A 113,461-nucleotide genomic window follows, 5' to 3' on the forward strand; every position below is an offset into this window, starting at 1 on the left:
AGCCAAGCAACTCCGATACCTGATGCAGGCTGTACCTGGAGTTGTCGATGTACCGGGGAGCCAGTTCGCAGCGCACTTCATTGACCAGTGAGGTGAAGGTTGCCCCTGCTTCGTCCAGCTGGCGCTGCATCGAACGCACGCTGAGCCCGAGACCTTGCGCCACGCACTCGCTGGTGGCGCGCCCCATGGGCAGTGTCAGGTAGATCGCTCGACGCACCTCCAGCATGATCTTGTTGCCGCTTGCCCGAGGCAGGGTTTCGATGAACTGCCTTGCATAGCGGGCCATGGCCGGATCGGCAGACGGGTTGGGTGCATCCAGGTCCGCGGCAGGAATGACGATGCCACTGAACTCGCTGTCGAATTCCAATCTGCAGGCGAACACGCGGCGATGCAATCGCAGATCACTCGGGGCCGCATGGGTGAAGGTCACGCTGTCAGGTTGCCACCGCGCCCCCATGAGGGCCGCACACATTCGGAACAACACGCCGATGGCCAGTTCCGTGGCCTGACGCGCGGGCACGTGGGCCACCACCTCGAGCCGAACGATCACGATCCTGCCCGCCTCCTCGATCTGCGTTGCCAGGCTCTCGTTGAGAAGGTGCCGGTAGTCGATCGTGGTGACCAGGGCATCCCGCAACGTGGGCTGATGACTGATCAGCAGGCTGATGGCTCCGAAGTGCGACAGCTGCCGCGACTCTGCCATGCGCAGACCGAAGTCCATGCATCCGCAAGACGCGGCCGACTCTTCCAGCAGGGCGACCGCCGCATCCGTCGGGATCCGTTGCTCGGGGTCCTTGAGCATGGCCTGGCTCAGGCCTGCACGCCGAAGTGCCTCCGTGGGGTTGAACCCGAGGCTGTTGGTGACCTCCAGATAGTTGGTCAGGGCTGCGGCACGAACGAGCGGAACCATGGTGGGACGGGGCAATACGGCCTCGGCAAATTCTGGCACGGAATGCGAAATCGATGGCGCAAGTTGCACGGCGTCTTGGCCTCGCGATCCCTAAAGTTGATCCCACGCAATCCAAGCAGGAGACATGAATGGCAAAGGCAATACGACTCGCGCAGACCGGTGGACCGGAAGTCCTTCGTTGCGAGGACATCGAGGTGGGCCGCCCCGGCCCGGGCCAGGTGCGGCTGCGCCATGTGGCTGTCGGCCTCAACTACGCCGACACCTATTTTCGCAACGGCACCTATCCCGTGCCCATGCCCAGCGGCCTCGGCGTCGAGGCGGCCGGCGTCGTGCAGGAAGTGGGCGAGGGCGTGACGCATCTGGCGGTCGGCGATCGCGTCACCTACACGGGGTTCATCGACACGTTGGGTGCGTACTGCACCGAAAGGCTGATCTCGGCTGCGCCCCTGATCCGCTTGCCCGAGACCATCGCGTTCGAAACTGCCGCTGCCATGACGATGCGCGGCCTGACCAGCGCCTACCTGATGCGCCGCATCTACCCGTTCAAGCAGGGCGACACCCTGCTGCTGCACGCCGCGGCGGGGGGTGTCGGCCTGATCGTCGCGCAATGGGCCAGGCTGCTGGGCATCACGGTCATCGGCACGGTTTCGACCGAAGAAAAAGCAGAGATGGCCCGTTCGCACGGCTGCGCATACACCATCAACTACAGCCATGAAGACGTGGCCCGGCGCGTGCGCGAGATCACCGATGGCGTGGGCGTGAACGTGGTGTTCGACAGCGTCGGCCAGAACACGTTCATGGCCTCGCTCGATTCGCTCAAGCGCCGCGGCCTGATGGTCTGCGTCGGCACGGCCAGCGGCCCGGTTGCACCCTTCGGGCCGCAACTGCTGGCCGTGAAGGGATCCCTGCACCTGACCCGGCCGGCGCTGGCCGACTACATCGCGGACCCTATCGAGAAGGCGCAACTGGCGGACGAGGTCTTCGGTCACGTGGCGGCGGGCCGCATCAGGATCGAGATCAATCAGCACTACGCCCTGCAAGACGCCGTGCAAGCCCACCGAGACCTTGAATCGCGCAAGACGACGGGTTCCTCGATCTTCGTCGTCTGAGAACCACAAACCCACTGGAGACAATTTCATGAGAATCGAACAACTGACCTGCAGCATCGGCGCCGAACTGCTCGATGTGAGCCTGGAGGATGCCGCCTACGACAACGGCCTGTTCAACGAGGTCTACGAAGCCCTGCTGAAGCACCGTGTGCTCTTCCTGCGCGACCAGGACATCTCGCGCCAGGCCCACGTGGACTTCGCATCGCGGCTCGGGCAACTGGAGACCCATCCGATGGTTCCCACCCATCCGGATGCGCCCGGCCTGGTCCAGATCTACAAGGACCCGGACAGCCCCGCCGACCGGTATGAGAATGCCTGGCACACCGACGGCACATGGCGCGAGGCGCCCTCGCTAGGCGCCGTGCTGCGCTGCGTCGAGTGCCCGCCGGTCGGCGGCGACACGATGTGGGCCAACATGGTCATGGCCTATGAGAAGCTGCCCGACGAAGTCAAGGCGCAGATCGCCGACCTGTGGGCCAATCACAGTTTCAACAGTTCCTTCGCCGCGGCAATGCCGCGGGAGAAGCGACTGGCCATGAGGGCCCAGTACCCGGACGCCGAACACCCCGTGGTGCGCACGCACCCCGAGACGAAGGAGAAGGTGCTTTTCGTCAACGCCTTCACGACGCACTTCGTCAACTTCCACAACAAGAAGAACGTGCGCTACGGCCAGGACTACAACCAGACCGGCGTCGACCTGCTGAAGTATCTGATCGCCCAGGCGAACATCCCCGAATACCAGGTGCGCTGGCGCTGGAAGCCCAACAGCATCGCGATCTGGGACAACCGCAGCACCCAGCACTACGCGGTCATGGACTACCCGCCCTGCCACCGCAAGATGGAACGCGCTGCCATCGTGGGCGACAAGCCCTTCTGAAGCCACCGTCGCACCCGCCCTCATCACCTTTCCAGAATTTTTCAGCGAGACACACCAATGAACTTCCTCGATGGATCCCTGTTCCCCGAAAACCAGCAGCCGCTGATCATCACCGCGGCGCCCTACGCACCGTCTTGGATGCCCTCCGACTTTCCCGAGGACATTCCGGTCACGATGGAAGCCCAGATCCAGAAGGCCGTGGATTGCTACAACGCCGGCGCGACGGTGCTGCACCTGCACGTGCGCGAACTCGACGGCAAGGGCAGCAAGCGCCTGTCCAAGTTCAACGAGCTGATCGCCGGCGTGCGTGCCCGCGTGCCCGAAATGATCATCCAGGTGGGTGGCTCCATCAGCTTCGCGCCCGAGACCGACGGTGCGGCAGCGAAGTGGCTCTCCGACGACACGCGCCACATGCTGGCCGAGCTCGATCCCAAGCCCGACCAGGTCACGGTGACGATCAACACGTCGCAAATGAACATCCTCGAGCAGTTCGACATCCGGGACATCAAGGGCACCTCGATGGAAGACCCGGACGTCTTCAATGCCTACAAGGAGATGACGGTGCCGGCCCAGCCCGGCTGGGCCGAGGAGCACATCCGCCGCCTCACCAAGGCCGGCATCCAGAGCGCCTTCCAGTGCTACAACATCAACAGCTTCGAGTCGGTCGAGCGCTTGATGCGGCGCGGCATCTACAAGGGCCCGCTGGTCATGAACTGGGTGGCGATCGGCGGCGGCATGGACGCACCGAACATCTACAACCTGGCGAACTTCGTGCGTGCAGCGCCGGATGGCGCGGTACTGACCGTGGAAAGCTCGGTGCTCAACGTGCTGCCGGTCAACATGATGGGCATTGCCATGGGCCTGCACGTGCGCACGGGCACCGAGGACAACCTCTGGAACCAGTCGCGCACCGCGAAGATCGGCACGGTCGCGCAGGTCGAGCAGTTGGTGCGCATCTCGCGCGAGTTCGGCCGCCCGATCGCGACCGCCCAACAGGCGCGCGAGATCAGCAGGATCGGCGTCTTCTACGACACGGTGGAAGAAAGCCTGCTGGCCAACGGCTTTGCGCCCAACCGCAACGGCGGCCAGCAGGGCTTCCTGCGCAAGGCGGCGTCGCACGCCTAGCCGTCGCCGAGACACTCAAAAGAACGATCCAAGAGACAAGCCATGACCATGACAATGGCAGGAGTCGCCTTGCCCTCGCGCAACGACGACTACCTCACTAGCAGGCGACAGGCCTGGTTCGCCTTCGCGATGACCTTCGGCCTGATGCTGTTCGACTACATCGATCGGCAGGTCATCGTCTCGCTCTTTCCGCATATCAAGAGCGAATGGAATCTGAGCGACAAGCAGCTTGGCGCGCTGGTTTCCATCATCTCGATCGTGGTGGCGATCGGCGGGATCCCCGTGGCGCTGCTGGCCGACCGGGTGAGCCGCGTGAAGAGCATCTTCGTGATGGCGAGCGTCTGGAGCCTGGCCAGCATCTCCTGCATGTTCACCAACAATTTCGGCCAGCTGTTTGCGGCGCGTGCGGTGGTGGGCGCCGGCGAGACCGGCTACGGCTCGGTCGGCGCGGCATTGATCTCGACGCTGTTTCCCAAGCGCCTGCGCGGGGCGCTGCTGGGCGCCTTCTTCGCGGCGGCATCGCTGGGCTCCGTGCTCGGCGTCGTGCTCGGGGGCATGATTGCGGCCAAGTGGGGTTGGCGGGCTGCGTTCGGCGTGGTCGGCGTGCCAGGCCTCGTGATGGCACTGCTGTACCTGCTCGTGCGGGACTACAAGACCGTGGCCCTCACGCCTCGGCTGGACAAGGTTACCCAGTCGCTCGGCGCCACGCTCAAGCACATCTTCGGCGCCCTGGCGCGAACGCGCACCATGCTGTGGGTCTGCGTGGGCTCTGCCATGCAGCTCATCGTGGTCTCCGCCGTGTGGTCGTGGCTGCCGAGCTACCTCAACCGCTTCCAGGGCATCGCGCCAGACGCTGCGGGCAAGCAGGCCGCGATGGTCGTGCTCGTCGGCGCGGTGGGCTCCGTGTTCTGGGGCTATGTGGTGGACCGGTTGGCGCTGCGCCGTCCCCGCAACAAGCTTCCGGCCCTGGCCGTCCTGTGCCTGGTCACCCTGGCGATTTTCCTCGTGGCCTTCGCGGGTACCGAGCCCGGAGAGACGCAATTCAAGCTGGTGCTGCTGGGCGGCTTCTTCATGACCTGCACCGTGGGCGTGGTGTCGGGTGTAGTCATCGACGTGATTCACCCTGGCGTGCGTTCCACGGGCTCGGCCGTGCTGTCGCTGTTCCAGAACCTGTTCGGCCTGGCTGTCGGCCCCTTCCTGGTGGGCGTGCTGTCGGACCAATGGGGCCTTCAGCAGGCGATGGCGATCGTGCCCTGCTTCGGCGTGCTGGCCGCCGCGGCTTTCATCTGGTCCGCGCGCAGCTATGACGCCGACGTCGCCAAAGTTTCCAACGTGACGCTCGCCGTCGCACCCTGAAAAGCCGCATATGACACACGCGCTCCACATCGACTTCTACCTTGACCTGGTCTGTCCCTGGTGCCTGATCGGCAAGAGACAACTGGATCGGGCAGTGGCGGAGTTCACCAATGTCCCTGGCAACCCTGCGGTGCAAGTGCACTGGCGCTCTGTGCAACTGTTCCCGGACCTGCCCGTGGAGGGCTTGGACTTCGAAGCGTTCTATCGGCAGCGCCTGGGAAGCATCGACGCCGTGCACGCCCGGCAGGCACAGGTTCGGGCCGCCGCCAGGCGCGCAGGCACCGAGGTGCACTTCGAGCGGATTCGCCGCTTTCCGAACACGCGACTCGCGCACCAGATGCTGGCCTACGGCACAGAGAAACTGTCGCCCGAGATGCTGAACGCCCTCCTGGACGCGCTCCTGGAGGGGTATTTCCAACAAGGCGCGGACCTTGGTGACGAAGACAGCCTGCTGGCCATCGGCAGTCGCCACGAGATTGACCCGGCCGCGTGGAGGGCGTGGCTGGATCACGAACATCGCTTTCCCGAGCAGAACCGCGTCTCGAGCGTGCCACTCCTCGTTTTCAACCGACAGATTTCACTCCGCGGTGCACAGCCGCAAGGTGTGCTGCTCGAAGCTATGGGCGAGGCGTGCGAGGCCGCGGCCGCCTCAACGATCTGAAGCTGGCCGTTCGACACCCACGCACATCCGAATCGGCATCCGCGCCGCCATTCCTGAAGACTCTTGCCATGACAACACTCGCCACTTCCGTGCGCGCACGCAGCAACCTGCTCGTTCCGGGCCTCCTGATGAGCATCGTGGTGGCCGCGGCGGCCACCTTCCTGGCCGATCACTACCACGCACCGGTCATGCTTTTCGCGCTGTTGCTCGGCATGGCCGTGAACTTTCTTTCCGCGGATGGCAAGTGCAAGCCCGGCATCGAGTTCACATCGCGGGAGGTGCTGCGCGTCGGCGTCGCGCTGCTGGGCATGCGCCTCACGTTCTCCCAGATCGCGGCGCTGGGATGGCACCCGGTGGTGCTCGTGGTGGGTTCGGTCATCCTGACCATTCTCGTGGCCATGCTGGCCGCCCGCGCCATGGGATTCCAGACCTTGTTCGGGCTGCTCACCGGCGGCGCGACCGCCATTTGCGGGGCCTCGGCGGCTCTTGCCCTGGCGGCGGCCTTGCCGGCGCACCCGGGGAAGGAACGGGCCACCCTCTTCACGGTCATTGGCGTTTCGGCCTTGTCGACGATGGCCATGATCGTGTACCCGATGGTGGTCCAGCTGTTCGGCCTCGACCCGACGCAGGCCGGCATGTTCCTGGGGGGAACCATCCATGACGTGGCCCAGGTCGTGGGCGCCGGCTATGGGATGTCGCAGCAGACCGGCGATACCGCCACGGTGGTGAAGCTGATGCGGGTGGCCATGCTGTTGCCGGTCATCGTGTGCGCGGTCATGATCAGTCGTGGCCGTGGCGGTGAACAGGGAGGCAAGCGCCCGCCCCTGCTGCCCTGGTTCGCGGTCGGCTTCATCGTGCTTGCGGCCCTCAACAGCACCGGCTGGATCGCGCCGTCGGTGCAGACATTCGCCAATGACCTTTCGCGCTGGTGCCTGGTCATCGCCATCAGCGCTCTGGGAATGAAGACACAGCTCAAGGAGCTGGCCTCCGTCGGCCTCAAGCCGATCGTCCTGATGGTCGGCGAGACGGTCTTCCTGGCAGCGCTCGTGCTGGGCCTGCTGCGCTGGGGCCTGTGAAGACAGCACACACAAAGCGAGCACACCTCAGCAAATTCTCGACGGAGACATCTCATATGAAAAAGCAAACCCTCATCGCCCTGGCGGCTCTGACCGCTGCCGGCATGGCCTCGGCACAGTCATCGGTCACCCTCTTCGGAGTCGTCGACGCCGCAGTCAGCGGGTACAAGAGCCAGTCCGAAACGCCGCTCGGCACGACGATCACCAAGAGCCAGACGGTGCTGTCGAGCGGGGGCTACAACTCCAGCCGCCTGGGCTTCCGTGGCACGGAAGATCTCGGCGGCGGAATTGCCGCCAGCTTCTGGCTCGAAGCGGGCATGACCAACGACAACGGCGGTGGCGCGGCGACCGGCGGGGGCCTGAACTTCAATCGTCGTTCGACGGTGAGCCTGTCCGGCATCCTCGGTGAACTTCGTCTGGGGCGCGACTATGTCCCGACATTCTGGAATGACGGCGTCTTCGATCCATTCAACACGAACGGCGCGGGCACCAGCCTGATCGCGACCGCCAGCGGGGGCACGGCCCTCGGCGTGCCCAACAGCGGCTTTCAGTCGAACCGCAACTACGTTCGTGCCTCGAACTCGATCGGCTATTTCCTGCCTCCGAGCCTGGGTGGCTTCTACGGCCAGTTCATGTACGCCTTGAATGAGAAGGTCAGCTACGATCCGGGCGGCCTGACCCCTCCGGGCGTCCCCGCGATCGTCGCCAACCCGGCGCTCGCGACCGTAGCCGACGACGCACGTGCCGGCCGCTACATCGGCGGTCGCTTCGGCTACGCCACCGGCCCCCTGGACGTCGCGCTGGCCTACGGCAAGAGCACCATCGGCTCCAACTTCTTTCTGGGCAGCACGACCACCCTGAATATCTGGAACCTGGGTGCTTCGTACGACTTCGGGCCCGTGAAAGTGTTCGGCGAGTATTCGAACAACAAGCAGAAGACCGACCTGGCGACCAACACGTTCGCCCCGTTCGGGGTCACGAAGCCTGGTGCCAATGGCGGCCTGGTGGGCGTGACCATTCCAGTCGATGCCGGCCTGATCCGTGCGGCCTACTCGCTGGTCAGGTACAACAACGTGCATCTGAACGTCGCCGGGCTGAACCCCGATCCGAAATCCGATCAGTTCGCCCTCGGCTACGTGTACAACCTGTCAAGGCGCACCGCGCTGTATTCCACTGTCGCCTACGTGAGCAACAAGGATGGCGCCGGGCTGGCGGTCACCGGCGCACCCGCCTTCTACACGGGCACGATCCCCGGCGGCCCCGGCGCGGCGGTGCCGAGCAAGTCAATCGGGTACGACGTGGGAATCCGACATGCCTTCTGATCTTCCAGGCAGGTAGTGTCGTGCCTCGCTGGCACCTGGACGAGGTTGCCCGACTGCTCACTCATTCCATCGCCCTGGGTGGCATCAGGTAGAGCGTCATTGCGAAGATCACATAGACCATCAGTATCAGCACGCCGACGAACCACGCCGAGCGTCCACTGTTCGTGACCAGCACCGCCGTGAGGGTGGCGATGATCACCATCACCACGGCGCCTGGCCAGAACTGAAGGTCCATGGGCGTCGGCGCGATGAAATAGCTCAGGAGTATCAGCGCCGGTGCCACGAACAGCGCGATCTGCGACGCACTACCCAAGGCGATGCCGACGCTCAGGTCCAGCCGGTTCTTGCGCGCGCCGGAGAAGGCCGAGCTCATTTCCGCCGCACCGCCGACCAGCGACACAACAATGAAACCCACAAACGCCGGGGTCATCCCGAATTCTTCGGCCGCCTTCTGAACCGACTCGACGAACACTTCGCTGACCAGCGCCACGAGCACGGTCACGCCGGCCAGGGTGGCCAGGGCCAGCCCTATGGGCCAGGGCGGTTCGCCATCATCACTATGCTTCGCGCTGGCGAACAACTCGCGGTGCGTCTTCAGCGAGAAGAGCATGCCCAGGGCGTAGGCCACCATGAGCAGCACCGCCAGACCCGCGCTCAGCGTCTGCGTAAACGCAGGCGCCGAGTCGACCGTGATCATCGCTGAAGGAATCAGCAATGCGACCGTCGCCAGGAAGAGCAGGCCTGCCTGCATGCGGGCGCTGACCCGGTTGAATTCCTGAACGTGGTGCTTGAGTCCGCCGAGCAGGAACGACGCGCCCAGCATGAAGAGCGTATTGGTCACGATCGCGCCGGCAATGGACGCCTTCACCAACATGATCTGTCCTGCCCTCAAGGCAGTAAGCGCAATGACCAGTTCGGTCAGGTTTCCCAGCGTGGCGTTGAGCAGCCCGCCCGCGGCATCGCCGGTCTTGGCCGCAACGGATTCGGTGGCGTGGCTCAGCAGCGCAGCGAGCGGCACGATGGCGAGCACGGACAGCACGAAGAGCACTGTGTGCGCTTCGGGCTTGAGCTTCGCGGTCACGAACACCACCGGGACAAAGACCAGGAGCCAGAGCAGGGGGCTTCGACGGATTTCCTGGAGAAGGGGTTTCATGGCCGAAATCATCCAGTTGGTCGCCACTGTCGTGCTACTGGGAAGTCGTCGTGCTATTGGGATGATCGCCTCGTCGGCGGTGAGCGTCCGATTCCTGCAGAAGACTGGGAATGATGTTCCGGTCTGTTGTTGACATCGCTGTTGGCTCGGTGTGAAGGGTCAGGAGGTTGTTCCATGACACCTTGAGTCGAGGCAGGGGAACAACACAGCCGATTCCTTGATGTGGATGGTGCCCGTTTCAGCGGTCGAGGGCGGCGGTGCATTCCCGGGAGTGTTGATTTTCATCGTCCTCCGGGATCCGTCATCAACGACGCCCAACCCCCAACTCGTCAAAGTCCCGGCACCGGCGCCTTTCGCCAACTCGCATCGGGATCGAATCGCTTCATCGAACGCGCTGTTGCGTCGGTTCCGGCTCCGAGATCCTTCTCGTACACGACGCCCTCGTGGTTCACCATGAAGGTCATCACGCCCGACTCGCCGTAGCGCGCGGGCCAGGCGACCAGCGCGAAGCCGCTGCGCATGCGGTTGCCGATCATGTAGTCGTACGCGCCCCCGGGAGCGTTCGGCCCTTGCGCCTTGAGGATCTTGAACAGGTAGCCGTGGTAGCCCAGCCCGGGCTTCGAACCGCCGTAGATCGGGCCCAGCGGGCTCAGTGGCTGGCCCGCCTCGTCGGGCCAGTAGAGGCCGTCGCGCCGGCCGGGCGTGCTGGCGATCTTCTGCGCATATTCGAGCACGCCGTTGCCGTCGTGATCGGTCCGCGCATACTCCCGCTGCGCATCGAAATACGCCAGCGCCGCCTGCATGGCCGCGAACTCGTTGCGGCCGATGCGGCGGGTTTGCATCATGTCGGCGCCGGCGCGCGGATCGAAGCGCCATCCGCCGCCGCCCTTCACGATGGGGATGGGCAGCGTCCAGTCGCCTTCGCCTGCGGCCAGCAGAGCCCTGTCATTGCCTTCCGCAACGATGCCGTGCTTGCGCGACGAGGCTTCGAGGAAGGCGTAGATGTCTTCGCGATCGAGTTCCCCGGGCGGCACGAAGCGCCGCCATTCCGGGCCGAGCACGATGTGCAGCGCGGCGAGGTCGTTGCTCGCGATGGCATCGGTGAATGCCTGCGCCGCGGCCTCCGGGGTCGGGTAGACGCGCTGGGCCCAAGCGGGCGCGCAAGCGAGCGCCGCGGCGGCGAAGGCCATCGCGGTAAGAAGCCGAAGTGCATAGGGCATGGTGTGGATTCCGGTGAACGATGAGAGGGGCATGGCGTGCTCCTCGTGCTAGCGGCGACCACCGCCGCCACGACCACCACCACCGCCGCCCGCTCGGGCGCCGCCACCCCCACCCCCGCCGCTGCGGGCGTGGCCACCTCCCGCGCCCGCCGATTGCCGGCTCGCTGCGCCGCGGTCCATCTGCTGGCGGGTGTCCGAGGCACTGCCCGCTCCGCGCAGCGCGTTGTCGCTGGCACCGCGGTGCTGCACCGGTTGTGCCGATCCGCGGTCGGTCTGGCCGAAATTGCCGCCTGCGCCGCCGCGAACACCGCCGCCGCGATCGCTAGCGCCGCGGTCGCCACCGGCGAAGTTGCTGCCTGCGCCGCCACGATCACCGCCGCCGACATTGCCGCCCGCGCCGCCACGATCCCCAGCGCCCGCACGGTCGCGGCCGGCGCCCTCCGCGGCCCGCTGTGCGCGGTCTCGCGTGGCCGGGTCGTTGCGCAGGTTCTCGCGTCCCGCGCCCGGGTCCATGCCGCGTTGCTGCAACGATGACTGGGCCTGTTGGCGCTGCGCATCACGCTCGCCGTCGCGGCCACGGAAGTCCGCTCGTTGATCCGCGCCGCCCACGCCGCGTTCGAACTGCTGCTGGCTGCGCGCGTCACGGTAGGGCACGCCCTTGCGATTGGCCGCGTTGTGCTGCCAGTTGCTCTGGTTGGCCGAGATCTGCCGGTTGGTATTGATGCTGTTGTAGCGGTTGGTGTTGATATTGACGTTGCCGCCGCCCCAGTTGCAATTGCCCCAGAGCGCGCCCACCGCCGCGACGCCGACGCCGAAGGCGATGCCCGTGGCTAGGGCGGAGCCCGGGTACCAGCCGACCGGCGGCGGGTAGTAGTAGGGCGGGTAGGCGGGGTAGGGCCATGTGCCGTACACGACGGCGGGGTTGTAGGCCGGCACGTAGACGGTCTGCGGGTTCGCCGGCTCGATCTTGATCACGGTCTGCTGGGTCTGCGGCTCCTGTTCCACCGACACCCTCTGCTCCGGCGTGCTCTTGAGATTCCCCGTGCGCTGGGCTTGGGTGCGAAGCCGCTGGGCCGCGTCGAGGACATCCTTCGACGAGGCGAGGAAGGCATCGCCGAGTTTCTGAACCCAGTCGGGCTGGTCGCCCATCGTCTGGAGCACCTGGGGGAAGGCAACCAGCGATTGCACGCTCGGGTCCCAGGACTGGCTCTGCACCGCCTTCACGGCGGCGTCGCCCTTCTGGCTGGGGTTGGCCTTCGACCATTTCGCGGCAGCGGCCACGTCGGCCGGGTAGGTCGCGGCCATAAGCACCTGCGACAGCAGCGAATCAGGATACAGCGCGATCGGCGCCATCATCTGGTCGAGCTGCTCGCGCGTGAAGGCGGGCGCCTCCTGCGCGGCGGCGAGAGCGGAACAGGCCAACGCGAGGATGCCGAACCAGGCGCGTGCCGTCCGCACGGTGCACAGGCACATCGCTACGGCCAGGTGTCGAGTTCGAGTTTGAGTGCTCACGGAGCAGCCTTTCACGGGACCAGCGGCATCGCTGCAGCGCCAGCATAGAAAGCCGCGAGCGCTTCGACCATCGCACCAAAGTTGGATGGGTAGGGCCCGAAGCGGTCTTCGACAGTAAACAGCGTTGGTGCAGTCGGTGAGAGGGTGGGACTCGGGCGATGTCTCAAATAACTTGGGACCGGTCGTTGATACGGGATTTCCTTGGCAACTTGATGACCGGAATCGGCATCACGGCGGGAGTTCGTCTAGCGGTAGGGAAGGGCGGCAAACGCTGCTGCGGACCCGTCGGACAGCGGTCGCTGCTGACGTACCGTGATGGGGCCCTCAGCTGCCGCTCGCGCATCTAAAACTCATGACTGCTTCAGGGCGACATTCTGACGTTGCCTCTCGCGCGCGGATAGCGATACGGCCTGTGCGATCCACTCCAAGATGGCTAGATCGGCGGCGGCGGCTGCAACCGTCAGCGCTCTCATGAAAATGTTCCCTTCGCCTGATGAAATCAGATGATCATGCCGCCGTTGGGGCTGATCACCTGCCCGACCAGGTAGTGTTCGTCCGAGGCAAGGTACACCGCGAGCGAGGCGTATTCCTCAGGCCGGCCGACTCGCCCGAGCGGGATCAACTGGTTCACGCGGTGCCTCTGCTCTTCGCTGGCACGCGCGAGATAGTCCTCCAACGGCGGCGTCAGGATGCCGCCGCAGGCGATGGCATTGACGTAGATGTTGGCGCCGGCGACATCCAGCGCGCTGGTCTTGGTCAGGCTGACGACGCCGGCCTTGGTCGCCGAGTAGCCGGGGCTGTGCGAGCTGCCAGCGCCCAGCCCGGCAATCGAGGCGATGTTGATGATCTTGCCCGAGCGCCGTGGCTCCATGAGACGCAGCGCTGCGCGGGTGCAAAAAAAGCACGCCGTGCATGTTGACTCCCCACCATTTGAGCCAGTCGTCGTCGGACAGCGAAGACACGATGCCCAGCGACTGGCGCGGCATCGGCGTCGTCACGTATTGCTGGTGTAGATTGCGCCGTGCCTCCTCGGCGGGCGCATTGGGCACGCGCGCGGCGTTGTTGACCAGGATGTCGACCGTGCCGAAGCGCTGCACAGCCTGCGCGAACATCGCGTCGACGGCGGCGCTATCGGAGACATCGCAGCGCAGCGCGAGGCATTGCACACCCTGTGCCTCGAGCCGAGACTGCGTGTATTGCAGCGCCCCCTGGTCGATGTTGCACAGCACCAGATGCGCGCCCTCGTCGGCCATCGCCTCTGCGATCACGCCGCCCAGGCCAGGGCCGGCGCCGGTGACCAGGGCGACCTTGCCGGCCAGGCGGGCCGCACGCAGTCTCTTCTCTTCGTTCATCTGGTACCTCATGAGTAGGTAAGACCTGTCGGGCGGGCCGGCTCAGAACCCGACGTTCTCGGCGCCTTTGAGCGAGAGAATCTCGCGCGCCTGCGCCGGTGTCGCGATCTGCAGGCCAAGCCCTTCCAGGATCTCGCGGACCTTGCGCACCTGCTGCGCGTTCGACTCGGCCAGCTTTCCTGGAGCGATCCACAGGCTGTCTTCCAGCCCGACGCGCACATTGCCCCCCATCGACGCAGCCATGGCCGCGACCTTCATCTGATTGCGGCCCGCGCCGAGCACCGACCATCGGTAGTCGTTGCCGAACAGGCGGTCCGCTGTGCGCTTCATGTGCATGACGTCGTCCGGGTGCGCGCCGATGCCGCCCAGGATGCCGAACACGGTCTGGACGAAGAAGGGCGGCTTGATGAGCCCGCGATCGATGAAGTGGGCCAGGTTGTAGAGATGCGAGGTGTCGTAGGACTCGAACTCGAAGCGCGTGCCGCTGGCCGACAGTTCCCGCAGCGAGGTCTCGATGTCGCCGTAGGTGTTGCGAAAGACGAGGTCCTTGCTGCCCTCCAAGTACGAGCGCTCCCAGTCGTGCTTGAATTCCTTGAAGCGATCCAGCATCGGGAACAGGCCGAACCCCATCGAACCCATATTCATCGAGGCGACCTCGGGCTGCAGCTCGGTGGCCGGGCGGATGCGTTCCTGCACCGACATGTACGGCGAGCCGCCGGTGGTCAGGTTGACCACTGCATCGCACTCGCCCTTGATGCGCCCCAGAAAGGGCGTGAAAGCCTCAGGGCGTTGGTCCGGTTTGCCGGTCACCGGGTTGCGGGCATGCAGGTGGATGATGGCGGCGCCCGCCTTTGCCGCCGCGATCGAAGACTCCGCGATTTCTTCTGGCGTCACCGGCAGGTACGGCGACATCGAAGGCGTGTGGATCGCGCCGGTGATGGCGCAGCTGATGATGACGACATTCTGTTGGTACATGTATTGCTCCCTCACCCCGTGATTTCCTTGCCGAAGATCGCCCGGGCGATCACCAGCTTCTGGATCTCGTTGGTGCCTTCATAGATCTCTGCGATCTTGCAATCGCGGTAGATTTCCTCCACGCGATAGTGCGAGCCGTCGGCTGCCAGCTCCGCCATGAAGCCATAGCCGCCGAAGATCTGCACGCCGTCGCGTGCGAACTCGGCAGCAAGGTTGGTCGCGTACCACTTCGCCATGGCCGCCTCGGGCTCCGGAAAAGCCTCGCCCGAATCCATGCGCAGGGCGGCCTTCATGTACAGGTTGCGCGCATTCTCGATCTCGGTGGCGCGCTCGGCCAGCTTGAACTGCCAGTGCTGGAACTGCGCGATCTTCTTGCCGAATGCCTGCCGCGTCATCAGCCGTTCGACGCTGTGGTCGAAAGTGGCCTGCGCCATGCCAACTCCGCTCGCGGCAATGCCGATGCGCCCGTAGGTCAAGGTCTGCAAGGCGATCTTGAGACCGCCGCCGACGGCGCCGACAACGTTCTCCGCCGGAACCTGCACGTTGTCAAAATAGATGTCTGCGGTCAACTGGCCGTGATTTCCCATCTTCCGATCAGGCGCGCCGAGGCGCACGCCCGGTGAATACAGGTCGATCACGATCTCCGTCATGCGTCCTTCTTCCGCGCACAGCAGCACAACGAAATCGGCGACCGGCGCATTGGTGATGAAGCGCTTGCGGCCGTTGACCACATAGCCCCCGCCCTCGCGGTTCGCGAAGGTCTGCATCGTCTTGATGCTCAGGTCGGTGCTGGCATCGGGCTCGGTGGTGGCAAAGCTGCCGATCTTCTCGCCAGCCAGCAGGGGCGCCAGGTAGCGCTGCTGCAGCGCAGGCGATGCATGTTCCAGCGCATGGCCGGCCAGGATGCAATGCACGTCGACCACGGCCGCGACGGAGTTCGAGTGGTAGGCCAGTTCCTCGATGAGCGCAGCGGTGGCGCAGGCCGGGTACTTCAGCCCGCGCCCGCCGACCTCGGCCGCGAAGGGAATGCGAAACAGCCCGGCATCGCCCATCTTGCGAAAGAGCTCGCGCGGGAAGTTCTCGACCGACTCCTCGCGATGCCCGATTTCCCACGCCACCGGCGCAACATGTTCGTCGGCGAAGCGGCGCACCTCCTCGCGGATGGCCAGCGTTTCCGCGGGCGTGAGCAGGTCGTGATAGAGCTTGGGCTGATGGCGCTCGGGCGCCTGCTGTGTCAGTGCGTTGGTGTTGTCTCTGGCGTTCATGTCTCGTGATTCCTGGTGGAGTGTGGTGGGCGCTGTGATTCGCACGACAGCCAGTGTCCGCGCCGCGGGTTTTGACGATTGACCTGTCGGGACATCGAGTTGCCATCTCGGGACATCTCGGGAAACCCCGCACCTGCTACGCCGTCCAGAAAAGCTGCTGGATGGCGTCATCCGTGGCGCGGGTACAGTGCAAAGCGCGATTTGCTACACCTCTCTCACCACGTCGTTTGCAGGAGGATGTCGATGTCAACTACCTCTTCGAGACGCTCGGCCCTTGCCGCAGTCGCTCTCATCGTCATCGTTGCCGGCTTGCTGATCTACGCCTACCAGCAGGGAGTGTTCAGCCGCCGGGACCACCTCTACGTGGCGGCGCCCGACGCAGCCGGAATCTTTGAGGGCATGCGGGTGACGACCCGTGGCGTGGTGATCGGGCGCGTTCGCAGCATCGCACTGCCCCCGGCGCAGTCCAGTGACGAGGGCGCACGGATCGAATTGAGCATCCGCCTGGAACACATGGCGCAGATACCGAAGGGAACGCAAGCGAGACTGGTTCGCGAGCACCTGATCGGCAAGCCAGCGATCGACCTGGTGCCCCCGCCCGGCGGCGCGCAACCGGTGGATTCGGGCGAAGTGCTGGCGCTCGAGCGCGTCAAGCTTGGCGACCAGATCGCACAGGAACTTCAGACCGCGCTCATGCCGGTGATCGCCGATGCGCGCGAGCTAACAGAGAGCCTGAAGGACCCGCAGGGCCCCTTCCAGCAGACGCTGAAGGCGGGCCAGGACCTTGCATCGAAGATGCCCGCCATCGTCGAGAAGACCGACCAGGTGATCGAGCAGACGCGAGAGACCGTCAAGACCGTCGAGAGCGGCGCCGTGGCGACGCTGGACAAGGCCGGCCGCGCGATTGGGGTCGTGCAGGAGGCCGCGCCGGCGGTGATGGAGAAGATGCAACAGGCGGCGGCAACCTCGCAAGAGGCCAGCGCCGACGTGCAGGCCATGGTGGCGCTGGCAGCCGAAAGACTGCCCGGCGTGCTCGACCAGGTACAGGCCGCGGCGACGCAGACCAACCAGATGGTGAGCAATGCGCGGCAGACCTGGCCGATCAGCATGTTGACCGGCACTTCCACCACGCCGCAGTCGCTGCCGATCGACAGCATCGGCGGGTTGCCGCTGCCGGGAGAGGCGCAATGAGCCGCGCGCGCCGATGGATCGCTTGTGGCCTGTGGGTCGTGGGAGCGGGTCTGCTCGGGGCTTGCTCGACGCCGGTCGTGCGCTCCGCGGCGGACGTCCGGGCCCAGGGCTACAACACGCAGGGAATGGACCGCTTCAAGGCGGCCGACCTGCCACGAGCGCTGGTGTTGTTCCAGCAAGCGCTCGAAGTCGGCCAGTCGATCGAGGACGACGATGCCATCGCAGCCACGCGTCTGAACCTGGCCATGGTCTATCTCGGCATGGGTCGACAGGACGAGGCCCTCAAGCAACTGGACCTGGTGATGGACGAGCGCCGCCTCGCGTTCAGCGCAGACCGACGCGCCGAAGCCGCATTGCGGCGCGCCTTGGCTGTCCAGGCAAGCGATCGTGAAAGCGCAGAACGATCGCTCGACCGGGCTGTCGAGCTTTGCGGTGGCCATTGCAGCGTGAGGGGAAAGATCCTCAATCTGAAGGCCTATGTGGCGCTGGACGCGGGACGTGCCGAGGAAGCATTGCGACTCGCGCAGCAAGCCCATGGCGCGTTGGACAAACAGGATTCGCTGGAAAGGGCCAACGCGCTGCGGTTGCAGTCGAGCAGCTACATCGCCTTGAAGACGCCAACTGCCGCGATGCCCCTGCTTCACGAAGCTTTGAAGATCGACAAGGCCGCGGGGGCGAGCGAGAAGATCTATCAGGATCTGCTGCTCCTGGGCCAGGCGTCCATGGACAAGCCAGAGCTTGCCAAGGACTACTGGATGCGGGCTCACGACGTGGCGGTGGCGGCGAAGAACGAAGCGGGATCCCGGCGCACCGCGAGATTGCTGGCAGCCCCCACGCCCTAGCCCAAGGGGCGCGGCCTAGCGGCCGCGTTCTTTCAACCCGGAGTGCAAAGCCTGGGGTTAGTACCGGGTGTCCCAACGGGGTAAATGCATGTCACCCCTGGTCAATTGGCTCGCGCCTCTCCTCGGAACAATGAGCGCCTGATCTGAACTTCCCTGGAGACACACATGCACTTCTTCGACGACTCCCTTCTGCCTGAAAACCAGCAAAAGCTGGTGATCCAGGTCGCCCCCTATGGACCCCAATGGGCCGCCGGCGACTCCGACGACATCCCTGTCACGATGGACCAGCAGGTGCAAAAGGCAGTGGACTGCTGGAACGCCGGCGCCACCGTGCTGCACGTGCACGTTCGCGAAGACGACGGCAAGGGCAGCAAGCGCCTGTCCAAGTTCAACGAGATGCTGGCGCGCCTGCGAGAAGCGGTGCCCCAGATGATCCTGCAGGTCGGCGGCTCGATCTCCTTCGCCCCCGAGAGCGAAGGCCAGGCGGCCAAGTGGATGAGCGACGACACGCGCCACATGCTGGCCGAGCTCGATCCGAGGCCCGAGCAGGTCACGGTGGCGATCAACACCCAGCAGATGAACGTGATGGAGCTGATGACCGCGGCCGACGTGGCGGGCACCTCGCTGGCCAACCCGGTGGTGCAGGCGGCCTACCGCGACATGATCGTGCCGTCCAACCCGTCCTGGCACGAGGAGCACATCCGTCGCCTGGTGGCCAAGGGCATCCAGCCGCACTTCATGCTGGGCAACCTGACGGGCCTGGAAAGCCTTCTGCGCATGGTGCGCCGCGGCGTCTACAGCGGCCCGTTGAACATCAACTACGTGGCCATTGGCGGCGGCTCGGCCGGTCTGCATCCGGCCGACATGCTGGAGTTCGCACGGCGCACGCCCGACGGCGCGGTGCTCACGCTGGAGACGCTGAACCGCCACATCTACCCGATGAACACGATGGCCATCGCGCTGGGCATGCATGTGCGCGTGGGCATTGAGGACACGCTGTTCGGGCCCCACGCCGAGCGCATGACCTCCGTGCAGCAGATCGAGATGGTGGTGCGCCAGGCGCGCGAGTTGCGCCGTGAAGTGGCAAATGGCGCAGAGGCGCGCAGCATCTTTGGCATCGGCCAGAACTGGGGCGGCGTCGACGAGACGCTGGTGCGCCTAGGCATGCCGCCCAACCGCGCCCCGGGCCAGCGCGGCGTGCCCGTGCGCGTCACGGCCTGAACCGCCCCCTCGAACCTAGGAGATAACGTGACCCTGATCACACATCTGGGCCGCGCGCTGCGCCATGGCTCATTGCTGGCTGGCGCCGCGCTAGCACTCGCCGCACCCTCTGCATGGGCGCAGGCCTTTCCACAGAAGACCGTGCGCCTGCTCGTTACTGCGCCGGCAGGTGGCACCTCCGACATGGTGGCACGCATGATCGCCGAGGGGCTGACGCCGTTGCTGGGCCAGCCGGTGATCGTCGAGAACAAGCCTGGTGCCCTGGGCGGCATCGCGATGCAAGATCTGCTGTCGTCGCCGCACGATGGACACACCCTGATCGTCGCACCCAACGCCCTGGTCAGCGAGGTGCCGCACACACTCAAGCCCAAGTACGACCCGTTCAAGGACATCCAGCCCCTCGCCGAACTGGCGCGCAGTGGCCTCGTGCTGGTCAGCAACCCGTCGCTGCCCGCGAAGAACCTGAACGAACTCATCGCCTATGTGAAGACCAGCCCCGGCAAGATCAGCTATGCGTCATACAGCGCCGGCACGCTGTCGCATGTCCTGGGCCTGCAGATGGCCAAGGTTGCGAACCTCGACATGACCCATGTGGGCTACAAGGGGTCGCCGCCCGCCTTGGTGGACGTGATGGGCGGACATGTGCCGCTCATGTTCGATGGCGTCGCAACTTCCCTGCCGATGATCAAGAGTGGCAAGCTCAAGGCCTATGCGGTCAGCACGCCAAAGCGCTTGAGCGTCCTGCCTGACGTTCCGACCTTCACCGAACTGGGTTTCCCGCAGCTCGAGGCGACCGGATGGATCGGGCTGTTTGCAGCGTCCGACATACCTCCGGCAGCGCAGCAGAGGATTCGGGAAGCGACGCTCAAGGTGCTGCAGCAGCCCCAACTGCGCGAGCGCTTCAAGGACCTCGGTCAGGAGACCGGCCAGCCGCTGACGTCCAGTGAGATGTCTGCAGGCTTGCGCAGCGATTCCGCGCGCGTTGGCGAGGTGCTGCGCTCGGTCAACTACAAGCCGGAGTGAGCGGCCTTCGGAATGCCGCACCGCATTGTCTCGAGAGGGAAATTCGGTGCCCCCATCCGTCAATCAGCGTTTGCCCAGCGCGCGGACACTGCCTTCACGCGATGTTCCGAGCTTCGTGCCTGAGCGCGCTCGACAAAAGTTCTTCCACCCGACTTCCTGCCGAGAGCCAATCCCATGAATGCATCTCTGACCCTGACGGGCTGGCGCAAGCCCGCCCGCACGAACTTCAACGGCATCCTGGTGTCGGTGGTGGTGGCGGTGGCCGCCATCTCGCTGGCCGAGCACTATCACGTCTCGTCGATGCTGTTCGCCTTGCTGCTGGGCATGGCACTGAACTTTCTGTCGACCGAAGGCCGCTGTGTGCCGGGCATCCAGTTCTCCGCAAGCACGCTGCTGCGCATCGGCGTGGCGCTCCTGGGCGTGCGCATCACGTTCGGGCAGATCACGGCGCTCGGCGCAATGCCGGTCGCGATGGCGGTGCTCTCGGTGGCGCTGACGATCTGCTTCGGCGTCGGGCTGGCGCGCCTGATGGGCTACCGGAGCCGGTTCGGCGTGCTGACGGGCGGCGCGGTAGGCATCTGCGGCGCCTCGGCGGCGATGGCAATCGCCGCGGTCATCCCCGTTCGTGCGGACGACAAGCTGAAGGAGCGCGCCACCATCTTCACGATCATCGGCGTGAGCACGCTCTCGACGCTGGCGATGGTGCTCTATCCGATGATCACCAGCCTGCTCGGCCTGGGCGGCCAGGAGGCGGGAGTCTTCCTGGGCGGCACGATCCACGATGTGGCGCAGGTGGTCGGCGCTGGCTACGGAATGTCCAAGGAGACCGGCGATGTCGCGACCATCGTCAAGCTGTTGCGCGTTGCGATGCTGCTGCCGGTAATCCTGGTGATCACCTTGTCCTACCGCAAGCAGCACGTCGCCGGGCCGGGCGGCGCACCCAAGCCGCCGCTTCTTCCGTGGTTCGTGGTGGCCTTCGCAGTGATCGTCGTCCTCAACAGCGTCGGCCTGATCTCCGCGGTCCTGCAGCAGGCGTTGCAGACGCTCTCGACCTGGCTGCTGGTGGTCTCGATGGCCGCGATCGGAATGAAATCGCACCTGAAGGATCTTGCCACCGTGGGCCTCAAGCCGATCGTGCTGATGGTGAGCGAGACGGCATTCCTGGCGATCCTGGTCGCCATGTTCCTTGTCCTGGCCCGCTGAGTTCCCTGGAGGACAATGGTCATGGTCAGGTCCGGGCGTCCGAACGGCGCCGCCGTCCGGCAACCTCTCCGAACTGCTGCTTGTACCAGCGCGAGAAAGCGCTGAGCGCCGAGAAACCCAGCAACTCCGCCACCTGCGACAGCGGGCGCGTGCAGTCCTCGAGGTAGTGCGCGGCCATCTCGCGTCGGACCGTGGTCACCACTTCGGTAAACGTCGTGCCCTCGCGCACCAGACGCCGATGCACGGTGCGCCGGTCGACGCCGAGTTGTTGCGCCACCTGGTCGATCGAGCACTCCCCCGAGGACAGCAGCACGAGCAGGATGTGGCGAACGCTGTCGACCATGTCCATTCGACCCGATCCGGTGGTGGCTTCGAGTAACTGCCGGGCATAGCGCGCCATCACGGGGTCGGCCATCGGGTTCGCTGCATCCATGTCGCGCGTGGTGCAGACCAGCCCGTTGAAGTCCTGCCCGAAGGCGACGACGTAGCCGAAAAGGCGAATGTGCAGGCCGGGGTCCCGCGGCGGTGCGTGGGTGAAACACACCCGAATCGGACTCCAGTCGGGGCCGAGGAAGTACTTGAGGTTGCGGAACATGACGCCGATGAGAAGCTCGGTCGCCTGCCGCGAGGAGCCCTCCTGGCCAATGAGCAACTCTTCGCGGATCACCGCGACGCCTTCGGCCTCTTCGAGCTTCGCGTAGACCGACTCATTGAGCAAATGGCTGTAGCGCAGCATCGCCCGTACCACGCGCCGCACCGTCGGCTCTTCCCGCGCCACCAGCGCCACGACCCCGAGGTTCGACAGGTGGCGTGTCTCGACCATGCGCAGTCCGAAGTTGTCCATTCCGCTGGCGTTCGCCGAAGTCTCCAGCAGGCGCCGCACTGCATCGCTCGGAATTTTCAGATCGGGATCGTGCAGGCAGGCCGGGTTGAGGCCCACCTCGGCGAGCAGGGCCAGCGGATCGAGGCCAGCCTCACGCGCAATCTCAGCGTAGTTGGTCAGGCTGGCGCTGCGAACGAGATTCATCGTCATGGCTAGGGTACGTGGCGTCCCCAAAGGTTAAACGTGTGTCACCGCTGGTCAATCAGCACAAGTCCTCTGCCGGAACAATCAGTATTCGAACCAGCCACAGGCGTGAGCGCCGCCGCGGCACAACATCAGACAAGACTTATGCAACAGCACGAAAACGCCCCGTCGACCACCCCGGTCTGCGATCACATGCGCAGCACCGGCAACTGGAATCCCGACTGGGATACCTTTGCCATGCTCGATGCGCAATGGACCGAGAAATTCATGGCCATGGGCGTCGCGCCCATGGTGTCGGGCGTGCTCGACGCCAAGACCGTCGAATTCCTCGCGATCGCCGTCGACGCGTCATGCACCCACATGTACGGGCCGGGCGTGCGCCGCCACATCCGCAGGGCGCTCGAACTGGGTGCCACGAAGGAAGAGATCAACGCGGTGCTGCAGTGCGTGAGCGTACTGGGCATCCACACGATGAGCCTGGGCGCACCGATCCTGCTCGAAGAAATTGCCTCACACGCGAAGCGCAACGGCACACCGCGATGAGCCAGACCGATTCCATTGCAGACCCCTGCATCAGCATCTGCCGAATGGATCAGGACGGGAAGTTTTGCCAGGGATGCAAGAGGACCGCGCTGGAGATCGGCGCCTGGCCGCGGATGACCGAGCGGCAGAAGACCGAAGCGCTCGCTTCGATCGAACTGCGCATGCCATTTGAACGACAGCCAACACCCTGAAAAAGACGGAGACAAGAATGCACCCGAACCTCATCACCGCTACGCCGTCGGCGTACACCTACCCGTTGCTCATCAAGCAATTGCTGGCCAACTCTCTGAGCCTGCACGGCGATCAGGAGATCACCTATCGCGGCGACATGCGCTACAGCTTCCGCGACTTTCGCCCGGTCGGCCAACGACGGCTATCGGCGAGTTTGACGAACAGGTAGTCCCGGCCATCATCAGTCAGTCGCTGGCGCCTCTGTTACGGCCGGTCTCTCTCGCAAAGCGGTACTTGACCGACAAGGCCCACGCCCAGATCCAATGACGCAGATCCTGGCGAAGGTCTCGCGCGTGTTGCGGCGCCAGACATCCCGCTTGCCGTCATACGAGCCCATAACGCTTGAGCGTTTCCGTCAGGTTGAGCAAGTCGGCCGTCATGGCTCCTTCTTCGATGGCCCGGCGCTGCCCAGCCTCTTTATCCTCGCGCGCCAAGCTGCTTGCGACCGCCGATTCGACTTCGTCTTTCGGGACCACCACCAGACCGTCGCGGTCGCCGACGATGATGTCGCCGGAATGGATGAGCACGTCGCCGATAGTGATGGAAACGTTGATCTTTCCGGGTTGATTCTTGCCGGTTCCCTTGATCGACAAGCCGCGGCAAAACACGGGAAAACCCAGTTCGATGATGAGGTTGGCGTCGCGCACGCAGCCATTGATGACAAGGCCGGCGATGCCAACCTTCTGGGCCTGGATCGTGAGGACGTCGCCCCAGGGCCCGGCTTCCATGAACCCCTTGGCATCGACCACGAGCACGTCGCCCGGCTTCGCCTTCTGCACCGCATAGTGCAGCATCAGGTTATCCGCTGGCCGGCAGTCGACGGTGAAGGCGGGGCCGGCGAGACGCATTGTCGGATCGATGGGCTTCATGCCGTGGTCGAGCGCGCCCTTGGCGCCTTGCGCCTCATAGACGGTCGCTGCGCCGAGGTCGCGCAGCTGAGTGATTTGTTCGGACGTAGCCAAGCGATCTCCAGCAAAGTATTGGGATGGATGGGCGCACCGGCTGCGCAAGCGCAGCCGGTGCAAAAGTGGGTACCGATCAGTCGACCTTTGCACCAGATCGTTTCACCAGCGATTCCCAGTAAGGAAGTTCCTTGGCGATGAACTGGTTGAACTGCTCGGCACTTCCCGCGACGTCTCGGGAGCCCATGTCGGCGAGACTCTTCGACACTTCCGGGCTCTTCAGGACTTTGACCAGGTCGCGGTTCAAGCGCTCGGTCAGCGCCGCCGGTGTCTTGGCAGGCGCGAAGATGCCGTACCAGTTCTCGACCACGAAGTTGCCATAACCGAGTTCCTTCATCGTGGGCACATTCGGAAGATTCTTTGAGCGCGCGCTGCCGGTCGTCGCAAGCGCCCGGATGCGCCCGCCGCCGCTCAACTGCGAAGCGATTGCAGTGGTCGTTTCAAATGCAACCGGCACCTGTCCTGCAATCACGTCTTGAAGCGCCGGCCCCTGGCCACGGTATGGAATGTGGGTCATATCCAACGTCATCTCGAGCTTGAGCATTTCCCCCATCAGATGTTGCGGGCTACCGCTTCCGCCGGAGGCAAAGCTGTACTTCCCGGGCGCAGCCTTGATCGCCGCACTGAGTTGGTCGACCGTCTTCGCAGGCTCGGCAGCATCCACATAGAGCACTAGTGGAACGGATGCCACCTCGACGATCGGCACGAGCGACTTCACCGGATCGAGACGCAGCTTGTAAAGGTTGCGATTGATGACGATCCCGGTGTTGTTGCCCAGCAGGAGTGTGCAACCGTCCGGCGCAGCGCCTGAAACGAACTCGGTGCCAATGTTGCTGCTCGCGCCGCCCTTGTTGTCCACGATGACTGTGGAGCCGAGTTCCTTCGCCAAGCCGGGCGCGACCAACCTCGCAAGGATGTCTGTCGTGCCTCCGGGCGGATAGGGCGACACGAGCTTCACCACCTTGCAGGGGTACGCTTCTTGCGCCAGGGCGCCGCAGGCGGCCGCAGCCGCCGCCAGACCCAATGAGGCTGAGCGAAAGTACTTGATTGTTGTGTTCATGAGTTGTCTCCGGTTCGGTTGCTTGATGTCGCCGTGAGCGCCAGTCGCTCAGGCCGTGAGGGTCGTCGCCGACCGCTGCAGCGTGTGATAGCCATACTTCTTCCGGGCCTCGGCCAATGGCATGCCAGCTAGCGCGGCGTCCAGGATCTGTGCCTCGACGACTCGCGTTTCAAGGGCCTTGGTCAGCACTTCCTGCATGCGCAGGCGAGGTACCACCACGACGCCGTCGGCGTCGCCGATTACCAGGTCGCCCTGACACACGCGAACGTCACCCAGCATCACCGGTTGCTCGTAAGCCTCGACCTGGACACGATCCTTCCCGGTACGCATGAACTGGCCGCAGGCATAAAGCGGGTAGCCCGCTTCGTCGGCCTCTGCTGTGTCGCGGCAGACCCCGTTGACGACGGTGCCACCGATGCGCTTCTGCGCGGCCAACTGGCTCAGGATGCCACCCCAAACGGTGCAATCCAGCCGGCCTCCGTTGTCCATCACCGCGACACTGTCTGGCTCCAGTCGGTCGATGAAATCGCCCACGGTGCCTGGTTGAGAGTGGTCGATCGCAGCGAAGCGAACCGTGAAGGCCTGTCCAAAGATTTGGGCCGGTCCCGCGACCGGCCGAATGCCCAAGGCGCTACCGGGCAAATTGAAGAAGTCGAGAGCATCGGATACCTCAGCTGTCGACAGCGATCGGGCCTGGGAGAGCCATTGCGGCTCGTTCACATCGGAAGTCAAGTTTGTCTCCAAGGGTTGGGAAGGAACAAACCCGATGTTCAGTGAACGAAAGCAGTAACACAACCAACCTCTTTTGACATTAAGATCAATATTTATGAACTTGAAGTCGTTGCGGTACTTTTGCGAGGTGGTCGATGCCAACAGTGCGAACTTGGCTGCCAGTCGACTGCACGTGGTGCCCACGGCGGTGAGCATGCAGATCGCGCAGCTTGAGGGCCTGCTTGGAGGCAAGCTGTTCGACCGATCTACGCGCCCAATGAAGCTGACGCCACTCGGGCGATTTCTTTATCCGAAAGCCAGGCTTCTGCTGTCGGACTCGCAGCGCATGCTGGAAGAGGCGAAAGACCTATCGCTGGGCCGATCCGGATGGCTGAGCATCGGCTTCACGCGCTCCACGATCTTTTCGGTGTTGCCAAATGCCGTGCGCAGCTTGAGCGCGAGCGCGCCGAAAGTGCGAATCGATCTCACCGAAATCCTCACGGAACATCAGGGCGAAGCATTGCGTAGTGGATTGATCCACGTCGGGCTGGCCCGTACGATTGGCCCCTTCAGCGGCGAGGAAGACCTGGAGTGCGTTCCCTTGTTCACCGACCAGTTGCTGGTGGCGTTGCCATCAGAGAACACGCTCGCTCGACGCAAGATCCTCAAGCCGAGGGACCTAGGCCAGATGCCCTTCATAAGCTACCCCAAGGACCCCAACAGCAGGTTTGCAAGGCACACAATTCAGGCGCTGGAACAGGGCGGTGTCAAACCTCGCGTGGCCTATGAAGCGAAGGAGATCCACACGGCGTTGTGCCTCGTGGCTGCCGGACTGGGGTTTGCGCTGGTCGGCAAGTCGGTGGCGGACAACAATCGGAGCGATGTCCGCTTTCTTCCCCTCAGCGGTGTCAAGACGACAGCGAACGTCTTCGCGATTCACCTGAAAGGTGCCCGGCACCAACTAGTCGATGCATTTCTCGACATCGTGCTGCTGCAGTCGCTGGCAAGGTAGCAGCGGCTGTAGCGCCAGATGGACGAAGCAAGAGCGTGCAACGCCGCAGTCTTTTGCAGCGATCGCGGGCGTTTGATGTTGCGCTTCTGCGTTGACTAGCAGGTTTCAGGGTTGCAAGCCAGGTCGGCCGATGCTGTTGGCTGGCATCAGCAGGTGATCCGCCATCATCCGAGCTGCAGCCGACAACTGCCTTGAAGCACTGTAGCCCAGCAGCAGTTGGCGCTGCGCCCAAGAATCGATCAGGCGCACTGCCTTGAGCCCGCGCGGGCCCGGCGTTTCCTTGCACGCTGCCAACGGGAGTACGCCCACCCCGAGCTGGGCGGCAATCATCTGGCACATCGCGTCGAAGCTGCGCACCTGCACGCGCATTCGCAGCGGCCTTCCAGACTCCGCGGCGGCGCGGGATGTCAGTTCCAGGAGCGAGCTTCCACGGTTCAGCCCGACGAAATCGTGGTCCAGGCAATCGGCGAAAGCCACTTTCCTGGCCTTGGCCAACGGATGCGCGCGGGGGCACAGCAACACCAGTTCATCGTTGCGAAACGGCGCGAGCGTGAGGCCATCGGCCGGCGTGCCTTCGGCAAACACGCCGATGTCGGCCAGGCCGTCCAGCAGAGCGCGAACGATGTCCCCGCTCAACTGCTCTTCGACGTCGACACGTATCCCCGGCTGGTGCGCCATGAAATCTGACAACGCCTCCGGCAGGAACTCGGTCAGCGCAGACATGTTGGCCCACAGTCGCACGTGCCCGCGATAGCCCTCGGCGTAGTCCGCCAGCTCGCTGCTGAACAGCTCGAAGCCCTGGAACAGCCGCATCGCATGCTGTGCGGCCGCATGACCCGCTGGCGTCACGCTCACGCCCTGCACGCTTCGCTCGAGTAGCTGTGCGCCAGTGGCCGCCTCGAAGTCGCTGAGGCGTCTGCTCGCGGCCGACAATGCAAGATGGCATTGCGCGGCGCCCTTGGTGATGCTGCCGGTTTGCACCACGGCACAGAACAGCCGCAGCGTCACGAAGTCGACCCGCGCGGGGTTGATTGAGCTCTTCACCATGCCGGTCTCCTTGTGGGCTTCGCAGAACGCGAAGGATACGTGCCGACATGGCAATTCCTCCTGGGCGCCCTTGAACTCTAAATTCAGGTCTCGACAGCTCACGAAAGCAAAGAGACATGAATGCACTGGAAGGCCTCAAGGTCCTCGAACTGGGACAACTCATCGCCGGACCCTTCGCCGGCAAGACGCTGGCCGAGTTCGGCGCCGACGTCATCAAAGTCGAGCCCTCCGGCGTCGGCGATCCACTGCGCAGGTGGCGCCTGCTGCGCGACGGTACCTCCGTATGGTGGGAGGTGCAGTCACGCAACAAGCGCTCGGTATGCCTGGACCTCCGAAGTCCGGAGGGTCAGGACGCCGTGCGAGCGCTGGCGATCGAGGCCGACGTCCTCATCGAGAACTTCAAGCCCGGCACGCTGGAAGGCTGGGGACTGGGCTGGGAGCAGCTTCATGCGCTCAATCCGCGGCTGATCATGTTGCGCATCTCCGGCTACGGCCAGACCGGACCCTACCGCGACAAGCCCGGATTCGGCGTGCTCGGCGAAGCGATGGGCGGCCTGCGCCATCTGACTGGGGAGCCCGGCCGCGTGCCGGTGCGCGTCGGGGTTTCGATCGGCGACACGCTTGCGGCGCTGCACGGCGTGATCGGCGTGCTGACAGCCCTGCACCACCGCACGGCCCACGGGGGCGAGGGCCAGTTCATCGACGTGGCGCTCTACGAATCGGTCTTCAACGTCATGGAAAGCCTGGTGCCCGAGCACGACGCTTTCGGCGCCGTGCGTGAACGCGCCGGCAGCGCATTGCCGGGCATCGCGCCCACCAACGCCTATCAGTGCAACGATGGTCAATACGTGCTGGTGGCCGGCAACGGCGACAGCATCTTTCGCAGGCTGATGCGCGCCATCGACCGCGAGGACCTCGAGACCGACCCGGACCTGACCCACAACGACGGCCGCGTGCGCCGCGTGGAAGAGATCGACGTCGCGATCGAAGCGTGGACGCGGGAACGCAGCCGCGACGAGGTGCTGGCCGTGCTCGATGGCGCCGGCGTTCCGGTCGGTCGCATCTACTCGATCGCCGACATCGCCACCGACCCGCAGTACCTGGCCCGCGAAATGATCGTCGAGTCGTCGACCTCCGACGGGCGGACGCTCAAGGTGCCGGGCGTCGTGCCCAAGCTCAGCGCGACCCCGGGCGCCATCGCCCATGCGGCGCCCCGCCTGGGGCAGCACACCGTAGACCTGCAGCGCGGCGGCTGGCCTGCGCGCTCGGCCTGACCCAAGGAGCAAAAACCATGAACCACGGCAACAACCAGCGGCTCTTCATCAACGAAGTCGCCACCCGGGACGGCTTCCAGATGGAGCCTCACTTCATCCCGACTGACGACAAGATCGCGTTGATCGACCGGCTCGGCACGCTGGGCTACTCGAAGATCGAGGTGACCTCCTTCACGTCGCCAAAGGCCATCCCGGCGCTGCGCGACGGCGAGGAAGTCATGGCGCGCATTGCCCGCAAGCCGGGCGTGGTCTACACCGCGCTGGTGCCGAACCTGCGCGGCGCGGAGCGAGCGCTCGACGTCCGTATCGACGAGTTCAACATCGTCATGTCGACCAGCGAGACACACAACCTGAGCAACCTGCGAATGACGCGCGAGCGATCGTTCGCGCAGTTAGGCGAAGTGATCGCATTGGCGCGCGGCGCGGTCGTGCCGGTGAACGTGTCGCTGTCGTGTGTGTTCGGCTGCCCGATGGAAGGCGAAGTGCCGCAAGAAACGGTGCTCGGCTGGATCGACCGTTTCGCCGAACTGGCGGTCAAGGGCATCACCCTGTGCGACACGACGGGCATGGCCTACCCCACCCAGGTTCAATCACTGTGCGGGGCGGCGATGACGCGTCATCCCCAACTGGAATTCACGGCGCACTTCCATAACACCCGGGCGATGGGCCTGGTGAACAGCGTGGCGGCGGTGGAAGCCGGCATCCGGCGCTTCGACATGTCGCTGGGCGGCATCGGCGGATGCCCCTACGCGCCAGGCGCTACGGGCAACGTCGCGACCGAGGACGTCGTGCACATGCTCCAGTGCATGGGCTACGACACTGGAATGGATCTCGACGGCCTGATCGGCGCCGCGGCGCAGGTCGCTCACCTCGTGCGGCACGACCTGTCGAGCCAGTTGCCGAGAGCCGGCCATCGCCTGACCAAGCATCAGCCCCCTGCGGACTTCGCCGAGATCGTCGCCCGCGCGGCTGCAAGGCAAAGCGCAAAGGGCAGCGCAAAGGAGACCCTGGCGTGATCGACCATCTCGACCATTTGGTGCTCACCACCGCCGACGAGCAAGCATGCGTCGCCTTCTACGTCGAAGGATTGGGCATGACGCTCGAATCATTCGGCGAGGGACGCAAGGCGTTCCGCTTCGGCAACCAGAAGATCAACCTGCACGTCAAAGGCAAGGAGTTCGAGCCGAAGGCGCACCTGCCGGTGCCGGGTGCGCTGGACCTGTGCTTCATCGCCAGCCTGCCGCTGGACGACGTGATCGCGACCCTGAAGCACAAGGGCCTCGCGATCATCGAAGGGCCTGTGATGCGCACCGGTGCGGTGTCGCGCATTCGCTCCGTGTACTTGCGCGATCCGGACCTGAACCTGATCGAGATCTCCGAGGTGGTGTCATGAAGGTGGTCTTTCTGGACGCGGCGACGCTGCCTCAGGCCCTCGCCTTCGATGACGGCCTGGGCATCGACTACCACCCCTACGACACGACTTCGCCCGCGGAAGTCGGCGAGCGCATCGCCGGCGCGACGGTGGTCATCACCAACAAGATCCGGCTTGACGGCGGGCCGCTTCGGGCCGCGCGGCGCTTGCGACTCGTGGCCGTCGCTGCAGCCGGCACGGACAACATCGATGTCGAGGCGGCCGAAGCTCTGGGTATCCGCGTGCAGAACGTCCCCGACTATGGAAGCGAGTCCGTCGCCGAGCACGCGATTGCCACGCTGTTCGCCTTGCGCCGCGAGATCGTGACGTACGCCGCCGCGGCGCGGGACGGTCGATGGACGGCATCCCGCCACTTCTGCTGGACCGGACCTCGCATCCGCGACCTCGGTGGCTCGCGCTTCGGCATCGTCGGCCGCGGCCGCATCGGCGAGGCGGCTGCAAGACTCGCGCGTGGCGTCGGCATGACCGTGCACTTTGCACAGACACCCGGGACGGCGTGCAAGGACGACGAACTCCCGCTCGACGACATCCTGTCGCAGTCCGATGCAATCACGCTTCACGTGCCTTTGACGCCAGGCACGAAGGGGTTGATCAACGCCGAATCGCTGGCGCGGATGAAACCCGACGCGGTGCTCATCAACACCGGCCGCGGCGCGCTGGTCGACCCCGCCGCGCTGGCCGACGCGCTTCGCAGTGGCTCGATTGCGGGTGCGGCCATCGACGTGCTGGAAGTGGAGCCGCCGGCATCGGGGCACCCACTGATCGACGGCAACGTTCCCAACCTCCTGCTGACGCCGCACGTCGCCTGGGCCAGCGACCGCGCTCAGGCCCGGCTGGCCACTCGCCTGCAGGAACTCGTGACGCAACAGGCCCGCCTTTCCTCAACACGACATCCACCGGAGACAAACCCATGAATACCGCTTACCTCGCTTCGCTTGCCGCAATCGCCTCATCGATCTGCGCCTCTCCAGCACAAGCCGACACCTATCCATCCAAGCCGATCACCATTGTCGTTCCGAGTGCTGCGGCCGGTTCGACGGACATCATGGCCCGCATGATTGGCGATCAGTTGGGCAAGGCGCTGGGCCAGTCGGTCATCGTCGATAACAAGCCCGGCGCAAGCGGCAACATCGGCACCGAGGCGGTCGCGCGCGCCGCACCTGACGGCTACACACTGCTCATGCAGTACTCCGGCTATCACGTCGGCAACCCGGCGCTGTTCCCGCAGATCCGCTGGAAGACGAGCGACTTCGCGCCGATCGCGCTGGTCATGCGGGCGCCACACGTGATCGCAGTGAGCGGCACGCTGCCGGCCACGAACCTCAAGGAGTTGATCTCCAGCGGTCAGAAGAACGGCAAGGGGCTTTTCTTTGCGTCGTCGGGCAATGGCTCGATCCAGCACATCGCCGGCGAGATGTTCGCGCGACAGGCCAAGGTGCAGGCCGCGCATGTTCCCTACAAGGGTGCCGGTCCGGTCGTGACCGACCTGATCAGCGGGCAGGTCGACATGTTCATCACCACCCCGCCTTCGGTCATCGGGCAGGTGCAGGCCGGCAAGATCAAGGCGATGGCCTATGCCGGACCCAAGCGCCATCCGTCGATGCCGACGGTACCCACAACCGCCGAAGCGGGGCTGCCCGGGTACGAGGTCGAGTCGTGGTTCGCCTTGTTTGCGCCTGCCAAGACGCCTCCTGAAATCGTCGCGCGCCTCACCGCTCAGGTCAAGACCATCGTCGAAAGCGAGACCTTCAGGAAGAAGGTCGAAGACCAGGGCGCCTTCGCGGCCTACATGGACCCGCCGGCCCTTGGCAAATTCGTCGACCAGGAAACAGCCCTTTGGGCGAAGGTGATTAAGGACGGAAACATCAAGCCGGACTGAGCCACACTTTGACGAGACCCGAAAGATGAAGAGGTAAATAATCTTGCTTCGGAATCGCCAACCGAGCGGTCCTTCGCTTCGCGCTGACCTACGACTTTGATCGGCCACGAGCGGCCCTTGGCGAACGGCAGCTCCCGGGCAGTTCACGCACACGGTTGCGAGTCCAAAGGTGGCGCTGGTCGAGCGATGAAGCTCCCCACTCCTTGGGATGCGCGATTCGCAGCAGTGATGCTAGATTGCCCGCTTGAGTCGCTCAGACGTCCACCGCAAGGGGATCCGATCCATGGCCTACACGCGTCTTTGTCGCAGCGGCAGCTTGTCCACCTGCGGCACCGCTTCCCGAGCACCGTGCGCCAGGTGCGCCACAGCAAGCGCGCCGCTGCAGGTTGCGCAGTATTCCGGCGCCAGACTCGCCGGCGTGGCGACGCAGCATCTCGCGGCGGCGCTGAGTTGGGCGTCGCTTTGCAGCAGGGGCACTAGGTGACCATGTCCGCCGTCCCCATCGCCGTCGCGTTCCACAGCCTCTTCTGCTTCCACGGCTCTGACGAGAGCGATTCCGAACCATATCTGTGGTGCATCGGCTTCTCGCTGGGCGGGCGCAACATCACCCACGCGCCAGACGCGCCGCGGCTCAGCGGCTCGCCCGAATTCTTCTTCTCGCCCGGCAGCCATGGCAGCATCGGCGGCCCGATGGGCATCGGCGCGAACCGCATCATCCCCCCCTCGGTGGGGCGCTTCAACACGACGCTGGAGCCTATCGTGCTCAACGCGGCGGGCCGCACGATAGAAGTGCCGGGCACGGTGGGCCTCATCGGCATCCTGCTCGAGGAGGACGCCACGTCCGATGAAGGCGCCGATGCAGCCCATGCGGCGATCAACGAGCTCGTGCGCATCGAGATGCAGGAGGCCCTCGACGACATCAGCATGGCCGGCGTCGGTGCAGAGGTCCTGCAGGCCATGGCCGCCGGCAAATCGCCCGAGGCCGCCGCGAGCGCGATCTTCGAGGGGCGCGTCGACCGACTGGTCCAGCGCATCCAGCGCTATGCGCGCTCCACCGCGGTCGACGCGATCGTCTCCAAGCTCAGTTTCCCCGGCGCGATCGTCGAAGGCGCAGACCCGGACGAGTTCCTGGGCGTGAGCGTCAACATCTTCAACCTAGCCGATCTCGACCAGACCACGCATACCCAACGTCGCGAGATCGCCGACCGCATCACGCAGCCCGAGGTCCACCCCGAGGCCTCGGACTTCAACTACAACATCCATGGCGAGGCTTGGCGCCGCGTCGAGAAGTTCACGACGCCGATCACCGACCAGGTGCCGCCGGGGCGCCGGCAGGTCACCGGCATCAACCGCCAGGGACGCCCGCCCAGGCTCTTCATCGCGCACCTGGGCGGGCGCTTTGCGGACGGATCGCCCTGGCTGTTGACCCGCGGTCAGGTGATGAACATGCTGAGCGCGAAAACGCACACCTTCTTCGTGCGCGGCGAGTCGGGCGCAGAGGCCGACGTAATCATCCAGCCCGACCCGTTCAATCCGCAGTTCCCGTCTGTCACCACGGTGGCCGACAACGACCCGAGCAACAACCTGGGCCGGCTGCCGCAGTGCCCGCTGGCGATCGACCATCTGCGTCCGGCCGACTGAGCGCGCGCGGCGCGCGCTCAACTCCATCTCACCGCGACCCACAGGCCTCCAGCGTGCGGTCGGTGAAGCAGCTAAGCGAGCTCGGCTCCTGAGGTATGTATGGACGGCGGTCGCAAATCGGTGAGCAGGTCGAACGTCCGGTGCTGGCCAACAACCGTACGATGTGGCCGACGGCTCGAACTGAAGCGCCGAGATCGACCACTTTAGGCCGTACGCGCGATTGCTACCGGGGCGATGCGGATGCTGCTGGGCGCGGCGCTGAGCTGCGGCCGTTCAGTTGAGAAACACCGTGTCGCCCGCTGGCTGTGGCGGGATTTTTATGGCGATGGCCTTGACCGGACCGCTGGTCACCACGCTGCCGCCGTGCGCCGTGCCCTTGGGGATGACGATCAAGGTCCCCGGCTTGAAATCCTTGCGCTCGCCGCCCAGCCACATCGCTCCGCTTCCCTCGATGATGTACTGAAGCTCGTCCGTCTTCGGGTGCATGTGCTTTCCCACATTGCCGGACTGGATGCCGACCGTGGCGTTGTCCGTGGCGACCAAGCCCTTGGCGTTCATCTCGGCATTTGGCGTGGTAGGAAGATCGCCGTGATTCAGAGCCATCAGGTCGATCACGACCGGCGCCAACGGAGTCGATTGAGCGTGCGCCTGCGACATCGCGTGGCGCGCCAGCGGCGACATGGCGACGCCGGCAACGAAGGAAGTGATGATGGCAAAGCCGAGGGTGGTCGCGGTGTAGCGCATGGAGAGAGACGGCCGTGATTCAGTACGTTTACGCAAACGAGACAGCGTTCGACGTCTTCGTTCCAGGCCAGCAACCGCCAAGCGGCTCGGCTGCGCTCGTACGACCAGCCCCTAGTGGCACAGGCTCGGCAGTAAGTTTCCGCGGTCCTGCGGTCAGTGCGGATGGCGCCATCGGCCAATGCGCGTAAAACATTGCCGCCATTCGCACACGATACCTCGCGCCGTCGAAGATCGGCGCGCTGCTCGCCACACAACTTGAACAACGGTCGGCCTCGCATACTTTGCCGTGGTGCTTCGAGCCTGGGGCGTAAAGAAAATCCGACGCAGCTCACACCGCGCCGGATCTGAACCCGACCAAGGGGCCCGGGGAGGAGTTCCAACTCGCCATTTCACTTTATCCGGGTCGCGACCGGAAATCTGTTCGAAAAGGTGTTTCTTGGGGTCGACCGGGTCCCGCTACATGTGAGCCCCGTCGGTCCCGAAATCTGGTCATCCATAGCAATGAACCCGGCGAGTAGCTGGACATCCCGGAACCTTGGTGCCTTGGACGATGCGTCGTGTGAGTGCTGTGCCAGCGATCTAAAGGAGCATTGAAATGAAGCTCGGGAGCGCGGGAGTCGATGCCAAGAAGATGGAGGCGGGCCATTGGGGCGGCCCACGCGAACCCGGTCGCTGACAACGGCACGAAGGAAGGTCAGCCAAAGAACCGGAGAGTGGAGATTGAAGTATTTGGGTTGGGAAAATGAGGATGCGTGCGGGCCCAGGTGTTCACCGAGAACCTTCGCTGAACTTCGGTTCGACGCTCTGCATCTTTCGGGGACGCCACTTCGCCGAGGCAGGTGTTTCCGCGATGTCGTGTGGTCGGCGACGAAGGCGGGCTTCGTATTCGCGCGCGGTCGTCCGCAAAGGGTGCTCGGCTGGAGGATGTCGTGCACACCGGCATGGAGACTCGAATGACCAGTGACCCGGCTCGGCCCCTTGTGAGGCCTGTTTGCTTCACGACAGGGGTGCAAGCGCAGTGCCAAGCCCGCTTGCCATTGCTTGTCGCAGTAGACGCCAGTCGAGTGGTTGACATTCAAGGTGGACTACCCCGAAGCCGACGGTCGTGTACTTCCGTTCATGGCCGGGACCGCGAGTTCGCAGCTGCTTCACAAAGCGGCCTGTCGAATGTCCATCATGGCAGGCCGTTGTCCGCAGCCGCTGCATTCTGTTGAAAAACTCGCTGGAATTCTGGCTCGACTCGATTATGTTGATCGCATCTTCTTGACGGCTCGCCACTGCCAAGCAGCCGAAGGCACCGAAAAGTGGTCGTGTGCGCGGAGTGCACATCTTGCCACGGGATCCATGGCCCTGGGCTCAGAGGTGAATCGGGAACACCATTCTTGGACCGCCACTACGTCCCGGAATCCTCTCTGCGCGGAGGGTAGACGCCGGCCAGGCGGGCGATCAGGATCGCAAGGAAGAGGCCCCCTACAAGCTGCTCGAGCACGCACAGCCCGCGCGCGTACCGCTGTACCGGTACGGCGTCCCCGAAGCCGGTGCTGGTCAGCACGGTGAAACTGAAATAGAGCAAGTCGCCGATCGGCGGCGAAATGACGGCACCGCCGAACGCGAACGACCCCGGCTGAATATGGTTCGCCATCGCGTAGAGATACGCCCACAGCGCGCCGAGCATGAGGTAGGCCGCCGCGGCGCCGTAGAGCTTGTCTGCCGTCATGACGTCATGCTGAAAGACGTAGCGCAGCAGGTATCCGATCGTTGCCGCGTAGAGCGCGGCGCCGAACATCCAGGAGTGCAGGAGAAACCGCGAGTCGCTTCCGTCTATTGCGAGCAGCTGAAATACCAGGGCCGGCGTCGCCAGGAGAAGCGCGATCACGAACGACAGCTGGGTGCGCCCTATCGCGGCGACCGCTGCGATCACGACGAGGAGGTTGCCGCCGTTCAGCATGATCCGTCCGCGCGGCGTGGGCTCGAGCAGCAGCATCGCCATGATGAGCGCGAGCATCGCGACGAAGAGATAGAAGCAGCGCTGGTAGAACACCTGCGCGAGAGTCGTGCGCGCCCGGCCGATTGTCATTTCCCTGCCCCTAGGAGCCCATGACAGAGGGCGAACGCGTTTCGCCGCGGCGCCCTCCCCAAGCCATAGCAGCCGTCTCCGTGGCGGCTCCAGCTGATCGCCAGCCGATCAAGCCAACGGATTCACGTCGGTCGCTGTCGAGTGATCCTCATCTCTGCAGATCACTCAAGCTCGCGCACCCTTAGCCCGGCTGCTCGCCCGTGGCGCGGATATCCACTCGGCGGTTCGGCTCGAAGCAGGCAATGAGCGCAGTGCGGTTCCTGGCCTTGCCCTGGGCCCTGCAATCGGCTTCTGTGATCTTGAGCTCCGAGAAACCGCGGCCTTCGGTCGTGATGATGTTGGCCGGCACGCCTTGGGCGACCAGGTAGTCGCGCACGGAGTTGGCCCGTGCCACGGACAGGCGCTGGTTGAACTCGGCGCTGCCGATCGGATCGGTGTGCCCGACGATGGAGATCGCGCGCAGCCGGATGCCCGAGGCCTTGAGCTCCGCGAGCGTGTTGTCGATGCGGGTGCGGCCGGTAGGCGTCAAGTCCGACTTGGCGAACGCGAACGTGCCGTCGGCTTTGAGCTCGAAGGCGCGCGCCGCTGGCGGTGGCGGTGGGGGCGGTGGTATCGCCGCCCGCGGGGCGGGCGGCGGCGCCGCCTGCGCCACTTGGGGGGCGGGCCCGAAGGGGATCTGCAGGCCCACCGAGAACAGCCAGTCGTTCATGCTCGAGCGGCTATTGAGCCTGGTGTTGTTGGCGCTGTCGACATAGCGATAGCGTGCGTCGGCCACCAAGCGGCCCCAGGAGGAAAACGGCCAGACGATGCCGAGGCCCGCGTTCGCCATGAAACTCGTGTGGCTGTCGCTGCCGAAAAGGGTCTCCACCTTGTTGTCGATGGCGCCGATGCCGCCCACCAGGTACGGATGCACGCTGTTCGATTGCCAGCGGTTGATGCCCTGGCGGCCCAGGAAGAACCATTGCGCGTCGAGCGTGCCGCTCAGGTTCTTGAACTTGTCGTTGCTGTTGAAGACGCCGAAGGCGGTGCCGTACTTGCTGTCGAGCTCCTCGTACATGGCGCGCAGCTCGATGTTCCAGTTCGGGCTGATCGGCTTGCCGATCGCCACGCCCCCGCCCCAGCCGCTTTTGGCACCGCGGTCGCCGTCCGGGTCGACATAGGCGCCGAAGGGCGTGATGTACCACCGGTTGTCGTAGTACTGGTCCGCTGCGAAAGTGGTCTGCGCAAGGCAGGCACCATACGGGAGAGCAATCGCGCAGCAAGCTGCGAAGGTGCGACGATCAAACATGGAAGCCTCCTCACGGAGTTTTTGGAGGTGGTCAGTGTTTGTGTGACTTTCGATCGAGGCCAATATGCCGAAGGACAGATGGGCAAGCCGCGAAATCGGCGTATGCGCCTGACGTAGGCGCCGAGCAAGTGATGTATCAACGGCTGTCGTCGTACTGCCCGGCGGTGAACGTGGTCCGGGCGGACAGGCCGCCATACGGGAGCGGAAACGAGGAAGTGGCAAGCCGCGAGCGGCGGTCGAACCTGGAACCTCCTCGCAGCCTGGGCAAGTTTCGGGGGTCGGTCTACCGGTGGGCGCAATAGCGTTCAGTTTCAATTGATACAGCCTTTGGGTTGCGCGAGTTGCGCTTCAGCAACGACGGTTGAGTTCCACAGCGAGGCTACGTGGAGAAAGGCACCGGGAAAGCGATAAGCGGCAGGCGTGGTGCGCGCCGATGTCTTAAGTAGAAGACGTCGCGCGCCCTCGGAATGACGTCAAACGACTCCAAGACTTGCTTTGACTGACAAACGTCAATGCGCAGATTTGCGAGGGTAAGACAATTGCTGTCCGCGCGCCTTTTCGCCCAAACAAGCGTCAAGTGCGTCTCACTGCTCCTCTTCGAGATCGTCGTGACACCTCCAGATGACCGCTTTCTAAATCAAAAGAAAAGGAGAATTCAAATGGTCGAAAGATATGGACCTTGGAACCGGACCACCGGCTTGTTGTTCGCAGCCGTGCTCCTGACGCTTTCGAGCGTTGCCCTGGCCACCGATCAGTCGCAGCAACGCCAACACGGCAGGAGCGCCAATCAGGCCGCCAAACAGGACGCCCGCTCGGACAAGGTGGATTGCCGGGCCGAAAACCAGAAGAGTAACGCCGCGTGCCGGCAGGAGAAGCGCAACACGAAGCAAGACGGTCGACAGGAAAAGCGAGACATCAAGTACTGACGGATTGCCGATCTCATGACCAAATCCCGGCGCTTCCTCGTGACATGCATCTCGACGGTCTTCGTGACGGCCGTCGCTGCGGGCCAAGATCCGGGATCGCCTTGTCGACCCCGCGATCTCGCATTCGATGACAAGAGCGCGGCCTGGACGCATGTACCTCTGTCCAAGATGAAGCGTGACACGGTGTACGAGGTGGTTCACGAGGGCGACCGCTCGGCGGTGCTGCGCGCCACCGCAGACCGATCAGCCTCGCTTTTCGTGGCGCGGCTTCAGCCTTCGCTGCGCCCGCCCATGACCCTCGGCTGGGATTGGAAGGCCGACGCATTGATTGCTGGCGCTGACAACCGCGACAAGGACCGGGAGGACGCGCCACTGCGTGTGCTGGTGGCCTTCGACGGCGATGTTGCCAGCCTGCCCGATGCGGAGCGAAAAAGATTCAGTCGAGCGAAGAATCTGGCCCGCCGCGAGATGCCTTATGCGGTGCTGATGTACATCTGGACCGATCACGTCCCGGTGGGCACATGGATCTCCTCTGCGCACACGAGCCAAGTCAAGATGCTTGTCGTCTCCTCAGGGGCAGGCGACCTAGGCCGCTGGCAATCGGTGCAGCGCAATCTTTCCGACGACTACAAGAAGGCCTATGGCGCCGAACCGGGCCCAGTGTTGGCTGTAGCCGTGATGACCGACACGGACAACACCGGCACCATGGCGGTGGGAAGCTACTCAAGCATCCGCATCGATTGCGAGAGCCGCTGATTCTTATGTCGCGGGCTCTTGGCGTACCGATCCAGCAGGCGGATCTAATTCCCGTGGATTGACGGACGTCAATGTGGCGGTCACAAAGATGCCGACAATCCCGGCGTGGCTCGCCACATCCAGAAAGGAAGTCTCATGAAGCTCCTGACATCGCTCACGGCCTCGGTGGTGCTCGGCACGTTATTGCCTCTCGCCATCTCGAAGGACCAATCAGGCACTGAGATCACCGCTTCGACCAAGCCCGGTACAGGAACCATCAAGGAACTGGTCAAGGCCACTGGCGTCGTCGAGGCCATCGATCTTCAGACGCGCCATGTAACCATCAAGGATGCGAACGGCAAGCTGATTCCGCTGGCCGTCGGCCCGGAGGCGCGCAACCTCGAACACGTCAAGGTCGGCGACCGGGTCACGGTCCGCTACGCACAGGCCTTGACGCTTACGCTGGTGAAGGACGGCAATGAAATACGCAGCAGGGTCGATTCACCGGTGACCGGCAGCAGGACCGCGAAAGGCGAACGCCCGGGCGGGTCGATGGGCAGGCAAGTCGAAGTCACTGCGAATGTGGTCGCCGTGAACCGAAAGACCAAGATGGTCACGCTGCGCGGGACGGAATATGAGGTCGACCTGAAAGTGCGGGATGCAGATCAACTGAAGATGATCAAGGTCGGCGATCAAGTGCACGCGACCTACACCGAAGCAGTGGCGCTTTCGATCGACTGACGAGCGGCATCAGCGTGTGACCGGCGTCGGGCAGGCCGCTCATCCCCCAAGGAGTACAAATGAACCCCGGAAGACTCGCAGCCTCCGTACTCGCGCTGGTGCTGACGGCACCCGTCGTCGCACAAACCGCGCCGGCCCCTGCTGCCCCGCCCGCCGGCAATACCGTCGACCCGGCGTCAATCCAGGCTCTCAAGGACATGGGCGCCTACCTGCAGACGCTGGATCGCTTCCGGACATCGACGTCGCTGACGGCCGAACGAGTGCTGAGCGACGGCCAAAAGCTGATGCACACCGCATCGGCTACGGTCGAGGCAGCGCGTCCGAACAGGTTACGCGCCCGCATGTGGAGCGTTCGCTCCGAGCGCGAAATCCTCTATGACGGCAAGACGGTCACGCTGTACGCGCCCGCTCAAAAGTACTACTCGACCGTTGAGTTCTCCGAGCCCAACAGCGTACTCGTCGAGAAGCTCGAGGAGCAGTACGGCGTCGAGATCCCGATGTCCGATCTGTTCACGTGGGGCACCCCCGCGGCGCCGGTCGACAAGATCGAGTCGGCCATGAATGCCGGGCAGGACATCATCGGAAACAGTCTCTGCGACCACTACGCGTTTCGCCAGGGCGACTTCGATTGGCAGGTCTGGATCACGACCGGCGGCAAACCTTTGCCGCGCAAGCTCGTGATCACCAATCGACGTGACGACGCGCGCCCGCAATCGATCAGTGTCATCGACTGGAATGTGGACCCGTCGTTCAATGAAGCGACGTTCAAGTTCAGGCCACCGAAGGGTGCGACCCGCATCGAAATTGTCCCGGTCAAGTCCAGGTAGAGGAGCGGCGACCATGAAGCGATCATTCAGCAGGATGCTTGCGGCTCCCGCGGGCCTACTGGTTCTCGTGAGTTTCGCGCTAATCCCGGCGGCCGAGGCAGCGCGGGACGGTGGCGGCGGAGGGAGGGGAGGTGGAGGAGGTGGAGGCGCTCGCGCAAGCGCGGGCGGAGGTGGAGGTGGAGGTGCCCGCGCGAATGCAGCAGGAGGCGGCGGCGCTCGCGCCGGTGGCGCTGGCGCTGCATCGTCTGGCGGAGGCAGGCAGGCTGCGCAGGGTGCGCAGGTCAACAATAGCAGGGCCGACGTGCGGACCAATGATGTCCGCAGCACCAGCGTGAACAATGTCAACAGCAATCGCAGTGCCAACGTCAACGCCAATCGCAACACCAACGTCAACGCCAATCGGAACGTCAACGTCAATGTCAGCGGCAACAATAATTGCTGCGGTGGCGGGTGGGACAATGACTACCACCCTGTAGCGGGTGCGATGGCCGTCGGGGCCGCTGTCGCGGTGACCTCGGCAGTGGTAGGCTCCGTCGTGCGCTCTGTACCGGCCAACTGCGTCCCCGTCAACTACGGCGGCATGGTGTACCAGCAATGCGGCAGTCAATGGTATCAGCCGAAGGGGGCTGAATTCGTGGTGGTGAATCCGCCCTATTGAGCTTCCCAGCACGCAGGAAGGCATGCCTAGGAGCGCGAGGCACGAAAAGTACGATCGCCTGATCGACGCCTGAAAGGCGCTGCCGCCCACCCCGACGGCCGTGGTGCATCCCTGTGACCGAAGTTCACTCGAAGGCATGCGGGAGGCGATGAGGCTGGGCTTGATCGCACCGATCCTCATCGGTCGGCGTGTGGCGTTACGGATCCACGGTCTGTCCTACGAGTACATCGCGAGCGTTCTAGCCCAGTTCGACCTGAATGCAGCGGCGCGCCGCGCCATCGTCGCGCATCTGGGCAATGGCGCCAGCATGTGCGCGATGGCCGCCGGACGGAGTTTCGCCAGCACCACGGGGTTCACTGCCGTCGACCGGCTGCCGATGGGCACGCGCTGCGGCAACTTGGATCCCGCCGGCGCGATCCTCTACCTGATGGACAAGCTGCGAATGGATGCGTGCGATCGAGGACCTAATCTACAAGCAGTCCGGCCTGCTGGGCGTGTTGGATCTTGAGCGACAGGCGAGCCCTGCTGGCCAGCGATGACGAGCCGCGCCCGCTTCGCCATCGACCTCCATGCATACCGAATCGGTCGCAAACTCGGCTCGCTCGCCGCGGCGGCACAGGGAATTGATGCGCTCGTGTTCACCGCGGGCATCGGCAAACATGCAGCGTCGCCGCGCGAGCGCGTGTGTTGCGATGCCGCCTGGCTCGGATGGAGCTCGACTTGACGGCCAATCTTTCCGCCGGGCCGCTCATCAGCATGGCATCGAGCAAAAAGGTGGCGGCGTGGAGTTGATGATTGCGCTGCATACCCGCGAGGTGCTCGACCGCACACCCTGCAGGCCCGGCGCTTCCGGCGACGGTGGTGCTGCGCGACGGACGGTTGACGGTGCGCGAAATCCTCCCCGACGACAAGGACGCGTTGAGGACGGCGGTCAACAGGAGTCGGCCGACTCGCGCTTCATGGCCAGCATGCGCGAGCTTCCGGAAGAGATGCTCGAAGCGGCGACGCATGCAGTGCCCGAGAAGAGGTTCGCGCTCGTCGTGCTCCACGGCGACGATGCCGACGCCGCTATCGTCGGCGGGGGAGCTATGTCTGAAGGAACAGATCGTCGATCCGGTTTTCGAGCGCATATCGAATCAGTTCGGCAGTGCTCGACACCTGCAGCTTTTCCTGGATGCGGGTCTTGTGCGTGCTCACCGTCTTCACCGACAGGTGAAGCGCATGGCCGATCTCGGTGAGCCGCTGTCCGGCCGCGACGCGCCGCAATACATCAAACTCACGGTCCGTCAGCAGCATGTGGCGCGGCGCGTCCGACATGCCGTTGAGCTGCAGTACCACCCGCTCAGCGAGACTTTCGGTGACATAGGCACCGCCGGCCGCCACCCTGCGCACCGCGCTCACGAGTTCGGTGGCCGCGATGTCTTTGGTGACATAGCCGTTGGCACCCGCCTTGAAGGCCCGCATCGCGTATTGCTCTTCCGCATGCATGCTCAGAACCAGCACACGAACGCCGGGGAACTCGGTTCTGATGCGGCGCACCAGTTCGAGTCCGGTCATTCCGGGCATCGACAGGTCGACGAGGGCGAGGTCGAACTCTTGTTCACCAAGAAGCTCAAGCGCCTCATAGCCCGTGACGGCTTCGGTCAGGGCCCAGCGGCTGCCGGCCGGATTGAGCACACGCTTCAGGCCTTCCCGTACGATTGTGTGGTCGTCGACCAGTAGCATTCGTAGCGCCGGTGTGAACTGGGTCGAGGCTGTCAAGACATCCCCCGGGGGCCGAAAGCGAATCGCTGGCCGGCTCGTGCATGCTCCCTGGACTTACTTTGACGCCAAACGCGCGTCTTCGCAAGGGCGTCGGCCTGCCCGGGAGATTCGGAATACCTCCGCTTCGGCGTTCGGAAAAGTCCTAGTCCTCTAGGAGCAATCCGCCGCGCGGGAGAGCGTCGGGCCGATGTTCAAGCGGCAGGCTTCGGCGCAATCTCCGTCGGGCCCTTGCATGCCCATGTTCGCTACGCTCCCCCGGAGAGGATTTCTCATGAACACGCTCGCACCGCATGAGACGTCGATTCGCTTGCCTGCCAGCGGCAGGATGCGCACCGCCGTCGTCGACCGTCGCGAATGGACCTGCCTCCACGAGATGTTCGACCTCATCGACGTTCCGGTCGGCGATGCCCCGCTTATGCCGCTGGTCCAGCCGACCGTCCGGCGACTCCAGCAAGGCGAAATGCTGTTCGTGGAAGGGGCGCCGACCACTTTCATCTGCATTGTCCGCACAGGCACCTTCAAGGTTTTTCGCACCGCCGAGGACGGCTACGAACAGGTGTACGCCTTTGCGCGCCGGGGCGACCTGCTGGGAATCGACGCCCTGTCCGGCGACCACCATTTGATGGCGACGGTGGCCCAGGAGGATGCCAGCGTGCTTGCCCTGTCGCTTCCCAACTTCTACGCTCTCGCGCAATTGCTGCCGGCGTTCGACCGTGGCGTCATGCGTGCGGTGACCCATTCGATGATCGACCTGATCCGGCTGTCCGACATGATGGCTGCCGTCGCAGCAGAAGTGCGGCTGGCCAGGTTCCTATTGCATCTGGCCCAACGGATGTCGACAACCGGGCAGGCCGTGCGATGCCTTCGCCTGCAGATGACCCGTCGCGACATCGGAAGTTACCTCGGCGTGGCCCACGAAACCATCAGCCGTTCGTTTGCCGCGCTGGCCGAGGGGGGCCTGATCGAGGTGGAGCAGCGCAAGGTCGAGATCCTCGATCTGGACGCATTGCGGCACTATGCGCAAGGCACGCGCACGCCCACCAAGGCGGACTTGCGCGCTTCGCCGTGCGCGCCGCGGGCCAGGGACGGGCTGACGCTAGTCGGCTGATTGCACGGGGCGGGGCTCAGCGCTTGGGCCCGAACGCCCGCGCGGATTGAGCATTCGAGAGGTCCGCAATGCAGTCTCGCGCTTGCTGGAACTCGGTCCCCTTGTCGAAGTAGGCGAGGGCGCCGGCATCCATGTGGCGCTTGCGCATGAAGGCCCAGTTGAACTGGGAAAATACGATCACCTTGATGCCAGGGTGGTGCTGCGTGACGTAATGCAAGACGTCGATTCCCTGGTCACGCCCGCGCAGTCTGGCGTCGAGCACGATCACGTCCGGATGGTGCGATCTGATCGATGTGATCGCCGAAGCAACGTCGTCTGCGTAGGCAACGACATCGACTCCCGGCGCAGTAGCCAACAGCGCGCCGAAGCTTTGCCGGATCGCCACGGAGTCGTCGACCATGAGCACTCTCAACTTGCACCTCGTACCTGTCTCTATGGAATGCAGGCCATGTTCCCCCCGATTGGGGATTTGCGTGATGCGTCTTCTCAATGAATTGGAAGAAAAATCGGCGTTCTGAGGCATCCTTCGGTCTGCCCCGGTTTCCGTGAAGGTCGAGTTCCATGGCGTTGTGGCTTGAGAACCTGTCGATCCGCAGTCGAATGATCCTGTTGATGGTCGGGGTCATGCTTGCCGTTACGGCGCTCTTGGCGTGGGTTCTCGCCAACGACGTGCGCCGGTCTCGCAATGCGGCATATGAAAAGGTCCGGATTCTTGCGACCGGGACGGCGGCGACTGTCCAACGCACACTGGACCAGTTCGAGTCGGTTCTCGCGCGCGCGTCCGCACGTCCGCTGGTCAGGGCGCTCGATCCGGCGCACTGCGATCCGTTGGTCGCCGAGTACGTGCGGCTAACTCCGACGATCCTCAGCTACGCGCTGCGCGATGCGCGGGGAGAGATCATCTGCCGCTACGAGCGGGCGCCGCTGTCGCCGTCGGTGGTCACGGATGCAGCCGGGTCGGTGGCCGCCGTCCGCATCGCCGGATTCGAGATGGGCAATTTGGTCGACGACGCCCGCTCCGGCCTCAAGATCATGGCGCTGAGCTATCCCATCCGTGACGAGGCGGGAAGACAGACCGCGCTGCTGGTGATGACCGTCGATTTGCTGGTATTGAACCAGCTGTTGCAGGCCTCGATCCCCGAAAACGCCGTCGTCACCGTAATCGATCGGACAGGGACCGTTCTCCTGCGATCGTCAGACCCCGAGACCTTCATCGGCGCGCGGCCCGCCGCTGGCGAGCCAGAGCCGGCGGATGGCCAGCGAGAAGGCTTCCTCATCGCGAAGGGGAGTGATGGCGCGCCGCGGCTGACCGCTTTCCTGACACTCTCCGATGTCGACTGGCGGGTGGCCGTGAGCCTGCCTGAAGTCGAGGTTTTCGCGGACTACCATGCTGCGATCCGGCGAGCGATCGGAATCGGCCTGACACTGTGTCTTCTTGCGCTGGGCCTGGCGTGGCGCCTGAGTTCAGCCATTGCCCAGTGGTCCTCCCGTCTCCGGGGGACGGCTGCCCAGATGACAACCGGCATCGACATCATTCGCGCCGGACTCCCAGGCCCGCCCGAAATCAGATCGGTCCCGCAGCAGCTCAACTGGATGCTCGACGCGCGGGACTTGAGCAAGCCGCGCCTGCGGCGCGACATGAGCGAGCGCAAGCTGGCCGAGCAGGCTCTTCGCGCCAGTGCGTCGAAACTTCACGCGGCGCTTTCGAGCATGAGCGACGCTGTCTGCATTGCGGACGTCGACGGCCGACTCGTCGAGTTCAACGATGCATTCGCGTCCTTCCACCGGTTTGCGGACAAGTCCGACTGCGGCGGATCGCTCGCTGACTACCCGGGTATTCTGGAGATGGCCATATCGAAGGCCGATCCCGCGCCGCTGGAGGAATGGCCGCTCTCACGCGCTTTGCGCGGCGAGACGGGGACTAACGTCGAGTACCGGCTGCGGCGAAAGGACACCGGGACCGAGTGGGTGGGGAGCTACAGCTTCGCGCCCATCCCTTCGGAAGACGGAACGGTCGCAGGCGCGATCATGACGGCGCGTGACGTGACGACGGCCCGGGAAGTGCAACTCGACTTGGAGTCTTCGCATTTCGCGCTGCAACAACTCATCGCCTCGCGAGACCAGGTTCAGGAAGAAGAGCGCAAGCGCATTGCGCGTGAGCTGCACGACGATCTGCAGCAGACCCTGGCCGCGATCCGCATGGACTTGCAAGTCATCACCGATCGCTTCGGCGCCCATGCCTCGGGACTGCCGGCGCTGGTCGCGGGCGTCGATCGGCTGGCCGAGCGGGCCATTGTGTCGACACGCCGCATCGTGAACGACCTGCGTCCGCCGATGCTGGAAGACCTCGGCCTGCTGCCGGCGCTTGAGGCGATGGCAAGCAAGTTTGGCGAGCAGTCCGGCATCGCGTGCGAGATCGACGCTGTCGATGAGGTGGCCAGTGAGTTGCTGGATGCCCCGGCGGTTGCCATCTGCCTGTATCGAGTCGCCCAGGAGGCGCTGAACAACGTGAACAAGCATTCCCGTGCAAGCGAAGTGCACATCCAGCTGGCGAAGGCCGGGGAGAATTCAATCGCGCTTCGCGTGAGGGACAACGGCCGGGGCATGGAACCCGCGGACAGGCGCAAGTCCGAGTCATTCGGCATCCTGGGTATGCAGGAGCGAGTTCGGGCTCACGGCGGGGTCATGCATATCGACGGCACGCCCGCACAGGGCACCGTCTTGGAGGTCGTGATTCCACTGACCGGGGCGTCATTGGCGTTCGGCTCTCCGTCCGGATCAACCGCGGCAATCGACCGCTCTAGCGCGTGTTCGATGTACGCCGCGCTGGACGACGGCCGTGCCCTGCCTCGACTCCTGAGCCGCGCTACCGATCAGACGCTGCAGGATGTGATCGACGCCATTGCAGGGATCGTGGCGGTCGTGGACCGCCACGGCACGATTCGATTCGTCAACCGGGCGTGGACACAGTTCGCCGATTGCAATGGGAATCCGGGCGCCGCATCCATTGGCCCAGGTGCGAACTACTTGGAAGTCTGCCGACGCAGTTCGCTCGACGACGAATCCGCGCTGAAGGTTCTGCGCGGTCTCGAAGAAGTGCTGTACGAGGGGAGGGTGGCTTTCGCGTGCGACTATCCGTGTCATTCACAAGAGGAGCAGCGCTGGTTCCGGATGCACGCGACCGCGATGGCCAATGGGGACGTGATGGTCGCCCATTTCCTGTTCCGGGTCGAAGAACGAGTCGTCTCCAGTTGATAGATCAACGCGGCGTGCCCTGAACGGGCGCAACGTTTCTGGATCGGCCTGCCACATCGCCGGGAACGGCGCAGGCCCGATCAGGGATGAATGCCGCCGTGTTGAGAGTTGTCAAGTCAAAGAAGAAGCGACGCAGGAAAATTCCTACGTCGTCTACTTTCGAAGGTCGAGTCATGACAACGCCCTCCACGCCTGATCTCGTACGCGAAACACGGATGTCCAGGAAGCTCATGGACGTGCTCATCCGGGCCGGCCTGGTACTGGCCCTGACCCTGCTGTGCTTCCGGATCTTCTCGCCCTTCATCTCGATGATGGCCTGGGCGCTGATCCTGGCGGTGACGATGTACCCGGGCCATCAGGCGCTGGCCCGCAGGCTGGGTGGAAAACAGGGGTTGGCGGCCACCTTGCTGGTGCTGGTCGGCATCACGCTGGTCGTGGCGCCCACGGCCGTGGTACTGAGCTCGTTGGGCGATTCGGTCTATGAGACCATCGTCAATCTCCGCGACGACGATTTGAAGGTTCCACCGCCGCCGCCCGGCGTGGCGGAGTGGCCCGTCGTCGGCAAGAAGGTGAGTGGCGCCTGGTCGTTGGCCGAAAAGGACTTGCCGTCGGTGGTCAAGAGGCTGCAACCACAACTCACGGAACTGGCCACCAAGGCGCTGGAGATGGTGGCCAGCATGGCGGGGTCGGTGCTGCTCTTCGTGTTCTCCTTCATCATCGCGGGCATCATCATGGCCTTCGGGGAGGCGGGCTCCGAATCCGCGAGGTCCATCCTTGGACGCGTCGCGGGCACCCGGCGGGGCGTGGAGTTCGCCGACCTGTCGACCCAGACCATTCGCGCGGTGGCCCTGGGCGTGGTCGGCGTGGCCTTCATCCAGGCCATGGTCATGGGCATCGTCATGATCATTGCCGCCATTCCCTTTGCAGGCGTGCTGGCGATCATCGTGCTCGTGCTAGGCATTGCGCAGGTGCCGGCGCTCCTGGTCTCCCTTCCCGTCATCGCGTACATCTGGCTGAGTGGAAATTTCGAGACGGTGCCGGCCGTTATCTATAGCGTGCTCCTGGTGGTCTCCGGCATGCTCGACAACGTTTTGAAGCCGCTCCTGCTGGGCCGGGGGGTGGATGCCCCGATGCCGATTGTCCTGATCGGTGCGCTGGGCGGCCTGGCCGGTGCCGGCATCCTGGGCATGTTCGTGGGAGCCACTGCACTGAGCCTGGGGTATCAGATTCTCATGCGCTGGGTCAACACCGATCCGGACGTCGTCGAGATCGAGAGCGAACTGCCGAACGTGTCCTGAACCGATGCGCGCGATGCCTTCGAAGACATCGAGGGTGCGAATGATGGCCTTGGCCGGCGCCGCCGCGATGCTCGGGGGGTGCACCACGGTGGGCCCCGATTTCGAGCGGCCGCGCGTGCCCTGGCTGTCCGGCTGGTCCGGCGGTTCTCTCGAAGCCCTCGCTGCCGACCCGCGACGTCCGCGCAATGGGTTGATGCAGGAGTGGTGGCGCAACTTCAACGATCCTGTGCTCGACCAGCTCGTGGCCGAGGCCCAACGCGTCAATCCCAGCGTGCGAATCGCCGGCATGCGCATCATGGAGGCGCGCGCCCAGCTCGGCATTGCCGACAGCACGCGCTATCCGCAGGTGCAGCAGGCGACCGGCGAAGTGCTCGGCGTGGGCGAGCAGCGTTCGAGCGGACGCGACACCAGTGCGGTGACTGCCAGTGCCGGGCTGAACGTGAGCTGGGAGATCGACTTCTGGGGCAAGTTCAGGCGCAGCATCGAGTCGGCGGACGCTGCCTATCTCGCCAGCATTGCCCAGTACGACGACATCCAGGTGCTGATGGCGGCCCAGGTCGCCGGCTTCTACACCTCGATCCGTACGGTGGAACTCCGGCTGCGGATCGCTCGCGAGAACGCCGGATTGCAAAAGCGCAGCCTGCAGATCACGGAGTTGCATTTCAGGAGCGGCAACGAGTCCGAACTGGACGTCCAGCAGGCCAGGGCCCAATACCTGGGCACGCTCGCGACCGTGCCCCAGCTGGAGATCGCCCTGCGCCAGACGCAGAACGCCTTGAGCATTCTGCTGGCCCGCCCGCCCGGCCCCTTGCCCGAGATGGAGCGAGGGAAGGAACGCATTCCGCAGGCCGGCCTCGACGTCATCGTCGACATGCCGGCCGAACTGCTGCGACGCCGTCCGGACGTGCGGGCGGCAGAAATGCAGCTGGCCGCGCAGTCCGCGCTGATCGGCGTGAGCGTGGCGGACCTCTATCCCTCGATTTCGCTGCTGGGCTCCGTGGGCCTCTCGGCCACATCGGTCGACGGGTCGCCGCGGATCCTGAGTGGTGTCATCGGACCCAGGCTCGTGTGGAACGTGTTCGACCATGGCCGACTGACCAACACCGTGCTGCTGCAGGACGCGAGGTTCCAGCAGTTCTATGAGCAGTACCAGGACACGGTGCTGCGGGCCGCCCGAGAGATCGATGACGCGTCGGTCGCCTTTGGCAAGACCGGGGAGCAGATCACGCTGCTGGCCGAGGCGGTGACGGCCGCGAAGCGTTCGCTGGAAATCGCCGACCGGCAGTACAACGAAGGCTTGGTCGACTTCCAGCGCGTGCTCGATTCGCAGCGAACGCTCTTCGCCGAGCAAGACCAGCTGGTCGCCAGCCGTGGCAGCCAGTCGCAGAGCCTGGTCGCCATCTACAAGGCCATGGGTGGCGGCTGGGAGGCGGCCCGCAGCCGGCCCGTGCTCGACGATGCCACGCAGGAGACCCTGGGTCGGCGCAGCGATTGGAAGGGCCTCCTGGCAGAGCCTCTGCCGCCGCCCGGCGCCGATGCGCTGCCCACTCCGGAGCGGACAAGACCATGAGCGAAGAAACCCAGCAACCCGCGGAACCACCACCGGAGTCCGGCAAGGGCGCCCGCATCGGCGCGATCGTCGTGCTGGTTCTCATCGTCGCCAGCCTGGCCTGGTATTTCGTGTCGGATCGCCTCACGCCCTACACGTCGCAGGCCCGGGTGCAGGCCTTCGTGGTGCCGGTGGCGGCGGAGGTGTCGGGCCGGGTGCTCAAAGTGCACGTCAAGAACAACGACGGGGTGCAGCCGGGACAGCCGCTCTTCGAGGTCGACCCGACGCAGTACCGGATCGCACTGCAACGCAGCCGGTCCGACTACGAGTCGGTCCGGCGCTCGGTCAACGCGTCGGTGGCTTCGGTGGATGCCGCCCAGGCCGGGCTGCGGGCGGCAACAGCCAACTCTCTCTACGCGCAGCAGGATGCCACACGGTTGGAGCAGATCTTTGCGGAAGACCCTGGCGCGATTTCCCTGCGCCGGGTCCAGAGCGCGCAGGCCGCCCGGGTCAAGGCGCTCAGCCAGGAGCAGGCCGCCAAGGTGGACCTGATCCGAGCCTTGGAGGCTGCGGGCGAGAGTGGCGACAAGAACGCGCAACTGGTCAGTGCTCGCTCGGCCGTCGAAAAGGCCGAGCTGGACGTGCAGCGCACGGCCGTCAGCGCACCCGCTGGCGGCCTGGTGACTGACCTGCGCACCGACGTCGGGCAGTTCGTGCAGGCCGGCGCGCCGCTCATGACGCTGGTCACCGTTCACGACCTCTGGATCAGCGCGGACATGACCGAGAACAACCTCGGCAACATCAAGCCCGGCGACGCGGTGGCGATCGTGCTCGACGCGATGCCAGGGAAGGTGCTCAAGGGCAGGGTGCGCAGCGTCGGCAGCGGCGTCGCCAGCGGGCAGCCCGCGCAGCCTGGGACGCTGCCGACGATCGACAACAGCCGCGACTGGCTGCGGCAGGCGCAGCGCTTTCCGGTCGCCATCGAGTTCGATCCGTCCGAGCGTGAGCAGCTGCGCGCCGTGCGGGTCGGGGGGCAGGCCGAGGTGCTGGTCTATACGGGCGAGCATGGACTGATGAACTGGCTGGGAACGGCCTTCATCCACATGATGAGCGTGCTGTCCTATGTCCATTGAAAAGCGCCGGATGGGCCGGGCCGACAAGGCCGTGCTGCGGCTGGCCATCGGTCTCGTTCTCGCGGTGCTGGTCGCCTACGGCCTGGCGCTGAAGGCGCCCTACGCAGTGTGCGTGGTCGCCGTGCTGATCCTGTGCAAGCCGGGTCCGCCGATTCCGCTCTTCAAGGGCATGGTCCTCGCCCTCGTCATTGCCGTGCTGATGATGGCCGGTGTGCTGATGGTTCCCGTCCTCGAAAACTACGCGCTGACCGGCGTGCTGCTGACCGGTGTCTTGCTCTACGCGGTGTTCTATTCGGGCGTGCGGAGTGCCAATCCGCTGGCGACGATCCTGGTGATGGCGATCGCCCTGATCCCGGTGGTCGGGGTGGTGGAACAGGCCCTGGCCCTGCAGATCGGCGCGACCCTGGCGGTAGGCCTTTGCATCGGCGTGCTGGTCAGCGGCATTTCGCACGCGCTCTTCCCCGATCCTCCCGTGCGCGCCGGCCGCAGGGCCGCAGCGGAGGTTCCGACACGCGAGTCTGCGAGTTGGATTGCCTTGCGCGCCGTCGTGGTCGTCATGCCGGTCTTCGTGCTCGCGCTGACCAATCCCTCCTTCTACGTCGCCGCCGTCATGAAGTCCGTGGCGCTGGGCCAGCAGGCCGGCTCCACCAGCACCCGTTCCGCCGGGCAGGAGCTTGTGGGGTCCACGCTGATGGGCGCGGCAATCGCCGGCTGCCTCTGGTTCGGCCTTGCGCTTCGACCCAACCTGTGGATGTTGATGCTGTGGATGGCCGCGGCCGCGCTGTGGGTGGGGACGCGGCTGTTCCGGGTCCGGCCCGGCGCGTTTCCGCCATCTTTCTGGGTCCAGTCCCTGGTGACGGTGCTGCTCCTGCTGGGACCGGCCATCGAGGACAGTGCCGGCGGCAAAGATGTGCTCAAGGCGTCGGCCACGCGCGTGGCTCTGTTCGTCGCCGTGGCGCTCTACGCGTGGGTGACGGTCTGGGCGCTGGAACACTGGCGAACCGCCAGATCCCATGCGCTGTTCTTCAGGCAAGGCTGAGCGGAGGAATCGCACCATGCTGACCAATCTGGCGATCGGCCTGCCGACCATCCTCCTGTGCCTGGCGCTGCAGGCGGCCTTCACGTTCTGGAGCATTCGCTACTACTCCGGACCGCACCGCGACGCTCTCATTCCGGGACCCTTCGTCCAGATCCGCTCGCTCCTGGTCGTAATGATCGTGCTGATCCTGGGCAACTTTCTCCAGATCATGATCTGGGGGTTGCTGTTCATCCTGCTCGGCGAGTTCAGCGAGTTGTACGAGGCCGTCTACCACTCCGCAGTCAACTTCAGTTCGCTGGGCTACGGCGATGTGGTGATGACCAAGCGCTGGAAGCTGCTGGGCCCGCTCGAGGCAGCCAACGGCGTGCTGATGTTCGGCTTGACCGGCGCCGCATTGATGGCGATCTTGCAGCAGATGGTCAGGACGCTGGCTGAAAGGGCAGGAGCGAAGTAGGTCGTGCAGTTCGCCACCGACGGCGCTTCTTCGCGCCGGCTACCGAACGCACGAAGGGCTCGTGGAAGACGCTGCAGCCCCCCGCTGACGGAGGAGCGGGACAAAGGCATCCTGGACGTGTCGCAGATTCCTTCCAGCATCCTCGCGCACCAGCCGCTACATCGACAAGGACAACGAGGTGATCGTCTGCCTGCAGACCGAGGCACCGCCCACGAGGGCAATGGTGCCCAACGACGGGCTAGCGCGTGGCGGCCGCCAGCCTCGAGTCTTTCGGCATGCCCCGTCATCAAATGGCGAGAGCCTTGCGGCTAGTAGTGCCTCCTTCACCTGGGCCTGGACCAGGGACCTGCGGATAAGGTCCAGTTCCCCTGTGCGCGCTCGATTTAACACGGTGGGACTCAGCGGGGATACGCCGGACTGCCAACCGCCACGATGGTCGGCAAGGGGGTCAAACCTGGCCGCCGCGTTCCCGCACGGCGCTCGTCTGGGTCTGGGCGCTCCGGTCCTTAGCGCCGCGTCGCCGTTTTCTTGAAGGGTCCTTTCTCGCACCAGAACTTTGTTCTAATACCAGGGTGGGCCTGAAACACCGCCCGTGCCGCTTCGCAGTTGTCGCGGTTGTTTGCGTCGCCGTCGGCGGCGTCAAAGGTCGCGACGTGGACGCGCCGGGTGGGGTCTACCACGCTGTCACGGTACAGCGTATATCGATCGTCCCTGCCCGTGCAACCGACAGCGACAGCGCACAAGGCGATGCCGATAGCAGCGCCTGCGGCGGCCTTGCGGCTGCGGGCAATGGTGCGGGATTCGCGGGTGCTCATGAGGGGCGGCGTCCTGGCTGTCATCGGTTGTCGAAAAGGCGCATCAGCACCGGAATCGTACTTGGCGGCGGGTGAGGCTGCTACTGGCATGACGGGCTCCCCGCGGGAGGACCTCATGCACAAGGCCGGGGGTCTCTCAGACGGGTTCGCGAATGACGAGCATGCTTTCTACGCGGCATGGGGTGCGTGCAGTGAAGCCCCACGCCCTCCAGCGGCGTACTGCTGCTTCGGCCTCGTAGGACGTCTGCCAGCCTTGCATCGCCGCGCTCCTTCGCCGTTCAGGGGGCCGCAGACGATACGTCGCAAAGAAGTGCACAGCAATGCTCGCGAAATCAACAACTCAGCCAACCGACCCCGCACCGTTGGTGGAGATGCGCACCGTCACTTTGGACACCGAAAGCAAATCGACCCCGAGTTCGATGAGTCGTACGAGGCGGTGTATCACTCCGCAGTGAACTTCAGTTCGCTGGGCTAGGGAATGTGGTCATGACCAGCCCTGCAAGCTGCTGGGCCCGCTCGAGGCTGCGAATGGGTGTTGTGATGTTCGGCCTGACCGGCGCAGCGTTGATTGAAAAGGGCGCGGAGGAGTAGTTGACAAACACTGAGGCTACAGCCGCAACGTCAACCGGACCTAACGAAAACCGGGGCGGGCTAATAGGTGGATTCACCACAAAGAACTGGGATTCCTGTGGCTGATACCAAGTGCCTCCGCATGGAAGCTGATCGGCGCGTTCTACGAACTCGAGTCGGGCCGAGTGCGCTTTCTGGACTGACTGTGCTGCTTGACTCAATGCAGACTCAATCTGGTCAACGAATCTAGAGCATCCATTCGATCGGCAACGCTTCGAGCAAGTCGAGGTACAGGAGTTTCAAGGGACTGGCGCCTGGCTCGAAAGTGTGCCGCGTCGCCCCATGCGGGCCGGATTCGACCCATTCCATGCCGTTGCCGTCCGGCGTCAGTTGCACATGGTAGGCATCTTGCGGGGTGCGGGTTTCAAACATCTGGTGGAGCTGGCCCGCCAGCACCGGACTGTCAATGACGACGCCCATTTCGGTGTTGAGGCGCGAGGAGCGCGGATCGAGGTTGAATGAACCGACGAAGATGCGTTCGCGGTCCACGGCAAAGGTCTTCGCGTGCAGGCTCGCGGCCGAACTCCCCTGGCTGCCGCCGCTGCCTGGCGGGCCCCTGCGCGCAGCGTCGATGTCCCAATCGGCATCCCTGTCGGGACCAGCCACACCAATACCTGGCTTCAGTTCGTAGATCGTGACGCCACCCTCAAGAAGTTCTTTCCGGTACTTAGCATAGCCGGCGTGGACCGGCGCAACGTCGGTCGCGGCGAGAGAATTGGTCAGCACCCTGACCTTGACACCGCTCTGTGCCAGCTTCACCAGGTCGTCGGTGCCCCTGCGGCCAGGCACGAAGTAGGGTGACACGAGGTCCACCTCGAGCTTCGGCTGGCCCATCTGGGCGAGCAACTGGGGCAGCATCTGCAGATCGCTGCGATCGGTCGGCTCCAGCACCTTGGCGGGGTCGTCGTGCAGCACGCGCGCGCTGGTCCATTCAAAACCCACCGAATGCTGGTCGAGTTCGCCCAGCAGTGGCGTCCGCCGTACCGCCTCCACGTAGCGTTGGGCCTGGGGGTCGCTGTGCACCTTTTCCCAGCTCTGCCTAAGCATTTCGGTGGCGCCGGGCCGCGACCTGGGCAACAGGCTCGATGCCGGATAGGCCGATGGGCTGTTCCAGAACAAGTCGAATTGGTCGGAGACCTGTTGCACCACCGGCCCGACCACAAGCACGTCCAGGTCCTGGAACCCGATCTCCATATTGGCGCCGAAGTACTCGTCGCCGATGTTGCGTCCGCCGACGATCGACACCTGGTTGTCGGCGGTGAAGGATTTGTTGTGCATGCGTCGGTTGAGGCGCGAGAAATCGAGCGCGAAGTCCCCGACCCTGAAGCCGCGATTGGCGAACGGGTTGAAGAGGCGGACCTCGATGTTCGCATGCGCATTCAGCGCTGCCAGGGTCGGGTCCAGGCCGCTGGTGTTGGCATCGTCGAGCAGCAGGCGTATCCGCACCCCGCGCTCGGCGGCCTGCCAGACCGCCTCGAACATCAGCTCGCCGGTGGTGTCGCGGCGCCAGATGTAGTACTGCAGGTCGAGGCTGCGCTCCGCACGCCGCGCCAGCACGATGCGGGCCGCGAAAGCGTCTTCGGCATTCTGCAGCGGATGGATGCCGGACTTGGCCGGATGGGCCGCCATGTCGTTGCGCACATCGCGGGCCAGTCGCGTGTCGTCGGTGTTGGCCAAGGTGATGGATCCCGTCTTGCTCACCTGGTCCGGCAGGCTGGCGCAGCCGCCGAGGACGAGGCCAAGCTGCAGGGCCAGCATCCATGAGAGTCGATGCGTCCGATGACGCGGGCGGTGATGAAGTCGCATGATGATCGAGATCTTCGTCTTCTAGTCTAGGACGCGTCGGACTTGAGCAGAGGGAACTTTTCGCCGTTAGGCCACGAGGGCGTCGTCCCTCATGATGCCCCACTCACATCATTCACGTCTGTGTTGGCCCGGGTGTTGGGACGAGCCGGGCAAGCTGATGATGCGCAGTCTGCTGCTGCAAGGCGTGCCGCTGTGTTTCCTAGAACCCTTCGAGAGCCTGGGTTACGGCATGGACGGGGCCCGCCTCGCAATCCCTTCTTCGCGTCAATCCAGCCCCGCAACGCGATAGTCCTGCCGACGAGGGCGGAAAGACACGGCATGAGTCGTGGGCTTGGTTCGGCCGTGCCTCTGCCTTGCATCTTGCTCATTTGGTCACCCTCGATTTGAATTTGCAGTTTGGGCCTCCAGCGACTGCCGCACGGGTTCCAGGCCCTCGAGTACCTGCCGGGTTCGGCGGCGAACTCAAGTTCGCGGCCCCGTAGCGGCTGCTCGCCCCGCTTTGAATCCGACATTCAAGTCAGCCGTTCTGCTTTCAGGCGGCCGCGCTGTCCCGCGCACCGGGATGGCCCGGGTAGTGCATGGCTTGCGCCGCGCAGCAGCGGGTGTTCGCAGAGATTGCGCGCCACGACGGCCCGAGCCTGCGTCATTGACTGGGCTTCTCATCGGGCGCATATTGTTCGCCCGAGTTTTGCAACAGAAGCGGAGGTGCGGCGATGACAACGATGGCCAAGCCGACGATCGACGGTGTTCGGGAGCGCGCTCGCGGGCAGGTGATCACTCCCACCGACGACGGCTACGAAGGGGCGCGCAAGGTCTACAACGGAATGATCGATCGGCGGCCCTCGGTCGTGATCCGTGCGGTCGACGTTGGCGACGTGATGGCCGGCGTCGAGTATGCGCGCGAGAACGGCCTCGATCTGTCGGTGCGCGGCGGGTCGCACAGCGTTCCCGGCTTCGGGACGTGCGAAGGGGGCGTCGTGATCGACCTCTCGCAGATGAAGGGCGTGCGGATCGATCCGAATCGCAAGACGGCGCGGGCAGGCGGCGGGACCCTGTGGGCCGACTTCAATCACGCGACGTACCCGTTCGGCTTGGCGACGACCGGTGGAATCATCGGCTCGACCGGCATCGCCGGGCTGACGCTTGGCGGCGGCATCGGCTACCTCACGCGCGGGTTCGGGCTATCGCTCGACAACCTGCTCTCGGCGGATCTCGTAACGGCGGACGGACAGTTCCGCGTGGCGAGTGTCGCGGAGAACGAGGATCTCTTCTGGGCAATCCGCGGCGGAGGCGGGAACTTCGGCGTGGTGACCTCGTTCGAGTACCAGCTGCACCCGGTCAAGGACATTACGGCAGGCATCTTCTTCTTTCCGATCGAGAAGGTGCGCGAGGTGTTGCAGTTCTACCGCGACTATGTGGCGAAAGCACCGGAGGAAATGGGGCTGTTCCCAGCGTTCCAGATTGCCCCGCCACTGCCGTTCATCAAAGCAGAGGACCATGGCAAGACGTTCATTGCGATCGTCTCGTGTTGGGCCGGGCCGATGGACAAGGCGGACGCGGAAATGGCGAAGATACGCGGCGCGGCGCCGGTCGTTGCGGAGATGGTCGCGCCGATGCCGTACTACGTGATCAACGGCCTTTTCGATGCGCTGCTGCCTCCGGGCTTGCAGCACTACTGGAAGGCCTCATTCGCGACCGAGTTGACGGATGGAGCGATCGAGGCCCACGCCCGGTTCGGGCCGCAGGTGCCGGTGGTGAACTCCACGATGCACATCTACCCGATCAACGGAGCCTGCCACCGCGTGAGGCCGGACGCGACCGCATGGGGCCATCGCGACGCGAGCTTCGCGACCGTGATCGCTGGGATGTGGCCGGATCCCGCTGACAACGCCAGGAACACGAAGTGGGTAAAGGACTATTACAAAGCCCTGGAGCCCCACTCGCAAGCAGGCGGCTACATCAACTTCATGGCCGAGGACGACCAGGGCCGGGTCAAGGACAATTACGGACCGCACTACGACAAGCTGGCGTCGATCAAGCGCAAGTACGACCCGGGCAACCTGTTCCACATGAACCAAAATATCCAGCCGTAGCACGGTCGTCGACGCGCGACGCGGGGTGGCATCTGAATCGTCCACCTCGGGTTGAGCGCGCCGTCGAGTGACTGCTCCTGGCGCTAACGTCGACCGACGGCTCCCGGCCCGGGACTGCCTGTTTGCCAAACCCGCCTATAGGCGCCCTTGGACAGCAGCGCGCTCTGCGAAGGTCAGCTACCAAGCACGACCGCGAACTGGTACTCGCGGCCCACAACCGGAGGTACGCAAAGGTCGGCTTCCGGGCGCTCTACGTCGCGCCTAACCAAGGCAACGGGCGACTGCGAGGAATTTCATAACCTGGACCACATTGGCCGGAATTGCTCTTGCTTGTCCGCGTGCGCGTGCTTACGGTGCACCGCGTCCTACTCGTCTACTGGGCGTCTAGCCTCGAGCATCAGCGCGTAGGACTCAGGCCAGCCACTGCATCAACGCAAGCGCCAGCACGACCAGCAAGACCGTCTCGCCCATCATCAGCATCACGGGCTTGAGGCCGACGGTGACCAGATCCTTCAACTGAGTCTTTATGCCGATGCCCGCGATGGCGGCCACCAGGCACCATCGCGAGAAATCGCTGCCGCCCTTGACGACGACCGACGGCAGCCAGCCCGTGCTGTTCACCGCCACCAGGAGCACAAAGCCGATGACGAAGCCCGGAAGGAGCGGTGGGCGCCGGCCACCCGTTTGACTGGATTGGCGGCGCGACAACATCACCGCAAAGACGATCACCGGCAACAGCATGGCCACGCGCATCAACTTGACCAAGGTGGCCACGTCGCCCGTCCGTTGCGACATGCTGTAGCCGGCACCGACCACTTGGGCCACGTCATGTATCGTCGCGCCGAGAAACACCCCGGCGGCACGCGGGTCCAGTCCCATGGCCTGCGCGATCATCGGGTAGACGATCATCGCCATCGTCGACAACGCCGACACGCCGACGACGGTGAACAGCGTCGCCCGCTCCTTCAGCGGATGGTTCGGCAGCGCTGCGGCCAGCGCCATCGCCGCGGAAGCGCCGCAGATCGCGGTGGCCCCGCCGCTGAGCAGGCCGAACAGGGTCTGAAACCCCATCAGGCGCGCCGCCAGCATCGACAACAGGATCGTCGTCGCGACGCAAACCACGACGATTGCCACCGGCTGCCATCCGAGCTCGACGACCTGGCCGACGGTGATCCGAACCCCGAGCAGCGCGACGCCGATGCGCAGCAGCGTCCGGCCCGCGAATTCGATGCCCGGCTTGCAGGCGCCCTCGCCGGAGAGGAAGTTCATCGCAATGCCCAGCAGCAGCGCGAACAGCATCACGGGCGCACCATAGTGCTCCGCGAGGAAGGTCGAGGCCGCAGCGACCACGCCACAGGCCAGCACCCCCGGAAACAGCAAGCGCACGCGGCCGGGGACCGCGCCGATCGTGGGTGTGGTGGTCATGGCATCAGGCCGTCGGCAGCTTGTGGTCCTTGAACTGCTCGCGCAGGCGGTGCTTGAGCATCTTGCCGGTCGCGCCGAGCGGGATCGTGTCACTGAACACCACGTCGTCTGGCGTCCACCACTTGGCGATCTTGCCGTCGTAGAAGGCCAGCAGTTCCTCGCGCGTGACCTCGACACCAGGCTTCTTCACCACCACCAGCAGCGGGCGCTCGTCCCACTTCGGATGGAATGCGGCAATGCAGGCGGCCATGCCCACCGCAGGGTGTGCCATCGCGATGTTCTCCAGGTCGATCGAGCCGATCCACTCGCCGCCGGACTTGATGACGTCTTTGGCGCGGTCGGTGATCTGCATGAAGCCGTCGGCGTCGATGACAGCGACGTCGCCGGTCGGGAACCAGCCGTCCACCAGTGGGTCGCCACCGGCGCCTTTGAAGTAGCTCGCGACGATCCAGGGGCCGCGCACCATCAGCTCGCCCGAGGTCTTTCCGTCCCAGGGCAGTTCGTTGCCGTCGGCATCGACGATCTTGAGATCCACGCCGAACACGGCGCGCCCCTGCTTGGACCGGACCGCGAGCCGTTCTTCGTCGCCCAGCGCCAGCTGCGCCGGCTTGAGCGTGCAGACGGTGCCCAGTGGGCTCACCTCTGTCATGCCCCAGGCGTGCAGCACCTGCACGTCATGGCGTTCCTGGAAGGCGCGCATCATGGCCGGCGGGCAGGCCGAGCCGCCGATCACGGTGCGGCGCATGGTGCTGAACGACCGGTCGTTCGACTCGACGTGCGTGAGCAGGCCCTGCCAGACGGTGGGCACGCCGGCCGACATCGTCACGCCCTCGGCCTCGAACAGCTCGTACAGGCTCTTGCCGTCCAGGAACGGACCGGGGTAGACGAGCTTGGCGCCGACTGCGCAACCGACATAGGGCAGGCCCCAGGCGTTGACATGGAACATCGGCACCACGGGCAGGATGGAGTCGCGCGCCGAGCAGTTCAGGGCATCGGGCAGCGCCGCGGCGTAGGTGTGCAGCAATGTCGAGCGATGGCTGTACAGCACGCCCTTCGGGTTGCCGGTGGTGCCTGAGGTGTAGCACAGCGAGCTGGCGCTGTTCTCGTCCAAGCTTGGCCAGTCGTAGCGGTCGCTCGCGTCGGTCAGGAGTTCCTCGTAGCACAGGAGGCCGGGTATCTTGGTCGAGGCCGGCATGTGGGCGCGGTCGGTCATCGCGACGAAGGCCTTGATGGTCTTGACGCGGCCCGCGATCGCCTCGACGAGCGGCAGGAAGGTCAGGTCGAAGAACAGCACCTGGTCTTCGGCGTGGTCGGCGATCCACACCACCTGGTCGGGGTGCAGCCGCGGATTGAGCGTGTGCAGCACTGCGCCCGAGCCCGAGACGCCGTAGTACAGCTCCATGTGGCGGTACCCGTTCCACGCCAACGTGGCGACGCGGTCTCCGAATGTGACGCCGCGCTGCGCCAGCGCGTTGGCCACGCGCCGCGCCCGAGCGGCGAGCTCTCGATAGGTGGTGCGGTGGATGTCGCCTTCGACGCATCGCGAGACGATTTCCTGTTCGCCGTGGTGGCGTTCGGCATGCGTCAGCAAGGTGGAGATCAGCAGCGGCTGCTGCATCATCTGTCCGTTCATGATGTGTGTTCCTTGATTCGTGTTCATTCAGGCTGGAAGCCGATGGCCTTCAGATTGGCGGCGTGTTTGTCAGACGCCGCACGCAGCGACTTCGACAGCTCGTCGGGCGTCAGCGGCAGGCCGATGTCCTGGCCCTGTTCCTTGAAGCGCTCGATCACCTTCGGCTGCTGCAACACCTTCAGCGTGGCCTCGCGGAGCTTGGCTTGCACATCAGATGGCACGTCGGGCGTGGTCCACAGGCCCATCCAGGCGACGTCGCCGATCTTTGGGTAGCCGAGTTCAGTGAAGGTAGGCACGTCAGGCAGCGCGGCCAGCCGCTTGGGCGCGCCGACGGCAAAGGCCTTCAGCTTGCCGGCCTTGATCAGCGGAACGGAAGTCGCCGGACCGTCGAACATCAGCGCCACATGGCCGCCCATCACGTCCTGCAGCGCGGGCGGTGAGCCCTTGTAGCCGACATGGGTCATGTCCAGGCCGGCCAGCTTGTTCAACTCCCGCCCCATGGTGTGCGACATCGAGCCGGTGCTGTACGAGGCATAGCTCACCTTGCCCGGATGGGCCTTCACGTAGGCGATGACTTCCTGCAGGTTCGATGCCGGCAGCGACGGAGTGCCGACGAGCAGCAGGCCGGTTTGGGTGAGCTGGGCCAACGGCTTAACGTCCCTGAACATGTCGACGCGGGATTTCGCAACGTGCGGGATCTCAGTGACCAGTCCGTTGACGCCGACCATAAAGGTGTAGCCGTCGTGCGGTGATTGCAGCAGGTCCTGCGTGCCGATGGCGCCCATGGCCCCGGCCTTGTTGTCGACGATCACCGGCTGGCCGAGCAGTGGCGTCAGCCCCTCGGCCAATGTGCGCGCGACGGTGTCGGCGGTGCCGCCCGCTGGCGCGCCGACGACCAGGCGGATCGGCTTGCTGGGCCAGCCCTGGGCCAGCGCGGTGGGTGCCATCGCCAGCAGGGACACGGCCGCAAGGGCGCCGAGCATCGCGCGGCGCAGGGGAGTCTTCAGTTGTTGCATCGTGTGTCTCCGAATTGATATGTGGTGTGCGTATCGCCAGGGCCGGGTGTCAGTGCGCTGCTTCGCCGAGGTCGACCTCGACGCGGCCGTCAAGCACGCGCGCGGGGTAGGTGCGCACCGCGAGCCCGCCGCATGCGCCGTGGATGCAGCCGCTTGCAAGGTCGATGCGCAGGCCGTGTGCGGGGCATTGGATCGTGGTGCCATCGAGCGCGCCCCTGGCGAGCGACGCGCCGGCGTGCGGGCAGCCGTCCGCGATCGCATGCACGGTGTCCTCGATGCAAAAGAGCGCAATCTCGTGGCCGTCGCGGCGGGCAAAGCCGCGTCCGCGCTCGCTCAGTTCCTGCTCTCCAAGCAGTTCGGTCCACCGTGGTGCCGCGGAAGTCGGGTCGTGGGAGATCGACATGCTGTTGTCCTCGTGGATCGGCGCCGGGGAGAACAGCGTTCTCAGGCGGCGACGCGCATCGGCACGCCGCGCTGGCCCTGGGCCCTGTTCGGTGCGAATCCGATTCGCGCCAGCGTCTCCTCGGTGCTGCGGTAGGTCTCGCCGATCCGGTAGATGCGGCGCGCCTCGACACCGCTGGCGATGTCGCGGTTCAGAACCCGTGCGATGGCCACCATGGCCTCGATCTGCTGCACCGATGTCATGCGCTCGCCGGTCGGCCCGAACAGTGTGTCCTCGATGCCCACGCGCACATGCATGCCCATCGCGATGGCCATCGTGTTCATCGGATAGATGTGACGGTTCAGGGTCTCGAGCGTGAGCACCGCGCCGTCGGGCGTGCGGCGCACGAACTCCATCATGTCCGCCGGATTCAGACCGGCGAAGCCGCCACCGATCGCCACGTAATTCAGGATCAGCGGACCCATGTACACGCCGCGACGAATGAGCCGCTCCACCGTCTCAAGCTGGGCCACGTTGCCGAGCATGAAGTGCGGCTGAATTCCGCTGGCCGTGAGGCGCTTCAGGTGCTCGACATGCCACGATGGATTCGATGGCACGATCATGTCGGTGTAGGCTGCCTGCAAGGCGGGATTGGAGAGCGAGGTGCCAGCGACATCGGCCTCGGTCATCAGCTCCATCACATTCATCTGGCTGGTGTTGATGGCGATCGTCACCTGGTCGGGACGCGGGTTCAGGTCGGCCAGCATGTGGCGCGTATCGTCCGTCATCCACTTGGCGGCCTGGCCGTCATCCTCGGGGGCGAAGGAGATCGAGCCGCCCACCTGCAGGATCATCTTGGGCACCGCTTCGCGCAGGCGCGCCAGCATCTCATTGAACTTGGACAGGCGCTTGCTGCCCTTGCCGTCGTCTTCGCGCACGTGCACGTGCAGCACGGTGGCACCGGCGTTCCAGCAATCGACCGCTTTCTGGACCTGGGCGTCCATCGACACAGCGATGTCGTCGGAGTCGCTGGCGTCCCACTGGGGGCCGTAGGGCGCGACTTGGATGACGAGGGGTTGCTGGTTTTCAGGGAGGAGGGAGTCGTCGAAGAATTGCATGATGTTTTGTCCTTGAAGTTCGGGGAGTGGAGTGGGTCGGGAGGCGGCTCAGCGCGCCGAAGCTGAGGCCATTTCGTCGAGCAGGATGGGTGCACCGATGCTCATGGTGTGGATGCCGAGCACGCTCACGCACTGCAGCACGGCGGTGATCTCTTCCTTCGTGGCCCCGAGGTCCAGCGCCTTGCGGATGTGGCGGCGCACGCCCGGCCCATACATATGGGTGCACGAGGCGTCCACGGCGATGGCGAGGAATTCAACTGTCTTCGCATCGAGCACGCCCGACAGCATCGGCGCCATGGCCATCGACATGAATTTCTCGGTCCACGCGGGGTCGAGTTCGGCGAAGGGTTCCCAGTTGGGATTCCAGTTGTCGGTGCTGCGCAAGCGGTCGCAGACCGGAGTCGATGATGAAGAGTGGGCGGTGTCGTGTTCCATGGTCGTGTCTCCTGAAGGTGGTGCTGCAGGTGACTTGCACGCTGCGGCTGGTTCGATAGTGATTGTTCCGACCTGGGGATTTGCCGATTGACCAAAGGTGCCATGCATTTAACCTAAGAGGACACACAGGGCTAACTCCATGTCGAGCCTCATTCGCAGCGCCAGCCTGACCAACTACCCCGAAGTGGCGCGAGCGGCCGGGCTCAACCCGCTAGTCATGCTGGCCGAGGTGGGACTGAGTCCGGCCTGCCTGCATGATCCTGACCTGCGGATCCCGAGCGATGCAGTACGGGCCCTGTTCGAGGCCTCGGCGATCGCTAGCGGGCTGGACAATTTCGGCCTGCGTATGGCCGAAACGCGGCAACTGTCGAACCTGGGCGCCGTGGCGCTGGTAGCGCGCGAGGAACCCACGGTCCGGCGCTTCGTGCGGGCGATGGCTCGCTATAGCCACGTGCTCAACGAGTCACTGTTCATGAAGCTCGAGGAGAGCAACGGCATTGCCGTGCTCCGCGAAGAGTTTCTCGTTCGCCATCACGGAGCGTCTCGGCAAGCGACGGAACTGCTGGTCGGCGTGACTTTTCGCAGCCTGAAGTTTTTCCTCGGGCCGGCATGGAACCCGCTGCGGGTCTGCTTCGTGCACGCACCACCGCGAGATCCGAGTCTGCACCACCGCATCTTCGGCTACGCCATCGAGTTCGGACAGGATTTCAACGGGCTTGTCTGCACCACGCGCGACATGGATGCACCGAATCCGATGGCCGACCCGGTGATGGCGCGCTATGCGCGGCGGACTCTCGAAGCTGCCGACTCGGGTCCCATGAGCGCGATTGACAGCGTGCGCCACATCCTGCTCGTGTTGCTGCCTTCGGGCCAGGGCTCAGTTGAGCAGGTGGCTGAGAACCTCGGCGTCCACAAGCGCACCGTTCATCGACTCTTATTGCGCGAGGGCACGACTTTTTCCGACGTGTTGAACACCATCCGGCGCGAGCTGGCCGCGCAGTACGTAGATGACGGAACACGGCCGCTGTCGCAAGTGGCCGAACTGCTGGGCTTCTCGGCGCTAAGCGCTTTTTCGCGGTGGTACAGGCAGCAGTTCGGAGAGGTTGCGGGACGGCGGCGACGCATGAACGTCGGTGCAAAACGACCTCTTGTCTGAGTGTCGGCTTTGTGCGCGCCCAACGCGGGTTGCAGATGGCTCTTATGGGCCCACAGCGACATTCACCGCCCTGATTCGGTCTCCTCGAAGCAGTCGCTCCAGCGGCGCTTCGCAAATCAAACAGCCTCGGCGCCGGAAGTCAGTTCGAGCGAAGGTATATCGGTGTGTGGCAGGAAGGCCGAACCGCAGTCGAGCGCTCCCTGAGCTCCGTTCTTTAGACACTTCAGCCATCCCATCGACAGTCACCCGACCACGCTGCATTCTGCGGCTAGGCAGCCATCGCCTCATGGGGCGTCAGTTCGTGTGCCAACACCTTGGTCGCTATCGACTTCGAGATCTGGGAGTTCCGCATCACCACGCAACGCTTCACCGTATTCCTTGCGCCGCGGAGGCGCTTCGATCGCGACGCCGCATGACGGCCGATGGCACAAGCCCGGCAGACACGCTGGACCTGCTGATCGTCGGAGCCGGCTTCGGCGGCCTTTGCATGCTGCAAAAGGCGCGCGCGATGGGCCTGTCGGCGCTGGTGCTCGAGGCCGCGCCCAGCGTGGGCGGCACCTGGTATGCCAATCGCTACCCAGGTGCCCGCGTCGACATCCAGAGCCTGGAGTACTCCTTCTCGTTCAGCGAGGCCCTGCAGCAGGAATGGCAGTGGACAGAGCGCTATGCCTCGCAGCCCGAACTGCTGCGCTACGCCAACCAAGTCGCGGACCGCTTCGACCTGCGCAGCGGCATCCACCTGAACACTTGCGTGACGGCGGCGCGCTTCGACGATGTCAATCGGCGTTGGGAGATCGGCAGCACGGGCGAGGATGGCGCGGCGCTGACTTGGCGTGCGCGCTTCGTTGTGCTGGCCAGCGGGCCGCTGTCGACACCCAACACGCCGGCCTTCCCCAGAGGCCCGCGTGAAGGCTGACTACCCGGGCTTTCGCGCTCGCAATCGCCAGATGCGCACCGGCTTCGGCTGCGATCTGCCGATGAACCCGAACTCGGCGCTGGCTGCGAGCCCGAAGAGCGGGGCGCGGCTTTCGAGGCCCGCTGGCGCGTCGGCGGATTCTCCCTGCTGGGGGCCTTCGGCGACGTCATGACCAATTTGCAGGCCAACGCCCTGGCGGCCGAGTTCGTGCGCAGGAAGATCCGCCAGGCGGTGCACGACCGGGCGACGGCGGCGCTGCTCTCGCCGCACCAGCCCATCGGATGCAAGCGGATGTGCGTGGCCGACGACTACTACGAGACCTTCAACCGGTCGAACGTGCATCTGGTGGACGTCAGCGAGCGACCGATCGAGGCCATCACGCCAGGTGGCCTGCGAACCGGCGCGCGCGAGTACGCCTTCGACACGCTGGTACTCGCCACCGGTTTCGACGCCGTCACCGGCACGCTGATGCGGCTGGATCTGCGTGGCCCGGGCGGCCTGCGCATTCAGGACAAGTGGCGCCACGGGCCGCTGAACTACCTGGGATTGACTGTGGCCGGCTTCCCGAATCTGTTCAACATCGCCGGCGCGGGCAGCGCCGCGGCCTTCACGAGCGTGATCCTCTCGATCGAGCACCACGTGGACTGGATCGCCGACTGCATCGCCTGGCTCGACGCGCAGGGTCACGCCACGATCGAGCCCACCGACGAGGCCGAAAGCGCCTGGGTCGCGCATGTCAACGCGGTCGCTGCGCAAACGGTCTTCCTGAGCTGCAACTCCTGGTACCTGGGCGCCAACATTCCGGGCAAGCCGCGAATGTTCATGCAGCTGGCCGGCGGATTCCCCGCTTATGCGAAACGTTGCTTGGCGGAGGCTGGCTGGGGCTACGAGGGCTTTCTTCTGCGCTGATGGCGGCAGCGCCGGCTCCGCGCGCGTGGGATTGACGGCAGGTGCGCCGATCCCCCTTCATCGCCCAAGCAGGTACTCAACGAATGAGCCGATACCGGCCCTTTGTGGAAGACTGGAAATGGGCGTGACTGCCACTTCGCCGAACTCGCCGATAGCTGCCCTTGGTCAACAGTGTGAACACTCCGAAGGGCTGCTACCAAGCGCGGCGGCGAACGGGTGCTCGCGGCCATTTCCGGGCCCTGGACAATGACCGCTCTCGGGAAGCCTGTCTTGAGAACCCGCGCCATGGCGAAGAGGGCGCCGGCGCTCAGGGAGATGACCTGATGGTTCAGAGGATGCGGCTCCGTTCTTGAGTCTCAGAATCGCTGTTCACTACTTATCAACGCTTGCTGACGAGCCTCCGTATGACCTGTACATACCCTCCGGCGACGTGGGCCTGCTGAAAGAACCCCTTGTCCCTCAAAAGCCGGTGCATCCGCCGCAGGTTGTACGAGGGAACGGTCGGCATCAAATGATGCTCGATGTGGAAGTTGACGAAGTTTGGAGCGAATAGCAGGCGCTCCCACCACGCCGCGAGGACCGTGCGCGTGTTCGACCAGATGTCTTGGCTCACCGTGCCCGGTAATGCGCCATGCTCGGCCGCATTACGGACACGGCTGACCATCATGTACGTGGTCAGCCATGACGCCGGCCACAGCAGGTAGACGATCGCGTGACCGCAGGCCCACAGCAGGGCGAGCGCCAAGGCATGTACGAGCAGGATGCGGCGGGCGTTCCACAGCAGGTGTCGCGCATTGCGCTTTCCGGGACTATCGCTATCCATTGCCGCGCGTTCGGCGCTCTGCTTCTTGTAGGCGTAGCCGAATCGCAGCTTCTCAGGCTCCGCATGCGCATACAGCACGGCGAGCGTGGCGGCCGCCTTCAGGCCGGTGAGGCCGAGCAGGTCGCGAAGGACCTTGCGCGCCAGTGAGGCTGGGCTGACCGGATAGCCACGGTAGTTGGGCAGGTCCGGGTCGTCCTCCCTGCCGGTCTTCACGTGGTGGGTCATGTGATAGCTGCGATAGATCGACAGGTCGGCGAACACCGGCGCGGCGCACAGCCACTGGCCGATCCAGTCGTTCAGCGGGCGAGAGGGCGTGAAGGAGCGATGCGCGCACTCGTGCATTAGGATGCCCAGACCCAGCTGGCGGCCGGCCAGCACCAGCATAGCAAGCGCTACCGTGGCAATGCCGGGCCGGGCGATCACCACGGCAAAGCTGGCCGCGATCAGGCACCAGTTGACCAACAGCATCCAGGCTGCCTTCCAGGTGGACTTGCGCTGCAACATCAGCAGCTCTTCGCGGTCCAGCAGTTTGCGTACTTCATTCATGGGGAACTTCCAAATGCAATCTCGATGCTCCGATTGAATCAAGGGAAGGGCAAAATCTGTTGTCATGAAGCGCCAGATACGAACGAGCCGGGAATGAGCGTGTCGCTGGTGGCTCGCCAGGAAGGTGTCGCCGCCAGCCTGCTGTTCCAGTGGCGCAAGCTCGAACGCCAAGGCGCCCTGATGGCCGTGTCCGCTGGCGAGGCGGTAGTGCCAGCTTCTGAACTCGCAGCGGCGCGCGCCGAGATTGCCAAGTTGCAGCGCGTGCTGGGCAAGAAAACGCTGGAAAACGAAATCCTCAAAGAGGCAGTGGAGTACGCCGCCGAAAAAAAGTGGATTGCGCGCTCGCCCTTGTTGCCCGGGGACGGTCAATGATGACCGTCTGCCAGGCATTGGGGTTGGCGCGCTCGAATGTCCATCTGCTGCGCAACCGATCGGCCTCGTGGATCGATGGCCGCACACAACGCACGCCACGCAGTGACGAACAACTTCTGTCAGACATCCGCGAGCAGATCACGGACCTGCCGAGCTACGGCTATCGGCGAGCCTGCGCGCTGGTCAATCGCCAACGCGCGGGGGTGGACGCCCCGCGTGTGAATCCCAAGCGCGTCTATCGCGTCATGGCAGCCAACGCTTTGCTGTTGCCCAAGGCGCCGCGGCGTCCGCAGTCCAGCCGCAGGCACACTGGCACCGTGTCTGTTGAGGCCAGCGACACCCGCTGGTGCTCGGACGGCTTCGAGATCAAGTGCGACTCGGGACAAACCGTCACCGCCACGTTCGCCAAGGACTGCTGTGATCGCGAGATCGTGGCCTTCCGAGCATGGGAGGGCAAAGGGCTGCCGGGCGAGCCGGTGCGCGAGATGCTCATCGAGGCGGTGGAAAAGCGCTTCGGCACGGTAGAGGCCCTTCCTGCGGGCTACTCGCTGCAATTCCTGACTGACAACGGCAGCGCCTACATCGCCCACGAGACTCGACGCATCGCCAAGTCGCTCGGGCTGACGCCGGTCAATACGCCAGTGTGCAGTCCACAGAGCAATGGCATGGCCGAAAGCTTCGTCAACACCTTCAAGCGTGACTACGTGGGACGCATGGACCTCAGCGACGCCCCGACCGTACTGGCGCAATTGCCAGCTGCGTTCGAGCACTTCAACGAGATTCACCCGCACTCGAGCTTGAAGATGAAATCGCCGCGCGAGTTCAGGCGGCAACGGGTTGAGCAGACACGCCGCGCTCAACTTGAACAACCGGCGCTACATTGCGTATAGGCCGTGTCCTGAGATACGGGGGCAAGATCAGTACGGACGTCCGACGAGGCACATGAAGACCTTCGCGATAGCTGCCATTGACGGATACCAGCGGTTCATCTCACCCTACAAGGGCTTCGGCTGCGCACATCGAGTGCGGACGGGCGGAGCTTCATGTTCGCGGTTCGCAAAGCGAGCGATTGCTCGCCTGGGCATCGTGGCCGGCGTCATCGTCACCATCCGCCGCTTTGAAGCATGCGCCGACTCGGCACGAGTCCTCTCCAGCGCGGAAGGCCAAGCCGCCGCGGCGCCGCCGGAAGCTCCCGCTGAGGCTTGCCGCTCTGGTCCCGCTGGGGAGCGAGGAAACTGCCAGGGTGCTGCGCGTGCTGGCCCGGCTAGGTCAGAATCCGGCCACACCCGGTCAGTCGTGAAGGTCCTTGCTGCTGATGCCGTCGGCCGCCATCCGCATCGCCGAATAGGCAACGTAGGCGTCCGTTGGCTCGGTGCTCAAAGATTCGGGACCGGCCAGCCATTCCGTCAGAGCGTAGTCGAGGACGGTGACCATCCACCTCAAGTTCCGCTTGAGCGTCAAGGGCGTTCCTCTGATGACGCTGTCCCTGACCGAATCATCGGCGACGCCCCAGCGTGCGGCATAGGGGGCGAGTTGATGGAGGGACGCGGGCACGTCGTCAAGGGCGAACGATGCCCTTGGGAAGGCCATTCGGACAGGCCCCATTGCGTCGTCAATCTGGGCTTCCGTAAGCGCCTTCAACGTGTCGGTCATCCGAATGTCACCCCTCGAAGATGCGCAGCAAGATAGCACACGCGAACGGCGGCTTTGGAGCGCGGCGTACAGCCGGTTTGGGCCGAGGCTGTGTGAAAACGAGATGCGGTCGACGTCATTCCGAAAGTCGACCTCTCAAATGGGCTCAGGCGGCGTTTTCTCGAATGCTCCAAGGGGTCAAGGACCCTCGAAAACGTGAGTCAACGGAGTTTTCACACAGGCTCGGCCCTCTGCCGACTTTCGAGCATCCACCCCGAATGTCTGCAACGCAGCCGAGAACAGACCTTCAGGGTGTCCCTTCAAGGTTTGGTTGGTGGAATCGGACCCTTGTCGGTCGGGTGTGGGCCGCGCCCGTGGCTCACTCAGCCTTGAAGTTGATCGACTTCAGCACCGCGCCGACGCGCTCGTAGTCGGCGCGCAGCGACTTCGTCATCTCCTCTGACGTCCGCGGCTGGCCGACCTCGACGCTGATCTCCTTCAGTCGCTCGCGCATCGCGGGCTGCGCCATGACCTTCAGCGCGGCTTCGCGCAGCCGATTCTGTGCCGCAGCCGGCACGTCAGGTGTCACATACATGCCCTGCCAAATCACCGCCTCGAGTTGCGGGTAGCCGAGCTCCGTGAATGTCGGCACATTGGGCAGCATCGGCGAACGCTGGGGCAGACTGATCGCGAAAGGCACGACCTTGCCGGCCTTGACCATCGGAATCGATGTCGGGATCCCGTCGAACATCAGCGGCACATGGCCGCCCATCACATCGGCCAGTCCCGGGGTCGAGCCCTTGTACCCGACATGCGCCATATCGATGCCGGCGGCTTTGTTCAATTGCAGCCCCATCACATGCGACAAGGTGCCGGGGCTGTAGGAGGCGTAGCTCACCTTGCCTGGGTTGGCCTTTACATAAGTGACCAACTCGGCGACGTTCTTCGCCGGCACCGACGGATTGCCCACCAACACGAGCCCGCCGTGCGCCAGGTCAACGATCGGCTTGATGTCCTTGGCCATGTCGAAGCGCAATTTGACGATATGAGGGATCTCGCTCACCAGCGCATTGAGTGCGACGAGCACCGTGTTGCCGTCGTGCGGCGCTTGCATCAGTTCATTGACGGCCAGCGCGCCACCGGCACCGGGCTTCGGATCGACGATCACCGGCAGGTTCAGTTCCTTTTGCAAGCCATCCGCATAAAGCCGGGCCACGATGTCGGTGGTGCCACCAGCCGGACCGAACACGACGATGCGAAGCACCTTGTCGGATCCGGCCTGCGCGAGCGTGGCAGGCGAGGCCAGCATTGCGAGAGTGGCGGCCAGGGCGGCGCCGAGATGACGGCGGTTGAATAGGTAAGTCATGTCTTGTCTCCAGTTGATTTCAGTTGTGTATTCAGGGTTGGCCCCTCGGGCCAGTGAAGATCTCACTTCGCGGTTCGAGACCGCGCATCTCACAGGCCCGGTAGCCTGTAGTCGCTCAGTTGCTCGCGCAGGCGGGCCTTCAGGATCTTCCCGGTGGCCCCAATCGGAATCGACTCGGCGAATACCACGTCGTCAGGGATCTGCCACCTGGCGGTCTTGCCCTCGTAGAAAGCTAGAAGTTCCTTGCACGAAACCTCCGCGCCGGGCTGCTTCACCACCACGACGACCGGGCGTTCATCCCACTTCGGATGTGCCACGCCGATGCATGCCGCCATCGCGATCGCCGGGTGCGCGACGGCGATGTTCTCGACTTCGATGGAGCTGATCCATTCGCCGCCGGACTTGATCACGTCCTTGCTGCGGTCGGTGATCTGCAGATAGCCGTCGGCATCGATGGTGGCGACGTCGCCGGTGGGGAACCAGCCACGCCCCTTCGCGTCGCGCACCAGCGGATCACTCTCGCCCTTGAAGTAGTTCTTGATCACCCACGGACCCGTGACGAGCAGGTCGCCCGAGGCCTTGCCGTCCCACGGCAGCACCTTGCCTTCAGGGTCAACGATCTTCATCTCGATGCCGAAGATGCCCCGGCCCTGCTTCAGGCGGATGGCCATCTGCTGTTCGGGCATTTGCGTGAGGTGCTTGTTCTTCAACGTGCACAGCGTGCCGAGCGGCGACAGCTCTGTCATGCCCCAGGCATGCAGCACCTCGACGCCGTACTGGTGCTGGAAGGCATCGATCATGGCCGGCGGGCAGGCCGAGCCGCCGATCACCGTGCGCTTGAGTGTCGAGAACTCGAGGCCGTTGGCCTGCATGTGGCCCAGCATCATCTGCCAGACGGTCGGCACGCCCGCCGCAAAGCTGACCTTCTCGGTTTCGATCAGCTCGAACACCGACTTGCCATCAAGCGCCGGGCCGGGGAACACCAGCTTGGCGCCGACCAGTGCGGCCGAGTACGGAATGCCCCAGGCATTGACGTGGAACATCGGCACGACCGGCAGCACGGAATCGCGGGCCGACATCGCCATCACATCCGGCATGGCAGAGGCATAGGTATGCAGCATCGTGGAGCGGTGGCTGTAGAGCGCTGCCTTCGGGTTGCCGGTGGTTCCGCTCGTGTAGCACATGCTGGAGGCCGAGTTCTCGTCAAAGCTCGGCCAGTCGTACGTTGAGCTGTGCGTGCTGATCCATGCCTCGTAGCTCTCCAGCTTCGGGATGCCGCTGTCCGCGGGCAGCTTGTCGGCGTCACACAGTGCGATCCACTTCTTGACCGTGGGGCACTCGCCATGGATCTGCTGCACGATCGGCAGGAAGCTCAAGTCGAAGCACATGATCTCGTCTTCGGCGTGGTTCGTGATCCAGGCGATCTGGTCGGGGTGAAGCCGCGGGTTGACGGTGTGCAGCACACGGCCTGTTCCGCTCACGCCGTAGTAAAGCTCCAGATGGCGATAGCCGTTCCAGGCCAGGGTGGCGACGCGGTCGCCGAACCCCAGTTGCTCCTGGTCGAGCGCATTGGCCACCTGGCGCGACCGCGCGGCGACCTCGCGCCAAGTCGTGCGGTGGATGTCGCCTTCGACACGTCGCGAGACGATCTCGGTATCGCCGTGGTGACAGTCTGCGAACTCGATCAGCGACGAGATCAGCAACTGTTGGTCTTGCATCAAACCCAGCATGTGGAACCTCCTCTTCAAACAGTTTCAAAAAAGTCGCGGGCAGCGAACCCGGCGACAACGTTCAAGCGACCTGGCGCAGCGGGAAGCCACGTTCCCCGTAGGCTCGGTTCGGCGCGTATCCGAGCTTGGCCAGCGTTTGATCCGCGTTGCGGTAGGTCTCGCCGAGTCTGTAGATCTGCCGTGCCTCCTCGCCGCTGGCGACATCGCGGTTCAGCTCGCGCGCCATGCGGACCATCGACTCGATCTGCTGCACGGAACTCATGCGCTCACCCGTGGGGCCGAACAGCGTGTCCTCGATGCCGACGCGCACATGCATGCCGAGTGCGATCGCCATCGCGTTCATCGGGAACACATTGCGGTTCAGTGTCTCGATCGTGAGCACCGCGCCATCGGGCGTGCGGCGCGCGAACTCCAGCATGTCCGCCGGATGCACGCCGGAGGCACCGCCGCCGATCGCGACGTAGTTGAGGATCAAAGGGCCGCAGTACGCGCCGCGTCGCACCAGGCGCTCGACCGACTCGAGCGAGGTCAGCCCACCCAGCATGAAGAGCGGTTGGATGCCGTTGGCTACCAGCCGGCGGATGTGCTCCTCATACCATGACGGGTTTGCCGGAACGACCATGTCGCGATAAGCGGCCTGCACCCCTGGGGCGGTGAGCGAGGTGCCCGCGATGTCCGCCTCGGTCATCAGTTCCATGATGTTCATCTGGGTGGTATTGACCACAACTGTGACCTGATCGGGGCGGGGGGTGAGCTCGGCCAGCATGTGGCGCGTGTCGTCGTTCAACCACTTGGCGGCCTCGCCCTCCGTCTCAGGGGCGAAGGAGATCGAGCCGCCGACCTGCAGGATCATCTGCGGCACGGCCTCGCGCAGTCGCGCCAGCAGCTCGTTGAACTTCGACAGCCGCTTGCTGCCCTTGCCGTCTTCCTCTCGCACATGCACATGCAGCACGGTGGCGCCGGCATTCCAGCAGTCAACCGCCTTCTGGACCTGCTGGTCCATGGTGACCGGAATGTCGTCGGAATCGCCAGGGACCCACTGGGGTCCATACGGCGCGACCTGAATCACGAGCTTCTGCTGGTTTTCGGGCAAGAGGGAGTCGTCGAGGAAATGCATGATGTGTCCTTGGATTGATGGTGGGGTTCAGTCGGGCGCCGGCGCCTTGCAGTCGCGGCGTCGGCTCAGAACACGGCCTCGCCGATGATTTCTGCGCGCTCCATCTTTCGGTGGCAAGGCGGGTAGTCCATCACTGCCAAATGCTGAGTGCTGCGGTTGTCCCACATCGCGACGCTGTTTGGCTTCCAACGGAATCGCACCTGGTATTCAGGGATGAACGCGCGGCTGATCAGGTACTGCAGCAACTGTGAGGCACCCGGCGCGTGGTCCATTCCGTAGCGCACGTTGGCGGGGGTGTGGAAGTTGGTGAAGTGCGTGGCATACGCGCTGACGAAGAGGACCTTCTCGCCCGTCTCCGGATGCGTGCGGACCACTGGGTGCTCGGCATCCGGGTACTGGGCCTTCAGCGCCAGGCGCTTTTCGATGGGTTGAACCGCACCGAAGGAGGACTGAAGGCTGTGGCTAGCACGCAGGTCGGCAATCTGGGTCTTGATGTGCTCCGGCAGGCCCTCATACGCCAGCACCATGTTGGCCCACATCGTGTCGCCACCCACCGGCGGGCATTCGACGCAGCGCAGTACGCAGCCCAGGGGCGGCTGCTCGCGCCAGGTGGCGTCGGAGTGCCATGCGCTTTCGTAGCGTCCGGCGCCGTCGGGGCTCTCGGGCGATTTGTAGATGCGCTGTAGGCCCGGGGCATCCGGATCGGCGGGAGCATAGGGGTGCTCTGTCAGTTCGCCGAAATGGCGTGCGAAGGCCACATGTTCGGGGCGCGTGATGTCCTGGTCGCGGAAGAACAGAACCCGGTGCTTCAGCAGCAAGCTGCGGATCTCGACCATCGTTTCCGGATCACGCGAAGCGACGCCGAGGTTCACATTGCTAATTTCCGCGCCGATAGCGCAGGTGAGTTGCTCAACTTTGATCGAATCAGGCAGCGAGTCGGCGCGAACGACGGCAGGGGCGAAAGCGGTAGTCATGTTGTCTCCTTTTGAGTTCGGGGGGGTGCATTCGATGGAAGGAAGTGTCCCCGCTCAGGGCAACTCTCACTTGACGGATAGGGTCGGTGAATTACCATTTGGGGTCACCGCGGGAAAACCCCTTATGCCCGTCTTATTGCGCAGCGCCAGCCTCACCGGTTTCGCCGAGGTCGCGCGCAGCGTCGGCCTCAATCCGCACGCGATGCTCGCGGGGACCGGGTTGCCCTCGGATGCGTTGAGTGATCCTGATCTCAAGGTGCCTGCCGACGGTGTTCGGCATCTGCTCGAACTTTCTGCGGACCTCAGCGGTGAACCGGCCTTCGGGTTGCGCATGGCCGAGACGCGTCGTCTTTCCAATCTCGGGCCGGTCGGCCTGCTCATGCGCGAGGAACCGACGTTGCGACGCGCGCTCGATGCGCTCCTGCGCTTCAGCCGCCTGCACAACGCGGCGGTGTTCCTGAAAGTCGAAGTAGCGGGCGACGTGGTCGTCATCCGTGAGGAGGTGATCGTCGGCAAGGCCGCACCAGTGCGGCAATCTACCGAGCTGGCAATCGGCGTCGTGTTCCGATTGCTGAGCGTGTTTCTCGGCCCGAATTGGCGCGCTAAGCGCATCTGCTTCGCGCACGCGGCACCGAAGGACCGCTCAGTCCATTGGCGCGTCTTCGGCCGCAACGTCGAGTTCGGACACGACTTCAACGGCATCGTCTGCAACGCGCGGGATCTCGAAGCGCCCAACCCCGGCGCCGACCCGGTGATCGCCCGGTATGCACGTCAGGTGCTCGAAGCGAGCCTGCGCGGTGACGGAAAGACATTCACCAACGAAGTGCGGCAACTGGTGTTCATGCTGCTACCCGCCGGCCACTGCCGGATCGAGTTGGTCGCTCAGCACGTCGGCATGGGTCGGCGCACCGTCCACCGGCAGCTCGCGAAGGAAGGTGAGACCTTCAGCGGCATCGTCGAGGCGGCTCGGCACGAACTGGCCGCACGCTATATCGACGAGGGCGAGCGGCCGCTTGCAGAGGTGTCCGAACTGCTGGGCTTCTCGGCGCCGAGCGCGTTCTCACGCTGGTATCGGCAGCATGCTGGCGCCAGCGCATCGCGGAGGCGAGCGACTGCGGCCGGCCCGTAGTGCTCAGACCTCCGCTCCGCGGCAGCGTCAGAGGCAATCTTCCGAATGGCGATCGCGTCGAGATCCCAGGATGCAGCAGCTCTATCTGAAGTCACCGGGTGAATGTCCGCCAAATGGATGTCCGTTTTGGCATACGGACGGCCGAGGCGGTCGCAGCAACGACTGCAAAGGTCTCGTGATCGGTCATAGCCGGTAGACGCGCGACCGACCGCTCGTGGCCGGGACTACCTGTTCGTCAAGCTCGCCGCTAGCAGCCCTTGGCGAACAGCGCGATCACGCCGAGGGTCAGCTATCAAGCGCGGTCTCGAATTGGTGCTCGCGGTCAACTGCGGACGTTTATCCCGCTGCCGGCAACGGCCGCTATACACTGAGTCTGTTAAGGCTCGATTGAGCAAGGAGGCGGCCCAAGGCTAAATGCGAGTCGCAGGTCGCGCCAACGATGAACATCAGAATCGGAGCCAGGATGCCGCGCGCGCTCCTGTCCCTCGCACTTGCAGCATTGACGGCCCTGCAAGTGCATCCGCGGCTGACGCGCCGAGCAAGATTGTTCGTATCGGATACCTTGAGATCACAGAGCCTGGTGGTCCGCCGATGCTGGTCGTGCAAGAACTTGGCAAACTAGGCTATGTCGAAGGCAAAAACCTGGTCATGGAGTACCGGGGCGCGAACAGCGATCCGGTTCGCCTGGCCGAGTTGGCGGCGGAGTTGGTGAACCTGAATGTCGACCTGATCATTGCGATTTCCAACCAGTCGGCTTTTGCCGCGCAAAGGGCGACGCGGACGATTCCGATCGTCGTCCATGCCGCCCACGGCATTCGCGAGATCGGGCTAGTGTCTAACTTGCGTCGTCCAGGAGGCAATCTCACCGGCGTGGAAAGCCTCGCGCCCGAACTCGACTCCAAGCGCGTTGAATTCCTGAAACAGATCGTGCCGGGCCTGGCGCAAGTGGCGGTGCTCTACGACGCGGGTGACCAAGCCTCACCGCTGCATCTGATGTCGACCCGGACGGCAGCCAGCGCGCTAGGCGTCGCAGTCTCCGCGCTCGAGGTGCGGCGCCCGGACGATTTCAGCCGCGTCTTCGCGGCCGCCGCTGGCAAGCCGCTAGGCGGCGTCGTCGTTTTCACCAGTGGCCTGACGTTCTTGAACATCGAGCGCATCATGGACTTCGCGCTCGTCCGTCGGCTACCGACCGCTTGCGAATTCAGGGAACTGGTGCAGGCCGGCTGCCTCTTTTCGTACGGCCCCAATTTCATCGAATTCGCCCAGCGCAACGCGGCCCAAATCGACAAAATCCTCAAGGGCACCCCACCCGGCGACCTGCCAGTGGAACAGATGACGAGGTTCGAACTCGCCATCAACCTGAAAACCGCCGAGGCGCTTCGCATCACGATTCCCAAGGCGGTGCTGATGCGCGCGAACGGGGCGGAGGCTGCACACAACAACATGCCCCATTTGTGTGACAACGAGAACAATTGCCACGACTCACAACGCGTCGGAACTAGTGATTCTCGGGCGGGATCGACGCGGTGAAGGCCCACATATCCCGCGATCACCCCGAGCTGCTGGAGAAGCTATCCAACCATGACAGCGACGAAACTGCAGGCTGCCGGCTTGATCCGCTATGCGCGGGGACGCATCAAGGTGCTCGAACCGCGCGAGGTTGGAGGCGATCGTGCGAGTGCTACGCGGTAGTGAAGAACGAGTACGAACGCCTTCTTCCGAACAAGCAGGCCACCTGACAGTAGCGCACGCGCAGAGAGCGCATTCTGGCTGCACCCCTCGACACGGCAGACACCACAACGCGGTTCTCCGGTTTCCCGTTACTCGGCGGCGCAACCGAGATCGGAGCCTCTCTTGGTCAAAGTCGATAACCAGCTCATCAAGCTGTTGCCTCGCGGCGCCCGTCAGAAGCTGATCTCCGCCAATGACACCGTCGAACTCGTGCTCAGCGATGTGCTTTGCGAGGCGGGGGACGCGACACGATATGCCTACTTTCCCATCGTCGGGTTCATCTCCTTGTTGGGACAGGCCCGGCCTGGAGGTCGGAATGGTGGGGCGGGAAGGAATGGTCGGCGTGCAGGTGGCCCTTGGCGTGTCGAGCACACCGTTGCGCGCCGTGGTGAAAGGCCAGGGCGTCGCGTTGCGCATCGGCGTCAGCGCGTTGGAGGCGCAACTCGTGGACAGCCCGGAACTGCGACGGGTGCTGAATCGCTACGTCTACGTACTCATGACGCAGCGTGCGACCTCCGCGATATGTCTGCGCCACCATCAGATCGGGCATCGACTGGCGCGCTGGCTTCTGATGACGCAGGACCGGGCGCGCACCGATCACTTTCGCGTGACTCAGGAGTTCCTCGCGTACATGCTGGGCGTTCGCCGCGTCGGCATCACCGCTGCCGCGCGGACGCTGCAGCACGAAGGACTTATCCGGTACGGGCGTGGTGAGCTCACCGTGCTTCACCGCCCCGGACTGGAAAAGATGGCCTGCGGTTGCTACGCCTCGGACCGCCGAAGTTACGTGGAAACTCTCGGATAACGGTGCCGGCGTTTTTTTTTGTCACTATGTGCGCTGGCGCACGGAGTCGGGTGCGCCCAAGGGCTATGGTGGGACCGTGAACGCGGCCTCAATGCCCCAGAACCAGTCGCCATCCATGGACTGCGACGGAACACTGGTGCGGGATCGGCCCATGTGGACGACGACGATCGAGGCCGAGCCCATGGATGGCGGCCTCAGCTACCACGCGGACATCTTCGAGAACGGCATCCTCGTGTGCCGGCTTGCGCTGTCGGGCCGTTTCGCGGGTGAAGAGGCGGCCCAGATCGAACTGAACCGTCGCCTGAACCGCTGGATCGCCGAGTATGAACAGCGTCCGAGCAGTCCGCATGTGGAAGTGGAACCTCATGCCAGTGCGATCGCCCCTAGTGGGCATTACAACCTCCCGCCCATGGTAGCGACAAGTCCCAGTTGCAGGCGAAGCTGAGGAGTCCGCGACTCCTTCAAGGCCGCCCCAGACCGCTCTCGTGAACAGGCCGCCTGACCGTGCGTCATTCCGCAGGAGCACATCATGAAATGCGAGGCGATCCATTGCTTTGACAGGGCAACCGTGAGGTTTGCCTTCTATCCGGAAAGCTTTGACGGACCTCGCATACTTGGCGAAATCGCTGCCGATGCATTGCAAGATCTCTTTGGCGCCGAAGGCGGCCCCGAAAGTCTGCTGGAAGCATGTCAGGCGAACTTCGACGTCATAGAGGCCATGGCAGTGGAGCGCTACAGCCGGAGCCCAGGTCACGCAGTTTTCCTGGAGACCGACGATTTTTCCTGCACCCTCGGCTAGGAGCCGCATCGCTCGCGGACGTCGTGGTGACGGCCTTGCTTGGTCGGGTGAAAGTGTTTGATGAACGAAGTGCCCCCGCGATGCGTCACGGGCCTTTGCGGTCGCCGGCCGCTCCATCGGATCCCTGTTAGTTGTAGCCGTCGCTGCGCCGGGCGCAGCGATTCCCGGGCACCCGCACACTCCGCGGTTCGATCGGCTCGAGATCAGGCCGAAAACGAGACACCCGTGCAATGGGCCGCCAGTGCATACGTAGGGCATTGCTGATCGCGAAAGGCGACAGTGGCGCATGCATGACGGGCTAGAAGCCCACGTTCTAGATTTCCGATTAGGTGGATCGTAATGGTCAAGATGGTAAGCCGTCAGGAGAATCACCATGAACCACTCATCAGCTGCCCCGACCTCAAATGAGTTCGAACTCCGTTTCCAGTCGCTAATTCAAATGGGTCGCGCGCTGACCTTTCCATGCGATCGCGAAGGACACGTCGATCTCGATCATTTAAGCGAGCGCCTCCGCAACAACTACCTGTTCGCACGGGCGATGATGGGACGCGAATACGCGTGGCCACTGGTGTCGCAGTCGCTGCGCGCCGCGGCCTGATCGCGTTGATCGCGCAGATAATCAAAGCTGATACCTCCTCATGCGGGTCCACAACGTCGGCTTGCTGAGTCGAAGCAGACCCAAGTCGCAGCGACATGACGGACCGGAGTTGCCCGGGACTACCATGACGCAGAATGTCGCCCTTGTTCCGTAGAGCGGGAGTTCCGATGGAAGAGTTGGGCAGTGTCGTCGACGACCTGATGGCCTTGGTGGTAGTTGTGCAAGCCGGGGGCTTCAGTGCGGCGAGCCGACGATTCGGCATTCCAGTCTCCAGCCTGAGCCGCCGTGTCGCGGCGCTGGAGAAGCAACTCGGCGTAAGTCTCTTGACACGCGGCGCTCGCAGCTTCAAGGTCACGGAAGTCGGTGCACGGATTTACCAGCACGGACTGACGATCCGCGCTGAGACGCAGAACGCGATCGCCGCGGCGCGGCACAGCGCTGGCGAGCCTGCGGGCCACTTGCGCGTTTCCTGCCCCATGGCATTGGCCCTCGGGTTGATAGGCCCGATGGTGATTGAGTTCACGGGCCGTCATCCGAACGTATCCGTGACCCTCGATTCCACCGACGGCCGGCCGCCCTCGGCGTTCGGGGATTCCAGCGATCTGCTGATCGTTGCCAGTCTGCAGCCGCTGCGCGAATCCAGCCTGGTCGCTCGCAAGTTGTTCGACGCGCAATACTTGCTGGTGGGCGCGCCGGCTGTCCACGGAGCGCTTCCCAATCCGGCGAGCCCTGCGGACTTGGCCGGCTGCGCCGCGATCGGATGGACCTTCAGGTCCAAGCCCGCATGCTGGCAGCTCGAACGGTCGGATGAAGCGCCGGTGGAAGTCGATGTGCAGTTGCGTATGACCAGCGACAACCTCCTGCTGATCCAGAAGGCGGCGCTAGCCGGCGTTGGCGTAGCGCAGTTGCCTCTGGTCATGTGCGCCCAAGACATCGAGGCGGGGCTTCTGTGCGTGATCGCACCGGGGTGGCGACCGCCCACGGTGTCGATCTACGCGTTGTATCCCTCGCGGCGCGATCTCACGCCGGCCGGACGCTGCTTCTTGGACATGCTAGTCGAGACTACCCAACAGATGGCGCTGCATCCCTGAACGGCGGTGAGCAACGCATTTCCGGAAAATTGCTTTGCTGCGCGCCTACTCCTCGCTGGCGCCGTCCGCTCCTAGACTCCTCTGCAGATCAGGCTCACGTTCGATGGCCGGCGGTAGGAGAGACATGCGTAAGCGACAGCAAATCACGACGATGGCCGGCATGACCCCGCTTCATCCTCCTGTCCGTCGGTGTGATCGCGACCCAGGCGCTGACTGGCGGCGCCGACGGTAGCAGTGCGTCGCGGCCAGCACAGCTGCGGGTCGAGGCCTTCGGGCTCGATGACTACCGTCCCACTGGATGCCGGGGTACTGAGTGTCAAGTGGCGCATTGCGCTCGGTCTAACCGCCCTCGCTGAACAAGCCCGCGTGGAGGCGCTGAAGAGCTGATTTTCTGAAGCGCCTGACATGGGGTGCCCTTGCTCGTTGTCACGGTTCGTTGTGTGTCGGTCGAATAAAAGGAGACAGTGGAATGAAGATGAAAGTACTTGCCGGTGCGCGCTCCAGCCACCAGCTAATTGCCAACCTCATGTTCGGTGCCGTCGCATGCGCGACGATCGCGGCATGCGGGGGGGGCAACTCGGTGCCGGCAATGCTGCCTGCATCGGTGACGCCGTCGGAGTCGCCAGTCGCGGCTGATGCCGTCTACACGAATGCGAAGGTCGTCACAGTGGACGGCAACTCCACCATCGCACAGGCGATCGCCGTTAAGGATGGCAAGTTTCTGCGCGTCGGCTCCAACGACGAAGCGCTTCAGCACCGCGGCAGCGCCACGACGGTGGTCGATCTGAAAGGCCGCACGGTGATCCCGGGGCTGACTGACAGCCACTTTCACGATGCGGGCGGCGGGCCTGGTGTGGACTTGTCAAAGACACGTTCGTTGTCCGAGCTGTTTGCCAAAGTCACTGAAGGGGCAGCCAAGGCTGCGCCCGGCGCTGTCGTGGTGTCCAACGCCGACTGGCATGAGGCTCAATTGGCTGAGCAGCGTCTGCCCACGGCGGCCGAGCTGGAAGTCGCAGCGCCCGGCGTTCCAGTGGCGCTGGTGCGCGGCGGCCACAGCATGTTCCTGAACACGACCGCGCTGATCAAGTTCGGCATTACCACCTCCACGCAGGTGCCTGCCGGTGGCGCGATTCCGAAGGATGCGCAAGGCAACTTGACGGGTGAATTGACCGATGCTGCGAAAGCGCTGGCACCACTGCCGGCACCGCCTGCAGTGACGGTCGCTGATCTGGCTGCACAGCAAAAGGTGCTCAATTCGTACGGCCTCACCAGTGTACGGATGCCAGGCATCACTCTGGCGACCTATCGGCAACTGCAGGAGTTGCGCGACACGAGGCAGGCCACCGTGCGCTACAGCGTGCTCTTCCGCATCGCCAACGCATCGGGCATCTCGCCGCTGGCAACAGCTGGTGTCAAGCCTCTTGAGGGTGACGAATGGGTGAAGGTATGGGGCATCAAGCTCGGCGTGGACGGCGGCTTCGAAGGCGGCCGCATGACCAAGGCATATCTCGATCCGCTTGGCGCGGGTGGCACCTACTTCGGCTTGCAGACCATGACGCAGACCGCATTCGACGACACCGTGCTTGCGCTCAACAAGCAGGGTTGGCGCGCAGCAGTGCACGCGGTAGGCGATGCCGCGGTGGACCAAGTTCTCTCGGGCTTCGAGAAGGCTAACGCGGACAAGGACCTGACCAAGGCCGGGTGGGCGATCGAACATGCGTTCGTCACGCGGCCGGACCAGTACCCAAAGATGAAGGCGATGAACCTGCGCCTGTCTGTGCAGGACCACCTGTATCTGGCAGCGCCCGTGCTCAAGGGCTATTGGGGGCTGGACCGCGCGTCGCAGGTGACGCCGCTCAAGACCTACATGGATCAGGGCTTCCTGCTAGCGCTGGGTACCGACTCGTCTGTCGTGCCGTTGAATCCGTTCTGGGTGATGTATCACTTCCTGAGCCGCGAGACGATCTCTGCTGGCGTTTACGGCTCCAACGAAGCGGTGACTTCGCGCGAGGCGGTCCTCAGGATGATCACGCTGAACAACGCCAAGCTCACAGATGAGGAAGCCATCAAGGGCTCGATCGAGCAGGGCAAGCTGGCCGACTTCGTCGTGCTGTCGGCCGACTACATGACCATCCCCGACAAACAGGTCGAAAGTCTCAAGGCCTATGCCACGTTCGTCGGTGGCACCCTGGTCTACAAGGACCCGGAATTCTCGCTATGAGCGGACGCGCGCAGGCTGGCCGGCGCTTCACTGCATTTGCCGTGGCGACGGTCATTGCGCTGGCCGGTGCCGCAGTCCATGCGCATGACGACGAGCACGAAGGCGAACTCGACTTCGGCCGCGCGCCACAAGGCACCATGCTGTGGGGCACGCTAGCCAAGGTAGGCGTGTGGCGCAGCGAGGGCAAACTGGTGCGCAAATTCACCCAGCCGATCCGCCAGTACGATGGCAAAAAGGTCACGCTGTATGGCTATGTGACGCTGGTTGATGGCCCAACAAGCCCGCATCGCATGTTTCTTCTGAGCTCGCAGAAGATTGCGTGCCGCGGCTGCGCAAGGCCAGTGGAGCCGGAAGGCATCGTGGAGGTCAGCCTGAAACGGCCGGCCGATCTGCGGCGGCTGGCCGGGCCCGCGGAAGTTCTGGCAGTGCGCGGCAAGCTGGAACTGGTGCAGGACGACGCCACCGCACTGCTATACCGGCTTGCCGACAGCGAGATAGTGACATTGCGCAGCGTGAACAGTCACTGAACTGGGACGCAGTTTCGCTGGTGGCTGCCAACTACGTTGTGCCTTCATCGCATGGTTGCGACGGACAGATCGATGTCAGTATGTGGCACGTGGAGCGCGCCTCGCGCCGACCAACGCCCGACCTGCCCACCTGGTGGGACATCAACCATGGGCTTTGGGAGCGAACGACCGCATCGCACAAGCGAGCGGACTTTCAGTCTCGAGGAGCTGGTGTGACGAGTGCTCAGCACGAGAGGGTGCATGCGAGCCTTCCTAGCCGCTCGGGCGCAGGGCGTTTATTGCGCCGCGTGCATCAATAGGACCAAACATTGCAATTCCCTTAAGTTAGCCTGCGTCGCACACTTGCTCCCAGATCCGCTGCCATTTGGTGCAGCTGGCAAAGGAGACAACATTGGACGCACAGCAAGATCAGCTGCAATCGTGGGTCGGACGCAGCGAAAGAATCGAAGACACCATTAGCCCCACCCCCATGGTCGCACTGACGGCGACGTTGGACCATCCGGCGATCCCGGCAAGTGCCGGCACCACGCTTCCTCCACTTTGGCATTGGCTCTACTTCCTGCCGATGCATCGACAGAGCGAAATCGGCGCTGACGGCCATGCCAAGCGCGGCGGCTTCCTTCCGCCGGTTCCGTTGCCTCGACGCATGTGGGCCGGCAGCCAGTTCGAGTTCCGCGCTCCGATTCGCGTAGGCGACCGTGTCGTACGCACCTCGACCATCGATGACGTCACGACCAAGGAAGGCCGCACCGGCAAGCTTGTATTCGTGAAGGTGCGTCACGAAGTACGTTGCAACGAGGCCGTCGAGCCGGCCCTGGTCGAGTTCCACGACATCGTCTACCGCGAAGCACAGGGCCCGAACGATGTAGTGCCACCGCCCCAGGCCGCCCCGGCCGATGCCGCCTGGCGCCGCGAGATCGTGCCGGACGACGTGCTGCTGTTTCGCTATTCGGCGCTCACCTTCAATGGCCACCGCATCCACTACGACCGCCAGTACGTGACTCAGGTCGAAGGCTACCCGGGCCTGATCGTGCACGGTCCCTTGATCGCGACACTTCTGATGGACCTTCTGCGCCGCGAGCTGCCAGAAGCCGACGTCGCAAGCTTTCGCTTCAAGGCCGTCCGCCCGACTTTCGACCTGAACGCTTTTCACGTCAGCGGCCAACCTCAGGCCGACGGCAAGACCATCCGTCTGTGGGCTTCGGACCACGACGGCTGGCTGACGATGGACGCTACCGCAGTGCTGCGCTGACCCCGCCCCAACCACAACATCAAGAGAGACAAATTCATGCAGCCACTCAATGGCATCACCGTCGTCACGCTGGAGCACGCGATTGCGGCGCCCTTCGCCACTCGTCAACTGGCTGACCTCGGGGCCCGCGTCATCAAGATCGAGCGCCCAGGTTCGGGCGACTTCGCCCGCGGTTACGACGAACGCGTTCGCGGCCTGGCGTCGCACTTTGTCTGGACCAACCGCTCCAAGGAAAGTCTCACGCTCGACGTGAAGCACCCCGAGGCAGCCACGATTCTCGAGCGCCTGGTCATGGAGAAAGCCGACGTGGTCGTGCAGAACCTGGCACCGGGCGCTGCAACGCGCCTCGGCCTGGGCTACGACAAGCTGGCCGGCGTCAAACCAGGCTTGATCGTCTGCGACATTTCTGGGTACGGGGACGACCCGCACAATCCCGGCCCGTACCGGGACAAGAAGGCCTACGACCTCTTGATCCAAAGCGAGGCCGGCTTTGTCTCCGTGACAGGCACGCCCGAAGAGCCCTGCAAGGCGGGCCCCTCGATCGCGGACATCGCCGCCGGCATGTACGCGTACAGCAGCATCCTGGCGGCGCTACTGCAGCGCGGCCAGACCGGCAAGGGCCAACGCATCGACATCTCCATGCTGGAGTCGCTCGCCGAATGGACCAGCTACCCGCTCTACTACGCATTCGAAGGCGCCGCGCCTCCGCCGCGCACCGGCGCCAGCCATGCGACGATCTATCCCTACGGTCCGTTCCCGGCAGGCGACGGCGCCACCGTCATGCTCGGTCTGCAGAACGAGCGCGAATGGGTCAGCTTCTGCGACAAGGTGCTGGAGCAACCCGATCTCGCGAACGATCCGAGGTTCACCGCCAACTTCAAGCGTGTGGCAGAGCGGGTTGCGTTGCGCCAGATCATCGTGGACGCCTTTCAGCCCCTGACTGGCAGGCAGGTGGTCGAGCGGCTCGAGGCCGCGCAGATCGCCAACGCACAGGTCAACACCATGAAGGAAGTCTGGGCGCATCCGCAGCTCGAGGCACGTGGGCGCTGGACCGAGGTGGGGACGGCGATGGGACCGGTTCCCGCCATGCTGCCTCCCGGCACGTGGGATACCGGTCCCCGCATGGACCCCGTGCCAGCGCTCGGCGAACACACGGACGCGATCCTGGGTGAGCTCGGCTACAGCGCGGCCGAGATCGCCGGACTGCACACATCCAAAGCCGTCTGAGGTCGCCACCATGCCCGCTGAACTACCGCCTCCTGCGCGCACCTACCTCTTCGTGCCTGGCACCCGCCCGGAACGTTTTGACAAGGCGCTGGCCAGCGGTGCCGACAAGGTCGTTCTCGACCTCGAGGACGCCGTGGCTGCCGACGACAAGGCCACTGCACGCGGCGTTGTCGCGACATGGCTGCAGAATGCGACGCCCGCAGACCGGTCGCGCGTCGTCGTGCGTATCAATGACGCGAACTCGTCCTGGTTTGCCGCGGACCTTGCGGCGTTGGGCGACGCGCATGGGATCAGCTTGCTCTTGCCCAAGGCAGAGTCGGCCGCGCAGATCGAAGAGACCCAGGCGGCTTTGCCCGACGCGGGCATCCTCGCGCTCATCGAAAGCGCACGCGGGGTGTCGGAAGTCGACCGCATTGCGGCCGCCGGCGCGCAACGCCTGGTGTTCGGAACGCTCGATTTCGCACTCGACCTCGACATGGACATCTCGACGGACGCCTCCGGCCTTGGCTATGCAGCCAGCCGGATCGCGATCGCCTCGCGCCTGGCGAGCCTGCCGGCACCGGTCGCCGGCGTCACGCCGCAGCTCGACGACGAGGCGCGGCTGATGTCGGATCTGGCCGAGGCCAGACGGTTTGGCTTCGGCGCCAAGCTCTGTATCCACCCGCGCCAGGTACAGCCGATTCACACCGCACTGCGTCCGAGCGCGGAGGCACTGGACTGGGCCAACCGCGTCCTGGTTGCCGATGCCGCATCGCCCGGCGCAGCCCGCCTCGACGGCCGCATGGTCGACCGTCCCGTGGTGCTCCAGGCGCAACGCACGCTGGCCCTGGCCCGCAGCTGACAGACCTCATTCACCAACTTCCACCGCAGAAAGAGACAACACACCATGGCCTCCACCATCATCGACTCACGCATCTTCGGCGACATGTTCAGCGACTCGCGTATGCGCGACGTCTGGTCCGACGAGAACCGCACCGCCAAGTACCTGGACATCGAGCGCGCCCTTGCGAAAGTCCAGGGCGAGCTCGGCATCATCCCGAAGGAAGCGGCCGATGAGATCGTCCGCAACTGCAACCTGTCGCAGATCGACTGGGACAAGCTCAAGGCCAAGACCGAGCAGATCGGCTATCCCATCATTGCCGTGGTCAACCAGATCAATGCGAACTGCCGGGACAAGCTCGGCGAGTACTGCCACTGGGGTGCCACCACGCAGGACATCACCGACACGGCCGCCGTGCTTCAGATGCGCGAAGGCCTCGCGCTGGTCGAGCAGGATCTGGACGAGATCGGAGATGCGCTCGCGGCCCTCGCCAAGAAATACCGCGACACGCCCGTCATCGGCCGCTCCAACCTTCAGCAGGCCACGCCGATCACCTTCGGCTACAAGATGGCCAGTATCCTGGCGGGCATCGATCGTCACCGCGAGCGCCTGCAGCAGCTCAAGCCGCGCGTCCTCATGGGGGAGTTCGGCGGCGCATCGGGCACCTTGTCCTCGCTGGAGAAGGGCGCCATGGACACCCAGGCCGGATTGATGAAGGAGCTGGGACTGGCCCAGCCGCTGATCTCGTGGCACACGGTGCGCGACACCATCGCGGAGGTCGGTGCCTTCCTCGGGCTGGTCGGCGGCTCGCTCGGCAAGATCGCGATGGACGTCAAGCTGATGATGCAGACCGAAGTGGCCGAGGTCTTCGAGCCCTTCGCGCCGGGCCGCGGCTCGTCGTCGACGATGCCGCAAAAGCGCAACCCGATCTCCTGCCTCTACATTCACGCCAACATCTCGGTCGCGCGCCAGCACGCGGCCGCGCTGATGGATGCGATGGTGGCAGACCACGAGCGCTCGACCGGCCCCTGGGAAATCGAGTGGGTGTCGCTGCCGGAGATCTTTTGCCTGATGTCAGGCGCGCTGAAGCAGACCAAGTTCATTCTCAAGGGCCTGGAGGTCGACGCCACCCGCATGCGCGCCAACATCGACATCACCAACGGGCTCGTGATGTCCGAGGCCGTGATGATGGGGTTGGGCCCGTACATTGGCCGTGAATACGCTCACGACCTGGTCTATGACCTGTGCCGTCAGGCACGCTCCGACAACCGTCCGTTGATCGAGATCCTGGCCGCCCACCCGGAGATCAACAAGCACGTCACGCGAGCCCAGCTCGATGCGATGTGCGACCCGGCCAACAACCTCGGCCAAGCCGGCGTCATGGTCGATCGTGTGCTCACCGCGCGCGGCTGACCAGACCCTGGCCCTTCACTGTCGACCAAGCCGGCGCAGACCGGTACGCATCTGTGCGCCCTGAATCTGGAGACAACGTCGTGAACATCCGCAAAGTATTAAAGCTTCTCTACGTACAGGTCCTGATCGGCCTGATCCTCGGTATCACCGTGGGCCACTACTGGCCCGAGTTCGGCGCCGCCCTCAAGCCGCTCGGCGACGGCTTCGTCAAGCTGGTCAAGATGATGATCGCGCCGGTGGTGTTCTGCACCATCGTGAGCGGCATCACGTCCCTGGGCGACTCCAAGGAAATCGGCAAGACCCTGCTCAAGGCGATGGGACTCTTCTACGCCCTGACGATCATTGCGCTCCTCACGGGCTTGGCCACCGTCCTGCTGATCCAGCCGGGCGCCGGGATGCACATCGATCCGAAGAACCTCGACGCCTCCGTGGCGACCCGCTTCGCGAACCAGGTGCATATCCACGGCTTCACCGACTTCGTCATGCACATCATCCCGAATGCGTTCGTCGGCGCCTTCGCTGAGGGCGAGGTGTTGCCGGTACTGCTGCTCGCAGTGCTCTGTGGATTCGGTCTGACGAAGATCGGGACGGCGGCCAAGCCGGTGCTCGAGGGCATCGAAGGCTTCTCGCACATGCTCTTCGCGGCCTTCGGCATCATCATGCGGCTGGCACCGATCGGCGCCTTCGGCGCGATGGCATTCACAGTGGGGCGCTACGGCATCCAGTCGATCGGCTCGCTCGGACTGCTGATCGGCACCTTCTATGTGGCCTGCATCTTCTTTGTCGTCGTGGTGCTGGGCGTGCTGTCGCGTCTGCACGGTTTCAAGCTGTGGCAGCTGATGCGATACATCAAGGAAGAGTTGCTGGTCGTGCTCGGCACCTCATCCAGCGAACCTGTCCTCCCCCGACTCCTGCTCAAGCTCGAACGGCTTGGATGCAAGAAGGGCGTGGTCGGGCTGGTGCTTCCGACAGGCTATTCGTTCAATCTCGACGGGACGGCCATCTACCTCACGCTGGCGTCGATGTTCATCGCCCAGGCCTGCGACATCCATCTGTCGTGGCTCCAGATCGGCTCGATGCTGGGCATCATGCTGCTCACCTCCAAGGGCGCAGCGGGGGTGACGGGCAGTGGCTTTGTCGCCTTGGTGGCCACGCTCACGGTCATGCCTGATCTTCCAGTGGCCGGTGTGGCGCTGATCGTCGGGATCGATCGCTTCATGTCCGAGGCTCGGGCGCTCACCAGCACCATCAGCAACGCAGTGGCCTGTATCGTGGTCTCCATCTGGGAAAACGCTTGCGACCGAGACGTACTGAAGCGCGAGCTGGCGGCGAATTACGCCAACACCGAGCACGAGCTCGAAGAAGGGTCCGGAGACTTGCAGTTGCCGCTCGGCCACACCGGCACAGCCCACTGAATCCGGGGGCGGGCTTCGGGTACGGCCCGCTTTCAGCTTCTCAATTCACCGCGCGGCGGCCATCTGGCTTGCCGCGCTTTGCTTTCATGCCGGAGAAGAATGCATAGAGCTGCTGCGCTGCCGGGGACAAGGTCCGGCCTTTTCGTCGGATGAGGCCGATCTTTCGGGTGATCACCGGGTCGTAGAGCGGAACACTCACAAGCAGCGGATGGTCCGCATCCGGCATGGCGATCGAGGGCACCGCGGCCACGCCCAGGCCCGCCTCCACCAGCCCGAGCATTGTGGTGACGTGCTGGGTCTCATAGATGCTCTGTGGACGGCCAGGCAGGCCTGACAGCGCCTGATCCAGCAGCAGCCGGTTCCCCGATGCCTTGCTGACCGAGATGTAGTCGTACTGCCCCAGATCGGTCCAGCTCACGCGGCGCTTCTTCGCGAGCGGGTGGTCGCGCCGGCAAGCCGCAACGAAACGCTCCTCCAGCAAGGGCTTGAACTCGATGTCCGCCTCCTTGCCTCCAACGAAGTTCAGTCCGAAGTCAGCCTCACCGCGCGATACGGCGGAGAGCACTTCGTTCGCGCTGGCGTCGAAGACCTTGACCCGGATCTTCGGGTAGCGCTCGTGGTAGCGCGAGATCACCTGCGACAGGAAGTAGTAGACGGTCGAAGGCACGCAGGCGATCGTCACCTCGCCCATGCGCGTGGCTGCCACACCGCGGATGCCCAGCAGCGTGTGGTCAAGGTCGTCCAGGAGCTGCTGCACCTTGCGATCGAAGTCGCGACCTACCGAGGTCAGGCTCACACGCCGGGTGGTGCGGTCGAGGAGCCGCACCCCAAGTGCTTCTTCAAGCTTTTCGATGCGCCGGCTGAAGGCCGGCTGCGATACATGCAGCGCCTCGGCCGCCTTGCGAAAGCTGTTGAGCTCGGCCACCGCCCGGAACGCCTGCAGGTCGTTGAGATTGAAGTTGATGGCCATGCGCATTGCCTCCTGAAGCACTCTCACTGATCCACAGTGTGCATCAATCGATCCTAAACATGCAATTCACAGAAGTCTTCCATGAGCCGAACATTCACCCAAGGCCAAAACAACAAGAAGCCTCCCGTTTCAGACCCAGTACCAAGACATCCACCGGAGTAGACAAATTGAAGTTCCAGAAGATTCGCCTCGTAGCAGCTGTCGCGCTGGCTGCGTCCGTGGCCTGCGGCAGCGCAGCAGCCGCCTTTCCTGAGAAGTCGATCACCCTCGTGGTTCCCACGGCGGCAGGGGGTGCCAACGACGCCATGGCCCGCGTCATCGGGCAGGCGATGTCGGCCATCCTCAAGCAACCGGTGATCGTCGACAACAAGGCCGGCGCCAACGGCGCGATTGCCACCGAGTACGTGATGCGAGCCGCCCCGGACGGCTACACGCTCATGCTGGGCTACATCGCAACGCACGCGATGAACCCCGCCCTGCAGAAGCTTCGTTACGACCCGGTCAAGGACTTCGAGCCCGTCGGCATGGTCGGGTCGTCGGCGACGCTGATGGTGCTCAATCCCGCCGTCAAAGCCGGCAACGCGAAGGAAGTCGTGGCGATGCTCAAGGCCGCTCCGGACAAGACCAGCTACGCCTCCGCAGGCAACGGCACCGCGCCACACTTCGCCGCCGAGATGTTCAAGCTCTCGACCGGTACGAGCATGCTGCACGTGCCGTACAAGGGGTCGGCGCCGGCGATCACCGACACCATCGGCGGACAGACCCAGGTGATGTTCCCGAGCCTTTTCACAGCGATGCCGTATGTCAAGGCCGGCAAGCTGAAGGCGGTGGCCGTTGCAGGCCCCAAGCGCTCGGCGCTCATGCCGGACGTACCCACGCTTCAGGAGCAAGGGATCGCCGACGTCGACGTGTCGCAGTGGTACGGCATCTTCGCGCCGGCGAAGACACCCAAGCCAGTGATCGAACAGCTCAACAAGGTGCTCAATGAGGTGCTGGCCGACAAGAGCGTGATCAAGCGCCTCGAGGACCACGGCGCAGAGGTGTCGACCATGACGACCGACCAGATGCGCACCTATGTTGCGCAGGAGCAGGTCAAGTGGAAGAAGGTGGTCCAGGCCGCCAAGATCACCGCGGATTGAGATGAACCGATCGATCCCCTGCGTACTGATGCGCGCCGGTACTTCACGCGGACCCTTCTTTCTGCGTGACTGGTTGCCGGAGGGCGACGAGGCGCGTGACCAGGCGCTGATCGGCGCCATCGGTGCCTCCGATCCGCTCCAGCTCGACGGTGTGGGAGGCGGCAGCACCTTGAACAGCAAGGTCGCCATCGTGTCGCGCTCGTCGCAGCCGGGCTGCGACATCGACTATCTCTTTGCGCAGGTAGGCGTCGGGCACCGGTCGGTCGACACGCGGCCCAACTGCGGAAACATGCTCTCGGGCGTTGCGCCTTTCGCAATCGAGCAGGGTTTGATTCCTGCGACGGACGGAACCACCAGCGTTCGTGTCTACAACGTCAACACCGGGTCGCGCATCGACGTGACCGTTCGGACGCCGGGCGGCCGTGTGACCTACGAAGGCGACGCGCGCATCGACGGCGTAGCCGGTACGGCGGCACCCATCCTTCTCAACTTTCTTGACGCTTGGGGTGCAGTCACTGGTCATGTTTTCCCGACCGGCAAACGGATCGACACCATCGACGGGATCGAGGTGACCTGCATCGATGCAGCGATGCCGCTGATGATCGTGCGCGCGGCTGATCTGGGAGTGAAAGGAGATGACAAACCAGCAGCGCTGGATGCAAACGTCCCGTTGCTCGAGCGGTTGGAAACCCTTCGCCTGGAGGCCGGCCGCAGGATGGGACTCGGCGATGTGTCCAACAGCGTCATACCCAAGCCGGTGCTCGTGAGCGCTGGCGCGTCGAATGACAGCATCACCTCGCGCTACTTCACCCCGCGCAAGTGTCACGCATCACATGCGGTAACCGGAGCCATAGGTGTCGCCAGCGCATTTGCCCTGCCCGGGACGGTGGCGAGCGGCATGGCGCGCGAGCCGGGGCGGCATGGCCTCGTCGTGCTGCATCCCGCAGGTCAGATCGATGTTGAAGTCGAACTGGCGGGGCACGGCGATGCTGCGACGGTCGAGCGAGCAGCCCTGGTTCGAACGGCCCGGAAGATCATGCAGGGCGAACTGCATCTGCCTGACTACGTGTTTTCGCGTCCAGGAGCACAAGACGCCGAGACGTCAGACTTCCCCCGCAGAAGCCTGACAATCATCGTCCCGACGCGCGCCGGTGGCGGCAACGACACGATGGCACGGATCATCGCCGCAAAACTGGGCCCGCTGCTCGGCCAGGAAATTGTGGTCGACAACAGGGCGGGCGCGAATGGCGCCATCGCAAGCGAATACGTAGCGGGCGCCGCGCCGGACGGCCACACCTTGATGTTCGGCTACGTCGGTACGCACGCGATGAACCCAGCTCTGCAAAGGCTGGGCTATGACCCGGTCCGCGATTTTGAACCGGTTGGGCTCGTCGGTTCTTCATCGACCTTGATGGTGGCCCATCCGGAAAGAGGCGCCCCTGATCTGCACACGCTCATCGGCCTGCTCAGGGACACCCCTCGGTGTTTCAGCTACGCATCTGCTGGCGACGGGACGCCTCCGCACTTCGCAGCCGAACTTTTTCAGCTCAGTAGTGGAACGTCAATGGCGAACGCGACCTTTGAAGGAGCGGCACCTGCGATCGCCGACACGGTCAGCGGGCGATCGCAGATCATGTTTCCCAGCCTCTTTACCGCGTACCCGTTCATCAGGGCAGGACGACTGCGCGCTTTGGCCGTCGCAGGGCCGAAGCGCCTGGAGGCACTCCCCGCCGTGCCGACGCTCGCGGAGTTGGGCGTTCCGGGCGTGGACGTCGTTCAGTGGTATGGACTCTTCGCCCCTGCTGGCACACCTGGGCCGGCCATTGATCGCCTCAACCGCGCGCTCAACGAAGTACTGACCGATCCGGAGGTCGTCGAACGCTTCGAAAGCCAGGGCGCCAAGGTCGAGGCCGGACCTCCTGCAGCGCTTCGCCGGCGCGTTCATGACGATCTCAGCCGATGGCAGGGTGTCGTGGCCGAGGGGGCGCTCGCCCCTCAGGACTCACCTGTCCTTGTTTTGGACTGATCGAGCCGCCTCCACCTGCCTGCGCGAGGCCCCGATTCCCAACGCTTCCGAGGGCGCGCCACCAGCGGCCCTCCGGGGGACCACGCAACACTTCTAGAACTGTATTGGTGACACAAGACATGAGCAAATCCATCCTCGCCCTCGCAGGGCTTGCCGCTTCGGGGACCGCGATGGCGCAATCATCCGTGACGCTTTTCGGCGTAGCCGATGCAGCCGTCAGCTACTACAGCACGAAGAGCGTGCTGTATTTTTCGCCGATCGCTTCGCTGCCTCCCATTGCGACGCCGGCCGAGGTGCAGCTTTCCCAAACTGCCCTCTCCAGTGGCGGGAACGCCTCAAGCCGGTTCGGGTTCCGTGGTACCGAAGATCTTGGCGGCGGATTGGCTGCCAGCTTCTGGCTGGAGGCCGGCTTCAACCAGGACACGGGCCTCATCCCCAATGCGGCTTTTGCGCGGCGGTCCACGGTCAGCCTGTCGAGCAACAACTTCGGTGAAGTTCGTCTTGGTCGCGACTATGTGCCAACCTATTGGAACGAAAGCGTGTTCGATCCCATGGGCGCGGTTGGCGTAGGCGAGAACCTGATCAAGACAGTGAGCGGCGCTATCGCAATCGCTCGGGGACCGGGCTCGCCAGTGTCTTCGACCGACAACGCGGTTCGCGCGTCAAACAGCGTTGGATACTTCCTTCCGCGAAATCTTGGTGGCTTCTACGGCCAGCTGATGTATGCGCTACCGGAGAACGTGGATTCCAGCAACGTTGCAGGCAGCCCCTCGACGAAGGGCCGCTACTATGGAGGTCGCTTCGGCTACGCCAGCGGCCCTTTGGATATTGCCGTCGCCTACGGTGAAAGCAGTGCCGCCGACGCCGCGACCTTGACCGCCGCCGGCGTTCCGACCGGCGGTTGGCTCTCGGAGAGTCTGCGAACGGTCAATCTGGGCGCCTCATATGACTTCGGCATCCTGAAGCTCATGGGGGAAGTCTCCCAAGTGCGCGACAGCACAAACCGAGTGGGACCGGGGCGGGGCCTCATCAGACCCCCTGCGGTCAAGGAGAACGACAACTACAACGGCGCGATGATTGGGATGACTGTGCCTTTGGGCGCGGGGATGTTCAAAGCCTCGATCGCACGTGTAGATTTCGACAACGACTTGGGAGTGGTGCCACCGGGTTCGCCAGAGCGAGATGCTTCCGTAAGCAAGCTTGCGGTCGGGTATGTTTACAACCTCTCCAAACGGACCGCACTCTACGCGACCATGGCGCGGGTTCGGGTCAACGATGGTCAGAACAATCCCGCGATCATGGGTGTTTCTGCTGGTGGCCTTGCATATCTGCCAGCAGGCTCCGCTACCTCGGGCTTTGCTCCGCGCAGTGCGACTGGCTACGATTTCGGATTGCGCCACACGTTCTGATGCAACGAGGCCGGGGCCGAACTCCCCATATCCGAATGCAATGTTTCGGATTCGGTCGAGTGTGATGCCGACGGTCAGCTATTCGACCCGAAGCGGTCATCGCTCGCGCGGGCGCCGGAGGCTGCTACTGGCCGCGAATGATCTGCCGCTCCTGGGCGCCGGCCTTGGCGGACTCGGCAGGACGGAGACTTCTTCTTCGTCATGCAGGCTCCGGCGGTTGTTGGGGCCTCGTGCACGGCGCCGTAACCTTGCATCGCAAAGAGAGGACGGAGGGTCGGAAGGGCAATTGCACCTTGGTGCAGCCTGGTTCGCGGATCTTCGGGACGTCGCGCAAGGCGCTAGGGCTGATTCAGCTGGGCGTAGGGCACGAACGCGGCGCCGCCCCAATTGGCCTGCAGCAAGACGCCCTTGTCGGTGAACTGGTAGGTGGACACGTAGGGATTGAAGGACATGGACATGTCCGCCGATGATCCCGCGGTGCGCAGCTTCATGGTTGCGTCGGCCGACGCAGCGACGTCGGCGCCGAGCCTGCGAAATTGGTCGAACACTTCCTTGTTCTTGAAAACCATAACTTGGCGGAAATCCTTGTATCCAATGCCCGGCCCGGTGCCGGCGCGCGTTGCAAGCATGAAGGTGTTCGCCTGCGTTGAGTTGTCGACCAGCACCCCTGTGCCGCGCGCCCCGACGAAGAGCAGGACGTTGATCTGCGAGGAATCGAACACTGCGTAGCCGACCGCCTTCTTCACTTCATCGCGGGTCTCGGGCTTTTGCGCAAAGAGCTCGTCGAGCGTCTTGTCGCGCATGGCGAGAATCTCCGCCTTGACTCTGGGGACATCGGCAGGCGACAGCGTGGGCTGCACGGAGCTATCGCCATGCGTGGATCCTGTGGCGCAGGCCGATAGCAGGACGGGCAGCAACACCATCCAACAACGATGTTTCATGTTGAGTTCCTGAGGAGCGAGGGGAGTGAGGCAGGCACCAATGAGTTCGTGTCATTGTGCGCCCAACCGACGGTCGGGAGACCATCGCTGCCATGCCTTCTGCCCATACCATGGAGCACCAGGACCCTACCCGGTGCACGACAGGTAGCTCGAAACTCGACCTCCGATTGGGGGTCACATTCAGCAAATGACATTGCGTTGAACTATCTGGCGTTCGGGGCTGATCCAGGCGCTTTACAACTCCAAGGCCTGATCGTTCGACTGCCGTCAGCGTCGATGTTGCCATCCCGACTTTTCATTGGATCTGCATTGAGCAAGCTCAAGGCGGCGCCGAAAGCACGTTCACTACGAAGTGAGGACGCGAACCGCCGTCGAAGGGTCCACTTTCGAGGAGGACGATGAAAGCAGCCCGGCACTCCACCGCGCGACCCTGGGTCTTGTCGCGGCGCTGTTGACCACTGGCGGATTCGGCGCTGTACAGGCCCAGTCCAACTGGACGGGCGCGCTCTCCTCCGACTGGTTCTCGCAAGGCAACTGGCTCAACGGCCTGGTTCCCGCAGCGGGATCACCGCCAACCTCGATGTCTCGAATCCGGCGCTCATCCAGGCCACCAATGCCACGGCACAGCAAGTGAGCGTGGGTCAAAGCGGCACGGGTGTCGGCGTGACGTGCGCGAGCGCGTGGTGGCCAGCACGCTGAGAACTGCCGCAACAATTCAATGGACGCGCGCGCCCGAGTACGGCATGCTTGCGCGCGAGTGCCCCACGAACGATCGCTGGCGACCCCCCAAGTGACCAACTCACGTCGATTTGCGCAGGCATGCCTCGCCGGCTTCGCGGTCGCGTTGCCGAGCCTTGGATTCGGTCAGCAGGACGCGCTGCCCGCATTCAAGGAACTCGACTCGATGGAAGCGAGAGTTCAAGGTTGCGTGACCTGCCATGGCCAGAGCGGGCAAGGGACCAGCAACGGCTACTTCCCGCGAATCGCGGGGAAGCCGGCCGGCTACCTCTACAACCAGCTCGTGGCGTTTCGCGACGGCACCCGGCGCTACCCGCCGATGAACTATCTCGTCGCGTATCTGCCGGATTCCTATCTCAAGGAGATCGCAGACCATTTCGCCAAGCAGCGCCCACCGTTCGCGGCACGTGAAGACGCCGGCGCCGATGCAGCCGCGCTGGCGCGAGGGAAGGCGCTGGTGACGGCAGGGGACCCGCAGAAGGGAATCCCCGCGTGCATTGCCTGCCACGGCGCGGGGCTGACTGGCATGAACCCGGGCATTCCCGGACTGGTGGGGCTTCGGCCAGGCTACATCGCGGCGCAGCTCACCCGTTGGCGGGTCGGCGACCGGCATGCGGCCGACCCCGACTGCATGAAGAGGATTGCAGTGCGCCTCACGGAGATCGATGTGAACGCGGTGGCCGCCTGGCTGGGGCAGCAAGATCCTCCCAGAGACCCCTCACCCGAGTCCTCGAACCTCGTTCGCATGCCGCTGGCATGTGGCAGCCAACGGTAGTCGCGATGCGTCGGCCCTGGATCACCTTCCTTGGCGCGGTCGTGGTGATCGGGGTGATCGGCGTTGCCGCGATGTACTACCTGCTTCCCGGCGAGCTTCGCCCCACCCAGGGGGTAGCGACGACGCCCAACGCCACGACGCAAGTCATCAACAAGGGCGAGTACCTCGCGCGCGCCGGTGACTGCGTTGCGTGCCATACCCATCCGGGCGGCCAGGAGTTCGCCGGCGGCCGCGCCATGCCGACACCGTTCGGCAACCTCTATGTTCCGAACATCACGCCGGACGAGGAAACGGGCATCGGCGCGTGGTCTCCCGAGGAGTTCTATCGCATGATGCACAAAGGCGTGTCCCGCGACGGTACGTTGCTGTACCCCGCAATGCCCTTCGCCTCCTACACCAAGGTGACGCGCGAGGACTCGGACGCCATCTTTGCCTACCTGATGTCGGTGCCGCCGGTGAAGCAGCCCAACCGGCCGCACGAGCTGCGCTTCCCCTACAACAAGCGGGAGCTACTGGTCGGTTGGCGCGCCTTGTATTTCAACGAAGGCGAGTACCAACCCGACCCGAAGCAATCCGCCCAGTGGAACCGCGGAGCCTACCTCGTACTGGGCCTGGGCCATTGCGCCATGTGCCACACGGCCGTGAATCCCCTGGGCGGTTCGAGCGAATCGAAGGCGTTCGAGGGAGGGATGATCCCGAACCAGAACTGGTACGCGCCATCGCTGACCTCGAACCGGGAAGCCGGGCTGGGCAACTGGAGCCTTCAGGACATCAAGGATCTGCTCCAGGCCGGCGTCTCGCACCGCGGGACCGTCTACGGGCCGATGGCCGAGGTCACCTACAACAGCCTTCAGTACCTGAGCGACGAGGACGTGGAGGCAATGGCCGTCTACTTGAAGGCACTGCCGCAGCGCGACTCCGAGCCGCCGCCCACGAGCCAGGCGCGCCTGGTGGCGCCGAACGTCATGGAGCTGGGCCGCAAGGTCTACGCTCAGCAATGCGCGATGTGTCACGGCGAAGAGGGCAAGGGCCATCCGCCGGGCCTGCCGCCGCTTGCCGGCAACCAGTCCATCACCATGGCGTCGCCCGTCAACTCGATCCGCATGGTGCTCAACGGCGGCTACGCGCCCGGGACCCGGAAGAACCCGAGGCCGTACGGGATGCCTCCCTTCAATCACATCCTCAACGACGACGAGGCGGCCGCCGTCGTTACCTACATCCGCGTCGCCTGGGAGAACAGTGGCACCCCGGTGTCACCTGCCCAGGTCAATGATCTGCGCAAGCTCATACCCGAATAGGAGGAGGCGGAAATGACATCAGCGGGAAGGCAGGAAGAGCGCTTCGACGACGAAGACCGTCGCGTCGACGAGATCGTGAGACGAGGGCCTTCCGGTACCTTCGCTGTCGCCGGTGTGGCGACCGCCATCGTGGTCGCCATCTATTTCATCTTCTACATCTTCGCCTACCTGCCGCGAGGAGCAGTGCAGTGACGGCAGCGATGTCCTCCGAAGACGGCACATCCGAGGCCATTGCGCTGGCGGCGGAGAAGCGCTGGACCTTCGTCGTCGCAGCCATCATCGTGATCCTCCTGGCGATGATGGTCGTCACGGGGCTGCATTGGGCGGCGATGCCTCCGTCCCGCGTGGAGACCATCGACGTGAATACGGTTCACCTGAAGGGCGAGTTCGTCGAGAGCAATCTCGGGACCGCGCTGGGACCGGACGGCAAGGTCACCGTGCGCCTCGTTGCGCAGCAATACTCCTTCGTTCCGCAGTGCATCGTCGTTCCCGCGGACATGCCGGTGACCTTCCGAGGGACGGCCACGGACGCCATCCACGGTTTCATCGTCGGCCGGACGAATGCCAACACGATGCTCATTCCAGGCTTCGTCGCCACCTTCACGACGCGCTTCTCCAGGACTGGCGAGCAGTTGATGCCCTGCCATGAATACTGCGGCACCGGCCACGAGGCGATGTGGGCGCGCGTGAAGGTGCTGCCACCCCAGGAGTTCCTGGCCAAGGCGCAAGCGGGAGAAAGGCTGGACTGTGTTTCACGCTAGGAAACTCGTTCTCGCCCACTTCGGGGTCGCGTTCGTCGCGTTCCTGGGTGCACTCGCGCTGGGTGCGTGGCAGATGTACATCCGCAGCCCCCTGGCCACCTGGGTCAACAACCCGGAGCACTACTACCGCTCCGTCACTGCCCACGGCACGGTGATGGCCTATGTGTTGCCGACGCTCGTGGCGATGGGCTTCGGCTACGCCATCTCGGAGCTTGCGCTCAAGCGGCCCCTCGTCGGAGTTCGGTGGGCCTGGGCTGGCTTCTGGCTGGTCATCGCCGGCACCATGATGGCGGCGGTGACGATGGCACTCGGCAAGGCGTCGGTGCTCTATACCTTCTATCCGCCGATGATCGCCAGCCCCTTCTACTACTTCGGCGTGGTGCTTGTCGTCGTGGGGTCGTGGGTATGGGTCGCGCTGATGTCCATCAACCTGCATGCCTGGCGCAAGGAACAGCCCGGCGAGTCGGTGCCGCTTGCGATGTTCGGCAATGTCGCCGGCGCCTACCTCTGGGCCTGGACGTCCCTGGGGGCCGCGCTCGAGGTGCTGATCCTCATCCTCCCGGCCTCGCTCGGCCTGACGGACACCATCAACGCTGGACTCGCGCGCGTCTTCTTCTCCTGGACGCTGCACGCCATCGTCTACTTCTGGCTGATGCCCGCCTACATCGCCTTCTACACGATCGTGCCTCGAGCCATTGGTGGGCGCCTGTACAGCGACACGATGGGACGCGTCGCGTTCGTGCTCTTCCTGGTGTTCTCGATGCCCATCGGGATTCATCACCTGTTCGCCGATCCGCAGGTGGGAGCAGGCTTCAAGTTCGTTCATGCGGCCATGACCGCGATGGTGTCCGTTCCGACTCTGCTGACCGTCTTCACGATCGTCGCATCGGTGGAGATCGCCGGACGCCTGCGTGGTGGCCAGGGCCTCTTCGGCTGGGTGAAGGCGTTGCCCTGGGACAACCCCTGGATGCTGGCCGTCACCTTCTCCTTCGTGATGCTGGGCTTCGGAGGCGCCGGCGGCATCATCAACATGAGCTACCAGCTCAACGAGACGGTGCACAACACCCAATGGGTCACCGGCCACTTCCACCTGATATTTGCCGGCGCCATCGTGCTGATGTACTTCATGGTGGCCTACGATCTCTGGCCTCAGCTCACGGGATGCGCGCCGCTGTCCGCGACGCTCATCAAATGGCAGGTGTGGACCTGGTTCGTCGGGATGATGGTGCTGTCGATGCCTTGGCACCTGGTGGGCCTGCTCGGCATGCCCAGGCGCATGGCGTACTACGACTACACCCACCCGGACATTCAGCCGCAGGCCTGGACCGTGACCGTGTCGGCCCTCGGCGGGTTCGTGCTGCTGGCCTCTGGCATCCTGCTGGTCTACATTCTCGCCACCGCGCACAAGCGCAGGGCTGCCGTGGTCCAACCCTATGGCTTCAGCCGCACGACGCACCCGACGACGCATACGCCGGCACTGCTGAACCGCTTCGGGCTCTGGGTGGCCATGATGATCGGCCTGACTCTCGTCAACTATGGGTATCCGATCTTTCAGCTGGCGGTGCTGAAGGAGGCTTCGGTGCCCGTCATCCCCATCGGGAGCCGGTGATGCGCGACCCGGCCGTCTACTCCTGGCGCAACGCCTGGTTCCGCTGGTCGGTGGTGTCTCTGGTCGTGTTCACCGTCCTGTGCGTGCTGGTGGGCTTCGTCTGGCTGCCGTCGGTCCACAAGGACTTCACGGCGCAGAACTTGTGGGACGCGATCTGCAGGGCGGCGGGCGTTCCGGCCCACTGGTCCAGCGAATCGGATGTGAAAGCCGGGCCCGCATCGACGGACGTCGTTCTCGAGCGGCGCATGGTCCGCACGACGGACACTGCCGCAGTGGGCCGAGGCGCGACGCTCGCGCTGAACTGCACGATGTGCCACGGGGCGCAGGGCATGAGCACCTCCAACGCACCCAACCTCTCGGGCCAATACCCCGAAGTCGTCATCAAGCAGTTGCTCGACTACAAGGCAGGCCGGCGCTCGCACACCCTGATGGAGACGCTGGCACGCAACATGTCCCAGCGCGACATCGAGGATCTCGCGGCCTACTACGCCTACCTTCCAAAGGCCCGGACGGCACCCACCACCTACGACGAATCGCTGCCCGCGCTGGTGCGCGTGGGCGACCCGCTGCGCAACATCGCGCCGTGCATCTCATGCCATGGCGGTGTCGACCAGAAGCTCGGCGCACCGTGGATCGAGGGAATGCCCAAAGACTATCTGGTCGAGCAGTTGAAGGCCTTCAAGACAGGTGCTCGACGCAACGACTCCCTGGGCCAGATGCGCAACATGTCGCGACCGATGTCGGAGCAGGAAATTGCCGAAGTCGCGGAGTTCTATGCCCGCAAGGCCAGTGCCGGCCAGCGAGATTGAACGGCCAGGACAACTCGGCGACCGATGCTCGCCTCAAGGCCGGAACCAGCTATTACCTACCACCAGATACACCGCCGTCGTTCCGGGGCTGTGAGCCACATCGATGCCCACGTCCAGACCGAACTTGCGTGCCAGCTCGTAGCGAAAGCCGAAACCGCCACTGCCCACGTTCTGCGTGGCGGAAAAATTGTCGCCAGTGGTACGTGTCGTTCCGCCCCCGGCGAACACGACACCGCTCCAGCGGCCAAAGAATCGCCAGCGTGCCTCCACTTCGAGGGAGGCGACCTGGTCGCCCTGGTATCGCATCGCGGGGACGCCACGCAGTTGGACGAACGGCCGCAGGAAGAAGGGGGTGCCGTCGGACGACCAGGCATAGCTTCCACGTGCGCCCAGCGTGACGCCATGCGCCAGTGGCTGCCAGCCCATCACGATCTGCTGGAATCGCTCGAAATCATCGGTCGACCCCAAGGCCTCGCGCGAGGCCAGCCAGGACGTTCGGCATAGACGCCGCGGGTCGGCGTGAAGACGTTGTCCCGCGTGTCGTATTCGAGGATGGCCGTCGGTGCGGAGATCTTCACGCGGGCACTGTCGGCGAGACCGGAAGGCTGGGGCTCCTCCCGCAGCTTCGGGTCGACGTCGGCGAAGACGTAGCGCATGCCGATCGCCCACGGGGACTTCGGTGCGAGTTGCCAGTTGACCTGCGCGACGGCGGCTGCGAACTGCAGCGAGTAGCGCACCTTCTGGTCCAACGATGGCAGCCCGGGGCCCAGGCCGTAGAAATCCAGATTGACCTGTCCGGTCGCGGCGCCGATCAAGGTGCGCAAGCGACCGTCCATCCAGCGACTGGCGTCGCCCGCAAATGCACCCTTCGTCCCGTTCTCCGTGGCGAATGCTCCGATGCCCGCGATGTCAGGGCGCGCCCACCCTTCGTCTCCCGCTTCCTTGCGCGGCCGCAGGAACATGCCGGCGGCGCCGCCGCCGTAGCCGACGGCTGGCTCGGTCACGACGATCGGGATCGGCAGGAAGCCCCGGGGGTTCTCGAGGAAGCTGCTCAAGTCGAGCTGTCCATCCTGGGGATCGAAGAACCGGTCGCGCAGTCGCGGCGCGGGCTCCTTCATCGCCTCACGAGGTATCCCTCCCTCGTTCCGCAGCGGTTCGGGCGAGGGCTGGGCGCCGACGCCCGCCGATGCGCCCATGGCAAGCACATGAAGCAGGGCGGGCGGCAACCAGCGCATCGTTGAATGTCCGGATGGAGGCGGTGTCGTCTCTGCGTTGAATGGCCCCGATTGGAACCGAGTGTCGCCATGCCGTCGAGATGCCAAGCCTCGACGAACCTGAGATGCGAGGGTACAACGCGGCACTTGCCCCAAGTTGCCACCCAACGATGAGGAGATTCGGACATGAAGATTGGACTGCCCGGCCCCCCCGAGCTTCCCGTCACCCTGGCGCCCCCTGTGGGAGTTGCGCGCACTGGGATGCGCCGGTACCCTGCGCACGTGCCAGCGTCCGCGCTCGCGCTCGCGCTCGCCGTGATGCTTGGTGGATGTGCCTATCCCGTGCCGGTGGCGGTGCAGCAACCGGCGCGCGTCACCACCACCACCACGACCACCACCACACCGATGCCGGCCGGTTCCGCTGCCGCGGTGCCTACGGCGCCTGCGGCGGACGGCACTTTCAACCAGGCCCAGATCGACCAGATGATGGCGCCCATCGCCCTGTATCCGGACTCGCTCTTGTCGCAGGTGCTGATGGCGTCGACCTACCCGGCCGACGTGGCCGACGCCGCGAAGTGGTCGAAGGCGAATCCCCAGCAGTCCGGCGACGCGGCCGTGCGCGCGGTCGAGAACCAGCCATGGGATCCGAGCGTGAAGTCGCTGGTGGCCTTTCCGCAGGTGCTGCAGACCATGGGCGAGAAGCCCGACTGGGTGCAGAACCTGGGCGACGCCTTCCTCGCGTCATCGAAGGACGTGCTTGACTCCGCGCAACGGCTGCGTGCCCGCGCGCGCGACAGCGGCAACCTGAAGACGACCGAGCAGCAGACCGTGACCGTCCAGCAAGAGGCGATCACCATCGAGCCGGCCAACCCGCAGACGGTCTACGTGCCCCTCTACAACCCGACGGTGGTGTATGGCACCTGGCCCTATCCGGCCTACCCGCCGTACTACTGGTACCCGCCGGCGATGTACTACCCAGGCTACTACCCTGGCGCGGCGCTGGCCACGGGCATCGCCTTCGGGGTCGGGGTGGCGGCTGTCGGTGCGCTTTGGGGCAATTGCAATTGGGGCGGTGGCGACGTCAATATCAACACGAACCGCTACAACAGCATCAACACCAACCGGCAAATCAACGCCAATCAGAATCGCTTCCAGCACAACGCCCAGAACCGGCGCGGCGTGCCCTACCGCGACAGCCGCAGCCAGCAGCAGTTCGGCAAGAACGTGCCGGGCGGGGACAACCGCGGCGACTTCCGCGGTCGCGACGCACAGCGACAGCAGGCACAGTCGTCGCTGCAGCAGCGCGGCATGGATCCGGGAGCTGGGCGTGAGCAGTTGCGCAACGATCCGGCCACTCGCCAGCGCGCTGACGCAGCCGCACGAGGGCAGGGAGGGTTCGGCGGCAACGACGGGCTGTCACGCGTCGGCGCGCAAGGCGGAGCACGCGGTGACAACGCCTTCAGCGGCGCCGGCAATGCCGGGCAGGCGCGCCAGCAGATGGACCGCGGCAATGCCAGCCGGCAGATGTCACAGCAGCACACCGGCGGCCGAGGCGGCTATGGGGGCGGCGGTTACAGCGGTGGAGGGGCACGCGGTGGCTACAGCGGTGGCTACGGCGGGGGTGGGGGCCGCGCCGGCGGCGGAGGGCGCGGCGGCGGCCGCGGGGGTGGTGGACGCCGGTAACCAAACCAAGCACAGGAGCACGCCATGCACATGCCCATCTGCCGATCTGCTGCCCGGCTCGCTGCCGCCGCGATGATCGCCGTCGTTACCTTGGTCGTCCCCAGCCTCGCGGGGGCGCAGCAGCCCTATCCCACCGCCGAGGCAGCCGCCCAGGCCTTCCGCGACGCCGTATCCGGCAACGACCCCGCCGCGCTGCGCAAGGTCCTGGGCGCCGACTGGAAGCGCTTCCTGCCGGCCGACGACATCGGCCGCGCCGACCTGCAGGCTTTTCTCGCCGCCTGGGACAAGGCACACAAGGTCGTGACGACCGGCCAGGACAAGGCCGTGCTGGCCGTCGGCGACAGTGGCTGGACATTGCCCATTCCGCTGGTCATGAAGGCCGGTAGCTGGCGCTTCGACCCGCGAGCGGGCGCCGACGAGATGCGCACTCGGCGCATCGGCCGCAATGAGCTTGCCACCATGCAGGCGGTGCTGGCCTATTTCGACGCACAAAAGGAATATGCGCAGCGTGACCGCGACGGCGACGGCGTGCTCTCGTACGCGCGCAGGTTCGCCAGTACGCCGGGCCAGCGCGATGGCCTGTACTGGCCCGACGACGCACAGGGCGAGAGTCCGTTGGGACCGCTTTTCGGCGGCGTGAAGCCGGGCGAGGGCTACCACGGCTACCACTACAAGATTCTGATGGCGCAGGGCAAGGATGCGCCGGGCGGGGCCTACGACTACATCATCGGCAATCGCATGCGCGCCGGCTTCGCCTTGATCGCCTGGCCGATCCAGTATGGGGACACCGGCGTGACCAGCTTCATGATCAGTCACGACGGGGTGCTCTACCAGAAGGACCTGGGACCGAAGGGCGCAACGATCGCGCGGGACATGAAGGTCTTCAACCCGGATTCGACCTGGAGCAAAGTGGATGCGCCTTCAGGGGGACGCCCGTAGGGAAGGGGAGCTTTCGGCCATTCTGCTTGAGCGGTTGCCAGCAGGCGCGCGAACTCGGAAGGGGCGCGGAGCGTCGTTTCGTCTGCCGCGAGCCTCGTGCATCGGCTTGGATGCGGCGCAAGGTGCCGAGCATTTGTCTTCGTTGACTCTCATCGTCCCGGCACGGGCAATCAGGAGGACCCTCAGGCCCAGATGCGCTCGCCGTACTCGCGGATCGCCCGATCGGACGAGAACTTGCCAGATCGCGCGGTGTTGAGGATGGACATGCGGGTCCAGCGTGCCGGCTCCTGCCAGGCGGCGTCCACGCGGGTCTGGCATGCCATGTAGTCGGCAAAGTCCGCGAGCACGAGGAAGTGATCCCACTGCATCAGGTTCTCCACCAGTGGGCGGAACACATCGCGGTCGCCGTGCGAGAAATGCCCCGAGCCGATGAGGTCCAGCGCGTCGCGCAACTCGTCGCTGGCTGCAACATGGTCCGCAGGGCGATAGCCCTCACGCTGCACACGCTGCACCTGCTCCGCGCGCAGGCCAAAGAGGAAGAAGTTGTCCGCACCCACCTCCTCGAGGATCTCGACGTTCGCCCCGTCCAGCGTGCCGATGGTCAGTGCGCCGTTCATCATGAACTTCATGTTGCCGGTGCCCGATGCCTCCTTGCCCGCAGTCGAGATCTGCTCGGACAGGTCCGCAGCCGGATAGATGTGATGGGCATTCGTGACATTGAAGTTCGGGAAGAAGACCACCTTCAGCCGTCCTTCAACGGCTGGATCGTCGTCAATCGCTTCTGCGATGCCGATGATCAGGCGGATGATCAGCTTGGCCATCGCATAACCGGGCGCCGCCTTGCCGCCGAAGACGAAACATCGCGGCGCGAGGGCGAGTTGCGGATTGCGGCGCAGACGCTGGTACAGGGCAACGATGTACAGCGCGTTCAGGTGCTGGCGCTTGTACTCGTGGATGCGCTTGACTTGGATGTCGAAGAGCGCGCCCGGATCGACGACGATGCCGGTGGCGCTGCGAATGCGCTGCGCCAGCACTTCCTTGTTCGCACGCTTGATCTGGCGCCATCGCTCCTGGAACGCCGCGTCGTCGGCATGCGCCTCGAGACGCCGCAAGCGCGTGAGGTCCGTCATCCACCCCTCGCTCACGGTCTCGTCCAACAGCCGCGCAAGGCCGGGGTTGCACAGGGTCAGGAAGCGCCGCGGCGTGACCCCATTGGTGACGTTGTGGAAGCGGTCGGGCCACAGCTCGGCAAAGTCCCGCAGCACCGTCTCTCGCAGCAGCGTCGAATGCAGCGCCGCGACGCCGTTGATGGCATGGCTGCCGACAGTCGCCAGGTGCGCCATGCGGATGCGTCGAACGCCGGACTCATCGATCAGGGACATGCGGGCCACGTGCGATTCGTCGCCCGGTAGACGCTGTCGCACCGTCTCCAGGAAGCGCCGGTTGATCTCCAGGATGATCTCCGGCGGTCGTGGCAGAAGGCTTTGGAAGAGTGGCAGCGGCCAGGTCTCCAGCGCCTCGGGCAGCAGCGTGTGGTTGGTATAGGCGAGGGTGCGGCAGGTGATGTCCCAGGCCTGGTCCCACGGCAGCCTGCGCTCGTCCACGAAAAGCCGCATCAGCTCGGCGACCGCGATCGAAGGATGGGTGTCGTTGAGCTGCGCCGCGAACACGTCGGCAAAGCGTGCGATCGGCTCGCCTTTGAGATCAAGCAAGCGCAGCATGTCCTGCAGCGAGCAGGACACGAAGAAGTACTGCTGGGCGAGCCGCAGGCGCTTGCCGATCTCGGGCTCGTCGTTCGGATAGAGCACCTTCGAGAGCGTCTCGGAAACCACCTTCTGCTCCACCGCGCCGTAGTAGTCGCCGACATTGAAGTCGGCCAGGTCGAATGACTCGACGGCCTCGCTCTTCCACAGCCGCAGCGTGTTGCAGCGATGGACCCGATAGCCCGACACCGGCGTGTCGCATGCCACCCCTTTGACCTGCCTGGCCGCGATCCAGCGCACGCGATACTGCCCCTGCGCGTCGGTCGCGGATTCGGTGTGCCCGCCGAAGTGAACGTAGAAGGCGACATCCGGCCGCACGATCTCCCACGGGTTGCCTTGTTGCAGCCACTTGTCGGTTTCCTCCACCTGCCAGCCATCGCGGATCGCCTGACGAAAGATGCCGAACTCGTAGCGGATGCCGTAGCCGATGGCCGTTTTCTCGAGCGTCGCGAGCGAGTCCATGTAGCAGGCCGCGAGCCGGCCGAGGCCGCCGTTGCCCAAGCCCGGCTCTTCCTCGAGGGCCATCACTGCATCCAGGTCCTGGCCGAGCGCGCTCATGGCTGCACGCGCCTGCTCCTCGATGCCCAGGTTGATCAGGTTGTTGCCGAGTTGTGGTCCGATCAGGAATTCGGCGGACAGGTAGCAGACGACCCGCGCGTCACGCGCGCGATCGGTTTGCATCGTGTCGACCCAGCGCGCCAGCAGGCGGTCGCGCACGGTGTAGGCCAGCGCCATGTACCAGTCGTGCGGGGTGGCGATGGCCGGAAAGCGCGCCTGCAGGCACACGAGGTTGTCTACCACGTCGCGCTGCAGTGCATCGGCATCCAGGCCGCGCCGGGGGGCTCCGGCGTTGTTTTGGATCGTGTTCGGGGTAGGGCTGTTGGCCATGCTTCATCCCCTCGGACTCAGCCCGGCCACACCCAGTTCGCGATCTCCGCGCGGTCGGTGCCGTGGGTGTGCGCGTAGTTCAAGTTGTCGATGATGGCGTTCTTCATGTCTTCCCGCAGATGCGCTGCGCGGCTCTGCAGGCGCGGCACGCGGTCGAGGACGTCGATCACGAGGTTGAAGCGGTCGACCTGGTTCAAGATGGCGAGCTCCATCGGCGTGTTGATGTTGCCCTTCTCCTTGTAGCCGCGCACGTGCAGGTGCTCGTGGTTGCAGAAGCGGTAGGCCAGCTTGTGGATCAGCCAGGGGTAGCCGTGAAAGTTGAAGATCACCGGCTTGTCGCGCGTGAACAGGCTGTCGAACTCGCGATCGGTCGAGCCGTGCGGATGCTCGCTGGCCGGCTGCATCTTGAACAGGTCCACCACGTTCACGAAGCGCAGCTTGAGGTCGGGCACCCGCTCGCGCAGGATCGCCGTCGCCGCCAGTGCTTCTTGGGTCGCAACGTCGCCGCACGCGGCCATCACCACGTCCGGCTCGTCGCCCTCGTCGCTGCTCGCGCGCCGCCAGATGCCCACGCCCTTGGCGCAGTGCGCAATCGCCTCGTCGATGGACATGAACTGCAGGTGCTTCTGCTTGTCGGCCACGATCACGTTGATGCAGTCGGTGGAGCGCAGGCAGGCGTCTGCCACCGCCAGCAGCGTGTTGGCATCCGGCGGAAGGTAGACGCGCGTGACCGACGGGCTCTTGTTGGTCACCAGGTCGATGAAGCCGGGGTCCTGGTGCGAGAAGCCGTTGTGGTCCTGGCGCCAGACGGTGGACGACAGCAGGATGTTCTCCGAGGCCACCGACGCGCGCCACGGCACATGGTTCTTGCAGATGTCCAGCCACTTCGCGTGCTGGTTGAACATCGAGTCCACGACGTGGGCGAAGGCCTCGTAGGTGTGAAAGAAGCCGTGACGGCCCGAGAGCAGATAGCCTTCGAGCCATCCCATCAAGGTGTGTTCGGAGAGCATCTCCATCACGCGGCCGTCGCGGGCGAGCTCACCGCCGTCCGCGTCCTCGGGCAGCAGGTCGGCCATCCACACCTTCTTGCTGACCTCGTAGACCGCCTGCAGACGGTTGGACGCGGTCTCGTCGGGGCCGAACACCCGGAAGCTGCTCATGTTGTTGCGCATCGTGTCGCGCAGAAATTCACCCAGCGGCCGGGTGTTCTCGTGCAGCACCTTGCCGGCCTCGTGCACGTCCACCGCGTAGTCGCGGAAGTCGGGCAGCTTCAGCTCCCGGCGCAGCAGGCCGCCATTGGCGATCGGGTTGGCGCTGATGCGCCGCGGCCCCAAGGGTGCGAGGGCCCTGAGCTCGGGGACCAGCCGCCCGCCGGCATCGAACAGTTCCTCGGGCCTGTAGCCGCGCATCCAGCTCTCGAGCAGTTCCAGGCTCGCGGGGTTCTCGCGCACGTCGGAGAAAGGCACCTGGTGCGAACGCCAGGAGCCTTCGACCTTGTGGCCCCGGATTTCCTTCGGCCCGCTCCAGCCCTTGGGCGTGCGCAGCACGATCATCGGCCAGCGCGGCCGCTCGGCGCGGCCGCTCACGCCCGCCTTCTCCCTGATGTCGCGGAGCTCGGCGAAGATCGTATCGAGCGTTGCGGCCATCTTCTGGTGCATCTCGGCGGGGTCCGATCCCTCGACGAAATACGGCTTGTAGCCATAGCCCACGAAGAGCGCCTCCAGCTCCTCGTGCTTGATGCGCGCGAGGATGGTCGGGTTGGCGATCTTGTAGCCGTTCAGGTTCAGGATGGGCAGCACCGCGCCGTCTCGAGCCGGATTGATGAACTTGTTCGAATGCCAGGCCGTTGCGAGCGGGCCGGTCTCGGCCTCGCCGTCGCCGACCACGCAGGCCACGACGAGGTCAGGGTTGTCGAGCGCGGCGCCGTAGGCATGCGAGAGGCTGTAACCCAGTTCGCCACCTTCGTGGATCGACCCGGGCGTTTCGGGCGTGACATGCGAGCCGATATGGCCCGGGAACGAGAACTGCTTGAAGAACTTCCCCATGCCCTCGGCATCTTCGCTTTTGTCCGGATACACCTCGGAGTAGGTGCCTTCGAGGTAAGCGGGGCCGAGTACGCCAGGGGCGCCATGCCCCGGCCCGGCCATGAAGATCACGTCCTGATCGTCGCGCTTGATCACACGGTTCAGATGCGCCCATACGAATGAGAGCGCCGGGCTCGCGCCCCAATGTCCGAGCAAGCGGTGCTTCACGTGCTCGACCTTCAGCGGCTCGCGCAGCAGCGGGTTGTCCCGCAGATAAATCATCCCGACCGAAAGGTAGTTGGACGCGCGCCACCAGGCATCAATGCGTCGCAGTTCGTCCTTGTCCAGCGGGCTCTGCTGCGTCGTGGCACGCGAAGAGGCTTGCTTGGTCATGGTGCGTCTCCTGTCATGCAGGGTCGCCAGAGGCGGGGGGGGAAGCGCCGGGCGCGCTGCGTCGGCGCTTTTTCGGGCTGGTGGGCGGCCGCGCCTGTGGCCGGCCCCGGTGAATTCAGCGAATCGAGCGAACTGCCTTGGTCGCCCGCTACGCCTCGTCGGTGAGCCGCAGAACCACCCGGCCCTCGATCTCGCCCTTGCGCATGCGATCGAAGATTGGGTTGATGTTCTCGATGCGGTCTTCGCTGTACACGGTATGTACCTTGCCCTCGCCGGCGAAGGCCAGCGCTTCTTGCAGGTCCTTGCGAGTGCCCACGATCGAGCCGCGCACAGTCTTTGCGTTCAGCACCAT

Annotated in this window: 102 protein-coding genes and 4 pseudogenes (2 of these 106 only partly in view); 66 read left to right on the top strand and 40 right to left on the bottom strand. The window is 64.5% G+C overall.

All coding sequences use genetic code 11. The annotated features are described in order from the left end of the window. On the bottom strand, positions 1-925 hold the 5' portion of the coding sequence (locus QTI24_RS18505) for an AraC family transcriptional regulator (protein ID WP_353506097.1). Its footprint begins 92 nt before the window's first position; only the first 925 of its 1,017 coding nucleotides appear in the window; its start codon is at positions 923-925; the stop codon falls past the left edge of the window. A 113-nt stretch (positions 926-1,038) separates the two neighbouring features. Between QTI24_RS18505 and QTI24_RS18510 the strand changes: the two genes are divergently transcribed. The 7 genes from QTI24_RS18510 to QTI24_RS18540 all read left to right on the top strand — a co-directional run bounded on the left by QTI24_RS18510 (position 1,039) and on the right by QTI24_RS18540 (position 8,436). Then, the gene (locus QTI24_RS18510; protein WP_286602416.1) at positions 1,039-2,019 is read left to right on the top strand and encodes a quinone oxidoreductase family protein; all 981 of its coding nucleotides are present in this window, start codon (positions 1,039-1,041) and stop codon (positions 2,017-2,019) included. 28 nt (positions 2,020-2,047) lie between these two features. Continuing rightward, positions 2,048-2,896, top strand: a complete 849-nt coding sequence (locus tag QTI24_RS18515; RefSeq protein ID WP_286602418.1) for a TauD/TfdA dioxygenase family protein — start codon at positions 2,048-2,050, stop codon at positions 2,894-2,896. Positions 2,897-2,953: 57 nt separating this feature from the next. Then, entirely contained in the window at positions 2,954-4,021 is a 1,068-nt protein-coding gene (locus tag QTI24_RS18520) for a beta-keto acid cleavage family enzyme (protein ID WP_286602420.1), read from the top strand. Between the two features lie 48 nt (positions 4,022-4,069). Continuing rightward, entirely contained in the window at positions 4,070-5,377 is a 1,308-nt protein-coding gene (locus QTI24_RS18525; protein WP_286602661.1) for an MFS transporter, read from the top strand. Between the two features lie 10 nt (positions 5,378-5,387). After that, the gene (locus tag QTI24_RS18530; protein WP_286602422.1) at positions 5,388-6,038 is read left to right on the top strand and encodes a DsbA family oxidoreductase; all 651 of its coding nucleotides are present in this window, start codon (positions 5,388-5,390) and stop codon (positions 6,036-6,038) included. A gap of 68 nt (positions 6,039-6,106) precedes the next feature. After that, on the top strand, positions 6,107-7,114 hold the full coding sequence (locus QTI24_RS18535) for a YeiH family protein (protein WP_286602424.1): 1,008 nt from the start codon (positions 6,107-6,109) through the stop codon (positions 7,112-7,114). Between the two features lie 56 nt (positions 7,115-7,170). Continuing rightward, entirely contained in the window at positions 7,171-8,436 is a 1,266-nt protein-coding gene (locus QTI24_RS18540; RefSeq protein ID WP_286602425.1) for a porin, read from the top strand. A gap of 61 nt (positions 8,437-8,497) precedes the next feature. Here QTI24_RS18540 and cax read toward each other — a convergent pair whose 3' ends face one another. From cax to QTI24_RS18575, 7 genes and pseudogenes are all read right to left on the bottom strand, one after another. Further along, complete coding sequence (cax, locus tag QTI24_RS18545) at positions 8,498-9,589, bottom strand: calcium/proton exchanger (RefSeq protein WP_286602427.1); 1,092 nt, start codon at positions 9,587-9,589, stop codon at positions 8,498-8,500. Positions 9,590-9,918: 329 nt separating this feature from the next. After that, the gene (locus QTI24_RS18550) at positions 9,919-10,842 is read right to left on the bottom strand and encodes a DUF2950 domain-containing protein (RefSeq protein WP_286602428.1); all 924 of its coding nucleotides are present in this window, start codon (positions 10,840-10,842) and stop codon (positions 9,919-9,921) included. Positions 10,843-10,857: 15 nt separating this feature from the next. Continuing rightward, positions 10,858-12,321: a DUF3300 domain-containing protein gene (locus tag QTI24_RS18555; RefSeq protein WP_286602429.1), complete on the bottom strand. Its 1,464-nt coding sequence runs from the start codon at positions 12,319-12,321 to the stop codon at positions 10,858-10,860. A gap of 499 nt (positions 12,322-12,820) precedes the next feature. Then, on the bottom strand, positions 12,821-13,192 hold the full coding sequence (locus tag QTI24_RS18560) for an SDR family NAD(P)-dependent oxidoreductase (RefSeq protein ID WP_286602430.1): 372 nt from the start codon (positions 13,190-13,192) through the stop codon (positions 12,821-12,823). Between the two features lie 184 nt (positions 13,193-13,376). Beyond that, positions 13,377-13,685 (bottom strand): annotated as a pseudogene (locus tag QTI24_RS31490) (SDR family NAD(P)-dependent oxidoreductase); the annotation flags it as partial. A 30-nt stretch (positions 13,686-13,715) separates the two neighbouring features. Then, entirely contained in the window at positions 13,716-14,648 is a 933-nt protein-coding gene (kce, locus tag QTI24_RS18570) for a 3,5-dioxohexanoate:acetyl-CoA acetone transferase (RefSeq protein ID WP_286602432.1), read from the bottom strand. Positions 14,649-14,659: 11 nt separating this feature from the next. Continuing rightward, a complete protein-coding gene (locus QTI24_RS18575; RefSeq protein WP_286602434.1) occupies positions 14,660-15,913 on the bottom strand; it encodes an acyl-CoA dehydrogenase family protein in 1,254 nt (417 codons plus the stop codon). Positions 15,914-16,156: 243 nt separating this feature from the next. Between QTI24_RS18575 and QTI24_RS18580 the strand changes: the two genes are divergently transcribed. The 5 genes from QTI24_RS18580 to QTI24_RS18600 all read left to right on the top strand — a co-directional run bounded on the left by QTI24_RS18580 (position 16,157) and on the right by QTI24_RS18600 (position 21,393). Continuing rightward, the gene (locus tag QTI24_RS18580; RefSeq protein ID WP_286602436.1) at positions 16,157-17,104 is read left to right on the top strand and encodes an MlaD family protein; all 948 of its coding nucleotides are present in this window, start codon (positions 16,157-16,159) and stop codon (positions 17,102-17,104) included. Then, entirely contained in the window at positions 17,101-17,946 is an 846-nt protein-coding gene (locus QTI24_RS18585; protein ID WP_286602438.1) for a tetratricopeptide repeat protein, read from the top strand. Before QTI24_RS18580 ends, QTI24_RS18585 begins: the two co-directional genes overlap by 4 nt. 165 nt (positions 17,947-18,111) lie before the next feature. Next, positions 18,112-19,167: a beta-keto acid cleavage family enzyme gene (locus tag QTI24_RS18590; RefSeq protein WP_286602439.1), complete on the top strand. Its 1,056-nt coding sequence runs from the start codon at positions 18,112-18,114 to the stop codon at positions 19,165-19,167. A gap of 27 nt (positions 19,168-19,194) precedes the next feature. After that, entirely contained in the window at positions 19,195-20,190 is a 996-nt protein-coding gene (locus QTI24_RS18595) for a tripartite tricarboxylate transporter substrate binding protein (RefSeq protein ID WP_286602441.1), read from the top strand. A gap of 174 nt (positions 20,191-20,364) precedes the next feature. Then, complete coding sequence (locus tag QTI24_RS18600) at positions 20,365-21,393, top strand: YeiH family protein (protein WP_286602443.1); 1,029 nt, start codon at positions 20,365-20,367, stop codon at positions 21,391-21,393. Between the two features lie 25 nt (positions 21,394-21,418). Here QTI24_RS18600 and QTI24_RS18605 read toward each other — a convergent pair whose 3' ends face one another. After that, a complete protein-coding gene (locus tag QTI24_RS18605; protein ID WP_286602445.1) occupies positions 21,419-22,426 on the bottom strand; it encodes an AraC family transcriptional regulator in 1,008 nt (335 codons plus the stop codon). A 138-nt stretch (positions 22,427-22,564) separates the two neighbouring features. On the opposite strand from QTI24_RS18605, the gene QTI24_RS18610 reads away from it, so the two are divergent. The 3 genes from QTI24_RS18610 to QTI24_RS18620 are packed head-to-tail and all read left to right on the top strand — an operon-like array spanning position 22,565 to position 23,363. Then, positions 22,565-22,963: a carboxymuconolactone decarboxylase family protein gene (locus tag QTI24_RS18610; RefSeq protein WP_286602447.1), complete on the top strand. Its 399-nt coding sequence runs from the start codon at positions 22,565-22,567 to the stop codon at positions 22,961-22,963. Continuing rightward, on the top strand, positions 22,960-23,154 hold the full coding sequence (locus tag QTI24_RS18615; protein ID WP_286602449.1) for a DUF1289 domain-containing protein: 195 nt from the start codon (positions 22,960-22,962) through the stop codon (positions 23,152-23,154). Before QTI24_RS18610 ends, QTI24_RS18615 begins: the two co-directional genes overlap by 4 nt. Positions 23,155-23,171: 17 nt before the next feature. After that, positions 23,172-23,363 carry a hypothetical protein gene (locus QTI24_RS18620; protein WP_286602671.1) on the top strand — a complete coding sequence of 64 codons (192 nt, stop codon included), beginning with the start codon at positions 23,172-23,174 and terminating at the stop codon, positions 23,361-23,363. A gap of 154 nt (positions 23,364-23,517) precedes the next feature. Here the strand turns inward: QTI24_RS18620 and QTI24_RS18625 are convergent, their stop codons facing one another. The 3 genes from QTI24_RS18625 to QTI24_RS18635 all read right to left on the bottom strand — a co-directional run bounded on the left by QTI24_RS18625 (position 23,518) and on the right by QTI24_RS18635 (position 26,143). Further along, the gene (locus QTI24_RS18625) at positions 23,518-24,156 is read right to left on the bottom strand and encodes a 4-carboxy-4-hydroxy-2-oxoadipate aldolase/oxaloacetate decarboxylase (RefSeq protein ID WP_286602662.1); all 639 of its coding nucleotides are present in this window, start codon (positions 24,154-24,156) and stop codon (positions 23,518-23,520) included. A 76-nt stretch (positions 24,157-24,232) separates the two neighbouring features. Further along, entirely contained in the window at positions 24,233-25,117 is an 885-nt protein-coding gene (locus QTI24_RS18630) for a Bug family tripartite tricarboxylate transporter substrate binding protein (RefSeq protein WP_286602451.1), read from the bottom strand. Positions 25,118-25,264: 147 nt separating this feature from the next. After that, positions 25,265-26,143 (bottom strand): RraA family protein, encoded by an 879-nt coding sequence (locus QTI24_RS18635; protein ID WP_353506098.1) that lies wholly within the window; start codon positions 26,141-26,143, stop codon positions 25,265-25,267. On the opposite strand from QTI24_RS18635, the gene QTI24_RS18640 reads away from it, so the two are divergent. Further along, entirely contained in the window at positions 26,043-26,939 is an 897-nt protein-coding gene (locus tag QTI24_RS18640; RefSeq protein WP_286602455.1) for a LysR family transcriptional regulator, read from the top strand. The two genes, QTI24_RS18635 and QTI24_RS18640, sit on opposite strands and share 101 nt — an antisense overlap. 105 nt (positions 26,940-27,044) lie before the next feature. Here QTI24_RS18640 and QTI24_RS18645 read toward each other — a convergent pair whose 3' ends face one another. Then, positions 27,045-27,986 carry a LysR family transcriptional regulator gene (locus tag QTI24_RS18645; protein ID WP_286602458.1) on the bottom strand — a complete coding sequence of 314 codons (942 nt, stop codon included), beginning with the start codon at positions 27,984-27,986 and terminating at the stop codon, positions 27,045-27,047. Between the two features lie 116 nt (positions 27,987-28,102). Between QTI24_RS18645 and QTI24_RS18650 the strand changes: the two genes are divergently transcribed. From QTI24_RS18650 to QTI24_RS18675, 6 genes are all read left to right on the top strand, one after another. After that, positions 28,103-29,260 (top strand): CaiB/BaiF CoA transferase family protein, encoded by a 1,158-nt coding sequence (locus tag QTI24_RS18650; RefSeq protein WP_286602459.1) that lies wholly within the window; start codon positions 28,103-28,105, stop codon positions 29,258-29,260. Between the two features lie 17 nt (positions 29,261-29,277). Further along, positions 29,278-30,276 carry a hydroxymethylglutaryl-CoA lyase gene (locus QTI24_RS18655; protein WP_286602461.1) on the top strand — a complete coding sequence of 333 codons (999 nt, stop codon included), beginning with the start codon at positions 29,278-29,280 and terminating at the stop codon, positions 30,274-30,276. Then, the gene (locus QTI24_RS18660; RefSeq protein WP_286602462.1) at positions 30,273-30,653 is read left to right on the top strand and encodes a VOC family protein; all 381 of its coding nucleotides are present in this window, start codon (positions 30,273-30,275) and stop codon (positions 30,651-30,653) included. Before QTI24_RS18655 ends, QTI24_RS18660 begins: the two co-directional genes overlap by 4 nt. Beyond that, complete coding sequence (locus QTI24_RS18665; protein WP_286602463.1) at positions 30,650-31,606, top strand: NAD(P)-dependent oxidoreductase; 957 nt, start codon at positions 30,650-30,652, stop codon at positions 31,604-31,606. The genes QTI24_RS18660 and QTI24_RS18665 overlap by 4 nt, the downstream gene beginning before the upstream one ends. Continuing rightward, positions 31,603-32,571: a Bug family tripartite tricarboxylate transporter substrate binding protein gene (locus tag QTI24_RS18670; RefSeq protein WP_286602465.1), complete on the top strand. Its 969-nt coding sequence runs from the start codon at positions 31,603-31,605 to the stop codon at positions 32,569-32,571. Before QTI24_RS18665 ends, QTI24_RS18670 begins: the two co-directional genes overlap by 4 nt. Before the next feature lie 486 nt (positions 32,572-33,057). Next, positions 33,058-34,212: a hypothetical protein gene (locus QTI24_RS18675; protein ID WP_286602466.1), complete on the top strand. Its 1,155-nt coding sequence runs from the start codon at positions 33,058-33,060 to the stop codon at positions 34,210-34,212. A gap of 273 nt (positions 34,213-34,485) precedes the next feature. Here QTI24_RS18675 and QTI24_RS18680 read toward each other — a convergent pair whose 3' ends face one another. The 3 genes from QTI24_RS18680 to QTI24_RS18690 form a co-directional block, all read right to left on the bottom strand. Next, positions 34,486-35,037, bottom strand: a complete 552-nt coding sequence (locus QTI24_RS18680) for a cupin domain-containing protein (protein ID WP_286602468.1) — start codon at positions 35,035-35,037, stop codon at positions 34,486-34,488. Positions 35,038-36,349: 1,312 nt separating this feature from the next. Continuing rightward, positions 36,350-36,997, bottom strand: a complete 648-nt coding sequence (locus tag QTI24_RS18685; protein ID WP_286602469.1) for an ion channel — start codon at positions 36,995-36,997, stop codon at positions 36,350-36,352. A gap of 217 nt (positions 36,998-37,214) precedes the next feature. Next, complete coding sequence (locus QTI24_RS18690) at positions 37,215-38,321, bottom strand: OmpA family protein (protein WP_286602470.1); 1,107 nt, start codon at positions 38,319-38,321, stop codon at positions 37,215-37,217. Positions 38,322-38,860: 539 nt separating this feature from the next. Between QTI24_RS18690 and QTI24_RS18695 the strand changes: the two genes are divergently transcribed. The 6 genes and pseudogenes from QTI24_RS18695 to QTI24_RS18720 all read left to right on the top strand — a co-directional run bounded on the left by QTI24_RS18695 (position 38,861) and on the right by QTI24_RS18720 (position 42,932). Further along, positions 38,861-39,247 carry a hypothetical protein gene (locus QTI24_RS18695; protein WP_353506099.1) on the top strand — a complete coding sequence of 129 codons (387 nt, stop codon included), beginning with the start codon at positions 38,861-38,863 and terminating at the stop codon, positions 39,245-39,247. A 15-nt stretch (positions 39,248-39,262) separates the two neighbouring features. Beyond that, positions 39,263-40,003 (top strand): DUF3047 domain-containing protein, encoded by a 741-nt coding sequence (locus tag QTI24_RS18700; RefSeq protein WP_286602472.1) that lies wholly within the window; start codon positions 39,263-39,265, stop codon positions 40,001-40,003. 135 nt (positions 40,004-40,138) lie between these two features. Next, positions 40,139-40,723: a hypothetical protein gene (locus QTI24_RS18705; protein WP_286602474.1), complete on the top strand. Its 585-nt coding sequence runs from the start codon at positions 40,139-40,141 to the stop codon at positions 40,721-40,723. 59 nt (positions 40,724-40,782) lie between these two features. Then, positions 40,783-41,550, top strand: coding sequence for a DUF2092 domain-containing protein (locus QTI24_RS18710; protein WP_286602476.1), 768 nt, complete (start codon positions 40,783-40,785; stop codon positions 41,548-41,550). A gap of 331 nt (positions 41,551-41,881) precedes the next feature. Further along, positions 41,882-42,208: a hypothetical protein gene (locus QTI24_RS31640; protein ID WP_503011280.1), complete on the top strand. Its 327-nt coding sequence runs from the start codon at positions 41,882-41,884 to the stop codon at positions 42,206-42,208. Between the two features lie 190 nt (positions 42,209-42,398). After that, positions 42,399-42,932 (top strand): annotated as a pseudogene (locus QTI24_RS18720) (hypothetical protein). Here QTI24_RS18720 and QTI24_RS18725 read toward each other — a convergent pair. Then, positions 42,847-43,338: a hypothetical protein gene (locus QTI24_RS18725; protein ID WP_286602672.1), complete on the bottom strand. Its 492-nt coding sequence runs from the start codon at positions 43,336-43,338 to the stop codon at positions 42,847-42,849. The pseudogene QTI24_RS18720 and the gene QTI24_RS18725 overlap by 86 nt on opposite strands. Next, positions 43,295-43,933 (bottom strand): response regulator, encoded by a 639-nt coding sequence (locus tag QTI24_RS18730; RefSeq protein ID WP_286602477.1) that lies wholly within the window; start codon positions 43,931-43,933, stop codon positions 43,295-43,297. Before QTI24_RS18730 ends, QTI24_RS18725 begins: the two co-directional genes overlap by 44 nt. A gap of 412 nt (positions 43,934-44,345) precedes the next feature. On the opposite strand from QTI24_RS18730, the gene QTI24_RS18735 reads away from it, so the two are divergent. Next, on the top strand, positions 44,346-45,080 hold the full coding sequence (locus QTI24_RS18735) for a Crp/Fnr family transcriptional regulator (RefSeq protein WP_286602479.1): 735 nt from the start codon (positions 44,346-44,348) through the stop codon (positions 45,078-45,080). Between the two features lie 16 nt (positions 45,081-45,096). On the opposite strand, the gene QTI24_RS18740 is transcribed toward QTI24_RS18735, so the two are convergent. Continuing rightward, positions 45,097-45,480 carry a response regulator gene (locus tag QTI24_RS18740; RefSeq protein WP_286602480.1) on the bottom strand — a complete coding sequence of 128 codons (384 nt, stop codon included), beginning with the start codon at positions 45,478-45,480 and terminating at the stop codon, positions 45,097-45,099. A 161-nt stretch (positions 45,481-45,641) separates the two neighbouring features. Here QTI24_RS18740 and QTI24_RS18745 point away from each other — a divergent pair, with 161 nt between their 5' ends. The 6 genes from QTI24_RS18745 (at position 45,642) to QTI24_RS18770 (ending at position 53,808) form a co-directional block, all read left to right on the top strand. Then, positions 45,642-48,335 carry a PAS domain-containing protein gene (locus QTI24_RS18745; protein WP_286602481.1) on the top strand — a complete coding sequence of 898 codons (2,694 nt, stop codon included), beginning with the start codon at positions 45,642-45,644 and terminating at the stop codon, positions 48,333-48,335. Between the two features lie 173 nt (positions 48,336-48,508). Further along, positions 48,509-49,633, top strand: coding sequence for an AI-2E family transporter (locus QTI24_RS18750; RefSeq protein WP_286602483.1), 1,125 nt, complete (start codon positions 48,509-48,511; stop codon positions 49,631-49,633). A gap of 40 nt (positions 49,634-49,673) precedes the next feature. Then, positions 49,674-51,203 carry an efflux transporter outer membrane subunit gene (locus QTI24_RS18755; RefSeq protein WP_286602485.1) on the top strand — a complete coding sequence of 510 codons (1,530 nt, stop codon included), beginning with the start codon at positions 49,674-49,676 and terminating at the stop codon, positions 51,201-51,203. After that, complete coding sequence (locus tag QTI24_RS18760; RefSeq protein WP_286602487.1) at positions 51,200-52,315, top strand: HlyD family secretion protein; 1,116 nt, start codon at positions 51,200-51,202, stop codon at positions 52,313-52,315. The genes QTI24_RS18755 and QTI24_RS18760 overlap by 4 nt, the downstream gene beginning before the upstream one ends. Further along, on the top strand, positions 52,305-53,354 hold the full coding sequence (locus QTI24_RS18765) for a DUF2955 domain-containing protein (protein ID WP_286602489.1): 1,050 nt from the start codon (positions 52,305-52,307) through the stop codon (positions 53,352-53,354). The genes QTI24_RS18760 and QTI24_RS18765 overlap by 11 nt, the downstream gene beginning before the upstream one ends. A 16-nt stretch (positions 53,355-53,370) precedes the next feature. Continuing rightward, the gene (locus QTI24_RS18770) at positions 53,371-53,808 is read left to right on the top strand and encodes an ion channel (RefSeq protein WP_286602491.1); all 438 of its coding nucleotides are present in this window, start codon (positions 53,371-53,373) and stop codon (positions 53,806-53,808) included. A gap of 506 nt (positions 53,809-54,314) precedes the next feature. Here the strand turns inward: QTI24_RS18770 and QTI24_RS18775 are convergent. Together QTI24_RS18775 and QTI24_RS18780 are read right to left on the bottom strand one after the other, a co-directional pair. Continuing rightward, the gene (locus tag QTI24_RS18775; RefSeq protein WP_286602493.1) at positions 54,315-54,623 is read right to left on the bottom strand and encodes a hypothetical protein; all 309 of its coding nucleotides are present in this window, start codon (positions 54,621-54,623) and stop codon (positions 54,315-54,317) included. 816 nt (positions 54,624-55,439) lie between these two features. Next, positions 55,440-57,011: a phospholipase D family protein gene (locus QTI24_RS18780; RefSeq protein ID WP_286602496.1), complete on the bottom strand. Its 1,572-nt coding sequence runs from the start codon at positions 57,009-57,011 to the stop codon at positions 55,440-55,442. A gap of 761 nt (positions 57,012-57,772) precedes the next feature. On the opposite strand from QTI24_RS18780, the gene QTI24_RS18785 reads away from it, so the two are divergent. Next, positions 57,773-59,152, top strand: coding sequence for an FAD-binding oxidoreductase (locus tag QTI24_RS18785; protein WP_286602498.1), 1,380 nt, complete (start codon positions 57,773-57,775; stop codon positions 59,150-59,152). A gap of 411 nt (positions 59,153-59,563) precedes the next feature. Here QTI24_RS18785 and QTI24_RS18790 read toward each other — a convergent pair whose 3' ends face one another. From QTI24_RS18790 to QTI24_RS18815, 6 genes are read right to left on the bottom strand one after another with little or no spacing between them, the layout of a single operon-like run. Further along, positions 59,564-60,577, bottom strand: a complete 1,014-nt coding sequence (locus QTI24_RS18790; protein ID WP_286602499.1) for a YeiH family protein — start codon at positions 60,575-60,577, stop codon at positions 59,564-59,566. Between the two features lie 4 nt (positions 60,578-60,581). Beyond that, entirely contained in the window at positions 60,582-62,210 is a 1,629-nt protein-coding gene (locus QTI24_RS18795; RefSeq protein ID WP_286602501.1) for a 3-(methylthio)propionyl-CoA ligase, read from the bottom strand. Positions 62,211-62,233: 23 nt separating this feature from the next. Next, positions 62,234-63,226, bottom strand: coding sequence for a Bug family tripartite tricarboxylate transporter substrate binding protein (locus QTI24_RS18800; protein WP_286602502.1), 993 nt, complete (start codon positions 63,224-63,226; stop codon positions 62,234-62,236). A gap of 49 nt (positions 63,227-63,275) precedes the next feature. After that, complete coding sequence (locus QTI24_RS18805) at positions 63,276-63,629, bottom strand: Rieske (2Fe-2S) protein (protein WP_286602504.1); 354 nt, start codon at positions 63,627-63,629, stop codon at positions 63,276-63,278. Positions 63,630-63,670: 41 nt separating this feature from the next. Further along, positions 63,671-64,726 (bottom strand): beta-keto acid cleavage family enzyme, encoded by a 1,056-nt coding sequence (locus tag QTI24_RS18810; RefSeq protein ID WP_286602506.1) that lies wholly within the window; start codon positions 64,724-64,726, stop codon positions 63,671-63,673. A gap of 48 nt (positions 64,727-64,774) precedes the next feature. Next, on the bottom strand, positions 64,775-65,161 hold the full coding sequence (locus QTI24_RS18815; RefSeq protein WP_286602508.1) for a carboxymuconolactone decarboxylase family protein: 387 nt from the start codon (positions 65,159-65,161) through the stop codon (positions 64,775-64,777). Between the two features lie 139 nt (positions 65,162-65,300). Between QTI24_RS18815 and QTI24_RS18820 the strand changes: the two genes are divergently transcribed. From QTI24_RS18820 to QTI24_RS18830, 3 genes are all read left to right on the top strand, one after another. Continuing rightward, positions 65,301-66,317 carry an AraC family transcriptional regulator gene (locus QTI24_RS18820; protein WP_286602510.1) on the top strand — a complete coding sequence of 339 codons (1,017 nt, stop codon included), beginning with the start codon at positions 65,301-65,303 and terminating at the stop codon, positions 66,315-66,317. A gap of 412 nt (positions 66,318-66,729) precedes the next feature. After that, complete coding sequence (locus QTI24_RS18825) at positions 66,730-67,233, top strand: flavin-containing monooxygenase (RefSeq protein ID WP_286602511.1); 504 nt, start codon at positions 66,730-66,732, stop codon at positions 67,231-67,233. A 168-nt stretch (positions 67,234-67,401) separates the two neighbouring features. Next, a complete protein-coding gene (locus tag QTI24_RS18830) occupies positions 67,402-68,142 on the top strand; it encodes a flavin-containing monooxygenase (RefSeq protein WP_286602514.1) in 741 nt (246 codons plus the stop codon). A gap of 379 nt (positions 68,143-68,521) precedes the next feature. Here the strand turns inward: QTI24_RS18830 and QTI24_RS18835 are convergent, their stop codons facing one another. Beyond that, entirely contained in the window at positions 68,522-69,511 is a 990-nt protein-coding gene (locus QTI24_RS18835) for a fatty acid desaturase family protein (RefSeq protein ID WP_286602516.1), read from the bottom strand. Between the two features lie 78 nt (positions 69,512-69,589). On the opposite strand from QTI24_RS18835, the pseudogene QTI24_RS18840 reads away from it, so the two are divergent. Next, positions 69,590-70,773 (top strand): annotated as a pseudogene (locus tag QTI24_RS18840) (IS3 family transposase); the annotation flags it as partial. A 52-nt stretch (positions 70,774-70,825) separates the two neighbouring features. After that, positions 70,826-71,014, top strand: a pseudogene (gene yidD / locus QTI24_RS31495) (membrane protein insertion efficiency factor YidD); the annotation flags it as partial. Between the two features lie 159 nt (positions 71,015-71,173). On the opposite strand, the gene QTI24_RS18845 reads toward yidD, so the two are convergent. The 5 genes from QTI24_RS18845 to QTI24_RS18865 form a co-directional block, all read right to left on the bottom strand. Continuing rightward, positions 71,174-71,536, bottom strand: a complete 363-nt coding sequence (locus QTI24_RS18845; RefSeq protein WP_286602518.1) for a hypothetical protein — start codon at positions 71,534-71,536, stop codon at positions 71,174-71,176. Between the two features lie 358 nt (positions 71,537-71,894). Continuing rightward, on the bottom strand, positions 71,895-72,881 hold the full coding sequence (locus QTI24_RS18850; protein ID WP_286602520.1) for a Bug family tripartite tricarboxylate transporter substrate binding protein: 987 nt from the start codon (positions 72,879-72,881) through the stop codon (positions 71,895-71,897). Positions 72,882-72,970: 89 nt separating this feature from the next. Next, positions 72,971-74,611 (bottom strand): 3-(methylthio)propionyl-CoA ligase, encoded by a 1,641-nt coding sequence (locus QTI24_RS18855; RefSeq protein WP_286602522.1) that lies wholly within the window; start codon positions 74,609-74,611, stop codon positions 72,971-72,973. Positions 74,612-74,672: 61 nt separating this feature from the next. Further along, complete coding sequence (locus QTI24_RS18860; RefSeq protein ID WP_286602524.1) at positions 74,673-75,728, bottom strand: beta-keto acid cleavage family enzyme; 1,056 nt, start codon at positions 75,726-75,728, stop codon at positions 74,673-74,675. 65 nt (positions 75,729-75,793) lie between these two features. Next, the gene (locus tag QTI24_RS18865; protein ID WP_286602526.1) at positions 75,794-76,702 is read right to left on the bottom strand and encodes a TauD/TfdA dioxygenase family protein; all 909 of its coding nucleotides are present in this window, start codon (positions 76,700-76,702) and stop codon (positions 75,794-75,796) included. Positions 76,703-76,826: 124 nt separating this feature from the next. Here QTI24_RS18865 and QTI24_RS18870 point away from each other — a divergent pair, with 124 nt between their 5' ends. The 14 genes from QTI24_RS18870 to dctA all read left to right on the top strand — a co-directional run bounded on the left by QTI24_RS18870 (position 76,827) and on the right by dctA (position 91,730). Beyond that, positions 76,827-77,831 carry an AraC family transcriptional regulator gene (locus tag QTI24_RS18870; protein WP_286602529.1) on the top strand — a complete coding sequence of 335 codons (1,005 nt, stop codon included), beginning with the start codon at positions 76,827-76,829 and terminating at the stop codon, positions 77,829-77,831. A 591-nt stretch (positions 77,832-78,422) separates the two neighbouring features. Beyond that, the gene (locus tag QTI24_RS18875; RefSeq protein WP_286602530.1) at positions 78,423-79,361 is read left to right on the top strand and encodes an ABC transporter substrate-binding protein; all 939 of its coding nucleotides are present in this window, start codon (positions 78,423-78,425) and stop codon (positions 79,359-79,361) included. A 517-nt stretch (positions 79,362-79,878) separates the two neighbouring features. Beyond that, positions 79,879-80,367, top strand: coding sequence for a Crp/Fnr family transcriptional regulator (locus QTI24_RS18885; protein ID WP_286602532.1), 489 nt, complete (start codon positions 79,879-79,881; stop codon positions 80,365-80,367). Positions 80,368-80,518: 151 nt separating this feature from the next. After that, complete coding sequence (locus QTI24_RS18890) at positions 80,519-80,812, top strand: hypothetical protein (RefSeq protein ID WP_286602534.1); 294 nt, start codon at positions 80,519-80,521, stop codon at positions 80,810-80,812. A gap of 84 nt (positions 80,813-80,896) precedes the next feature. Further along, on the top strand, positions 80,897-81,166 hold the full coding sequence (locus QTI24_RS18895) for a hypothetical protein (RefSeq protein ID WP_286602536.1): 270 nt from the start codon (positions 80,897-80,899) through the stop codon (positions 81,164-81,166). A gap of 373 nt (positions 81,167-81,539) precedes the next feature. Then, a complete protein-coding gene (locus QTI24_RS18900; protein ID WP_286602537.1) occupies positions 81,540-81,764 on the top strand; it encodes a hypothetical protein in 225 nt (74 codons plus the stop codon). Between the two features lie 167 nt (positions 81,765-81,931). Continuing rightward, positions 81,932-82,855, top strand: a complete 924-nt coding sequence (locus QTI24_RS18905) for a LysR substrate-binding domain-containing protein (protein ID WP_286602538.1) — start codon at positions 81,932-81,934, stop codon at positions 82,853-82,855. A 469-nt stretch (positions 82,856-83,324) separates the two neighbouring features. After that, entirely contained in the window at positions 83,325-85,076 is a 1,752-nt protein-coding gene (locus tag QTI24_RS18910; RefSeq protein ID WP_286602539.1) for an amidohydrolase, read from the top strand. Beyond that, positions 85,073-85,603, top strand: coding sequence for a hypothetical protein (locus QTI24_RS18915; protein ID WP_286602543.1), 531 nt, complete (start codon positions 85,073-85,075; stop codon positions 85,601-85,603). Before QTI24_RS18910 ends, QTI24_RS18915 begins: the two co-directional genes overlap by 4 nt. A gap of 391 nt (positions 85,604-85,994) precedes the next feature. Continuing rightward, positions 85,995-86,855 (top strand): HTD2 family dehydratase, encoded by an 861-nt coding sequence (locus QTI24_RS18920; protein WP_286602545.1) that lies wholly within the window; start codon positions 85,995-85,997, stop codon positions 86,853-86,855. Between the two features lie 36 nt (positions 86,856-86,891). Beyond that, a complete protein-coding gene (locus QTI24_RS18925; RefSeq protein ID WP_286602547.1) occupies positions 86,892-88,082 on the top strand; it encodes a CaiB/BaiF CoA transferase family protein in 1,191 nt (396 codons plus the stop codon). A gap of 10 nt (positions 88,083-88,092) precedes the next feature. Then, positions 88,093-88,923 (top strand): HpcH/HpaI aldolase/citrate lyase family protein, encoded by an 831-nt coding sequence (locus QTI24_RS18930; protein ID WP_286602549.1) that lies wholly within the window; start codon positions 88,093-88,095, stop codon positions 88,921-88,923. A gap of 45 nt (positions 88,924-88,968) precedes the next feature. After that, a complete protein-coding gene (gene pcaB / locus QTI24_RS18935) occupies positions 88,969-90,315 on the top strand; it encodes a 3-carboxy-cis,cis-muconate cycloisomerase (RefSeq protein ID WP_286602551.1) in 1,347 nt (448 codons plus the stop codon). A gap of 80 nt (positions 90,316-90,395) precedes the next feature. Then, a complete protein-coding gene (gene dctA / locus QTI24_RS18940) occupies positions 90,396-91,730 on the top strand; it encodes a C4-dicarboxylate transporter DctA (protein ID WP_286602553.1) in 1,335 nt (444 codons plus the stop codon). Positions 91,731-91,770: 40 nt separating this feature from the next. On the opposite strand, the gene QTI24_RS18945 is transcribed toward dctA, so the two are convergent. Next, positions 91,771-92,700, bottom strand: a complete 930-nt coding sequence (locus QTI24_RS18945; RefSeq protein WP_286602555.1) for a LysR family transcriptional regulator — start codon at positions 92,698-92,700, stop codon at positions 91,771-91,773. 167 nt (positions 92,701-92,867) lie between these two features. Between QTI24_RS18945 and QTI24_RS18950 the strand changes: the two genes are divergently transcribed. The 3 genes from QTI24_RS18950 (at position 92,868) to QTI24_RS18960 (ending at position 97,274) form a co-directional block, all read left to right on the top strand. Continuing rightward, positions 92,868-93,839, top strand: a complete 972-nt coding sequence (locus QTI24_RS18950) for a Bug family tripartite tricarboxylate transporter substrate binding protein (protein WP_286602557.1) — start codon at positions 92,868-92,870, stop codon at positions 93,837-93,839. A 1-nt stretch (position 93,840) separates the two neighbouring features. Continuing rightward, positions 93,841-95,865, top strand: a complete 2,025-nt coding sequence (locus QTI24_RS18955; protein ID WP_286602558.1) for a 4-oxalomesaconate tautomerase — start codon at positions 93,841-93,843, stop codon at positions 95,863-95,865. 119 nt (positions 95,866-95,984) lie between these two features. Beyond that, complete coding sequence (locus QTI24_RS18960) at positions 95,985-97,274, top strand: porin (RefSeq protein WP_286602560.1); 1,290 nt, start codon at positions 95,985-95,987, stop codon at positions 97,272-97,274. A gap of 338 nt (positions 97,275-97,612) precedes the next feature. Here the strand turns inward: QTI24_RS18960 and QTI24_RS18965 are convergent, their stop codons facing one another. Continuing rightward, positions 97,613-98,215, bottom strand: a complete 603-nt coding sequence (locus QTI24_RS18965; RefSeq protein ID WP_286602562.1) for a lipid-binding SYLF domain-containing protein — start codon at positions 98,213-98,215, stop codon at positions 97,613-97,615. An 844-nt stretch (positions 98,216-99,059) separates the two neighbouring features. Between QTI24_RS18965 and QTI24_RS18970 the strand changes: the two genes are divergently transcribed. The 6 genes from QTI24_RS18970 to QTI24_RS18995 all read left to right on the top strand — a co-directional run bounded on the left by QTI24_RS18970 (position 99,060) and on the right by QTI24_RS18995 (position 104,205). After that, on the top strand, positions 99,060-99,728 hold the full coding sequence (locus QTI24_RS18970; protein WP_503011282.1) for a c-type cytochrome: 669 nt from the start codon (positions 99,060-99,062) through the stop codon (positions 99,726-99,728). A gap of 71 nt (positions 99,729-99,799) precedes the next feature. Then, positions 99,800-101,026, top strand: coding sequence for a c-type cytochrome (locus QTI24_RS18975; protein WP_503011283.1), 1,227 nt, complete (start codon positions 99,800-99,802; stop codon positions 101,024-101,026). 12 nt (positions 101,027-101,038) lie between these two features. Next, on the top strand, positions 101,039-101,218 hold the full coding sequence (locus QTI24_RS18980; protein WP_286602565.1) for a hypothetical protein: 180 nt from the start codon (positions 101,039-101,041) through the stop codon (positions 101,216-101,218). A gap of 8 nt (positions 101,219-101,226) precedes the next feature. Next, positions 101,227-101,787: a cupredoxin domain-containing protein gene (locus tag QTI24_RS18985; protein ID WP_286602667.1), complete on the top strand. Its 561-nt coding sequence runs from the start codon at positions 101,227-101,229 to the stop codon at positions 101,785-101,787. Further along, a complete protein-coding gene (locus QTI24_RS18990) occupies positions 101,774-103,396 on the top strand; it encodes a cbb3-type cytochrome c oxidase subunit I (protein ID WP_286602567.1) in 1,623 nt (540 codons plus the stop codon). Before QTI24_RS18985 ends, QTI24_RS18990 begins: the two co-directional genes overlap by 14 nt. After that, complete coding sequence (locus QTI24_RS18995) at positions 103,396-104,205, top strand: c-type cytochrome (RefSeq protein ID WP_286602569.1); 810 nt, start codon at positions 103,396-103,398, stop codon at positions 104,203-104,205. Before QTI24_RS18990 ends, QTI24_RS18995 begins: the two co-directional genes overlap by 1 nt. 33 nt (positions 104,206-104,238) lie before the next feature. Here the strand turns inward: QTI24_RS18995 and QTI24_RS19000 are convergent, their stop codons facing one another. Continuing rightward, on the bottom strand, positions 104,239-104,631 hold the full coding sequence (locus QTI24_RS19000; protein ID WP_286602571.1) for a hypothetical protein: 393 nt from the start codon (positions 104,629-104,631) through the stop codon (positions 104,239-104,241). Continuing rightward, the gene (locus QTI24_RS19005; RefSeq protein WP_286602573.1) at positions 104,631-105,440 is read right to left on the bottom strand and encodes a hypothetical protein; all 810 of its coding nucleotides are present in this window, start codon (positions 105,438-105,440) and stop codon (positions 104,631-104,633) included. Before QTI24_RS19005 ends, QTI24_RS19000 begins: the two co-directional genes overlap by 1 nt. Before the next feature lie 165 nt (positions 105,441-105,605). Here QTI24_RS19005 and QTI24_RS19010 point away from each other — a divergent pair, with 165 nt between their 5' ends. Beyond that, positions 105,606-107,102, top strand: coding sequence for a DUF3300 domain-containing protein (locus QTI24_RS19010; RefSeq protein WP_286602575.1), 1,497 nt, complete (start codon positions 105,606-105,608; stop codon positions 107,100-107,102). Positions 107,103-107,126: 24 nt separating this feature from the next. Then, positions 107,127-108,041, top strand: a complete 915-nt coding sequence (locus tag QTI24_RS19015; protein WP_286602576.1) for a DUF2950 domain-containing protein — start codon at positions 107,127-107,129, stop codon at positions 108,039-108,041. Between the two features lie 182 nt (positions 108,042-108,223). On the opposite strand, the gene QTI24_RS19020 is transcribed toward QTI24_RS19015, so the two are convergent. The 3 genes from QTI24_RS19020 to adhP form a co-directional block, all read right to left on the bottom strand. After that, positions 108,224-110,692 carry a glycogen/starch/alpha-glucan phosphorylase gene (locus QTI24_RS19020; protein WP_286602578.1) on the bottom strand — a complete coding sequence of 823 codons (2,469 nt, stop codon included), beginning with the start codon at positions 110,690-110,692 and terminating at the stop codon, positions 108,224-108,226. A 17-nt stretch (positions 110,693-110,709) separates the two neighbouring features. Beyond that, positions 110,710-113,109 (bottom strand): phosphoketolase family protein, encoded by a 2,400-nt coding sequence (locus QTI24_RS19025; protein WP_286602580.1) that lies wholly within the window; start codon positions 113,107-113,109, stop codon positions 110,710-110,712. A gap of 148 nt (positions 113,110-113,257) precedes the next feature. After that, positions 113,258-113,461 carry the end of an alcohol dehydrogenase AdhP gene (adhP, locus tag QTI24_RS19030; protein ID WP_286602581.1) on the bottom strand. The gene runs 828 nt beyond the window's last position, so only the last 204 of its 1,032 coding nucleotides appear in the window; its start codon lies off the right edge, out of view — the gene reads right to left on this strand; its stop codon occupies positions 113,258-113,260.

The organism is Variovorax sp. J22P240 (genome assembly GCF_030316855.1).
GTDB lineage: Bacteria > Pseudomonadota > Gammaproteobacteria > Burkholderiales > Burkholderiaceae_C > Variovorax.

Excerpts from the sequence above, each read along its gene's own strand:
- QTI24_RS18855 (WP_286602522.1), bottom strand. The coding sequence starts at position 74,611 with ATGCTGGGTTTGATGCAAGACCAACAGTTGCTGATCTCGTCGCTGATC.
- QTI24_RS18765 (WP_286602489.1), top strand. The coding sequence starts at position 52,305 with ATGTCCATTGAAAAGCGCCGGATGGGCCGGGCCGACAAGGCCGTGCTG.
- QTI24_RS18615 (WP_286602449.1), top strand. The coding sequence starts at position 22,960 with ATGAGCCAGACCGATTCCATTGCAGACCCCTGCATCAGCATCTGCCGA.
- QTI24_RS18590 (WP_286602439.1), top strand. The coding sequence starts at position 18,112 with ATGCACTTCTTCGACGACTCCCTTCTGCCTGAAAACCAGCAAAAGCTG.
- QTI24_RS18830 (WP_286602514.1), top strand. The coding sequence starts at position 67,402 with ATGACCAATTTGCAGGCCAACGCCCTGGCGGCCGAGTTCGTGCGCAGG.
- QTI24_RS18960 (WP_286602560.1), top strand. The coding sequence starts at position 95,985 with ATGAGCAAATCCATCCTCGCCCTCGCAGGGCTTGCCGCTTCGGGGACC.
- QTI24_RS18875 (WP_286602530.1), top strand. The coding sequence starts at position 78,423 with ATGCTGGTCGTGCAAGAACTTGGCAAACTAGGCTATGTCGAAGGCAAA.
- QTI24_RS18520 (WP_286602420.1), top strand. The coding sequence starts at position 2,954 with ATGAACTTCCTCGATGGATCCCTGTTCCCCGAAAACCAGCAGCCGCTG.
- QTI24_RS18930 (WP_286602549.1), top strand. The coding sequence starts at position 88,093 with ATGCCCGCTGAACTACCGCCTCCTGCGCGCACCTACCTCTTCGTGCCT.
- QTI24_RS18985 (WP_286602667.1), top strand. The coding sequence starts at position 101,227 with ATGTCCTCCGAAGACGGCACATCCGAGGCCATTGCGCTGGCGGCGGAG.
- QTI24_RS18725 (WP_286602672.1), bottom strand. The coding sequence starts at position 43,338 with ATGCGCTCGAAAACCGGATCGACGATCTGTTCCTTCAGACATAGCTCC.
- QTI24_RS18845 (WP_286602518.1), bottom strand. The coding sequence starts at position 71,536 with ATGACCGACACGTTGAAGGCGCTTACGGAAGCCCAGATTGACGACGCA.
- QTI24_RS18600 (WP_286602443.1), top strand. The coding sequence starts at position 20,365 with ATGAATGCATCTCTGACCCTGACGGGCTGGCGCAAGCCCGCCCGCACG.
- QTI24_RS18885 (WP_286602532.1), top strand. The coding sequence starts at position 79,879 with ATGGTGGGGCGGGAAGGAATGGTCGGCGTGCAGGTGGCCCTTGGCGTG.
- QTI24_RS18750 (WP_286602483.1), top strand. The coding sequence starts at position 48,509 with ATGACAACGCCCTCCACGCCTGATCTCGTACGCGAAACACGGATGTCC.
- pcaB (WP_286602551.1), top strand. The coding sequence starts at position 88,969 with ATGGCCTCCACCATCATCGACTCACGCATCTTCGGCGACATGTTCAGC.
- QTI24_RS18580 (WP_286602436.1), top strand. The coding sequence starts at position 16,157 with ATGTCAACTACCTCTTCGAGACGCTCGGCCCTTGCCGCAGTCGCTCTC.
- QTI24_RS18710 (WP_286602476.1), top strand. The coding sequence starts at position 40,783 with ATGAACCCCGGAAGACTCGCAGCCTCCGTACTCGCGCTGGTGCTGACG.
- QTI24_RS18665 (WP_286602463.1), top strand. The coding sequence starts at position 30,650 with ATGAAGGTGGTCTTTCTGGACGCGGCGACGCTGCCTCAGGCCCTCGCC.
- QTI24_RS18635 (WP_353506098.1), bottom strand. The coding sequence starts at position 26,143 with ATGCTCACCGCCGTGGGCACCACGTGCAGTCGACTGGCAGCCAAGTTC.
- QTI24_RS18705 (WP_286602474.1), top strand. The coding sequence starts at position 40,139 with ATGAAGCTCCTGACATCGCTCACGGCCTCGGTGGTGCTCGGCACGTTA.
- QTI24_RS18785 (WP_286602498.1), top strand. The coding sequence starts at position 57,773 with ATGACAACGATGGCCAAGCCGACGATCGACGGTGTTCGGGAGCGCGCT.
- QTI24_RS18690 (WP_286602470.1), bottom strand. The coding sequence starts at position 38,321 with ATGTTTGATCGTCGCACCTTCGCAGCTTGCTGCGCGATTGCTCTCCCG.
- cax (WP_286602427.1), bottom strand. The coding sequence starts at position 9,589 with ATGAAACCCCTTCTCCAGGAAATCCGTCGAAGCCCCCTGCTCTGGCTC.
- QTI24_RS18825 (WP_286602511.1), top strand. The coding sequence starts at position 66,730 with ATGACGGCCGATGGCACAAGCCCGGCAGACACGCTGGACCTGCTGATC.
- QTI24_RS18535 (WP_286602424.1), top strand. The coding sequence starts at position 6,107 with ATGACAACACTCGCCACTTCCGTGCGCGCACGCAGCAACCTGCTCGTT.
- QTI24_RS18610 (WP_286602447.1), top strand. The coding sequence starts at position 22,565 with ATGCAACAGCACGAAAACGCCCCGTCGACCACCCCGGTCTGCGATCAC.
- QTI24_RS18655 (WP_286602461.1), top strand. The coding sequence starts at position 29,278 with ATGAACCACGGCAACAACCAGCGGCTCTTCATCAACGAAGTCGCCACC.
- QTI24_RS18525 (WP_286602661.1), top strand. The coding sequence starts at position 4,070 with ATGACAATGGCAGGAGTCGCCTTGCCCTCGCGCAACGACGACTACCTC.
- QTI24_RS18560 (WP_286602430.1), bottom strand. The coding sequence starts at position 13,192 with ATGGAGCCACGGCGCTCGGGCAAGATCATCAACATCGCCTCGATTGCC.
- QTI24_RS18850 (WP_286602520.1), bottom strand. The coding sequence starts at position 72,881 with ATGACTTACCTATTCAACCGCCGTCATCTCGGCGCCGCCCTGGCCGCC.
- QTI24_RS18515 (WP_286602418.1), top strand. The coding sequence starts at position 2,048 with ATGAGAATCGAACAACTGACCTGCAGCATCGGCGCCGAACTGCTCGAT.
- QTI24_RS19015 (WP_286602576.1), top strand. The coding sequence starts at position 107,127 with ATGCACATGCCCATCTGCCGATCTGCTGCCCGGCTCGCTGCCGCCGCG.
- QTI24_RS18650 (WP_286602459.1), top strand. The coding sequence starts at position 28,103 with ATGAATGCACTGGAAGGCCTCAAGGTCCTCGAACTGGGACAACTCATC.
- kce (WP_286602432.1), bottom strand. The coding sequence starts at position 14,648 with ATGTACCAACAGAATGTCGTCATCATCAGCTGCGCCATCACCGGCGCG.
- QTI24_RS19000 (WP_286602571.1), bottom strand. The coding sequence starts at position 104,631 with ATGGGCTGGCAGCCACTGGCGCATGGCGTCACGCTGGGCGCACGTGGA.
- QTI24_RS18810 (WP_286602506.1), bottom strand. The coding sequence starts at position 64,726 with ATGCAATTCTTCGACGACTCCCTCCTCCCTGAAAACCAGCAACCCCTC.
- QTI24_RS18575 (WP_286602434.1), bottom strand. The coding sequence starts at position 15,913 with ATGAACGCCAGAGACAACACCAACGCACTGACACAGCAGGCGCCCGAG.
- QTI24_RS18860 (WP_286602524.1), bottom strand. The coding sequence starts at position 75,728 with ATGCATTTCCTCGACGACTCCCTCTTGCCCGAAAACCAGCAGAAGCTC.
- QTI24_RS18795 (WP_286602501.1), bottom strand. The coding sequence starts at position 62,210 with ATGAACGGACAGATGATGCAGCAGCCGCTGCTGATCTCCACCTTGCTG.
- QTI24_RS18900 (WP_286602537.1), top strand. The coding sequence starts at position 81,540 with ATGAACCACTCATCAGCTGCCCCGACCTCAAATGAGTTCGAACTCCGT.
- QTI24_RS18675 (WP_286602466.1), top strand. The coding sequence starts at position 33,058 with ATGTCCGCCGTCCCCATCGCCGTCGCGTTCCACAGCCTCTTCTGCTTC.
- QTI24_RS18585 (WP_286602438.1), top strand. The coding sequence starts at position 17,101 with ATGAGCCGCGCGCGCCGATGGATCGCTTGTGGCCTGTGGGTCGTGGGA.
- QTI24_RS18550 (WP_286602428.1), bottom strand. The coding sequence starts at position 10,842 with ATGCCCCTCTCATCGTTCACCGGAATCCACACCATGCCCTATGCACTT.
- QTI24_RS18995 (WP_286602569.1), top strand. The coding sequence starts at position 103,396 with ATGCGCGACCCGGCCGTCTACTCCTGGCGCAACGCCTGGTTCCGCTGG.
- QTI24_RS18745 (WP_286602481.1), top strand. The coding sequence starts at position 45,642 with ATGGCGTTGTGGCTTGAGAACCTGTCGATCCGCAGTCGAATGATCCTG.
- QTI24_RS18730 (WP_286602477.1), bottom strand. The coding sequence starts at position 43,933 with ATGCTACTGGTCGACGACCACACAATCGTACGGGAAGGCCTGAAGCGT.
- QTI24_RS19020 (WP_286602578.1), bottom strand. The coding sequence starts at position 110,692 with ATGGCCAACAGCCCTACCCCGAACACGATCCAAAACAACGCCGGAGCC.
- QTI24_RS18815 (WP_286602508.1), bottom strand. The coding sequence starts at position 65,161 with ATGGAACACGACACCGCCCACTCTTCATCATCGACTCCGGTCTGCGAC.
- QTI24_RS18895 (WP_286602536.1), top strand. The coding sequence starts at position 80,897 with ATGAAATGCGAGGCGATCCATTGCTTTGACAGGGCAACCGTGAGGTTT.
- QTI24_RS18640 (WP_286602455.1), top strand. The coding sequence starts at position 26,043 with ATGAACTTGAAGTCGTTGCGGTACTTTTGCGAGGTGGTCGATGCCAAC.
- QTI24_RS18775 (WP_286602493.1), bottom strand. The coding sequence starts at position 54,623 with ATGAGCACCCGCGAATCCCGCACCATTGCCCGCAGCCGCAAGGCCGCC.
- QTI24_RS18905 (WP_286602538.1), top strand. The coding sequence starts at position 81,932 with ATGGAAGAGTTGGGCAGTGTCGTCGACGACCTGATGGCCTTGGTGGTA.
- QTI24_RS18835 (WP_286602516.1), bottom strand. The coding sequence starts at position 69,511 with ATGAATGAAGTACGCAAACTGCTGGACCGCGAAGAGCTGCTGATGTTG.
- QTI24_RS18890 (WP_286602534.1), top strand. The coding sequence starts at position 80,519 with ATGTGGACGACGACGATCGAGGCCGAGCCCATGGATGGCGGCCTCAGC.
- QTI24_RS18790 (WP_286602499.1), bottom strand. The coding sequence starts at position 60,577 with ATGACCACCACACCCACGATCGGCGCGGTCCCCGGCCGCGTGCGCTTG.
- QTI24_RS18670 (WP_286602465.1), top strand. The coding sequence starts at position 31,603 with ATGAATACCGCTTACCTCGCTTCGCTTGCCGCAATCGCCTCATCGATC.
- QTI24_RS18780 (WP_286602496.1), bottom strand. The coding sequence starts at position 57,011 with ATGCTGGCCCTGCAGCTTGGCCTCGTCCTCGGCGGCTGCGCCAGCCTG.
- QTI24_RS18980 (WP_286602565.1), top strand. The coding sequence starts at position 101,039 with ATGACATCAGCGGGAAGGCAGGAAGAGCGCTTCGACGACGAAGACCGT.
- QTI24_RS18805 (WP_286602504.1), bottom strand. The coding sequence starts at position 63,629 with ATGTCGATCTCCCACGACCCGACTTCCGCGGCACCACGGTGGACCGAA.
- QTI24_RS18740 (WP_286602480.1), bottom strand. The coding sequence starts at position 45,480 with ATGGTCGACGACTCCGTGGCGATCCGGCAAAGCTTCGGCGCGCTGTTG.
- QTI24_RS18700 (WP_286602472.1), top strand. The coding sequence starts at position 39,263 with ATGACCAAATCCCGGCGCTTCCTCGTGACATGCATCTCGACGGTCTTC.
- QTI24_RS18820 (WP_286602510.1), top strand. The coding sequence starts at position 65,301 with ATGTCGAGCCTCATTCGCAGCGCCAGCCTGACCAACTACCCCGAAGTG.
- QTI24_RS18770 (WP_286602491.1), top strand. The coding sequence starts at position 53,371 with ATGCTGACCAATCTGGCGATCGGCCTGCCGACCATCCTCCTGTGCCTG.
- QTI24_RS18965 (WP_286602562.1), bottom strand. The coding sequence starts at position 98,215 with ATGAAACATCGTTGTTGGATGGTGTTGCTGCCCGTCCTGCTATCGGCC.
- QTI24_RS18870 (WP_286602529.1), top strand. The coding sequence starts at position 76,827 with ATGCCCGTCTTATTGCGCAGCGCCAGCCTCACCGGTTTCGCCGAGGTC.
- QTI24_RS18975 (WP_503011283.1), top strand. The coding sequence starts at position 99,800 with ATGTACTACCTGCTTCCCGGCGAGCTTCGCCCCACCCAGGGGGTAGCG.
- QTI24_RS18955 (WP_286602558.1), top strand. The coding sequence starts at position 93,841 with ATGAACCGATCGATCCCCTGCGTACTGATGCGCGCCGGTACTTCACGC.
- QTI24_RS18800 (WP_286602502.1), bottom strand. The coding sequence starts at position 63,226 with ATGCAACAACTGAAGACTCCCCTGCGCCGCGCGATGCTCGGCGCCCTT.
- QTI24_RS18735 (WP_286602479.1), top strand. The coding sequence starts at position 44,346 with ATGTTCGACCTCATCGACGTTCCGGTCGGCGATGCCCCGCTTATGCCG.
- QTI24_RS18620 (WP_286602671.1), top strand. The coding sequence starts at position 23,172 with ATGCACCCGAACCTCATCACCGCTACGCCGTCGGCGTACACCTACCCG.
- QTI24_RS19025 (WP_286602580.1), bottom strand. The coding sequence starts at position 113,109 with ATGACCAAGCAAGCCTCTTCGCGTGCCACGACGCAGCAGAGCCCGCTG.
- QTI24_RS18540 (WP_286602425.1), top strand. The coding sequence starts at position 7,171 with ATGAAAAAGCAAACCCTCATCGCCCTGGCGGCTCTGACCGCTGCCGGC.
- QTI24_RS18755 (WP_286602485.1), top strand. The coding sequence starts at position 49,674 with ATGATGGCCTTGGCCGGCGCCGCCGCGATGCTCGGGGGGTGCACCACG.
- QTI24_RS18915 (WP_286602543.1), top strand. The coding sequence starts at position 85,073 with ATGAGCGGACGCGCGCAGGCTGGCCGGCGCTTCACTGCATTTGCCGTG.
- QTI24_RS18645 (WP_286602458.1), bottom strand. The coding sequence starts at position 27,986 with ATGGTGAAGAGCTCAATCAACCCCGCGCGGGTCGACTTCGTGACGCTG.
- QTI24_RS18910 (WP_286602539.1), top strand. The coding sequence starts at position 83,325 with ATGAAGATGAAAGTACTTGCCGGTGCGCGCTCCAGCCACCAGCTAATT.
- QTI24_RS19005 (WP_286602573.1), bottom strand. The coding sequence starts at position 105,440 with ATGCGCTGGTTGCCGCCCGCCCTGCTTCATGTGCTTGCCATGGGCGCA.
- QTI24_RS18760 (WP_286602487.1), top strand. The coding sequence starts at position 51,200 with ATGAGCGAAGAAACCCAGCAACCCGCGGAACCACCACCGGAGTCCGGC.
- QTI24_RS19010 (WP_286602575.1), top strand. The coding sequence starts at position 105,606 with ATGAAGATTGGACTGCCCGGCCCCCCCGAGCTTCCCGTCACCCTGGCG.
- QTI24_RS18510 (WP_286602416.1), top strand. The coding sequence starts at position 1,039 with ATGGCAAAGGCAATACGACTCGCGCAGACCGGTGGACCGGAAGTCCTT.
- QTI24_RS18945 (WP_286602555.1), bottom strand. The coding sequence starts at position 92,700 with ATGGCCATCAACTTCAATCTCAACGACCTGCAGGCGTTCCGGGCGGTG.
- QTI24_RS18865 (WP_286602526.1), bottom strand. The coding sequence starts at position 76,702 with ATGACTACCGCTTTCGCCCCTGCCGTCGTTCGCGCCGACTCGCTGCCT.
- QTI24_RS18605 (WP_286602445.1), bottom strand. The coding sequence starts at position 22,426 with ATGACGATGAATCTCGTTCGCAGCGCCAGCCTGACCAACTACGCTGAG.
- QTI24_RS18925 (WP_286602547.1), top strand. The coding sequence starts at position 86,892 with ATGCAGCCACTCAATGGCATCACCGTCGTCACGCTGGAGCACGCGATT.
- QTI24_RS18530 (WP_286602422.1), top strand. The coding sequence starts at position 5,388 with ATGACACACGCGCTCCACATCGACTTCTACCTTGACCTGGTCTGTCCC.